The sequence below is a fragment of the Algoriphagus yeomjeoni genome, from assembly GCF_049821175.1.
GTDB classification, from domain to species: domain Bacteria; phylum Bacteroidota; class Bacteroidia; order Cytophagales; family Cyclobacteriaceae; genus Algoriphagus; species Algoriphagus yeomjeoni_A.
On record NZ_CP187512.1, the window covers coordinates 634,384 to 749,726 of the forward strand.

Genomic DNA, 115,343 nt, shown 5'->3' on the forward strand with positions numbered 1-115,343 from the left:
GTGGAGTTTCACCCACATAGTCAAATGGTTGAAGTCTTAATTCTTTCCTATCAGCCATTAGCCTGACAAATCCATATCGGTAGGCATTTTCAAATTCATTAAAATCTGATTTTTTCCCAGCCTTGAGATCTCCAAATTCAACTCCACGAGAGCCAGAACTTATAAAAATGTCTTTGAAATCCACTCCCGAAGCATTTTCCACTCGAATGAAAATACCTGTAGGATTGTCAAATTCAGAATCATCTGTGCAAGACGTCAACAAGATTATTCCAACCAGGAGAGTAAGTAGCTTTTTCATGTGTTTATAATTTGATTTTTAATTGCCACATGGAATCTTCGCAAGCAGGATAATCATACCTCTTTGTGCCGCTTTGGGTCATGCTCGATTTCATCTTTAAAAAAGGTTGATCAATAGGGTGACGATTTTATCCTTTATAACGCTACTTATTGCTTGTGATTTGACTAGAACTCTTTCTCTCCAAACTCACTCTTAATGAATTTTGAATTGTTTTTCAGTTTGTTGAAAGTATAGCTAAGGTTAAATTGAATGACATCTACTTCATAGACATAATTCGTCGTGGTGTAGAATTCTCCTTCACGCCAAGTGGTAATTCGTTGCTCATTCGTCGAAAGCAATCCCATATCAATATTTAGCCATTGAAGGGTGGTGCTGAGTCTTCCATCCAGAAAAGTCTTCTGCAAATTCAGATTAGGAGAGAGAAAACGGGAATCCTCACCCTGCGCTGTATTGGTTGGGGACAGGTAATTTACTGCTAGTTGAACTTCCCAGTTTTTACCAAGATCAAAGCTTGTATTGGCGTTGATCGAATAAATCCAACTTTCAGAATTGATTGGTCTATTATCAAATTCCCCGTCGATGGAATAATGATACACATTTGTCCCAGCAAAAATCTTCCACCAATCGGTTGGGTTTAATTCCAGTCCGACTTCCAGCCCAAGAGATTTTCCTGTACCTACATTTGAATAAATTCTATTCAAAATTGTGTCATTATAGACCGTATTCACACGATTGACTAGATTCTGTACATTCCTGAAGTAGGTCGTAGCGGTAAAAGAATTGGCTCCAAAACCCTTCACCACAGCAACTTCCACCAAGTCCACAAATTCAGGTAGTAGGGTAGGGTCACCTTGCTCCAATGTTTCCGAATGCTCTCTTTCTGGGAATGGATTCATTTTGAAAGTAGTAGTTCTTTCTACCCGTTTGGAATAGGAGGTTTTGAGTTGCAGTTCCTCGCTTATGGAATATTGCAAACTCGCCGATGGGTATAGCTTTACAAAATCATACAAGTACGTCGTATCAACTGTGCCAGCTTTATCAGTAAGATCTAGCGTTCTGTCCATGATTTCTATCCTTGCGCCAGCAGCGTAATTCCATTTGCCTTTTATGCCCGTCAATTGGCCGTATCCTGAATGCAAAACTCTATTCAAATCCACTGTACTTGAAAACTCAGGCACCAGTTCAAACGCTCCCGTTTCATTGTTTTTTCGCTCATAGACAAAATCCCCTGTATGGTTGAGCAATCGGTATTGGTAGCCAAATTCAAGTGTCCCAAATGGTTTTGAAGCTGTTTTGTAATCCACTTGAAGTCGAGTTCCATGTAGCGGGTTGTCGTTGGTGTTATACTCGTCCTGATAGATTATGCTGGTGTCAGGATAGCCTAAGTTTCGGTTAGTGGTCGGCCCGCCCAGCATGGTGTATTCGTAAAGAAAAGAGCCTGAGAGTTGAGATTCATTTTGGAAGGCATGCTTGTAATCCAAGCTACCCAAAACAAAATCACCTCTGCGAATTCTGAGGTTTTCATTGTAATACTGCATCGTGTAAATGCGTTCGCCATTCACATCTGCATGATTATCATAATAAAGAATGTCTGCTGTTCTATCAGCCGTTTTCTTTCCTGCATAGAACCCTAGACTGAAGTCATTCGATTCATTCGGAGTAAAACCCAGCGTGAACCTTCCTGAATAGGTTTTAGCATCTGTGCTTCTTTCTCCATCCGAAGGGAAATAAGTTGTAGTATCGCCGCTTATGGTATAGACATTTCCTTCTCGTCTACCATTGATATCATTTCTCTGGAAGTTTCCTCCTATAGAAAGATCCCATTTCCCCTTTTTATGATTGATGGTGAAGTCTGCCCCATAGCGCTGTGGATTGTCTTGATTATCGTAAGGCTCGATGCTTGGAGCACCGATTTTTGCATTTACCTGCACAAATGTACCGTCGGTCACTCCCTTTTTTGTGATGATATTGATGATCCCAGCTTTACCTTCCGGATCGTATTTGGCAGATGGAGAAGTCACCAACTCTATCTTTTCTACTGCATTTGCTGGTAATTGCGAGAGCAAAGCTTCTGGACTGGATTGAGTGGGTTTGCCATTTATCATAACTACAAAGCCGGTGGTGCCTCTGACCGAAAGTTCACCCTGAGCATTGATGCTAACCGAAGGTAGATTTCTCAAAACATCCGTTGCGGTACCGCCTTGACTGGTGAGGAAGTTTTCTGAATTGTAAACCTGCCGATCTACTTGATTCATGGTCGTAAATTTTTTCCCGGATACTTCTACTTCTGATAGTAATTGTTGATCTGGGATGAGTAAAATGGACCCTAAATCCAGTAATAGGTTTTTGGTGATCGACACACCTGAAACAGTCTTCGATTCATAACCCATAAATTGAGCGAGAAGATAGTAATCCCCTGGTTTTAAGTCTTCTAAGGAAAACAATCCTTCTTGATCTGTCACGGCTCCAGATATCAATAAGCTATCCTTGGTTTGATAAATAGCCACACTTGCGTATTCCAGTGGGCTGTTTTCTGCTTGATCAATTAGCTTACCTTTTACACCTGTTTGAGAAAAAGCAGGTCCACCTAATACTATTATAAAAAGTAGGAATGATAATTTATTCATTGAAACACCACAATTTTCATGTGTAAAAATTGCAAAAAAACAAATTGAATTGAATGCCTTTTAAATAATAACTGAAGCAAATTTCTTTTAGGGAGAAAATTAAAATTTTCTAAAAGGCTGAATTCCCATTTATAAAAAAATCAAAGAAGTTTCTAAAGTAATTTTAAAACCTAATACTTAGTGTTGTGAATGTGTTAGTGTCTGATTATCAGAAATTAAAGTCAATTATTCGAATGACAATATGTTTGCTTTCAAGGGCAGATTCCTTTTGGAAGCAGTCTGAATAGGGAAATCACGAAGTTTGAAAGGAAATAATTTTGTTTATTTAAGATTGAAAGAAGCGGGTTGAATGAAATCGATGAAATAACCTCTCTTCTCAATAAGTTGAACCACACCAATAAAGTAAATTCTATCTAATGAGTTTTCAAATCAAAAATTCCGGTGAAGCCTACGACGTCATTATTGTGGGTTCTGGAGCTGGAGGTGGAATGGCCTCCAAAATTCTTTCCGAAGCAGGTTTATCAGTTGCCGTCGTAGAAGCAGGAGGTGATTTTGATCCGGCAAAAGAGGAAGATCGCACGCAGTTAAGGCCACCTTGGGAATCACCAAGAAGAGGAGCTGGTACTAGAATCCGGCCTTTTGGAGACTTCGATGCTGCTATCGGAGGCTGGGATATCGACGGAGAACCATACACTAGAAAGAATGGGACCGAATTCGATTGGTTCCGATCCAGAATGGTGGGTGGAAGAACGAATCACTGGGGGAGAATCTCTCTTCGCTTTGGACCGAATGATTTTAAGCGAGCCAGCATAGATGGTCTAGGTCATAACTGGCCTATTGGTTACGATGATTTGAAACCTTACTATGATAAGGTAGATAAGCTAATTGGGGTATTTGGCACCAAAGAAGGCATTTACAATGAGCCTGATGGCTTTTTTCTCCCTCCTCCAAAGCCAAGACTTCACGAGCTTTACATGAAAAAAGGTGCGGATAAGGTTGGAATTCCAATGATCCCTTCACGTCTTTCCATGCTTACTCGTCCAATCAGCAAGGAAAGAGGAGTTTGCTTTTTCTGTAGCCAGTGTAACAGAGCTTGTCAGGTTTATGCAGATTTCTCAGCGGGAACTTGTCTGGTTCACCCTGCTATGAAAAAAGGTAAAGTTGACCTTTACACGCATTCCATGGTTAGAAAAGTAACAACAGACGAGGCTGGTAAGGCAACCGGAGTATCCTTCGTGAGTAAAGTAGACATGAAGGAATACAAGTTGAAATCAAGAGTAGTCGTGCTTGGAGCTTCAGCTTGTGAATCTGCACGAATCATGATGAACTCCAAGTCAAAATCGCATCCTGACGGGATTGGAAATAGCTCTGGTATGGTAGGGAGATACCTACATGATTCCACAGGAACAGACCGTATGGCAATCGTACCGAGCCTGATGGATCGTCAGCGATACAATGAAGATGGTGTAGGTGGTCTGCATATGTACACTCCTTGGTGGGGTGATAACAAGAAACTGGATTTTGCCCGTGGATACCATATTGAGTATTGGGGAGGAATGGGACAACCAGCCTATGGCACCGGAGGAAGTATGGATTCGATGAGAAAATATATCACGGACGAATTTGGTGCTCCAAGTCCGAACGGAGGTTATGGAGTAGGATTGAAAAAAGATATTAGAAAACTTTATGGATCCACCATGGGGATGTCTGGCAGAGGTGAAAGTGTGCCTATGTATGATAACTATTGCGAGATTGACCCAAATACCGTGGATAAATACGGTATTCCAGTGCTAAGATTTAACTACAATTGGACAGATCAGGAAGTGAAGCAGGCGAAACACATGCATGACACGTTTGAAGAGATCCTGACAGAAGCTGGAGGCATTTTATTAGGCTCCAAGCCGGGTCCTGAATCTAAATATGGATTATTGGCACCAGGCAGGATTATTCACGAAGTTGGTACTACTAGAATGGGCGATGATGCCGCTACATCAGTATTGAATTCCAACTGCCAAGCGCACGATTGTGATAACTTATTCGTAGTGGATGCGGGACCATTTGTGTCTCAAGCGGATAAGAACCCAACATGGACCATTTTGGCCCTTGCATGGAGAACTTCCGATTATATAGTAGGTGAATTGAAAAAGAAAAATATCTAAATCATGAACAGAAGAGAAAACCTCAAACTACTCTTTACCGGCTCTCTTGGTACAGGATTATTGTTGACTGGCTGTTCACCTGAGCAGCAAGCTTTGCCTGAAAATGCTTTATTAGCAGGCGGAACTATTGGCGGTAGAACGGAAGAAGAAAAGCAACGAGATTTAGAGTTACTTTCAGAGACCTTTTTCATTGAAGATGAGCGAAAGAAACTCAGCACTCTGGTAGATATTATTATGCCAAAGGATGATGAATCTCCCTCAGCTACTGAATTAAAAGTAGTGGACTTCATGGAGTTTATGATGAAGGATCAGCCTGGTAATCAAACTCGTATGCGTGGCGGCTTGATGTGGTTGGATTTTGAAGCGGATGAGAAGTTCGGGAAATCATTCAATGAACTTTCTGAATCTGAAGTGATCGAAATCGTAGATGAAGTAGCCTGGCCAGACACAGCAAAACCTGAATATGAAGGGGGAGTACGCTGGTTCAATATGCTTCGGAACCTTACTTGTTCTGGATATTTCTCTACCCCTGAAGGTTGGAAATACATGGGCTATGTAGGGAATACTCCAAATGCCTGGGACGGTGTTCCTCAGGAAGTAATGGATAAGCATGGCGTGAAACTGGAAGAAAAATACATTCCTCAATACCTCAAAATGGAAGATCGTGGAACTGTGATCGAGTGGGATGCAGAAGGAAATATTATTGGGTAATTAACTTTCCCAAGCCAAAATATGAAAGCCAATGGATGAAAATTCATTGGCTTTTTTTGTGGTTGAAAGTTACCCGACACTTATAGAGTTGGCTGATCTATCAGAGAATAATTCTGTAGTAGAAATTAGCTAAATGCAACTGTTGGAGAATGCTTATGCTGTACGAAATAGACCAGCGATAACTGCACATAGGGGGTAATTCCGTCAGATCAGGTTGGTGGCGCCACATTAAGTTTTTAGATGGCTTTTAGGAATTATACGAGCATGACTAGCTGTGAATAATTAGTAGTTAAAGCTGATTTTTCACTTTTACTAAAAGTCCGGGGAGTATTTTCTTACCTATTTTCAACTTCTCCTTTAATGATAATGGACTTTTTACTATCTCCTCTGCTATTGCTAAATATATCCCTACTTTATTTTTTTTACTCATAAAATCCCAGGAAGCACTAAGCGTTTTTGAATTATAATTCTTTTGAAATAGGACTTTGTTGGTAGAGATGAATTGCCCATGAAATGACAGTTTGATCATCCACAACAAATCTGCCATATGCTCCGGGTTGCCTATTCTTAATTTTGCAACCGGCAGTATTTTTTTTACAACTGAACTTCTGTGAATCCCATGATAGGCAGCCCACCATCCGTGGACCTGTTTCTTGATGAGCGTAGTTACCAGATCTGATGTAGTAATGCTATTGGATAATTCAACACAGAATGAGTTTCCCTGAATGAAAGGTAAACCGATATTTTTCATGCCAGGGATGGCTAAAGCAGCTTGTGGATTTTCTTCTAAAACCTTTATTTGCTCTGCTATGAAACCATCAAAAAGTATGTCATCGTGCGGGTGCAAAAAACAATATTCACCTAACTCTACTCCTTTTCTCCACAGATTTTCTGAATTAGAAAACCATCCTAGGTTTACTTCATTTCTCAAAATAGTGAAGTTGGGATGATCTTTGGCAAAATCTTGGCAGACCTTAAATGTATTATCCTTTGAGCAATCATCACAGAGGATTACCTCGAAGTTTGCATAGGTTTGGGCGGCAATTGATTCCAAAGTTTCAATAATAAATTTTTCAGCATTATAAGCTGTTACTAAGGCTATGACTTTAGGGTATATCACGAATAAACACAGTTAAGAATGCTTTTGACTGATTCCACAGCAAACATTGGTGCAGTAGTGAGTTTTCCTGTGTCGATAGAATGGTAGTTGCCTCCATAGGTTCTTAGGCCAATATTAGTTCTATCGTGCAGCTTACTATTACTATCATCGACATCGGTTTTACCATAGGCAACAATTGGAGCCCCATCTACCAAGTACGTGATGGATTTGTTGATGCCCGGAAACCACTTTTCAATTTCCTCCAAAAAAATGGATGATAAAGCATTTGCTTTTTCTTCGGATACAATTCCTCTACTTACCTCATTCCAAGTTTCTGGCGGACTTATTTCTGTGCTCCAACCCAAACAACCTGCGGGATACCAAGACAGGTACGCAGTTCCGTCCTTTTTTATGACCACATCACCATATTTGCCTATCACCATAGTAGCAGAAGGGCGTTCCAGTAAGCTGGGATCAATTTTAACCATCACCCTATACTTCAAGCGATGTAATAAATCCTTCGGTTTAGCTACACCAAAAGATTCATCTAGTGCAAATTTACCCTCCCAAGTAGCATTTATTACTTGTTCAGCCTCAAACCTAAATTCTTTGTTGCCGACGAATCCAGAGACGGTAAGCATCTCATTATTGCGACTGATGTTTTTTATATGATGGTTGGGACAAAAGCTTATGCGAGGATTGGATAGAAGTGCTTCTGTCAAATACTTCTTCAACAATTCGGTATCCACAGAATATTCAGCTGTTTCAAAAGCTGCCTGCACAACCTCATCGCCAAACAGTTCATTAGCTTTTTCATCTGAGACTCTTTTTGTTAAATAGCTGGGTTTGGTGCCCAAATAGTCCCAATCTGCATGTTTGGATGTATAATCATTGAAAATTTCCTCCATCTTTTGGTATCGCATTTCCAGCTCTTCTGGATTGAGAAAAGAATCCTTTGCTACTAAATAATAAAAAGGATTGCTCAGCCCAAGATGATAAGATTTGTCGCCTATCCATCTCTCGAGAGATTTTCGAAATTCCATAGAGGCTTTTAACATCAGCTTAGGTGTGGCAAAAGTAGGGTCATTCATATAGACTATTCCAAGATGAACCTTGCCTTCATTCCTCAAACTGGCGCGATTAAATGGAATAGTGTCCTGATCAATTATGGTGACGTACTTACCTTGTTTGGCTAGCTCAAGTGCTATGCAGATTCCTTGAATACCTGCACCAAGCACTAAAAATTCATTATTATTCACTCTTAATTAAAAATTAATTGAATTTAAAACTAGGGATAATGCAGTTGGAATTAAAATTATGATTTAAAAATATTATGATTATCCGCAATGATGCCAGTCACCTTAGATTCTTTGCTTGGCTGGAAGACCCCTGCCCGAACTACAGGCGGGGATGACCGAAGACCGAAGCGGCCTCAAAGCTAGAGTATACCTTCTTTCAAGTCGCTTTTTTCTATTTACTGGTAACAAGGCGGATATACATAAAAATATTATCTCAATCTTTAGCATTCTTACTTGGTATTGGGCGGCTTGTGCACTAATTGGTTACGATAATTTCAGATTTCTTTCTATTTCAGGCTGGTCAGGGACAGCTTTTCAATTTTCATTGAATTAGTCACCAAGATTTGTACAAGCGATTGGCCTTTTATCCTTTTTTATAAGGAAAACTTGATCAGTCTACACATATTTACTTTAAACCCATCTAACCCTATGAAACGCAGATCTGCTGTCAAGGCTATGGCCTTAACTTCTTTATCCACGCCATTTTTCTTTTCCCAAGGATTTACAAGCATCAAAAAACTGCTTTCTACTGAAGCTTCAGGTTCCAAAAGCAACTGGGAAAACTGGCCTGATATGAAGTGGATTGGCCCTGAGTTTTGGGGGAATAGGTTGCAGGATTGGGAAATCAAAGGAGGTAAAGCTGTTTGTACTATATCAAGTAACAACAGAGCCTTACATATTCTTACCCATCAGTTAGCCGGAAGCACTAATGATTTTCAGCAGTCACTAACAATTGATTGGGAAAATCAGGCTTTGGTTGGAAATGAATCTACCTATGCTGGTTTTAGATTGGGAGCAAAAGGCGTTTTCGATGATTATCGCTCAGCTGCTATTTTTGGAAAAGGACTGGATGTCGGAATCACTGGTACAGGTCAGTTGAGGATAGGTGATCGGCTAAGTGAGGAGAAGTTGGACCTATCCAAATCGATTTCTTTATCCCTCAAAGCTAGTTTCAAGCAAGGGAATTATACGCTGACTTTAACTGGCTCGAACGATAAAACCACTGTTGTACTGACTATCGATGGGGTTTCGCCAATGGAATTGGAGGGGAATTTAGCTCTGGTTGCACATTGCCCTAAAAAGGATGAGTCCACAAGTAACCTTGCTGCTTTTTCAGACTGGGTTTTTCAAGGCGATAAAATTGTGGAATCTGCCAATCAGGTCTACGGGCCTATATTTTTTGCGCAATACACGCTACATAAAAATACATTAAAGCTCACAGCTCAGCTTGCACCACTTGAGCAAATCTCAAATCTGAAAGTTGAGCTTCAGCTCAAAAAAGGATCAGATTGGAAAACTGCTAAGACTTCGGATCTTGACCCTCAAGGAAGGATTGCCAAGTTTAGAATAGATGATTGGAATCAGGAAGAAATGATCCCGTATCGAGTTCATATTGAGGTACCTCTCGCTGATAAAAATCAGGAGTTCAATTATTACGGTCAGATAGCCGCTCAGCCAAAATCTTCAGATAATCTAAAAGTTGCCGTATTCAGCTGCAATGCTGACCATGGTTTTCCTGATCAGGAAGTGACAATTCATGTAGAAAAGCATAGACCTGATATTGCGTTCTTCCTTGGGGATCAGTTCTACGAGGGGACTGGAGGGTTTGGAATCCAAACCAGTCCTTTGGAGAAGTCCTATCTGGATTACTTACACAAATGGTATATGTTCGGCTGGTCTTACCGAGATATTTTTAGAACTATTCCGGCCGCCATTATCCCAGATGATCATGATGTGTATCATGGAAATGTTTGGGGTGAAGCAGGAAAGCACGCGCCATCTGACGAAGGCTGGGGATATGTAGCCCAAGATCAGGGTGGATACAAAATGCCTCCAGAGTGGGTGAATATGATTCAGAATTGCCAGACGAGTCATCTTCCAGATGCTTTTGACCCAACGCCTGTGAAGCAAGGAATTAATGTCTACTACACGGACTGGGAATATGGGGGAGTGAGTTTTGCGATTTTGGAGGATAGAAAATTCAAATCTGCTCCTAAAAATGTCTTGCCAGAAGAGGCGAAAGTTATGAATGGATTTATCCAGAATCCTGATTTTGATATCAAGAAGCACTACGACATTGAAGCTGAGTTATTGGGCAAAAGGCAATTGAATTTCCTGGAAAACTGGGCAGAGAAATGGGAGCCGGGGGTTCAGATGAAAGCAGTTTTGTCCCAAACCAACTTCTGTACAGTTGCGACTTTACCCGCAGGAAGTATTATAGATAGTATGGTTCCTAGCCTTCCAACTCCAGAAAAAGGAGAATATGTCACTGGCGATGCACCGACCACTGATATGGATTCCAATGGCTGGCCCCAAAAAGGAAGGGATGAAGCGGTAAGGATAATCCGAAAAGCTTTTGCTTTGCACATCGCAGGTGATCAGCATTTGGCGAGTACGGTGCAATACGGTGTAGATGAGTTTCGTGATTCGGGATTTGCTTTTGCAGGTCCTGCGCTGAATAACCTTTGGCCTAGAAGATGGTGGCCAAAGGTACCAGAAGGCCATGAGCCATTTCCCGGAGGCACCAAAAACACGGGTGATTTCGAAGATGGTTTTGGAAACAAGATGACGATCATGGCAGTAGCTAATCCATATAAGTCAGGACTTGAACCAGCTAGAATATATGATAGGGGCACTGGATACGGCATCATCACTTTTGATAAAAATGAGCGAACGATGAAGATCGAATGCTGGCCAAGAAATGTAGATCCAATAGCTAATCCAGCTGGTCAATATGACGGCTGGCCACTAACAGTTTCTCAAAAGGATAACTACGCGAGAAAAGCCGTTGGCTACCTCAAAACATTGAATTTGCAAGAAGTTGAGAATCCCTTGGTTTCAGTTTTTAAGGAATCAACTGGCGAACTTGAGTATTCCATTCCAGTAAATACTTCCAGTTTTCAACCGAAAGTGTTTTCAGCTGAAAAGCATAGAGTAGAAGTAAGGGATCAAAATAGGGGAATTGTTAAGACCTATGCAGGACTTGTGATGCAGGAAGATCAAAGGGGAATAATTGAGGTGAATTTGGGAGAATAAATGAGGTTTGGGATTCTTATGGAAGCCTCTTTAGATTAGCAGATTGCTTCGTTCCTCGCAATGACGATGAAGTGTCGATTTTTGCTTACTTCCTCATTGAACATTCATCATTCTACATTAAAAAATAATGAACACCGAATGATGAACGTCGAATATCGAAGGATTAAAAATGTTTTGAATTTATATACCTAAATGAACCATGAGTATTAAAAGTAAATTTCTACTTGGACTGATCACTTCTTCTTTTCTTTTTAACTGTAGTGCTCCCAAGGAAGAAGAAAAAGAAACAGAAGCCAAAAAGCCAAATATCGTCATCATTTATATGGATGATTTGGGGTACGGTGATATGAGTGCCTATGGCGCAACAGAACTTTCGACTCCAAATATGGACATGCTGGCTAATGGCGGAATACGCTTTACCAATGGCTATGCGACATCGGCTACATGTACTCCGAGTAGGTATGCATTGCTGACGGGTGTTTATCCTTGGAGAAATGAGAATGCGAAAATCCTTCCTGGCACGGCACCTCTACTGATCAGTACTTCTCAGATGACTGTCCCAAAGATGCTACAAGGTCAAGGGTATCAGACAGGAGTTGTGGGGAAATGGCACCTGGGCCTAGGTAATGGAAATGTGAATTGGAATGAACATATCAGTCCTAGTCCAAATGAAGTTGGCTTTGACTATAGCTACATTTTGGCCGCGACTCAAGATCGCGTTCCTACAGTATATATCGAGAATGGTGATGTGGTTAATTTGGATCCAAATGATCCCATTGAAGTTAGCTACGATCAGAATTTTGAAGGTGAACCTACGGGGAAGGATAATCCGGAATTGACCACGATGAAGTGGCATCATGGCCATAATAACAGCATAGTGAACGGCATTCCAAGAATAGGATTTATGAAAGGTGGAGAGGCAGCCAAATGGTCAGATGTCGATATGGCTGATCACTTTTTGGAAAAGGCTCAAAGCTATGTAAAGTCACATAAAGAAGGCCCTTTCTTCCTTTACTATGCATTTCAGCAGCCTCATGTGCCAAGAACACCAAACCCAAGGTTTGTAGGGAAATCAGGTATGGGGCCAAGAGGAGATGTGATTTTGGAAGCGGATTGGATGATCGGAGAGTTTATGAAAACCATGGAAGAGGAAGGTTTACTTGAGAATACCTTGATCATTTTTAGCTCTGATAATGGTCCAGTCCTGAATGATGGTTATTACGATGATGCGGTAGAAAAGCTTGGTGATCATACTCCCGCCGGTCCACTTCGAGGAGGTAAATACAGTCTTTTCGAAGCAGGAACAAGAGTTCCTTTTATGGTATATTGGAAAGGTAAAATCCAGCCACAGGTTTCAGATGCCTTGGTTTGTCAAGTGGATTTCTTAGCCTCTTTGGCTGCTTTGACTGGAAGTTCGGATTCGGCGCAGGATAGCCAAAACTTTTTGGCTGTTTTTATGGGTGAGGAAAAAGTTGGTAGATCAGAATTGATGCTGGAAGCTACAGGCAGAACCGCTTTGAGGAAAGGGGAGTGGATCATGATTCCTCCTTACAACGGCGCAGCAAAAATTGCTACGGTAAATATTGAAATAGGAAATGATCCTAACTATCAGCTTTACAATCTCACCAATGATATTGGTCAGGTGAATAATGTGGCGGATTCAAACCCTGAGAAGTTGGAAGAAATGATTGCTGACTATAAAGCGATCCGTGGAGATATGAATTCAGATGTGGACGAAGTGGTCTTGAAGTAAGATTGGCTTAAATTATTAATCTCTAACCCTGTTTCAATTATGAAAAAGCTCAATTTTTCCATGCAATTCCTTTTGATACTGCTCCTTTCCGGAGCACAGGGATTTGCACAAAACACAAAGGAAAGCAAACCCAATTTCATCATCATTTTCACGGATGATCAAGGTTATGGAGACTTGGGGACATTTGGACATCCTACGATCAAAACTCCAAATATTGATCAAATGGCATCTGAGGGGCAGAAGTGGACCAGTTTCTATGTGGCTGCGAATGTCTGTACGCCGAGTAGATCTGCTCTGCTGACGGGTAGGATGCCGGTTCGCACAGGTATGTATTCCAATACTAGAAGAGTACTATTTCCAGATTCGGGTGGTGGATTGCCAGCTTATGAAAATACCATAGCCACACTTCTTAAAGGTTCTGGGTATGCCACTGCAGCCATAGGAAAATGGCATTTGGGACATCTGCCGCAATATTTACCAACCAGTCACGGCTTTGATTCCTACTTTGGAATTCCCTATAGCAATGACATGGATCGCGTCAATGATGGAACAGCCAAAGAAGCTTTTGACGATCCCAAAATTGAGTATTTCAATGTCCCTCTGATGAGAAACATTGAGATCATTGAGCGACCTGCCGACCAAAACACCATTACCAAGAGATACGCTGAAGAAGCTGTCAAATTCATAAATACCAACAAGGACAAACCCTTCTTCCTTTATTTAGCTCATTCTCTTCCCCACGTGCCACTTTTTGCATCTGGTGATTTTAAGGGGAAAAGCGAGCGTGGTCTTTATGGAGATGTGATTGAGGAAATTGATTGGTCGGTGGGAGAGATTTTGAATGCATTGAAAGCTAATGGTCTCGATCAAAATACCTATATGGTTTTCACTTCTGACAATGGGCCTTGGCTGGTTTACAATGAGCAGGGTGGAAGTGCAGGTTCCCTTTTTGGGGGAAAAGGCACAAGCTATGAAGGTGGAGTACGGGTTCCCACGGTGATTTGGGGACCAGGAAATGTGAAGCCGGGAGTGATTTCCAAAATGGGAAGTACACTGGATTTATTACCAACGATTACTTCCCTTGCTGGCGCAAAAGTGCCTCAGGATAGAGCGTATGATGGATTTGACTTGAGTCCAGTGCTGAGAGGTGAAGATGCCTCGCCAAGAAAAGAGATGTTTTACTACCATGGAGATCGACTTTTTGCGGTGCGCAAAGGGGACTTCAAACTCTACTTCTACAGTAATAATCCAGCTGGATACCCTGCTAAAGTTGAGAAGCTAGAGAAGCTGACGCTGTATAACCTTGGACATGATCCTTCGGAGCGTTTTGACCTTGCCGATTTGCATCCTGAAATTGTGAGCGAACTAACGGAACTGGCCAGGCAGCATTCAGACACCATGGTTTTTGGGGAGACACAACTGGAGAAGAGGATAGGCGATTGAGCGATCCTTACTTCTTCTTCCCATTTGTGTTGCCAGGCACTCCCTATAGAGTTCAAATAAATACTCGATCTGTGTACCTCTAGCCTGAGCCTTCGATCTGTAGGTCTTACCCCAGAAGCTGAGAAAAATTAAGTAAAGATGAACTGATCTAAAAGCTAAAGAAAACCCTTTCAACCTTCCTCATTAAACCCTACTTTAACTTCATGAACCGCAGACCTTTTCTTCAAAAAATCAGCCTCCTCGGCACCTCGATTATGACCATGCCTTTTATGCTTTATGGGAAAATGGACTTCCCCAAAGCCACCCGACTCAAATTCATCACCGCTTCAGATGGGCACTGGGGGCAGCCTGATACAGATTTCGAAACATCACATAGCAACTTGATTGAGGCTATCCATAGGGAAAAGGATGTGGATTTTGTGGTTTTTAATGGGGATCTGATTCACGATGACCCAGCACTTTTACCAGAGGTCAAAGAAGTGTACAACCGCCTACAAGTACCTTACTATGTCACCAGAGGAAACCACGACAGGGTAAGTGAGGGAGACTTTGAGAGAATCATGGGGCAAACAACCAACTTTTCATTCAAGTCCAAGGATTCCGGCATACTGCTACTTGACTGCTCAAACGAAAAAGGAGAATACCTCTGTGCTGATCAAAGTTTTGCCAAATTCATCCTGGATGAGTACGCCTCCCTGTCTCAGGTTTTTGTCTTTGTCCATATCTCCCAAAACGACTGGACCCGGCATGGAGTACCCTGCACTGACTTTTTGAATCTGATCACTTCCTACCCAAATGTTCGGGCGACTTTCCATGGACATGATCATGATGTAGATGGGCAGATGATCTACCGTAAAAAACCCTTTCTATGGTCTGGGCACTTCGGCGGCAGCTGGGGTAATCCATTCCCTTCCTATCGGGTGTGCGAAGTGGGAGAAGACGGAAAGGTCATCAGCTACCTAAAGACCGTAAAGGATGGGACTATTCTGAATGGACATACGCTCTAAGGCATCTCAGTGCGACAACTTGTATTAAAAATTCAACCCCTTCAGGGTTGATGGGTTAGATTATAGTGATACTCTTCCACGGGTTGCACCCGTGGTTATTGAAAAGTTAGATCCTTTCAGGATCATCAATTTTAACAAATGAAATAGAGCTGTATTATTAACTGACCACGAAGTGGTCGAATCTCTCAATAGCCATGGGTGCAACCCATGGTATCATGCAACCCGAAATTCCTCCATATGACCCCGAAGAGGGTCAAACTTTAAACTTCCAGCAGTTTTCTGGAAGATGATTTCTACACACCCAAAATAAATTCCAGCACTCATTCTATTCCCCTTGACGAAATCCTTAATTTGGTCTCAGCAGAAATCCAAAGGCCTCTGGACAATGGCGATATAGACGCAATAGGGTTTGGGGTTGCCTCTATATAAGTGTTGGGCACAATATAAAAATGACCGAGAAGACAAGTAACATATTGTACTACGGTGGACTAATTCTACTTGCAATCGGAGCATTCGGATTAACCTTCGCTGCATTCTTCGCAATAATAGGATTACCTGTTTTTATCGTTGGTCTAATCTTGGTTTTGGTTTCTCTAAAAAAGACTTGGAAACAACGACTTATTCCAATTGGACTGTTCATTCTAGGTATTGTCGCATTTTGGCCGATTTGGACACAAATAAATACGGTAGGACCTGAAGTGTTCTTAATTCCAGAAGAATATCGTGGGAGAGTGAACATTATTTTTAAGGAAGGATGTGGACAAGACCTAACGAAAACAGAAGAAGGACTTGTATACAACATTCCCGACAATGGAATATTGATTTTAGATGCTGAACAAGAATTTGGAATAATCGAGCACACCTATTATTTGGTTGACAATGATGGCAACAGAACTGAGCTTCCTAAAATGGATGTTCGGGACTTCAATGAAGAATGGACAACGGAGAAAAACCCGAATGAACCTTCAAGAGATAAGTTGGGAGTATTCCATTGGGGAAGGTCAGGAAGTCAAGGGGAAAATATTGACCAAGAAGGAAATGTGACAAATGAAAACGAACTTCACACTTTTAGCGAATTTTATGTCTCTACCTATAATGATTTGACTGAAAGATTTGGTTTTAAGTACGAGCGTGAATTCGACAAAATTCGTGACAAGGAATTTGAAAAATGTAAATAAATACTGTGCCCATCAATCGCTATAAAAGATGCCCTTCGGGACACGTTTCATAGCGGGAACGCTGACAGTATCCTAAAAAATTACCGGCCATTAAAAAAAAGGAGATACCTATGAGACAAATAAAATTGGTTTTTACATTGTTTATCATTGGATGCAATATCTCTTATGGACAAATAATAGATATGCATATGCATAGCTACACTGAAAAAGACTTTTGGGTTGGTACAGCACGAAATGGTCTCGAATCAAGTAATACAGCGAAAGAAACGCTTGAACACACCATCCAAAAAATGAATGAGCATAATATTGAATATGCCGTTGTTTGTGGCTCAATTGAAAGTTTAGAACTCTATACCAAAACGGACAAAAGATTTATTCCTGGATATCAAGACAGTGAGGAAGATTTGATTCCAATAGAGCAATTTGAGGAATACATACAATCTGGAAAAATAAAAGTCTTCGGTGAAGTAATGGCTGTTTATAAAGGAAAAACACTTGCTGACTCAATCTATCAGCCATATTTAGCTGTTTGTGAAAAATATGGAGTTCCTGTGGGATATCATTCAGGAGGTAGTTTTCCAAATGCGCAACAGTTAGGATGGCCAAATTACAGAATTAGTCTAGGCGACCCTTTTTTGATTGAAGATGTTTTGGTGAAATTTCCCAAATTGAAGTTATATCTAATGCACGCTGGAGAAAACTTTTATGAAAACACTTTAAGAATGATGGATGGATACCCAAACCTTCACGCCGATTTAGGAGTAGAAATGTGGTTGCATCCTATGACTAAGGACTTTGCTGTAAAATTTTTAAAATCTGCAAAAGAATATGGATTTCTTCATAGAGTAATGTTCGGTTCTGACCAAATGGTTTGGCCAGATGCAATTACAAATTCAATTGACTTTTTAAACGATTTGGACTTTTTGACAAAAGAAGAAAAGGAAATGATATTCTATAAAAACGCAAAGAAATTTTTGGGATTAAATGAATAATTTTAACCAGATAAAGGCCAATGCCAACACAGTATAAAAGCTATGACTTGGTCAGTCCACACTTGGAAAATCCGCAGGATTTTCCTCTGGCAAGTGTCTCTTTTAAATCGTCTGTTATGAACCACCTCACAGCCCATATACCAAGTGTTGTGCCACATTCTGAGACGATTGACGACTATCTAAAATATAGCAATGAATAAATATTTAAGGGTATGTTTTGTCTTGGTGTTTGTTGGCATTACCCTGGCGGGGGTGGCTCTTTGGCAAGATCTGCATTCTCTTGTGTTTGCGTGGGTACTAAACCTCATGCTAATGTTCGGTGTTTCATATATCGCTGAAACTTTCAAACCAAGATTACTATCGACGTATTACAATGCCAAAAAATGGGAGGCTGAAGGAGAGATTTATAAATGGTTTGGAGTTGATGTGTTTAGAAAAATTTTAGTATGGGTTGGATGGGAGAAACTCAACAAAGCTTCCAATCCCGTAAGTAAGAATTTGTATACGTTAAAGCATTTGGAGTATAGAACCCGACAATCAGAAATTGGACATTTAATTATTTTTTTTATCGTACTAATCTTCAATCTTGTCGTAGTGTTTAAATATGGAATCATACAGTCTCTATGGTTATTTTCCCTAAATATTGTGCTTAATTTTTATCCAATCATAGTTCAACGTTATAATCGGCCACGACTGCAAAATATTTTAAATAGAAATAAGTAAGCAGTTCCCCCCACATTCCATTTTTTCAATTCCCGATCTAATTGATCTCTCTCACAAAAATAAATTCCAGCTCCCACTCAATTCCCCTCGACGAAATCATTAATTTGGTCACAGCAGCTTCCCCGAAGTCCTGTGGACAATGGCGATATAGGAGTAATAGGGTGGTGGGTAGAAGTAAATACAAGGGCTTAGCCGCATCTTAAATTGAGAAAAGTCATTCAAAATATAAAGTCAGCATCTAAAGCCAGGCAACTTCTCCAAGAGCAAAAATTTTATGATTGCATAGAACTCTGTAATACTCAAATTGAGTCCACACCCAATGATTTTTACAGTTTCTATTACAGAGCACAATGCAAGACACATTTAAAATTGTATGATGAGGCTATCCAAGACTTTGAGGAAGCTCTAGTCAATGCAGATAAAAATGCTTTTCCAAATTTCATGAAAGAGTTAAAGCAAGAAATAGGGGTTCGGATAGTCAATATTTATAGAAGGCAAAGAATGACTGAAAAAGCTCTGGGTTACCTTGATATACTGATACAACAATATCCAAAATACTCTGGTGGTTTTACAGAGAGAGCAGGGATCTTATCAGATATGGGACAATATCAATTGGCCTTAGACAATATCAACATAGCGATAAAACACTCTCCGAAGGATAAGAAATTAATTGATTTCCGGGCAGAATTAATCAATTTCATCACTAGTTGACAAGAAACAAGAACGACAACCAAGGCTATTAACCCTAAAACAAAATAGCCCTCCGTAAGATGCAGGATAATTGGCTGAAAGTTTATGTTTTTATGTTCAACCCTTTCAGGGTTGATAGTTTAGTTTACCGCCCGCATTTCCACGGGTTGCGCCCGTGGTTATTGAAAAGTTAGATCCTTTCAGGATCATCAATTTTAACAAATGAAATGCCCACGAAAAAACTTCTCAAACAGGGGAATGATTATTTTGGGCATTCCATGTGGCCTTTGAAAAACAAATTATACACACATGAAATAGAGTTTTATGAATAAGTGACCACGAAGTGGTCGAATCTCTCAATAGCCATGGGTGCAACCCATGGTATCATGCAACCCGAAATTTCTCCATATGACCCCGAAGTGGGTCAAACTTTAAACTTCCAGCAGTTTTCTGGAAGATGATTTCTACACACTAAAAATAATTTTCACCTCCAGCACAATTCCCCTAGACGAAATCCTTATTTTGGTCACAGCAGAACCCCGAAGACCTGTGGGTATTAGCGATATAGGTGTAATAGGGTTTAGTAGTTACTTATATACGACTATTAGCTGTTAGTTTAACCTGACAAAATCTAAAAATGACGACAACTGTACTAATCATCATAAATATTATTTCCACTTGTTTTACAGCTTTTTGGTTGACAAAAAGAGTGAATGATCAAAAACTAATTATTACCGAGCAAAATAATAAGCTAGACCATTTAAAGAAGTTTTCTGAGGTTTTGGAGAAATACGTCAATGCTGAGGACGTTGAGAAATTACTTTCTACAAAACAGAGATTAATGGAACACGATCTTGAAATTCTAAGAAGAAGTACAATTAGTACGACAAATAAGTCTTTAAGCGAAGAGTGGGGCAAAGTAATTGAGAAAAACATCGTTCCCCAATTTGAAGGCATTTTAACTGAATTTTCAAATTTCATATTTTCATATTTTTCTAAAAGAAATTTTAAAGACAAAACCGAAAGAAATGGTCAGATAAGAATATTTTTTCCAGAACATGCAGACATGGTTATTGATTATTTGGATAAAATTCATGAAAAGACTTCTGACCAAGATGAAAACCTTTAATGTAAAAATATACCCATCCTTACCATTGCCCCCCACACCCCATTTTTTTAAATTCCCAGATTTACTGCTCAGAAAATAATTTAGCTCCCTAACCCACTGATAATAAGTAAACTATTGTTTTATTGATTTGACTTAGTTAATTTAGTTAACAAATAATTTTTCTTTCACTTAAATCAATTTTTATCATGGAAAACAAAGTTTCCATTGAGATCTCTCCGGCAGATCTCCAGGCGATCAAAGACGCCATTGCTGTGTTACAGGCCAAACTTGGTCCGTTGCTCATTGCCCTCACCGATGAAGAGCGTAGGTCGCTCTTCAAAATGGGTGAGGCCTCCCGTCCTTTCGTAGAGAAAGTACTGGAGTATGTAGTTACCAATCCCGAATTTCTACCTCCATTTACCAATGTGGAAGAGATGCAAAAGGATTGGAAAGCTATTTCCGAATTATTGCCGATTTTTAATGCCCTGTCCCAACTTTGTAGCAATCTGGATGATACGCTGATGGAAGCAGGCTCGGAAGTCATGGTGCCATCTACCGCTTATTACAAGTCGGCACAGATGGCGGTCAAGCTTGGTGTGCCAAGTGCTAAGCCTGTGGTAGCGGATTTGATGGTGCGCTGGGAGCGAAAGCCTAAAAAATCTCCACCAAAAGAGTAAAGTTCCTGATTAAAACTTAACGCTGAGAGGTTGCTAATCACTTCTTCTGGCCGGATTCGAAAGGATCCGGCTTTTTTTGTTTCAGGAGTGACTACTCAAGCTTCGGGAAAATAGCTTGAAGGATAAATATAAAAGGGGACACATTCAGGTTAATAACCTGAAATTTTGAGATAATAGGTTGAAAATTCATACGCTGAACCTGAACATTAAGGATAATAGACTGAAAGTTTATACCTGGCGGTTGAAACTTCAGGATAATAGGGTGAAGGTTTATAGGCAGAGCTTGAAGCTTCAAGATAATAGCGTGATGGTTAATGTTTTTATGTTTAACCCTTACAGGGTTTTTTGTCACCTCATTGTTACGTTTTTCCACGGGTTCCACCCGTGGTTATTGACAGGTTTGACCACTTCGTGGTCGTTATACAGAACCATTTGATAATGAAAAGATCCTGAAAGGATCTAACTTTTCAATAGCCATGGGTGTCCGCGATAGCTATCGGGACCCATGGAAACATGCAAACCGACATTCATCCACATGACCCCGACGGGGTCAAACTTTAAACTTCCAGCAGTTTTTGGAGGATGATCTCTACCCACCCAAAAAATAAATTCCACCTCCAGCACAATTCCCCTCGACGAAATCCTTAATTTGGAGGCAACAGAACCCCGGAGACTTGTGGATAATGGCGATATAGACGCAATAAGGTTTGGGAGTTGCGTATATACAAGTGTTGTGTTTAATTAACAAATGACAAATTCATCTGACTTCATAAAAGGATTTTTAGGCAAACCAATTTGGGGAGCACGAAAGGGACATGGTTCATTTCTGATTTTTAATTTAGGCGAACCTAGAATTGAATTTGAAGAACCAAAAATTCAAAAGGCTTTCTCAGATACAGAAATCAGATTTCCTAAGGATACTTATAAAAGTCGTCTTGTCACAATTAAAGGAGATTATTTTATATGGATATATTGTTGTGATTGGACCTTTTCAATTGAAGAGAAGATAGTTGCTCATAATGAATCAAATGACAAAGAAATATTAAATGCCATTGAATTTATAAATGGGCAAATCATCTCAAGTATTTTCATTGATTCTGAGAAATTTGAAATGAAATTCAATTTCGACTTAGCTGGTAGCTTGACACTTAGAAAAAATGAATATTATGAATCTGAGGCAGAATTGCTAATTATGGAGAATAATGGAAAATGGTTATCTATTAATGATCAGAAAGAACTTAAAGTTGAAAATAGTCACAGAAATATTATCAATAAGGAGATGATTGAAACCGAACAAATAGATATTAAAAACTAAACACAACATTATGTATAAAATCATAGCCGCACGAGGCAAACGCACAAGCCAAAGCTACGATTCATACATTAAGGGTTATGCATAATCAGACAAAGTGAAGAAACATAGAATTCTAGGAACGATTTGGGTCATTTTTGCTCTTTACGATCTGTTTTTTGGACTCCACTTCTTGTATCAATATTCAGCCCCAGCAACTTTTTGGTTGTACATGATGCCTAACTGGATAACTTTTGGAAAGATATTTCTGGGGATAGCCGGTCTAATTATTGGAATAGCAATTTTTAGAAGGGGCGACCATCGGTTCGTTATGCCATTTGCAACACTCCTTTTATCATATATAACCATAGACTTCATTAAACTTGGTGATGGACTAATTAACAATACAGGCAGTAACATATTATTCCTCCTACTGGCACTGCTAACTATCATGTTAAATCACGGTTTTAAGTGGACTCATCTTAGGATAATTAAGGAAACGAGAACATTGATATTCCTTGCTGTAGGTTTAATGCCTTACATTCTTCACAGATGGATAGATTATGACTGGTTCAACTTTCTACACTGACGAAGAACATATGCATAACACGAGGCTATAATCTATGGCCGGATGGAGGTCACGAAAACTTTGCTGCTTTTTATTATCTTTACCTCATGCGGATAGTAAAGTGGTTTTAATACGGCCACAGATTATTGCTCATCATTTTTAAACAAGAAATCCATTTTGGAATTCTTAAAATAGGAGACTACAGGTAACACTACCTTTAAAACAGCGAGGGGAGGTGAGCAACTAAAATGAATTTGAGTGATAAGTCCGCCGTCTTAAAGCCAAACCGTTGTGCATAATGTAAAATGACCAGACCGATTAGCGAACTGACATATAAAATAGTAGCATTTCCTGAAATTCAACAGGTCGACACAAACGAGAGCATTGATTGGGCAATGGAAATGATGGAACTCGGATATGAAAGCCCGACTTTATACATGCTCGCAAGTTTCAACAAACCAACAAATTACTTCGAAGTAATTGACTACGTGACTAACACAGTAAAGGAACTTGGACTTGAAATGAAAAGCGGTGACGATGCAGTTTTAAGTTATGCCAGTTACTACGTTCATCAAATCGCCAAAGGACAAAAAGTGAGAGAGAATTTAACTGAACTCTACAAGTTTTGCCAAATGAGAGATTACGAAGATTTGGTTTACGATTTCTATCTTCTTTATTGGGCTTGGGACGACCTTGACTATGAAGACAACGAGTACAATCATTATTGGGACGGAGCGAGAAGAGCGAACATTGAACTGATTGTAGTTGACGAAGCGAAAAAGTGGATTGAAAAAAATAAAAAACACTATGCACAACACAGCATATAGCTTATGGCGGGTGAACGGCTATCGGAAAAGTTTTCATTCTTAGCCAAGTTTGGTTAAGGGAACAAGAAAGTGCTTCGAAACCGCCAAAAGCCAAATGCTAACCGTGGGCAATGGAAGTAATAATATAAATACGTAAAATGATTAGAAAGATTCTACTCGGATTGTTAGTTGTTGTGGCTATTTACTATTCAACTTTTTTAATATTTGGAATAAATAGACTTAAAAGCCAATTAATGATTGATAGTAATTCTACATATTATGAGTATCACTGGACTGATACAGTTAATATTATTAGCAATATTGGATTTGATAGCAATAGTAGGGAGCAAACTATAAATCTATTGAGAAATGAAAAAGCCTCAATAAATTATTTTGTATATCATAATATTGATACAATTGGAGAGTCTTTTATGGGGGGGTTAGGCTATAATTATTATATATTTCTAGAGACTAAATATTTGCCTTACGCCAGAATCCAAGAGGGTGAAAAGGTTGATGAATACGTTGCTTTTTGGGAGAAGGAATATATTTGGGCCTTCTTTAAATGGATAAAATTGAAAGACCAGATGACAGGAATCTCTTAAAGGGAAGATTAACCACACCCCAAACACGTCATTTTTTACCAATACCTTCTATTTCTCAATTCCTATTTCCCTCACCCTTCCAGCTTCTTACAAGACTCCCGGATCACTAACTTAGTCTCCAGATTTTTAATCTCCAAAGCGATTTCCGGATCGTTGATTTTATTAAGAAGATACTTTGCTCCGGTTACACCCATTTCAAAGGGTTGCTGATTTACCGTGCTAAGGGTAGGGTTGATGTAGGTGGAGATTGGTTCGTCGGCATAGCCGATTACCGAGAGTTCTTCCGGAATAGTGATTTTCAGTTCAGCGGCTAGTTTATAGATCTCAAAAGCCAGGTAATCGCTGTAGGTGAATGCTCCATCTACGGGATGGTTTGTGAGACAGAACCTGATTTTTTCCAGCAGCTTGGGATCAGAACTTTCCAGTACCAGTTCCTCTTTCACTTCGATTTCATGCTTGCGTAGCGCTTCCTTATAGCCCATAAAGCGGTTGAAAGTAGTAGAAAGGTTATCAGGTCCTTTGATATGCAGGATGTTTTTACAACCTATTTGGCACAAATAATCTACCGCAGAAAAGGCGCCCTTGAAATCATCAGAGATCACGTAGGGAGTTTCTATTTCCTCCGAAAATCGATCCACCAGCACCAGCGGCGTGCCACTGTCCATCACTTCCTGTATATGCTCAAACTTGTCATTCATCTTGGAGATCGTCGCAAGAATCCCATCTACCCGGGCATCCAAAAGCGCTTGCGTGGATTTTATTTCCTGATTCTGGTTTTCATTGGAGGTACAGATCAGCAATTGGTAACCGGCCTCGGCAGTGACGCTTTCTATTCCGGCCAGCACTCTACTATAAAAATGATGCGTGAACTCCGGGATGATAAGACCGATTTTATGGGTTTTATTCTCCAGAAGACTCTTTGCAATCGGATTGGGTCTATAGCCAAGTTCCTTTGCCAGCGCCAGGATCTCCAGTCGTTTTTTCTCAGAGACTTTCCCACCACCATTTAGCGCACGGGAAACCGTCGAGGGTGTCACATTAAGCGCATTGGCAATATCGGTGATGCTGATTCTCTTCTTTTTCATTTTGGGCTGCTTGGTACACCTAATTTAGAATAATTGCGCGAAAGCTTATTGCTTTTAGTTGATGCTTCCTACTTAATAGGTCAAACGTTTGACCAAAATACTGTTGACCATTTTTATGATATTGGTTTTTTGTTTGGATAAATAGGATTTATACCAAACATAAGATTGAATAAAGTAAATGAGGAAACATTACTAAACTAATGGAATTAGGGAAAACAGGCATACAAGTACCTTCTATGATCTTCGGGACGAGTTCCCTGGGGAATCTCTATACTGCTTATTCCTATGAACAAAAACTGGAATTGATCACAGCTGCCTTGGAGTGCTTTCCCAATGGGATAGTCTTCGATTCGGCAGGGAAATACGGAGCTGGTTTGGCCTTGGAAACCTTGGGGCTTGCGCTGAATGACTTGCAAGTGCCAAAAGACAAAGTTTTGATCAGCAATAAGCTGGGATGGCAGCGCACGCATTTACAAGGAGAGCCTACATTTGAAAAAGATGTCTGGAAGGATCTTAGTCATGATGCCGTTCAGAATATCAGTTACGAGGGCGTCATCAATTGTTTTGAAGAGGGAAATTCCCTGCTCAAGGGATATGAAACGCTCCTGGTTTCCATCCATGATCCAGATGAATACTTGGATATGGCGCAATCACCAGAAGATTATGAAGCGCGATTTGCGCATATTCTGGAGGGTTATGATGCTTTGAAGGAGCTTAAAGAAGCCGGAAAAGTGAAAGCAATAGGTGTAGGTTCTAAAAACTGGAAAGTAATCCAGAAGATTTACGCAGAGGTGAAACTGGATTGGGTGATGATTGCTAACAGCATGACCATTTACCATCATCCTGAGGAGCTTTTTCATTTTATGAGGGAGTTGGAAAAAGAGGGAGTGGGTATCATTAACTCTGCAGTTTTCCAGTCAGGATTTCTGGTAGGCGGGGATCACTACGATTACAAAATAATGGATGAATCCGATCCTCACTATAGTCAGAGGCATACTTGGAGAGATCAGTTTTTCCAGCTTTGCAAAGCTCAGGAAATTGATCCAGCCCATGCCTGCATACAGTTTGGACTTCAGCTGCCGGGAGTGAATTCCATAGCACTCAACTCTACTTCTCCGGCTAGAATTCAAACAAATGCTGCTTATTGTTCCACGAAAATCCCAGGTTCATTTTGGGGTATTATGAAGGAAAATGGTCTGATTGCTGACTATTTATCAGAATTTCATTTAAACCAAGGACTATGAAAATACTTTCCTGCAATACACCTGGAGAATTTGAATATAAGGTAGGCGTAATGCCAGTGCTTTCTGAAGGGAGAGCGATTGTCAAAATCAAGAGAATTGGCATCTGCGGCACGGATTTACATGCCTTTGAAGGAACCCAGCCCTTTTTCTCCTATCCAAGAACACTGGGCCATGAGTTGGCAGGTGAGGTGGTGGAGATTGGAGAAAGTGCAGTGATTTCCAAAGGCGACTTAGTGACGGTGATTCCTTATTTCAACTGTGGCACTTGTGTAGCCTGTAGAAATGGGAAACCAAATTGCTGCCAGAAAATCAGCGTCTTTGGAGTTCACGAGGATGGAGGAATGCAGGAATTTGTCTCTTTGCCGATTTCTTCTTTGGTGAAAAAAGAAGGCTTAAGCTTGGAGCAATTGGCCTTAGCGGAGCCATTTGCCATTGGTGCTCATGGAGTGCGCAGGGCAGGAGTGAAGCCCGGGCAGTTTGTCTTGGTAATCGGTGCTGGTCCCATTGGATTGGGAGTGATGGAATTCGCCAGAATCGCCGGAGCCACCGTGATCGCGATGGATATCAATGAGAAGCGACTGGAGTTTTGTAAGGATGTTTGGAATATTCCACATGTAGTGAAAGCTGGCGCATCTGCTCGCGAAGTAATTCAGGAAATCACCAATGGAGACTTTTGCGATTCAGTAATTGATGCTACAGGAAGCTTGACAGCCATTAATCAAGGATTTCAATACATAGCCCACGGAGGTAATTATGTCTTGGTTGGCTTGCAAAAAGGAGAAATTGCTTTCTCACACCCTGAGTTTCATAAGCGGGAAGCGACGCTGATGAGCAGCAGAAATGCGACAAGGGAAGACTTTGACCAGGTGTTGGATGTAATGGCTTCCGGGCAACTGTCAGTGGAAAAGTACATCACGCATAGAGTGAAGTTTGATCAGGTGAAGGATGATTTTCAGTCTTGGTTAGATCCTGAGACTGGAGTGATTAAGGCGGTGGTGGAAATGTAGGGAGGCAGTTTTCAGTGGTCAATGGTCAGTTGTCAGTTATCAGTATTCAGTAAGGAGACCGAAGCAGTCCAGATGTTAGAGGATATAAAAAAAATGAAATATAGTAATACACCCAAAATGCATACTTATCAAAATTGTTTAAGAAGCTTATTTGTCCTGCTTTTTGTGGCTTTTTCCTTACAGGTAAAAGCTCAGGAAAGCTCTCCACTTACGCTGTGGTACAAGCAGCCGGCTGCAGATGTATGGACAGATGCCCTTCCGATAGGAAATGGCAGATTGGGAGCAATGATCTATGGGAATGTCGAAAATGAGCTGATCCAGCTTAACGAGCATACAGTTTGGTCCGGTGGTCCAAATAGGAATGATAATCCGGATGCTTTGGCATCTTTGCCGGAAGTCAGAAGATTGATTTTCGAAGGAAAGCAAAAGGAAGCGGAACAGCTAGCCGCTAAAACCATACAAAGCAAGAAGTCACATGGGCAGAAGTTTCAGCCTGTGGGAGACTTAAAGATCGCTTTTGAAGGACATGCTGCTTTTACAGACTATCGTAGGGAATTGGATATAGCAGAGGCAATTTCCAAAGTGAGCTATGTAGTAGATGGGGTGACTTACACCCGGGAAGCCATTGCTTCTTTCGCAGATAATGTCATTGCAGTGCACCTGACAGCCAGCAAGCCTGGTATGATTTCCTTCACCGCTTCCATGGCTACTCCTCAGCCGAATTCTACGGTTGCGCTCAATTCTGATAATGAATTGACTATTTCCGGCACTACGACAGATCATGAGGGAGTAAAAGGGCTGGTGAATTTTAAAAGCCTTACTAAAATCAAAAATCAGGGAGGGACCCTTACTTCTTCCGATTCTTCCATCACGGTAAAAAATGCTGAAGCAGCGACGATTTATATTGCCATTGCCACCAACTTTAATAATTATCTGGATCTCTCTGGAGATGAAAATGCCCGAGCTCAGGCATTTATGGCAAAAGCTGCAACCAAATCATTTGATGACTTATTGAAGACAAATCTAATAGACTATCAGAAGTACTTTAATCGCGTAAGCCTGGATTTGGGGGAGACAGAAGCTTCCAAGCTCCCTACTGATGAGCGCTTAAAGAGTTTTAAGACAGGGGATGATCCCCAGTTGGTCACCCTGTATTATCAGTATGGAAGGTATTTGCTCATTTCCTCTTCACAGCCTGGGGGACAGCCAGCAAACCTGCAGGGGATTTGGAACAAAGAGATGTCACCGCCTTGGGACAGTAAATACACCATCAATATCAATGCGCAGATGAACTATTGGCCGGCAGAGAAAACCAATCTGGCTGAGCTTCATGAGCCTTTCCTGAAAATGGTTTCTGAGATGGCTGAGGCAGGCGAAGAAACAGCCCGCGTCATGTATGGCGCGCGTGGTTGGATGGCTCATCACAATACGGACATCTGGAGAATCACAGGTCCAGTGGATGCGATATTCTGGGGGATTTGGAGTGGCGGCGGAGCTTGGACTAGCCAGCATCTTTGGGATCATTTCCAATACAGCGGAGACATAGAATATCTGAAGTCTATCTATCCTGTTTTAAAAGGCGCAGCGATGTTCTATGTGGATTTCTTGGTGGAGCATCCAGACAAACCTTGGTTGGTAGTCAATCCTGGTACTTCCCCTGAAAATGCACCTGCTGCACATGATGGTTCTTCTTTGGACGCAGGTACTACCATGGACAATCAATTGGTTTTTGATGCCTTCAGTGCAGTGATTCAGGCTTCGGAAATGTTGGATAAAGATCAATCTTTTGCAGACTCACTCAGAACAATGCGTGATCAATTGCCTCCTATGCATATAGGAAAACACGGTCAATTGCAGGAATGGCTGGATGATATTGACGATCCTAATGATCATCACCGTCATATTTCCCATCTGTACGGGCTATTCCCGTCGAATCAGATCTCACCACTGCGTACTCCGGAATTGTATTCTGCTTCCAAAAACACCTTAATCCAGCGTGGAGATGTATCCACTGGTTGGAGCATGGGCTGGAAAGTCAACTGGTGGGCAAGAATGCTGGACGGAAACCATGCCTATAAACTGATCCAAAATCAGCTTTCTCCGGTAGGCGCTAAGCGTGGCGAAGGAGGTGGTTCTTACAACAACCTGTTTGATGCTCATCCACCATTCCAGATTGACGGCAACTTCGGTTGTACTTCCGGGATTACCGAGATGTTGGTACAGAGTGCCAATGGAGAAATTCATTTGCTTCCAGCTTTACCAGATGTTTGGCAGGAGGGAAGCATTACAGGAATCAGAGCCAAAGGAGGCTTTGAAGTAGTGGAACTGAAATGGAAAGACGGAAAGATTGAAAAAGCGGTGATTAAATCTACGATTGGAGGGAATCTACGAGTGAGAGTTCCTAACGGCTTGGAGTTAGAAAAAGGTAAAGGGCTTAAGCAAGCAAGTGGGGAAAATCCGAATCCTTTCTATCAGGTGCCAGTCACTGCCGATCCAATTGTGTCGCCAGCTGCTCAAATCGAACTACCTGATCTTGGAGAAACCAGTGTCTATGACTTGAAAACAGAAGCTGGAGCCACTTATGAATTGAAATCTAAAAACCTATAAAACCTGAATACATAGTAAGCTCTCAAACCTAACCTATACCCAAAATGAAAAAGCCTAGTATCTTCTTTTCCCTTGTCTTTTTGCTCTTACTGACTTCTGCGAAAGGATTTTCTCAGGACCCTAACTTTTACATTTTCCTCAGCTTTGGACAGTCCAATATGGAAGGTCATTCCAAGCCTGAACCTCAGGACACAGTGGCAAATGAGCGGTTTAAAGTCTTGCAGGCAGTGGATTGTCCGGATTTGGATAGAACAATGGGCAACTGGTATACAGCCATTCCGCCACTTAGTAGATGCAATACCGGCCTTACGCCAGGGGATTATTTTGGAAGAACATTGGCAGCAAGTCTACCTGATAGCATCAAAATCGGAATAATCAATGTGTCTGTTGGAGGCTGTAAAATCGAGCTTTTCGAGAAAGATAGTTATGAAACCTATGTGGAAACGGCTCCCGGATGGATGAAGGGAATGATCGCCCAATACGATGGCAATCCCTATGGAAGATTGCTTGAGCTAGCAAAGATTGCCCAGAAAGATGGGGTGATCAAAGGAATATTACTTCATCAGGGTGAGTCCAATACAGGAGACAAATCTTGGCCAGGAAAAGTGGAAGGAGTGTATGATAATTTGTTAGTGGATCTCGGTTTGGCGCCTGATTCTGTACCGCTTTTGGCGGGGGAATTGGCGAGTGCTGAACAAGGAGGCAAGTGCGCAAGTATGAACCCAATCATTGCGACACTTCCTTCTGTAGTTCCCAATTCCTACGTAATCTCTTCAGCTGATTGCGAAGCTATTGCAGATGGTCTACACTTCTCCGCTTCTGGCTATAGATTATTAGGTTCCCGCTATGGTGAGAAGATGGCCGAAATTCTATTAAATGAATGATTTTGATGCATTTGACCCAAGTAAATTACTCAAAGAAATAACCTATAAACCTATATGAACCGCTCAAAAAACCTATTACTCCTTTTGTTTCTATTGGTAGGCCAACTGCAGGCTCAGCAACTGGAAAAAGAAGCCCCGACTGGCTTTGATCAAACTAGAGATGGAATTTCTCATGGTAAAGTTGAAACGATTACCTACACTTCTAAAACAGTGGGTAATGATAGAAAAGCTACAGTTTATACTCCTCCTGGCTTTTCCCAAACAGAAAAATACCCGGTGCTCTACCTGCTTCACGGCATTGGTGGTGATGAAAAAGAATGGCTAAACGGAGGACATCCCGAAATCATTTTGGATAATCTCTACGCAGAAGGAAAGCTAGAACCGATGATTGTCATCATGCCTAACGGCAGAGCGATGAAGGACGACAGCGCTGGAGGGAATGTGATGGCACCGGACAAGGTGCAGGCTTTTGCAACCTTTGAGCAGGATTTGCTGAATGACTTGATTCCTTTTGTTGAAAAAAACTATCCAGTCCTAACCGATAGAGAAAATCGGGCTATTGCAGGTCTATCCATGGGTGGTGGGCAATCACTGAATTTTGGCTTGGGCAACCTGGATAAGTTTGCTTGGGTAGGAGGTTTTTCCTCAGCCCCAAATACAAAAGCTCCTGAAGTTTTGGTTCCAGATCCTGAGAAGGCTAAGGAAATGCTGAAAGTACTTTGGATTTCCTGCGGAGATGCAGATGGATTACTGAGATTCTCTTCCCGAACCCATGAGTATTTAGCAGAAAAAAATGTACCACATATCTATTACTTAGAGACTGGTGGACATGATTTTAAGGTGTGGAAAAATGGCTTATACATGTTTTCGCAGCTTCTTTTCAAGCCGGTGGACGAATCCAAGTTCGATCAATATAGTCCGCTGGATATAACTGCGGCGAATTAAAAATATGCTCTCAACCTATTTGCAATTAACAAAACCCAACAATATCATGAACCTATTAAAAACCTCAGTTCTGGCGTCATGTCTTTTAATCGCCTGCTCCGCAATGGCGCAGGACGGCACCATTTATCCACTGGAAACGCCAGCTGAACCTAATGCAATTTTGCTAGGAACAGGTGGTGTTGAAAACCAACCCGCTTCCGAAACTTGGTTCAAGCAATGGGGGGATCCTATGGCCCGAAATATTACTACTGCTACCCTTACTCCGTTTTTACCTGAACCTGGCAAAGCAACAGGTGCAGCCGTAATTGTTGCCCCAGGCGGCGGTTTCAGATGGCTTTCTCTTGGAAATGAAGGATGGGAAGTAGCACAGGCGCTTGCTGATCAAGGGATAGCTGCTTTTGTTTTAAAATACCGACTTTGTCCAACTCCTGAGTCCATGGAAGGCTTTAAAGCATCCATGAACCAGACCTTGTCACCACCACCAGCACCATCAGAATCCCCAGCTCCTGCCAGGCCAGCACCAGCTCCTTTTGATCTTTCAGATCAATTAGAGGATGCCGAAGCTGCCTATGCCATGATCCTAGATCGAGCAGAGGAATGGGGAGTGGATGTGGATCGATTGGGAATGATCGGTTTTTCTGCAGGAGCTGGATTGACCATGCATAGTACGCTGAATTCCAAGACGATGAAACTGGCCTTTATCGGTCCAATCTATGGCGGAATGGGCCCAGTAGAAGTTCCTGAGAATGCACCACCAATGTTCAATGTAATCGCAACAGATGATTTTCTTTTTAGAGGCCAGTTTGGCGTAGTGGATTCCTGGTACAAAGCTGGGATACCAGTCGAGTTTCACCTATACCAAAATGGAGGACATGGCTTTGGTCTTGGCAACCCTGACCGTACCAGTAATCGCTGGTTTGATGCCTTTATATACTGGCTAGAAGTCAATGATTTTCTGGCTGCTGATTGAGCAAATAGCTGAATCCAGATTTCCTTTTTCCACGAGGAATTTAACCTGAAAAAACGATTGTATGGTATGTGTATGTCTCAGAATTTTATTCTGTCATATACGTGTATTGTGTATTTTTCAAGTGTATCAAGCATAGATGAGAGATTTTTTCATGTATGAAAAAAAATAAATTAAAATTTTGAGGTTGTTTGACCTCTAAAAACACTCTTTATAAATGAAGAGTGGAGATACCTTCCTGTTCAAATGAAAAAAGCCCAAAACAAACCTATTGAAACCTCAGAAACATCCGCTATGCTATATATGCAGCATAGTCAGGTGATGGTGGTGTACACTGAAAAGTCTGACCGTGAGGTTTGGGCTTCTTTCAAAAGTGGAGATGAAGCCGCCTTTAACTACATCTATAGAAAACATGTAGCAGATCTATTTAATTATGGAATGCAAATCTGCAAGCAAGAAGATTTAATCAGAGATTGTCTTCAGAAAATGTTTGTAGATCTACGTAAGAATCAAGCTAAACTTGGAGACGTACAGCGAATCAAAGGGTACTTGTTTACAGTTTTCCATCGAGAGCTTTTCAAATTTCTGAAAAAAGAGAAAAAGCTAAATACTGATTTAATTTCTCTCGAAAATGAGGAAAATATTTTTCACATAGAGACCTCGCATGAGACTAAGTTAATAGATGAAGAATTTGCCTTGGAGAAGAAGGTAGAGATCGCTAATGCCCTCAACAAACTTCCAGCTAGACAAAGACAAGCGATTATAATGCTCTATCAAGAAGAGCTTTCCTATAAAGAAATCGCTGAAATAATGAATTTCAGTGAAGTTAAAACTGCCAGAACCTTGGTCTATAGGGCCATGGAGAGATTAAAAGAAATATTTGAAGTTAAGAAAGCTTAGTCAGCACGCTTCCTGCCACTACCATGGACGAAAAAAATAAATATATAGATTTTGAGATAGAGGATTTTTTGAATGATGAATTTTTCATTCAGTGGGTGAAAAATCCAGGAGAAGAAACCAATCACTTTTGGCTCAAATGGATCGAAAATAATCCAGAAAGAAGACCTGTTCTCCAGAAGGCCAAAGAGATCATTGCGATGATCGATTATAAAGAAAGGTACGTGCTTTCTGATCAAGCTTACATGGATCTGTATGAGGATATTGTAGAAAAAAGTCATCAGCAAAGAGCCGACGGCAGTCATTTCCAATGGAGCGGATGGCACAAGACCGCTGCCATTTTGTTTTTGGTGTTTTCTACAGTTTATGGAATAGATGTTCTGAACAAGAGAAATCAGGAGGAATCACAAAATCAGCAGGTGGTCACTTGGCTCACTGTGGACAATCCTGCTGGTCAGAAATACAAATTCCAATTGCCGGATGGTACACGGGTACATCTTAATGCAGCCAGTAGTATAGAATACCCTCAGAATTTTGATGGAGAGAAGAGAACAGTCCGAATGAAAGGTGAAGCATTTTTTGATGTAAAAGCTGATCCAAACAGACCTTTTATAATAGAGATAGATAACAGCCAAGTGACAGTGCTAGGTACTTCTTTCAACTTGAAGAATGAGGATGATTTTGAGCTTGCGCTAGTAGAAGGAAAAGTAGAAGTGGCTGACTCTACTGGAGGAATAATCACTGTGCTCCCTAACGAAATGCTAATCAAGCGTCAGAATGGAGAAATATCCAAAACAGATTTTGATCCATTAGCAGTTTTTGGCTGGAAGGACCAATACCTGGTTTTTGAAGATGACACTTATCCTGAAGTACTGGAGAAATTGGAAGACTGGTTTGGTGTAACTATCGAAAGCACCTTGAAAGTGGATAAAAACTGGTCTTATTCGGGTCAATACCACAATAAACCCTTGAATCAAGTGCTAGAGGGAATTAGCATTTCTTCTGAATTTCAATACAAAATCAATAATAAAACAATTACAATTTCAAACCCATAAACCTACTAACCATGGAAAATCTATACCCCAACAGCAGCTGAAAAAAATAGGCAGAATAGCGAATGCTTTTCTGCCTAAAGCCTTTGTACCAATCGTCAAATTAAACAAAGGCTAAATCTCAAGTACTACACTTAAAATCTTAAACAAAAGTATGGAAAAATCAATACTTAGGAAAATCATTATGCTTTCCAAATATTTTATGTGTGCGTTCCTTTTTCAGCTGTTTTTTACAGCAGTGCTGATGGCAAATACAGGTCATGCCCAATTAAAAGGGCTTTCCGATGTGACTGTCACAGTGAAGTTTAATGGAAGTACACTAGAAAAAGTTATCACTGAGCTAGAAGCCCAAAGCGGCTTTCAATTCACCTACAATAAAGCGAAGGTGGCAGTGAATGAACTCAAGGTGAATCTGTCAAGAAAAAATGCTCCCTTATCGGAGGTTTTACTTGAAATATCCAGTCAGACAAATTTGAAATTTGTGCAGGTGGATGACAATATTCACATCACCAATGGTCCTAAAAAGCCAAAACCTGCCGAAGAGGTAAAAGCACCTGCAATCGTAGAGATCACAGGTCAGGTTTTGGATTATACAGGCTTACCCTTACCAGGGGTCACAGTACGAATAAAGAATACAACAAGAGGAACCACTACTAACCTTGATGGTGAATACACCATTAATGTAAATGAGGGTGAGACTCTTGTGTTTAGCTTTATAGGCTTTGTAGACAAAGAAGTGCTAGTCTCTAACCAAGCGGTGATCAACCTAACCCTGGAAGAAGATCTGACTAGTCTCGAAGAGGTAATTGTGGTCGGCTATGCTGAGCAGAAAAAGGAAACCATCGTAGGTGCTGTTGCACAAACGAGTGGTGAAGTCCTCAAGCGTACCGGTGGTATTTCCAACGTAGGATCAGCACTTACCGGTAACCTGCCTGGCGTAATCACTACAGCAAGTACAGGTGTACCAGGTGGTGAAAATCCTCAGATTGTGATTAGAGGTCAGAATAGCTGGAATGGTAACGCTCCACTTATTCTGGTTGATGGGGTAGAGCGTCCAGAATTCTTTAATACCATGGACATCGCATCGGTCGAGTCTATTTCGGTGTTGAAAGATGCCTCAGCTACCGCCGTGTTTGGATCTAGAGGTGCAAACGGTGTAATCATCGTGACTACCAAACGAGGTAGAGAAGGCAAAGCTCAAATCACAGCAAATGTAAACTCCACAATGAAGGTGGTCTCTAAACTACCTGGTAAATATGATGCGTTTAGCGCCATTGGAGTAAGAAACAGAGCTATTGAAAACGAACTATCTTCTAATCCTGTTGGCTGGTCAGATTACATTCCTTATTCTATCAGAGATAAATATAGAAATCCTGCAGATTGGCAGGAAGCAGAACGCTTTCCGAATATTGATTGGCAGGAAACCCTTTTCAAAGACTACGCAATGGCATACAATGCCAACGTAGGGATTCGTGGTGGTACAAAATTCACCCAATATTTCGCCAGCATTGATTATCAAAATGAAGGGGATTTATTTCGTGATTTTGATAACAACCGAGGCTATGAGCCTGGCTACAATTATAACAGATTGAATTTCCGTAGTAACCTGGATTTCCAACTTACCTCTAGTACGAAGCTTCAGGTAAATCTTGGCGGTTCCTATGGTGTACGAAAAACCCCATGGGGTGGAGGTAACTCAAGTAGCTTCTGGAGTGCGGCCTATGCAAATCCACCTGATGCATTTATGCCTGTGTATGCCGATGGAGCATGGGGAGTTTATGCTCCAGATGATGTAGCAGCAGAAAACTCTGTTAGAATACTTGCAGTCAGTGGTTTACAGTATATTACTACAACCCAGCTTTCTACAAACTTCGTCCTAAATCAAGATTTAAGTATGATCCTGAAGGGGCTGAACTTCAGAGGTACACTTGCAGTGGATAATTCATTTACAGAATCAAATAGAGGTGTAAATGACTTATACAATACACCATTCCAGAAATGGGTAGATCCGGAAACTGGAATTCATAGATACGATGATATTGTTGATGCCAACAGTAGATTTGATTTCCGTGAGGCCGTGACTTGGGGTACAGCCAATGGTTCTGTAGGAGGTGCACAACGAAGACTATATTACCAATTCCAGTTAAATTATTCTGGTAGCATTGCCCAAGATCACCATTATTCTCTAATGGGTCTGATGAGCCGTCAAGAGGATGCGATCGGAAATGTAATTCCTGCATATCGAGAAGACTGGGTATTCCGAGCTAATTACGATTATAAGAGTAAATACCTGATCGATTACAGTGGAGCTTACAACGGGTCGGAGAAATTTGCTCCTGAATACCGCTATGCATTCTTCTCTTCCGGTGGTATTGGATGGGTGATTTCTGAAGAAAATTTTATGAAATCTCTTTCCTTCATTGATTTCCTCAAAATAAGAGCAAGTTATGGAGAAGTGGGAGATGATAACATCGGAGGTAGATTCCTATTCATGGATCAATGGAGCTACGGTAATAGCTCTCAGTTAGGTATCGTGGGTGAAGGCGGAGAGTATAGCCCTTATACCTGGTATCGTCAGACTTCGGTGGGTAACCCAGAAGTACAATGGGAGACTGTCTACAAGACAAACATTGGTTTAGAGTTCGATATTTTCAACGGTAAGATCAACGGTAATTTTGAATACTTCAAGGATGACCGTAAAGACATCCTAATGTCCGGTGACCGTTCTATCCCAAGTTATTATGGAACCACAGCTCCTGCTGCCAATTTGGGTAGAGTGATCACTGAGGGTTTTGAATTTACTGTTGGCGCTAGTCATACTTTTGAAAACCAAATCAGAATTTGGGGTGACGTATCCATGACTCATGCTGCTAACGTGGTGATAGAGCGTGACGATCCAGAGCTTCAAGTGGCATACCAAAAAGACGAGGGCTACCAGCTTGGACAGTACCGTACTCACATCAGCAATGGCTATTACAGCAACTGGGATGAAGTATATGGAAGTACTCCTCACAATGCAAATGATCAATTTAAGCTACCTGGAGGACTACAAATTCTTGATTTTAATGGAGATGGAGTAATAGATTCTTTTGATGCTGCTCCATATGGGTTCTCAGGCGTTCCTGAAAATACCTTCAGTACCAATCTTGGGGTAGAATGGAATGGATTGAGCCTTTATGTGCAATTCTATGGTGTGAATAATGTCACTCGGGATGTGCCGCTGAGTAGTTTGAACAATCGACTGAATCGAGTATACGAAGAAGGATCATACTGGTCTGAGGATAATGTCAATCCAGACTCACCTATGCCTAGATGGGGGGCACTTATGCCAGGTTACAGTAATGGCCAACGGTACTTGTATGACGGATCTTACCTAAGACTCAAAAATGCTGAAATAGCTTATTTGTTTACTGGGAATTGGGTAAGAAGTATAGGTGTAGAATCATTGAGAGTATACGCAAACGGTAACAACCTCCTACTGTGGACGGATATGCCGGATGATCGGGAGTCCAATTTCTCTTCAGCTGGATGGGCTGGTGCTTATCCTACTGTTAGGAGAATAAATCTCGGCTTAAATGTTTCATTCTAAAATAGTTATGCAAATGAAAAACTACATAAAGAACATCATAAAGAGTGGATTCATGGTAGCTATATTTCTATCTGCGACCTCTTGTGAAGATTATCTTGAAAGAACTCCAGATTCAATTATTTCTGAAGAAACAGCTTTCCAGAATTTTAATAATTTCCAGGGATTCACCGAAGAGCTTTACCATGCTGTTCCAAATTTCACTTTAGCCTACTGGGTAAGTGCTTGGAATTTTGGAGAAGATGAAATCGAATCCACTGCAGGGACTTTTACAGTTTCCTACAATTTCGACCGAGGTAATTTCTGGGCTTGGCAAGCTGAGCAAGGTGGAGGAGTAGGCTGGTTCGACAAAGGAAACGCGTCTACTACAGGAGGACATCACCAAAAAGCACTTTGGCCACTGGCTTGGAGAGGTATCCGAAAAGCTAATTTGGGTCTTGAAAACCTTCATAGGCTCACAGATGCTACAGATGAAGAAAGAAGATTGATAGAAGGACAATTATTGTTTTTCAGAGGATGGTTTCATTTCCAATTGATTCAGTATTTCGGTGGATTGCCATACATAGATTATGTGCTCCCAAGTGATGAGCAATTGCGCTTGCCACGTCTTTCCTATAGAGAATCCGCTGATAGAGTGGCTGACGATTTACGAAGAGCTGCAGATCTATTGCCTTTAAACTGGGATAATACCACGGCTGGTAGAAATACAATAGGTAAAAATACCATGAGGATTAACAAAGCAATGGCTTTGGGCTACCTAGGAAAAAACCTGCTTTGGGCTGCAAGTCCGCTCATGAACTATACCGAAACAGGCAGCAGAACCTACGATGCAGCATACAGCAAGCGCTCTGCAGATGTCTTTGGTGAACTACTTCAATTGATTGAGACCGGGCAGACCATTTATAGCTTGATGCCTTTTGCTCAGAAATCCAATATATTCTATACTACTGGCCAAAACTGGGCTATGCCAGGAGGAACTGAGGCGATGTTCAGAGCTCCTACCACAGGAGCTAATGGAAGTAACTATCAGATTTCTAAGCAGTTTATGCCATTGCTGATCAGTCAGGGAGATGCTACGATGTTTATGCCTACGGCAAATTATATCCATGATAATTACGGCATGGCAAATGGCCTTCCGCTACCGGATGATATCTCTAAAGCTGATCCTGAGTCAGGCTATGACCCCAATTTTCCTTGGAAAGGAAGAGACCCTAGATTCTACAGCGACATCACATTTGATGGCGTGAAAGTGATCCAAGGTTCTATTCCAGATCAATCTCAAGAACCGAACAGATATGCTAACCTTTTTACAGGTGGAAGCTATAGAAACTTGAGTAACGGTAGCCGAACAGGATACATGAGCAGAAAATTTGTGACACTCAGAGCTAATTTGTATGACAATGCCTATGACTGGGGTACTTCCCTGCATATCAATGTGCCATACATGAGAGTGGCAGATATCTACCTGATGTATGCAGAAGCTGCAGCTACAGGTTATAACTCACCAAATGCTCCTTCTGCTACTTTTAGCAAAACTGCTGTGGATGCAGTCAATGTAATCCGTGATAGAGCAGGTATGGCACAGGTTCACAGTAAGTTTACTGGATCTGTCGCAGAGTTTATTCCTGAGCTTAGAAGAGAGCGTGCTGTAGAATTGGCATTCGAGAGACACAGATTCACTGACCTTCGTCGCTGGATGCTTTTGATCGAAGAACCTTATACAGTAAAGACTTCAGTGGAAATGGATCGTGTAGGAGATTTCAATACAGATGATCCAACCGAAAACCGCGTTGCCAACATCAGAGAAGTGGAGATCCTGAAACGTCCTTTCACGGAGAAACACTATTGGCTACCCTTGAAGGTATCAGATGTGTCCTTGTACCCTGAGATGTATCAAAATCCAGGATGGTAAGGCAAATGATGTTTATCTGTTCATCGTCTAATGAAAATTCATAATGAAATATATAAAATCTATAGTGGTATTCTGTGTCGTAGTAGTTGCGATTCCCTTTCAACTATTCGCACAGGGTACCTTAAAAATCACACTGGCTCCAGTGATCAAATCCAACATCGGTGAAACGATAAAGGGTGCCATTGTCACTAGTGAGGAAGACGGGGTGTCGGCAGTTTCCGATAGCCTCGGAGTAGCCAAAATCGAAGTTTCTAGCAATGCTTACATATCTGTGTCTGCTGCAGGCTATGAGACTAAGCTATTGTTAGCTACACCTAATCTCGAAGACATCATCTTATTTGCAAATCTTGAAGGAAACCAAGTAAATGTGGCCTTTCAAAGCAAAGATAAAAATGATTTGATGGGAGGAGTTTCCTACGTGAATATGCCGGAAATACTTCGTGATAATTACATCACTTATCCACTTGAAAACATGGAAGCTTTCGTAGGTGGATTTAATGGTAATTTGTGGGGAAATACAAGTGCGCTGGTTTTGATTGATGGAGTTCCTAGGGATTTAGGAAGTGTTCATCCAACTGAGATTGCACAGATCTCCTTTTTGAAAGGTGTCTCTGCTGTAGCACTTTACGGAAGCAAAGCTGCAAAAGGAGTGATCATGGTCACTACCAAAAGAGGTGTGGCAAACAGTCAAAATATCACCTTACGTACCAATGCGGGTGTCAATACCCCTAAGCGCTATCCTCAATATTTAGGATCAGGAGAGTACATGTCCCTATACAATGAGGCTAGAACCAACGATGGGCTTTCTCCGCTTTACTCCAATGAGGATATTTTCAATCACTCTTCGGGAGAAAATATCTACCGCTATCCAAATACGGATTACTACTCGCCAGAGTACCTGCAGGAGGCTTACGCCAAATATGATGGAAACCTGGAAATCTCCGGTGGAAATGAAACAGCTAGATACTACACCAACGTTGGCTTCATGACTGAAGGTACAGTGATGGATTTCGGACAGGCTGCACAAAATGCCAACGAAAGATTCAACGTTAGGGGGAATATAGACCTGAACCTGAATGAGTTTATCTCTGCGAAAGTGGATGCTTCAGCTATTTTCTACAATAGCAATGGAGTAAATACAGATTACTGGGGTGGTTCTACTACCCTCAGACCATTTAGATTCACACCGCTAATTCCTCTTGATTTCATCAATGAGGGAGATGCTGCTTCTTTAGGTTTTGTTGCAACAAGCGATCACGTGATCGATGGTAAATTTCTATTGGGAGGAACCCAACTAGATCAAACTAATCCTATTGCAGATATCTATGCAGGTGGCTCCAATAAATTCACAAGTCGTCAGTTTCAGTTCAATGCAGGAGTGGATGCAGATTTAAGAAATGTCATCGAAGGTTTATCCTTTAGTTCCCTGTTTGGTTTGAATTACTCTACTTCTTACAATTTGTCTTTTGACAATGATTATGCGGTATATCAGCCGACTTGGACCAACTATAATGGAGATGACGAAATAGCCAGCCTGACTAAATATGGACAGGATGCCAGTTCAAGAACTCAAAATATCAACAATAACTGGTTTCGTCAGACGGTTTCATTTTCTGCGCAGTTGAATTACCAGAGATCTTTCAAGGGGAAGCACAATGTTTCGGCTATGCTTCTTGCAAATGGTTACCAAATCGCAGAGTCTTCGATTTACCATAAGACAAGTAATGCAAATTTAGGTCTTTACTTAGGCTACAATTATCAGCAGAAGTATTATGCTGAATTCAGTGGAGCATTTATCCATTCTGCTATGCTTGCAAAGCAAAACAGACAGGCATTCTCTCCTACGATGACGCTAGGCTGGAGAATGAGTGAGGAAGGATTCTTGTCCTCTTCCTCTGTGATCGACAACCTGAGGATTTCGGTTTCAGCTGGTATACTCAATACGGATCTGGATATTTCAAATTACTATTTGTATGAAGCTATTTATACAGATGAAGGATCATGGTATGAGTGGAAAGACGGTCTAAACAACACAGGTACGGACGTGAGACGGGGTGAAAATCCTAACTTGAAATTCCCTAAAAGAGAGGAAATCAGTTTGGAGCTAGATGCTTCTTTGTTTGATAATTTGCTTACGCTGAATGGCTCCGTGTTTACCAGTAAAATGACAGGTCTTTTTGTTCAGAATAGTGTTTTATATCCTAGTTATTTCGTGACTGGATGGCCGATTTCCTCCTGGATACCTTTTGTAAATTATAATAATGACCTACGAAAAGGTGCTGATTTCCAACTGAACCTCAACAAAAGAGTGGGTGAAGTGGAGTGGTCTCTAGGTGTGTCTGGATTGTATTATACCACGGAAGCTGCTAGACGATCTGAGAACTTCGAAGATAGCTACCAAAACAGACAGGGTATGCCTCTGGATGCGATCTGGGGACTACAGAGCAATGGTTTTTTCACTGGAATGGATGATATAGAGAATTCACCTTCTCAAGCTTTCGGCGAAGTACGACCTGGAGATATCAAGTACATAGACCAAAACAATGACGGTATAATTAACGCCCAAGATGAAGTTTATCTGGGAAGAGGTGGCTGGTCAGGTGCTCCACTTACCATGGGTCTTAATCTGACTGCACGTTTCAGAAACTTCACATTTTTCGCATTGGGAACCATGAGAAGCGGAGCCTATGCGATGAAGAACAACGACTATTTCTGGGCGAATGCTGATGACAAGTATTCGATCGAAGTGAGAGATCGTTGGACCGAGGAGACTCAAAACACCGCTACTTTCCCTCGACTTACTACGCTGAATGGAGCAAATAATTTCAGAAACTCTGATTTCTGGTTATACAGCACCAATCGATTTGATTTGGCAAAAGTCCAAGTTTCCTACTCTTTCCCAAAGACCATCTTGGGTAACGGATTTATCAAGGAATTGGGCACGTACATCAGTGGATCGAATCTACTGACTATAGGTCCGAACAGCGAACTTTTGGAAATGAATATCGGAAGCGCACCGCAGACGAGATTCTACAATTTTGGTATTCGAGCACAATTTTAACATGACCCAAAAATTGAACACTATGAAGAATAAAATATGGTTAATAGTTGGCATCATGTGGGTGATGACCGGCTGTCAGGATCTAATTGACCCAGCCATTGAAAATATACAAGGCAGAGAAGACATGCTAGAAAGACCTCGACTAGCGCAGGGACTTCTAATTAATGCTTACCTGAGAATTCCTACCAACGGTTGGTCTTTCAGCGAAATGGCGACAGATGATGCGGTAAGTAATAACCCTGCAAATCAGTTTCTCAACATGGCCACGGGACAGTGGGCATCCAATAACAACCCGGTAAATCAATGGACCGGCGCACAGTCTGCCATTCAATACCTGAATGTGATGATCGAGGATGTGGACAGTGTTGATTTTGCAGTAGATCCTATTGTAAATGAAATGTTTGTGGATAGACTGAAAGGCGAATCCTACGGACTTAGAGCACTATTTATGTATTATTTGCTACAAGCTCATGGTGGTCTGGCAGATGGTCAATTGCTGGGTGTTCCTATCCTAAGCGAATCTCAAAATGTAGAGTCTGATTTCAACATTCCAAGAAACACATTTGAGGAATGTATGACTCAACTCTATGCAGATGCAGAAAGAGCAATGGATCTCCTGCCATATGATTTGGCAAATATTAATGATCCATCGTTGATTCCTAGCAAATATGCTTCTCAGGGAGCAGAGACTGGACAATACAATAGAGTGTTTGGCGATGATGCGATCCAACTTGTATCGGGCAGAATTGTGAATGCCGTGATGGCACAAGCTGCACTTCTCGCCGCAAGTCCTGCATTCAATCCAAGCGGAGATACTGAGAAATGGAGAGCTGCGGCAGAGCATGCTGCTGAAATCCTCAATACTATTGGGGGTGTAAATGGCTTGTCACCAAATGGTGTAACCTGGTTTTCTAATGCATCCGAACTCAATGCCATTGGTGGAGGAGTAAATCCAGCTGAAGTATTGTGGAGAACCTCTATCGGATCTAGCAATAACCTGGAAAGAGACAATTATCCGCCTACATTATTTGGAAATGGCCTAATCAATCCTACTCAGAATTTTGTGGATGCTTTCCCTATGGCAAACGGCTATCCAATAGACGAATCCAGTAGTGCATATGACCCCCAAAATCCATATGCAGGTAGGGATCCAAGGTTAAATCATTTTGTAGTATTGAACGGAAGTGTTGCCGGGCCAAATAACACAGTTATCACTACTGCAATAGATGGTACGACGAATAACGCATTGAATCGCGTGGAGACCTCTACTAGAACAGGGTATTACCTTCGCAAACTGCTACGTCAGGATGTGAATCTTAATCCTAACTCTACCAATCAGCAGGTTCATATGAAGCCAAGAATAAGATACACGGAAATATTCCTGATCTATGCTGAGGCTGCAAATGAGGCATATGGGCCTATGGGTACGGGCAATGCAAGCTACTCTGCATACGATGTAATCAAAGCTATCCGCCAACGTGCTGGAATAGGTACTCAAAATGGTGATGCCTATTTGGAATCTATCAAAGGTGACCAGGCTGCGATGCGCGAACTAATCCGCAACGAGCGAAGAATAGAATTAAGTTTTGAAGGGTTCAGATTCTGGGATTTGCGTAGATGGGATGCCTCATTGACGGAAACTGCCCTCGGCATGACCATAGAAGATGGCGACCATGAAGTGATGAATGTAGAAAACAGAGTTTATGGTAGTCATATGATTTATGGTCCTGTGCCATATAGTGAAACGCTGAAGTTTACAGAACTAAGACAAAACACAGGATGGTAAGCTCATATTCACAGTTTAGTAAAGTGCGTGATACTAGGCCTTGTTTAATAGTATCTAGGAAATCTAGCATGACTCAGTCAGCACATACCGAGATGAATGTAAATCACAGGTCTTTCAGTTTCCGGATGCGAGATTCCGAAATTCTGAAATTCGCAAATCAACTTATAATCACATGAAATCGAGCATGACTAAAAAGTCACACACTGGCATGATTGTAATCGCTGCGAGATTCCATATGGCCTTTAAAAGACAAATTATAATCATATGAAAAATACTCCATATATAATTCTGGCACTTTGCCTTCTCCTGGTATCATGTAAAAATGAAGATTGGGAGTTCCCGGACTTTGATTACCAAACGGTCTATTTTGCTTATCAATATCCGGTAAGAACGATCACTCTGGGTGATGATATTTTTGATACGTCCATGGATAACGAAGGGCGGTTTAAGATCGTAGCTACCACAGGTGGGGTCTATTCTTCCCCTCAGGAAGTAGCTATCAATGTAGTAGTTGATGAGAGTTTGATTGACGGGTTGATGTTTGATGCGGATGGAAATGCTGTAGAAGCACTTCCTGCTGAGTATTATCAATTGGCATCAGAATCAATAATTATCCCTAGAGGTGAAGTTACAGGTGGGGTGGAAATTCAGCTTACGAGCGGATTTTTCAATGACCCTAAAGCAATTCAGAACTCTTATGTTATTCCATTGAGAATGACTCAAGTGAGTAATGCTGATTCTATCCTTTCAGGTATGGGGCAGGTAGCCAATCCGAATCGTACTAATCCGGACGATTGGTCTGTACAGCCTAAGGATTTTGTGCTTTATGCTCTGAAGTTTGTCAATGAATATCATGCAAACTATCTGAGAAGAGGTCAGGATGTCATAGAAGGATCCACAGGAAATTCCGCTCTGGATGGAACATTTATCAGACACGAGGAATTTCTCGAGGACAGTGAACTAAGCGCTCTTCGCACGAGGTCACTCAATGAAGTTTCATTTCCATTGGCATTTCCAGGAACTGACGGTGAAAATATTTCTGCAGACCTATTGCTGACTTTCGATGATGACGGGAACTGTACAGTTTCAGCCCTCAATGCCGGCTACACAGCTACCGGTTCTGGCAAGTTTGTTTCCAAGGGAGAGAAAAATAGCTGGGGAAATCAAGACAGAGATGTCCTATACCTAGACTATCAAATCTCACTTCCAGAAATGAACATTAGCACAAATGACACTTTGGTAGTACGAGACCGAGGAGTAGGGTTTGAAGTATTTACTCCTGTCCTTTCAAACAACTAATTCAATGAGACCATGAAGCAATTATATAAAAATTATGTTGGCGTGCTTGCAATTTCCATTGGGCTAAGTTCCTGCGTGGACTACATGGATACCACTGACTTTCAAGTAGAAAAGCCTGCAACTATAGCCGAACAAGAAGTTCTAAATGCAATGGGAACCTTGGGTAGCTACCTTGATACTATTGCCAACCCTAATTTCAAACTGGGTGGAGCCATAGATATGAACCAGTACTCCAGTCGAGGGCTGATGTACCGACTGATCAACAGTAATTTCAGTGAGGTAACTGCCGGGTATGGAATGAAGCATGGAGCAATCGTGCTGGCTAACGGTAATATGAATTTTGACCGCGTAAATTCCACAATAGAAGCAGCTTCTGCTGCCGGAACTTCAATTTATGGACATACGCTTGTCTGGCATGCAAATCAAAATGCTGGCTATCTCAATGGCTTACTTGCTCCTCTTGTAGTCGAATCACCTCCTTTCAAAAATGAGTTGGATTTGTCTGCATTGATGTCGGGAAGCATGGAAGGATGGCAGAGTAAGGGCGAAGTAAAGCATATGGAAAATGCGGGCATGGGAGAGGGAACTTCCGGGCTGATATTATCCGCAGGCTCAGGTACAGATCCTGAAAGTGTACAGCTTACTACTCCTCCAATTCCTGTATTACCAGGCAAGCCTTATGAAGTAATTGTCTATGTCAAGTCTGATGTTCCTGGTCAGGGGGGGATTACTTTCGAGGGACTTGCAGACAACGAACCTTCCATAGATTGGATGAATACAGGAACTGACAGCACCTCATTCGGTACTGGGATTTCCTGGCAAGAAATCCGATTTACTGTAGATGATGTAGTGGGAGATAGTTTCCAGATGCATTTCAATTTTGGCTATGAGCCAAATGTTAATTATTCTATTGACATCAGCAATCTATATGTGTATGATCCAGCAGGTGAGCCTGCTATCAATAACCTTGTCGTTAACGGAGACTTCGAAAACGGCAACGGTTGGGGCGGATGGGGCAATGGCTCCAGCAGAGGTGCTACCCCAGATGGAATGGGTTTTGGTGGATCAGGAAAAGCATTTTTTGTGACTAATCCGTCCATTACAGGTGGTTTCTGGGAGGTTCAAACTTCCTATGAGTTTGCAGAACCCTTGAAAAATGGTGAAGAATACAAACTGAGTTTTTGGGTGAGAGGCGATTCAGAAGGCATTATTCGCCCTGAATTACAGTCTCCAAATTATTCTTCCAATGGATTTGGACAGGTAGGTGTAACAAAAGAATGGAAGCAAGTGACTCTTAGTACGGTAGCTACTGCTGACGATAGAATTCGTTTTATTATTTCATATGGTGAATTTGCCGGTACAGTATATCTGGACAATGTCGTGCTGAGTAGTGCCAATCTTTCCGGTGGTTCGACCACATTGGTTTACAAAACAGATCAAGAAAAACGAGCGATAGTGGAAGGAGAATTTGAGCGATGGATCGCAGGAATGCTTACAACTACTAAAGATTACATCAAAGCATGGGATGTAGTAAATGAGCCTATGGATGATGCTAATCCTTTTGAATTAAAAACTGGAGTTGGTAATTCGAATCTAGCTGCAGACATATTCTATTGGCAAGATTACCTTGGCAAAGACTATGCTGTAAAAGCTATAGAATTAGCGGAGCAATATGGTAATCCTGATGACTTACTATTTATTAACGATTATAATCTGGAGTACAACTTGGATAAATGTCAGGGAATTATCGATTATGTCAACTATATAGAAAGTAAAGGTGTGACTGTGGATGGTATAGGAACACAGATGCACATCAACATTGATTCTGACAAGGACAAAATTGTCTCTATGTTCAAAATGCTTGCTGCTACTGGCAAACTGGTGAAAGTATCTGAGCTGGACGTTCGGGTAAATACTACCACGCCAACGGCTGAAGTTCTTGAATTGCAACGTGAGATGTATAAGTATGTGGCTGAAATGTATGTGCAGCATGTACCTGCAGCGCAGCGCTATGGTATTACCGTTTGGGGTGTTACGGACAGTCCTGATAATGCAAATTGGCTTCCTGGTGAAAAACAGGGGCTTTGGGATATAAATCTCAATAGAAAACCGGCGTACGCTGGATTCGCAGAAGGGTTAGAAGGAATGTAATTAACGAGTCACTAGCCTATGCTACAACTCAACTTTGAGGAAATAGCATAGGTTAGTTTTTTTTAAAGCATTGCAACAGTCTTTTCAAAAGGATTTTTCAATCATTCTACCCCATTTTTTTATATAGTTAGCAAACCAAAACTAGATTTTCCTGAAAGTTTTCATTCTGACTTTCTAGACAAAACCTATAGAAACCTATGAGAAACAACTTAGAGAATCTTGAAAGGCTTGGCGCTTTGTTAAAAAACGGAGTGATTACGGAGGAGGAGTTCAATAGCCAGAAAAGCAAACTTTTGGGCAGTTCGACCAAATCCCTTTCTGATAATCTTTTTGGATTAAATGAGAACAGCTATTGTTTTTTGATCCATATTTCGGTGTTGTTGGGCTTTGTACATTTTTTACTTGGGCTAGTTGGGCCTATTGTACTTTGGACACTCAATAGAGAAAACAACCTAACTGTAGATCAGCATGGAAGGAATGTACTGAACTGGATTTTCAGTTTTGCTCTCTATATGCTTATTGGTTTAATCATAATCTTTCCGATGAATAACTTTATGCATTTACCTTTTAGCTTTTCATTTAACCTGAATTCCCTACCATCGTTGTTTACAGGGTTTTTTCCTATTACCATTTTGATGATCCTGAATATCATTTTTATTCTGATAGGCTCACTAAAAGCTAGCACTGGCAAGCTGTGGAAATATCCACTCTCGATACAGTTTTTTAGAAAGCGCGTACTCCCTGCTACTCTACCAAAGGACTAAAATCTAAAGGGTGCTTACCAACTTTGACTACTAAAATACGCAAATGACACATAGATCTCCATACTTGTAACCCAGCTTCTATACCGGCATTTTATTCGTATTTTCAATAACCCTAAACCTAAAAAAACATGAAACATTATTGCCTTATTCTAGTATTCCTCTTGGCGGTAAGTACCTCAGTTTGCCATGCGCAAGCGGAAAATTCTGAAATCAAAGAAGATTTCAAACCCTCTTCTAAGAATCAACCCGGCAAAGAATATCCTCAAGTGAACTCCCAAGGATATGCACGCTTTAGAGTAGAAGCTCCTGATGCACAAAAAGTAAATGTGAGTTTGGGGCTAGGTGGAAGAGGTGGAACCGATCTGACCAAAAATTCTGAAGGTATTTGGATGGGAACTACAGCCGGACCGATGGATGAAGGTTTCCATTACTATCACCTCACGATTGACGGTGGTACTTTCAATGATCCTGGAGCTAAGAACTATTATGGATCTACCCGATGGGAAAGTGGGATAGAAATCCCCGCTCACGATGAGGAATTCTATGCGCTCAAAGATGTGCCCCATGGTAATGTACAGCAAGTCCTTTTTCCATCACCTAGTACAAATACATCCAGAAGAGCCTTTGTATATACTCCCCCTGGATACAATAAAGAGACCTCTAAAAATTACCCAGTGCTATACCTGCAACATGGTTGGGGAGAGGATGAGACAGCATGGAGCAATCAAGGGCATGCCAACTTGATCATGGATAATTTGATAGCTGAGGGTAAAATTGAGCCATTCTTAATTGTAATGACTTACGGGATGACCAATGAAGTCAAATTCGGTGGTTTGAGAGATTTTAAAATTGATGCGTTCCAAACTGTTCTAGTTGACGAACTGATTCCATATGTAGATTCGAATTTCAGAACTATTGCTGACCGAGAGCACAGAGCAATGGGAGGTTTATCAATGGGTGGGATGGAGACGCACTCCATCACGCTCAATAAGCCTGAAGTTTTTTCCCGGTACGCGCTACTAAGCGGTGGTATATACACTCCGGAGCAACTTCAGGGTAACACCAACCCGGAGCTAATATTTATCAGTGCAGGAAGTAAAGAAAACCCTGATCGTGTAACTACTGCAGTCGCTGCGCTGAAAGAGGCAGGATTCAATGCAGTTTCTTATGTATCCGAAGGTACAGCTCACGAGTTCCAAACCTGGAGAAGGAGCTTACACGAACTTGCTCCTATATTGTTTTCCAGCAAATAACCTTTTGAGTTTTCCTTCTACTATTTTCAGTAAATAAACTATCTATTCCCCATTAGAATTAACCTATTAAACCTATATCCATGTTACTTAAAAAAACCTTAACCTTCGCCTCGCTAGCTATGCTTTTTTCAGCTCAAAGTCCAGATAGCGAAAGACTCAAAGATATTTTTGCGGACAGCTACCACATTGGAGTTGCCGTGAATGCCCGACAAGTGAATAGTTCTGATGAAAAGGTAAATACCTTAATAGCTGAGCATTTCAATAGCCTTAGTCCAGAAAATGGACTGAAGTGGGAGCGAGTTCATCCTGAGCTCGACCGCTATGATTTCAAATTTGGTGATGATTACGTAGCCCTAGGAGAGAAAATCGGTGCCTTTACCATCGGCCATTGCTTGGTTTGGCATCAGCAGACGCCTAGATGGGTTTTTCAGGATGAAAACAATGAGGCACTCTCCAAAGATGCTTTGATTTCCAGAATGGAAGAGCACATTGAGGCTGTTGCTGGGAGATACAAAGGAAGGATCCACGGATGGGACGTGGTCAATGAAGCGTTCAATGAAGATGGGTCATTCCGGGAGTCGAACTGGTACAAAGTCGCTGGCAAGGATTTTATGAAGGCTGCTTTTCGAAAAGCACATGAGGTAGATCCAGAAGCAGAACTGTACTACAATGACTATAATGTTTGGAATGCAGCCAAGCGAAAAGGGATTTTAGACTTTGCCAAGGAAATGGTTGCTGAGGGTATTCAGGTAGATGCAATCGGTATGCAAGGTCATTACCAATTGGATACTCCAACTTTAGAGCAAATCGAGCAAGGGATAATCGACATCCATGAAGCTGGATTTAAAGTGATGGTTACAGAACTTGATGTGGATGTACTGCCACGACCAAGACGGGCAGTGGGAGCAGATCTTAATATGAATTTTGCAAATTCTGATGAATATAACCCATACAAAGATGGGATTACTGCTGAAGGCGAAGCCAAGTTAGCTGCTCGATATGCGGAAATATTTGAGATTTATGAAAAGCATAAGGACAAAATCACTCGAGTGACATTTTGGGGTTTGGGAGATGGGAATAGTTGGTTAAATAATTTTCCTGTAAGAGGAAGAACAAACTATCCATTGCTTTTTGATAGAAACTTGGAGCCAAAAACTGAAGTGATTGAAAAAATTGCCAGTAAGGTTAAGTAGTATTAGCCGTCTGGATAGAATTGATATTTCTGTTGGCGACTGATGCTAATTTAAAGAAAACGTATTTGGGTGTTAGATAAATAAAAAAGGTGTCAATATGTATCGACACCTTTTTTCATATTCCATTCTCACAAATAATATAAATTCTTATATATATGAAGAATTTTGAAACGGTAATTTGTTTTACAACAGGTTAAATGCCTAAGTGGAATTAAATTACACTCCTTCAATATTTTAACCAATTAAATTTATTCGTAGAGGCTCAAAATATATTTGACCATCTCCTTGGCGTCTGCTTCACTTAAAGCTGGGTGCGGAGACATTGCCGCCTCTCCCCATACGCCAGCACCACCCTTGATTATTTTGGAAGCCAGCATGGTGATATTATCCTCCGTCGGCTTGTACTCTGCAGCTATCTCCTTGAACGACGGGCCAATAACTTTTCTTTCTACCAAATGACAAGAAAGACAATCAGAATTCGCGATTTTCTGCTCGCCAGAAAGCGCCACACTGCTTTGTTCTTCTATCATTTCTTCCACTTGCTCTTCTTCTACTATCGGTTCCTCGATTATAGCAGGGGTTGGTTTAGCAGCTTCTACTTCGATAGTAGTTTCATTTGTAGCGACCTTGTCAGCAGTGGATTCACCGCCCCCGCAAGCAAATGACATTACTGCCAACACCAGTATAGCAGTTTTTGATATGGTTTTAGTTTTCATTCTTTTAATCTATTTATATCCAATGGCCTACGTTGAATAAATCTCTTTTTCAGGCCGATTAATGACTGTTAAGAGTAAACTCAGGAAGATGTTTGATTGTTCCACCGTCCATTGCAGATTCGTGTGCCAAAATTCCAACACAGGTAATATTAGCTGACTCTTTAGCATTTGGATAAGGAGCTCTCTTTTCCGCAAGGGCATTTAGGAACTCATTCACTAAGTGTGGGTGAGACCCGCCGTGACCTGAACCTTGAATAAAGGACAAATGCTGGTTGTCATCTCCGTCATAAACTCCTGCGGTGGTGAATGAAGCAATTTCATCAGGAAGTAAATGTCCGTAATCAGGGATTTTCACTCTCTCTGGACTTTCTCCGGTGTGAATCACCGAGTCCTCATGCTCAATCAGTGTCCATTCAAATGATTTTTTAGAACCATATACATCAAAACTCTCTCGGTATTGTCTAGCCGTATTGAATAGTGATCTGGTCACTTCAGCTGCTAAATCAGAATCTTTGAATTTGATATGGCAGGTTTCTATGGCGAAAGGAGAACCGTATTTTGGTATCAAGTTCTCGTCAATTCTTCCAGATCCTAGACATGAAACATACTCAGCCTGAGCTTTTGGCAAAGCTAAAACCGGTCCGACGCAATGAGTAGCATAATGCATAGGAGGAAGGCCTTCCCAATATCCTGGCCAGCCAGCCATTTCCTGCTGATGTGATGCTCTGAGGAACTGAATTTTACCCAATTCACCTTTCTCATACATTTCCTTTACAAATAGGAATTCACGGCTATAGATCACAGTTTCCATCATCATATAGGTCAAGCCAGTTCTCTGAACTTCCTCTACGATTTTCTTACAATCTTCTACCGAAGTTGCCATAGGAACGGTACAAGCTACATGCTTACCTGCTCTAAGTGCTTTTAAAGATTGTTCTGCATGATTTTGGATTGGAGTATTTATATGAATAGCATCTACATCTGGATCTTTTAACAACTCATCGTAATCTGTGTAAACTTTCTCAATACCAAAGGCTTTACCAATTTCCTCAGCTTTTTCCTTATTCCTTTGGCAGATGGCATACATATTAGACAGCTTATGCTTTTGGTAGATCGGAATGAATTCTGCTCCGAAACCAAGTCCAACTATGGCGATATTAAAGGGTCTATTACTCATTTTAATTGTAAGTATGTTAGTATAAATAAATAGGTAAAATAGGTTTTTAATTTTCTGTAAAGTACAAAAGGATAGGAGTAGTAGGTCCCTACTATCCTTAAAATATCGAGTTCATCGAATTCTTGGTTGAGTACTTCAATTGATTTTAAGTTTTAATTAACCAGCAGCCCAGCTTTTTAGAAACTCCAAGCCTTCTTTGGCGAAGCCATCCTGAGACGGAACCAAAGGCTTCCAGATGCATACTGCACCTGCTAGTTCTTTTACGTCTGGAGTGAAACTCTCGATGGATACGACGCCCTGATAGTTGATCGCTTCAAGGCCGCGCTTATACGCATCCCATGGCGTAGTTCCTGTGCCAGGTGTCCCACGATAGTTTTCCGATACTTGGAAATGAATCAATTTATCCCCGGCCAGTTTGATTGCCGCCTCAGGATTTGGTTCCTCTATACTCATGTGAAAACCATCCAAGATCACTTTTGCTTCAGGCTCATTGATATCAGTGATCAATCTCATCAGTTCCGAACAGGTATTGATAAGATCAGTCTCAAAGCGATTCAATGTCTCCAGAGCGATGTCCAAACCGAATTTTCTGGCTGTATGACATACTGTGCGTAGGTTAGTCACCGCTCGATCCCATTCTATTTTTTTCTGTTCCGGGGATACCAATCTGGCTTTTCCCACAGCAGAATACATAGGACCAGCTACAAACTTGGCATCTAGTCCAGCAGCTATTTCAAAGCACTGGTCCAAGTAGTCAAAACTGGTTTTATGAAATGATGGATCTTCATTGGTGAAATCTCGGCTAGTACCGAAAGCTCCGCAGATAACGGCCTCAAGGCCGTTATCGCTAAGTGCTTTTTTCACTTCTGGTATATTGATCAGCGCTGGATCTTCTACAGGTATCTCCACTACATCATATCCAAAGTTTTTAATTTTTGGTAATAGACTGAGTGTTTCTGAACTGAATGGAGAGGTCCAAAGCCAGGTGCTTACACCGAATTTTACATTAATTGGCATCCTTTATATTACTTTCATTATACCGTTCATTTGCTTCCAGTGATTCGGAAGTGTACAAACGAATGGATAATCACCTTTTTGAGAAGGTACTGTCATGATAATTGTATCTGTAGCGTTTGGGAAAACCAAGCTGGTTGACGCCAATACTTCAGAAATTGAAGGTATAAAACTCTTGTCCATTCCAGTCAGATCCTGAGCCATTTGGTCCACAGCCTGACCGATTTTTTCTAGGGAACCAATAGCTCCAATTACCAAGTTGTGCTGAACGAAGTCAGGATTATTGAAATCTACCACGAGCTTGCTTCCTGCGTTTACGATAAATGATGATTTGTCAAAAGACATCTCGTGCGGAATTGTAGTTAGCGTAACTAGACCATTTTTTACTACTTCAACTGATTGCTCTATTGAGGATACTGCCATGCCTCCTTGAGGTGCAGTAGCTTTTTTAAGTTCCAAACTTGAGTCATTTCCGATTCTGCCTGAGAATCTCCAATTACCTTCATAGTCCCCAACTTTGTTGTTGGAATCAAACTGACCCACACGAACATTTTCTGGAGATAATGGTCCTGTAAATAATCCTTTGGTTTTACCCTTAGCAACTTCATTTCCATCAATCATTAAGGCCATGCTACCATCTGCCATAAGCATTGCTTTCACAAGGAATCGCTCTGAAGGTAGGTTTTTGCGGGAACTGATGATTTTCACATCGCCATCTTGTGCGATTGCAAAATGTAAAGCGTCTTTGTAAACGTATAGGCTATAGCCATTAGTACTATTTCCTTGAGCTACCATCACACCGTCAAGTGCCTCTCTGCCTGGAGAAACTTCCATCTCAATGGTCATTTCTTTGCCAGTAGGATCAGGTGGGAAAAGAAGAGCATTTCTTTGACTCAAGGTATATGACTCAGTGACTAAGCTTTTAGCAATTCTGTCAGCTACACCCATCAAGGAATCAGCTTCAGATTTCGGAGCAACTTCTCTTCCTTCAAATGCCGTAGGGTGAGTCAATGCAGCAGCAAAAATTGCTTGTGGTAAAAACTCATCATTAGCATTATCCTTATTTTCTGATATAGCTAAAAGCTTTTTAGAAACATCTGCTGAAGTCGGCATCTCAGAGACTGCAACAATTGCATTTTTTCTGGTCTGAAGATTTGCATCTTCCATCAAATTGGCTGCGAGGATGGCATCCAATGCAGCTTGATTTTTAGGAATTACCCTCACTGCGTTCTTTCTCACTGCAGCCGATGGGTGAGTCAATGCTTTTTCTACGACTTGTTGTGCGTTTGCATTGTTTCCATCTAGTACGCCTAGTCCGTGAAGTGCCCAAAGTGCATTGATTGCAGGTGCATTTAACCCCACTTCATCAACATTTTGATTATTGACGATCTCATATAATCCTTCCAATACATCCATGTTTTGGGTTTCTACGATCAATCGCTGAGCAGTCAATCTCCAGAACATGTTGTCACTTTGAAGTGCAGCTAAAAGCTCATCACCATCAGCATCTTTCAAGTCAAAGGTTTCAGAAGAATCATTGCCTTTATAGGTTAGACGGTAGATTCTACCATGTTGTCTATCTCTTAATGGGTTGATATATGCATTACCTTCTCCATTTTCAAATCCTCTAGGAGTAGGGTTGTGCTGAATGATAAAGTTATACCAATCTGCTACCCAAAGTGAACCATCAGGACCCACTTCAGCATGAACTGGGCTGAACCATTCGTCAGAACTTGCTAGTATGTTGAATGCGTTTTTCTCTCTGAAACCAGAACCCTCTTCTATTATTTGTGAATTGTGAAGCACACGACCGGTAGGTTCAGCTACAAATGCCATTTGATTCCAATATTCTTTAGGGAAATTTCTTGCAGTATATAAATTGTGACCTGCTGCAGCAGTGTAGCTTCCATGCCAATCCACCTGTCTTAGGTATGGAGTTAAATGAGGCATGTCGTAATGCGTATCTATACCTGTTGCGGTATTTGGCGTTCCTCTATACACAGTTCTTTTGGCATACTTAGTTTCCATTGCCAAGTAGACAGAGTGCTGTCCATTAGCTGTAGAAATGAACGTTTCGAAGTCCTCTGAGAAACCTAAACCCCAAGTGTTATTACTTGTGCGTCCAAGGAATTCCATATTTTCCCAAGTTGGCGTGAATCTATATACGCCTTGGCTAAAATTAAATTTCTTGCCACTTACTTCGCCATTGAAGCCAGAGTAACCTAATACTCCCCAGATTTTATTATCAAACCCGTACTTTAAGTTGGAAGGACCGGCGTGTGTATCAAATTTACCCCATCCAGTCATTACTACTTCTTGTACATCAGCAACGTCATCGCCGTCAGTATCCTTTAGGAATACAAAGTCTGGAGCCATAGATATCAACATGCCGCCATTAACTGCCATGATGGAAGTAGGGATATTTAAGCCTTCGGCAAAGATGGTTACTTTGTCTGCTTTACCATCTCCATTGGTATCTTCCAATATCTTGATTTTATCATCACCGCCTTCTTTTCGAATTTCATTTGGATAATCGGTTGTTTCAATTACAAATAATCTTCCTCTCTCATCCCAAGCAAAAGCAATAGGATTGATGATCATAGGTTCAGAGGCAAATAGCTCCAATTCAAAGCCTACTGGCACTTGAACTAGTTTCATGGATTCTTCCGGAGAAAGTGGCAACTGATAACGTGGTGCCGGATCTTTTCTTTCGTAATTTGGAATATCAGCGTCCTCGAATTGAGGCTGTGGAATGTTATATTCTGCCAGTAGCTCGTTTACATCATCGCCTACAGCCCAAAGGATACCGTTTGCTATTAATTCTTGAAATTCTTTTTTCTCCCAAGTCTTTTCGTTGTGACCATAGGCAGTGTAGAATACTCTACCTTTTCCCTGCTCACGAACCCAAGTATAAGGCTCTTTCCCCTTATCATCTACGCGCTCCATTAGGACGGTCATATCTGGATTCACTTGACTGTGTACATAAGTCTCATCCCAAGTCTCAAACTCAGAAATTCCATTCATAACTGGGTGATCTGCATTCACAATAGTGGCTGTGAAATCTCCAGTACCATGGGTGCTAAATTGCCCACCGACTGCCTCTACGAACCAATCAGAATTGCGGAAGCAAAACGAAGCACTGTGGATTGGAATTAATGCTTTGCCACTTTCTATGTATGATTTTAAAGCAGACTCTTGTTCTGTTGTAATTTCATCATGATTGGCATAGATCATCAAGCCATCATAATTATTAAGCTTGGTGGAATTCAAATCAGCTACATCAGTAGTGTAGGTGAGGTTGATTCCTTTTTGAAACAAAGGTGTTTGCAAGTACATCATCAATTTTTCTGAATTGTGATGCTCACTTTCATGGCCGAGCACTAGGATCTCTATTCGTCTTGGCTCCGAGGATGAAAGAAAATTTTGATTGCCTTTTCCTCCGCATGCAGCGAGTATGGCAAACATTAAAATCACCATGATGGACATGGGTGACTTAGGTAGTTTTGGGATTTTAAAATTCATATCAATAATTGAACAGGTTTTAGTGATCTAATTTCCAGTATTATTCCCGTCATTTCTTCCTGTTTTAGATTAAAAAACGACTGAATTATGATTTATCATGACTGAATTACTTTAAAATAGTATAATAAATCAGATATAACCATTAAAAATGGTCTCTAAACTGATAGTTGATCGTAGCTACCTACTATTTTATCCCAAAAATAAACTGCGGACTTAACCTATGGCTTACATTATAAAAATTTGTTAGGTTTTCTTTTGAAGTTTAGTTTCCATCAAGCTCTCAAAACCTTTATTTATGATCTTGCAACATATAGGACAATTGGGTGTTTTGATTCTGGCTTAGAATGGGCGAATAGTTTTATCCTCAGTTTCAGGTTGTGCGCGCTGAGGTAGACGAGGCCTTTTAGTTCTTATTCTAAGCAAAGGTTGCTGTAACTACAATGGGATGTCTCTACATGACTAAAAGTCGGCCCCAAAGGATTGGCTGTAAAATCTAGATCGCTTGATTTTTTTAAGGTTGGTATAGTAGACTTATTAGAGCTAATACAGAGCCTTTTACTTCAAAGAAAAAGGCTTGATTGAATAAACTTATATGTTTTGATATGCTGCTTATTAATTTTCAAATTAAATGTGGCAAAGTAAGTATTAGAATGTTTTTTATTCAATTACCTTTCGCCTCGATTTCAGTGGATACTAAATGAATAAACAGCGAATTGCATTGCTCTTTGGCCTAGTATGGTTAGTTAGCCTATTTGCTATGCCATTAGTATCTCCAAAGCTGGATTTAGACGCTAATCCTGAAAATAGGATCGGTGTAGTTCTGGAATCAGAATCCCCATCACTTCATGTTTTATTATCGGCTGATCACCCAAAGACTCCTTCCTTTGTCGTGGATTGGAGTGTATGGGCAAAGTTTAATTCCACATGGAATAGCCTAAGTAATGAGGGGGACAGTACGTCATTATTTCATGCACTTTTCAAAAAGTCCTTCCCATTATTTGATGTGAAGGTGACTTTCATTCATTTTTTCTACACCTGGTAGGATTACTGATAAAATACTGCCGTTCTGACGGCTAGATTCTTATTTTATTAGTTTATAAATACCACTCACATGTTAGAAATTGATCCTGTGATTGTGATTATGTCAAGCATACTCACTGTTGCATTTTGTTTGCCTTTCGCGTATCAAATGCGAAAAAATAAAAATAAAGAAGTTTTACTAAAAGCTGAGATAACCTCACTTGCTGAAAGTTCAGGAGCCAAACCTGAAATCACCGAGTTTTGGCGACAGCGGTATGCTATAGGTCTGGACAGTAGTTTGGGCGTATTACTATACTTGCAGCAAGAGCCTAAGCACCTGGTACAAACTCTAGATCTGAAAAACTTCAAAAAAGTGAACATCACCAAAATTTTTGAAGAGACTTCAGACAAAACTCATGTTCACAAGCTTCCTGAATACATAAGCCTTGACTTCATTCCAAAGTCACCTGAAGACAAAAACGTTGTGTTGGAGATCTATGACGGGGAGGAGTTTTCGGATTTGCAGGGTGAGACAGTATTAGCAGAGAAGTGGGCAGCACTACTAAATATCTTAATTCGCTAAATGAGTAGGAATGGTCAACAATGGCCATTCCTGCTTTATTTCTAAAATCTATGGAAAGTAAAAATGAATCCTGGGGCTCCAGAACTGGGTTGATTTTAGCAATGGCAGGGAATGCTGTAGGCTTGGGCAATTTCTTGCGATTTCCGGTTCAGGCTGTACAAAATGGAGGTGGTGCTTTTATTATTCCCTACCTGGTTTGTTTTGTATTAATGGGCATCCCATTGCTATTCACAGAATGGTCAATCGGTAGATTTGGTGGAAGAACAGGCAACCACAGTACGCCCTATATATTGGATTCCATGGGTAAAAGCAGCTTGTGGAAATACATCGGCGTTTTCGGGATTTTCACGAACATAGCAGTGGTGGCCTACTACACCTATATCGAGTCTTGGACATTTATCTATGTCATTCATACGCTGATAGGCACTTTCACGGGCATGTCAAAGGAGGAAGTAAGCACCTTTTTTATGCAGTATGTACAGCTGGACGATGCAGATTTCGGAATATCCTATCTTCCTGCGCTGGTCTACCTACTAGTGCTTGGAGTTAATATTTATATTCTTTCCACGGGATTAGGAGGGATTGAGAAAGTGGCAAAGGTCGGAATGCCTCTTCTAATTTTGTTTGGGGCAGTGCTCGCCTTTAAGGGTTGGACTATGGGTGACGACTATGCTTCTGATGCATTTCCAAGTGCAAATGCTTGGGAAGGAATTAATTTTCTTTGGACACCTCAGTATTCTTCTCTTCTGGACCCCAAAGTTTGGCTGGCAGCTGCAGGACAGATTTTCTTCACACTTTCGGTGGGGATGGGGTCTATTCAATGCTATGCTTCTTATATAAAAAAGAATGAAGATATCGCACTTAACTCTCTTGCTTCGGGATTTACCAACGAATTTGTGGAAATCGTGCTGGGCAGTGCAATCGTCATACCTATCGCGGCAGGATTTCTTGGGCTTGACTGGGTGATAGCTAATGCCGGATTCGGTATGGCATTCCAGACCATGCCGTATCTTTTTCAACAGTGGGGTGAGGTATTTGGTATGATCGCAGGCCTCTGCTGGTTTGGACTCCTTTTCTTTGCTGGGATTACCTCATCTCTGGCTATGGGTACCCCTTGGATGGGTTTCATGCAAGATGAATTTGGATGGGGTAAAGTAAAGGGAGCACTTAGCTTTGGAATAATAGCACTTTTAATGGGCTTACCCACTATTTTATTTTATCAGTATGGTTACTTTGATGAATATGACTATTGGGCCGGAACAGTTAGTTTGGTTGTTTTTGCACTCTTAGAGACTATATTATTCGTCTGGGTTTTCGGAATGAATAAGGCCTGGGAAGAATTGAACCACGGCGCAGATATCAGGATTCCAATCGCCTTTAAGTGGATCATGAAATACGTGACTCCACTGCTTTTAATACTTGTATTATCTGCCGCATTGTTTACCCCAGAAGCGAATGATTGGAGTGGAGCACTTTCAGGATTAGTTGCCGGAGAAGGATGGGACTTTGATTCAGGTTCTCTGGTTTCAAAGGTTACTCAGGATGACCTGAAGCAGCTTTTATTAGAAGACCCTCAAAATGAAGCATTTTATTTAAAGAAAATTTTCTTTTCCTCAATGGCTAGAATCCAATTGATCACTTTGTTTTTGGTGATAGTTGGCATTGTATGGTATTCAGGAGTTAAACGTAAATCCCGATTGCATGAATAGTTCCGCATTAATTCTAGCTGTCATTACCCAGGTTGCCGTCATTTCGGTTACGGTGTATTGCTTCTTTCTGGTGTTGAAGAAGCCAAATTCTGATAAAGTAAGATAGCTAAGGTGATTTTCTTGTAAATCTTCACCTTTTAGCCATTTGGGTTGATCACATTGATTTGATAAGTTATATTCTTATTTCTTGGGTAGGATTTAATGTTAATTCTATTTCTATCCTATTTTATTAAAGCATCTAATTTCTCTTATGATACTTCAGGTTATTATTCTTATTGCAGGGTTGCTACTTTTAGTCAAAGGGGCTGATTGGTTAGTTGACGGTGCATCAGTTCTGGCAAAAAAACATAAAGTTTCCGATCTCGCTATTGGACTGACAATTGTTGCATTTGGGACCTCGGCCCCAGAACTTGTGGTGAACTTCGTTGCTTCTTTGGGTGGGTATGAGGATATAGTTTATGGCAATGTCATCGGATCGAATAACTTCAATTTGTTCTTCATACTTGGTATTGCTGGACTTGTGACACCGTTGGCGGTTCAGTCTAGCACTGTCTGGAAAGAAATACCGTTCTCATTTGTGGCGGTAATTGTGTTATTGCTTTTGGCTAATGATTTTTTCATGGGTGAAAACAGAGGGCTTTCCTTACTCGATGGCATTATTTTATTGGCACTTTTTGGTGGGTTTCTGTTTTATGTGTTCACTCTTCTCAAATCCGATCCAGTTTCTGTTGATACTAATCATAAAGAATATTCAAATCTTAAGATCTGGGGGTTTATTTTGGGAGGTTTAGCCGGGTTGGTGATCGGTGGTAAGCTGGTTGTGGATAATGCTGTGGCTATGGCGGAGTCTTTGGGGGTAAGTGAGAAAATTATCGGGCTGACAATTGTTGCCGCGGGCACTTCGCTACCTGAACTGGCCACTTCGGTAGTAGCATCAATAAAAAAGAACAATGATATCGCGATTGGAAATATAATCGGCTCCAATATTTTCAATATTTTCCTGATTCTAGGGATGAGTTCGCTTATCAAACCGTTGGCATTTAACCTGGCATTTAACCAGGATATTTACTTGCTGGGTATGGGAACTATATTTTTGTTTCTTGCCATGTTTCTTGGTAAAAAGAAAACACTTGACCGCTGGGAGGCCGCATTGCTTCTGATTGCATTCTTAGGTTATACCACCTATTTAGTAGTCATGGAGGTGCAATAGCTACTCCTTCTAGTTGGGCGGACATCTGCGATAGGAGAGTATAGGTAACTCAACCTAGAATGAATCCTGTACCTTTTGTTATGTGCAAATATTAAAGTTCTCGAACTACCTTTTTTCTTACTTCATTCTAAGTACTAACTGAGGCTATTATCTTTCTTCTTTCCGAAAAGAATCTTGGCGAATTTTTCACCCCCTTTTCTATCCAAATGATCCATATCTCTGAATAGTGAGTCTTGCTCCAAATACAAGCTGTCGTAATCTATGATAGGAAAATTATAACTTGTCAAAATACTATCCGCGTCATAGCTTTCCTCATTTAGTAGATCAACATAAGTTTTGGATAGTGGGAATCTCAACCCTATCAGTTCTATGTCCTGATCTTTGCAGATAAAAATAATCCTTTTTAATGATTCAGACATTTTATCAGAAGGGGCTTGGGCTTCAAAGTAATTGTTGATTCGGTCTTGGCTAATTTGCTCCTGTTGCACATTCGAGAGGCTTTCCCAAGTACTTTTCGATCGAACTCCGCCCCATTTAGAGAAATTGAACATCTCGTTTTGAAGGAAATTTTTTATAATTAAACTATAGCGATCATTCAGAAAGACACAATAATAAAAAAGGTATTTTTCCTGGAGGTATTCTAGGTAGTTAGCGTAATCATTAGAATTAGTGTAATAGGCTGATCGGTCTAAGTTGTTTTGATCTTCCCTAGTGGGTGACAGGGTGTGATCGTCAACGCTGATATATATTTTTTCTACCTGGGTGTTCCTAACCAAGAAGTTTAACTTTCGTTCCATGTCCAGGTAGGAATCGCTTTGGCCTGAAAAATTATGGACATTGTGGATTTCTGTAAAATCCCCGAGCGGAGTACCATGTGAATCGGCAAGTAAAAAGGAGGAATAGTTGAGGTTTACGTCGTTATAATCCCGGATATAAAATCCTTTTATTAAAAAGAATAGAAGGAAATTGAGCCCTATAAGTAGCACAATAAATACAGCAATATTTTTTAAGAACCTTTCAATCATAGCACCCTTAAAATTGGAAGTATATAAATTCTATTTGTTCAGAGGTATTGCCGAAAATATCAATGGCTAAAATAATCAATAGATACATAGACCATCGGTAAGCTTTTCTTGGAATAAACTTCAGTCCAGCTATCCCAAATTGGCCATGCCTGCCTTTCCATTCCACCCAAAGAAAACCAGCAATCAGAACCAATAAGGTAATGGCTCCGGGAAATTGGGAGAAGTCGGGGGACTGCACTAATTTGTTGGAGAACATTCGGGAAATGTAACTGAGTGCATGCGCCATATTTTCAGCTCTAAAGAAAATCCATGAAAAGACTGTTAAGCTAAAGGTACCTATCATGGCTAAAAATTCTTTCAAACTCAGCCCTTCTCCATCCGAAGCCACAGTAGCCAAATGCTTTCTGTTTTTACCCATCAGCAATAGCGGGATAAAATAAATGGCATTTAATGCCCCCCAGACTATAAATGTCCAGTTTGCACCATGCCAAAAACCACTTAATAAGAATATGATGAAGATGTTTCGGATTTGCTGCAAGGTATTTCCTTTGCTTCCACCTAGCGGTATATATACATAGTCTCTAAACCAGGTAGAAAGCGAGATATGCCATCTTCTCCAAAATTCCGCCATGTTTCTGGAGAAATAAGGAAAGGCAAAATTTTGCATTAAACTAAATCCAAACAGCCTGGAAGTACCAATGGCAATGTCAGAATAGCCTGAAAAATCTCCATAAATCTGAAAGGTGAAAAACAACGCTCCCAGCAGCAGCGTGCTTCCTTCATATTGAGAAGAATTGTTGAATATGGTATTGGCAAATTCAGCGCAATTGTCTGCAATGACAATTTTCTTGAACAGTCCCCAAAGAACTTGTCTTAATCCATCAGTGGCTTTGCTATAATCGAAATTCCTTTTTTGGTAGAACTGAGGAAGGAGGTTTGAGGCTCTTTCAATAGGGCCGGCTACCAGCTGCGGAAAGAAACTGACGAATGCTGAAAATGCTACCAGGTCCTTAGTGGGTTCTAACTTTTTGCGATAAATATCGATGGAATAACTCATCGTCTGAAACGTATAGAAGCTGATTCCCACAGGTAAAATAATGTTCAAGGTATTTTCCTTGATCGGCATTCCCATGAATGTAAAAGCGTCTACAAAATTATCCAGGAAGAAATTATAGTATTTAAAGAATCCCAGTAAGCCAATATTGATCAAAAGAGACAATATTAAAAGGCACTTGCGCCGAGCAGAGTCTTTGGTACTGGCTAGTTGTATTCCTACCAGAAAGTCAACTAAGGTGCTGAATGCAATCAAACCCAAAAATCTCCAGTCCCACCATCCATAAAAAAGGTAGCTCGAAACTACGATCAGGAGGTTTTGCGATTTTAGGTTTTTACCAAGTACAAACCAGTACAAGATGAATACTACCGGAAGAAAGACCGCAAAGTCAAGTGAATTGAAGAGCAAGGTATGTTGAGATTATTCCAAACTTATGCCACAGATTTATTAAGCGATAATTTGCAAACATATACAAAAACAGACAGTATAAATACGGGGAGAATATAGTATTGGTGATTTTAGGAAATTTTAAATCAGTAGAGTTTAAAGTCTTATTATATAACCCGAGAGTTACAGGACATTATATTTTTATCCTGAGCAAAGAATTGAACTTGCTTTTCAGAACTATCGCTATTTTGGTGAGAGAAGCTGATTGACTTCAGATGAGATAGAAAATGCGGCAGCCTACGGAATAGAAATTGTGAAAGCTGACCATGGCACCTTAACTTACCAAAGAAAAATATCGCTCAATGGTAAGAAGTTTGGTACCCGGAATTACTGGTTACCAATTCCAAGGTAAGAGATTTTAGCATCTGATGACCAGTTGGAACAAACCTTGGGATATTGATCAGTTTGAAGGGAAGCTTAGCGTCTTCCCTTTTTTACAACTCATATTTATGAAAATCAAAGGAATGATTAGTAAAAGGTTGTTTTTGAGACAACTAGTATTGGGGGTTTTAGGGACCTTTTTGGCCTGCCAGTCCTCAGGACAGGAAAAGCCAAGCCAGGAGCTTCCAGTTTTAACTGTTAAAATCAATGCAAAGCGTGCGGAAAAGTATCAGGTAATCGAGCACTTTGGGGCATCTGACGCTTGGTCTGCACAGTTTGTAGGGCTTTGGCCTGATCAAAAGAAGACTGCTATTGCTGAACTGCTTTTCAGTAGTGACAATGATGATGAGGGCAACCCCAAAGGTATTGGCCTATCACTTTGGCGATTCAATGTGGGTGCTGGTAGTGTCCAACAGGGTGATCAAAGCGGAATAAATGATGAGTGGCGGAGAGCTGAGTCTTTTCTGGAGAGCGATGGATCATACAACTGGGACAGGCAGGCTGGACAAGTTTGGTTCGCCAAAGCTGCACAGGAGCTTGGTGTAAATAAATTACTTATTTTCCCCAATAGTCCCCCGGTAAACTTTACCAAAACAGGAAAAGCCTATGCAGCGGGTGGGCAATCCAATTTAGCGGCAGAAAACTATGAGAAGTTTGGAGAGTACCTCGCACAGGTCATCAAAGGCCTGGAAGAGAAGGGAATACAGGTAGATTACGTGAGTCCGGTAAACGAGCCGCAGTGGGATTGGTCGGATGGTGGTCAGGAGGGAACTCCATTTTGGAATTCTGAAATTGCCGGCATAGTGAAATCGCTTGATGCTGCTTTGACTCGGCATAGCTTGGGTACGAAGATCGATGTGGGCGAAGCCGGAAAGATTAATTACATCTACGAGCAAGCAGATAAAGAGGGAAGGGGGGAACAGATCTCAGCGTTTTTCCACCCAGAATCTTCCAATTACATCGCAGATCTTACGCATGTCAGCCCTACTATTTCTGCCCACAGTTATTTCACTACTTCACCATTTGAATCTGCCGTGAAGCAGCGCTCTCAAGTTGCTGCTGAGGTCAATTCAGTTCCAGGTCTGAGTTTCTGGATGAGTGAATATTGCATACTGGGTGACAATGGTGGTGAAATCAATGGAAGTGGTAGAGATCTGGGGATTGATCCAGCGCTCTACATGGCTCGTGTGATCCACAATGACCTGACTGTTGCGAACGCCAGCGCTTGGCATTGGTGGTTGGCAATTTCTCCCTATAACTATAAGGATGGCTTGGTTTACATCGATAAGGACAAGGCTGAAGGTAATTTCTATGAAAGCAAAATGCTCTGGGCATTGGGGAATTACAGCCGATTTATCCGGCCAGGTTATCAGCGAATTGCCGTAGATACAGGAGAGGAAAATCAGTTGTCACCTGACTTGCTGGTTTCAGCCTATCAATCCACCGACCAGGAAGAGGTCGTTATAGTTTTGGTGAATTCAGGAATTCAGGATTTTGTGGCTAAACTAGAGCTAGATGGTACTTCCAGTACTATAAAGAGTCTAAACCTCACCTCTAAAGAAATGGATTTGCAAACGATTCAGCTGGATGTCTCTCAGGAAACTGTTACTATTCCAGCAAGGTCAATCGTGACGGTAGTTCTGAATGATTAATTAGATTTTATTTGGATGAAAGAGGCTGTCTCAACCAGTTAGACAGCCTCTTTTTGATTTTATGATGGCCTTTGTAATACTATTCCTTCAAAAAAAACACTTAGATTATATTAATCAAATTGAAGGCAGCATTAGCTTATGCTATACCGCTTAGCTTCTTATTACAATCCATTAAATAAATCTATAGTCATCAACTAGGAATTAGAAATAATAGAATTACTTTCAGCTCTGAAAACTAAGGTCTTTTTTGGATGGTTGACAAATGATTCGCTACTTGAACGCCGGAAAGTTAATTTCCCTCTATTTACTTTTTATTTTTCTGGGACTGTTTCAGGATTTGAAAGCTCAAAATGATTACCGAGTTCCGTTCAGACACAGAATAGGCTCATCCAATGTTCCCAATAATATTTTTCAGATTCGGGGTGATTTTACCATTATCGGAAATACAAATTTGACCTTAAAGAATTATTCAGAGGAAAAAGGGAATTCGGGCGAGGAAATGATCTTTGTAGATATTGATAATGTTCCTAGTACATTTAATTCCTCTTCTGCCAATCTGCTTTTTTCAGATGAAAATGGATCAGACACCAATTGCACTGACATCATTTATGCAGGTCTTTATTGGTCTGGTAGAGTCCAAACTCCAGGAATGACATTTGAGCTGACAAAAAAGGAGGGGTTTCTGGCTCCTGTAACTTTGAATAGTAAAAAAGACACAGTAGAGCAAGGTAAAGACCTCGAATACCTTCCTTACAATGTCTATGTGTTTACAATGTTTGATTCGGAAAATAAGCCCTTTCCGCAGTATGAGATCGTGGCTAAGGATGGTCAAAACCATTTAATCATCCGTTTTACAAATGACAACACAATAGAATATGATATTAACCAAACTGGATGGAAGCCTGTAGAAAACCTTCAGATCGAGGAGTCAAATGGGATGTCCACAGTAACGTTTAAGCCAATACCGTTAAGCGATAACGGAATGGATGTCATTATCAATGGTGTAATTCGCTCAACATCATCAAGCTATGATGATTTCACAAATGCCAAGAATTCCGTTTTGTTGGAAACTTCGGGAACATATACTCCTGCAGCTTATTATACCCAAGAGTTTGACAAAAGGAAATTGAAACTCAAGCCGCCAGGTGCAATTGATTATCAGGAAATCACTTCCTCGGGAAATGCTATTCTCTTCCCAGAACAGGAGCTTAGGGATATGTATGTTGGATATGCGGATGTTACCGACCTGGTCAAGGAATATGGTGCCGGGTCATATACTGTCGCCGATCTAGCTTTGACTGAAGGTTTTTCTGATGAGACTGGAATGTTTGGGAGTTGGGGACTCATTGTAGTTTATCAAAACTCCAAGATGAACTTCAGGGATGTAACCATTTTTGACGGATATACATTTATTCAATCCTTGGATGGAGAAGTTGTAACCGGTGAACTGGAAATCAAAGGCTTTGGTGCCATTGAGAATGGTCCTGTAAATTTGAAATTGGGAATCATGGCCAGCGAAGGTGATAATAGTATCGGAGGTGATTTTTTGGAAATACAGGATCCAAAAGGCAATTGGAGCCGCTTGAGTCACCCTGCAAATAGCACGGATAACTTCTTTAACTCCTCTAACTACACCCCTGTACTGATGAAAAGTGGTGAGCTGGTGGAAAATCAGCGGTTTCCAAACTTAAAAAACAACTTGGGGCTTGATATTGTCAATTGGCAGGTGCCGAATCCTGATAACTCTCTAATTGCCAATAGTCAGTCTTCGGTAAAATTCCGCTACGGTACCAATCAAGATCTCTTTGCTTTATATGCTTTTGCGTTTTCGGTCTCTAGCTACACACCAGATATAGAAGCATACAACAAACTGATTAGTATAGCTGGTGACCCTGCTGACGACTCGTCTACTGTAAAACCTGGACAAGAGGTAACTTTTCAGGTGGATATTAGAAATGTAGGCACTGAGGCGACCGAACAAAACAAGCTAGTAATCCCGGTGCCCTATAATGCACTATTTGTAAGTGCAGAAATTACCCCAAATGCCTTCGGAACGGTGATTTTTGATCCAAATTTGGGAGTATCTGGATCCATAGTCTGGGATATGGGAGACATTCCAGTGCCCAACACCTACGATGAAATCATCACTTCACTGAGGTACACCCTTAAATTTACGGAAGACTGTTTTGTTTTGGCTAATGATAATTGTGAGTCATTACTATCTGTAAATGGATCCATGTCAGGGGTCGGAAGTATTTCAGAGCAGCATTTTTCAGGGCTCCAATTTATCAAAGGGTTTAAAGAGGAGGCTTGTGCAGGAAATGCAATCTATGGCCCTATAGAAATTCCTATTTCAGGAAAAGCAGAGTTTATAGCCAGTCATTGCCAAGATTTTGAATTGTATACAGATTTAAATTTGGATAATATCCCTGTATTCTGCCACAGAGACACACCAGCAGACTTGGCTGATCTAATCATGCCCACTCAAGAAGGGTTTGACGTGTACTTCTTTGTCGATGAGTTTGGTGGCACTCCATTGATCAATTACTATGTCAATACTTCTTTGGTAGGCACTGAGAAAGTATGGGTTTCTGAAGGGCCACAAGGAAGCTGTACAGGATTGCGAATTCCTCTAGAACTAACTGTTATTCCTTCCAGCCCACCTCCGTTGATAGGTACCTTAACCTATTGTATGGAAGCAAAAAAGATTCCTTATGAATTGGCATCGGAGCCAGGATATACCCTACAATTTTTTACAGATAACGACCCAAGTACTAGTCCAATGAGCAGTGCTCCAATGATCGATCTATCTACCCCACAACAATATTCAATTTGGGTGAGTCAATTGAAAGAAGGAGAATGCGAAAGTGAAAGAAAAGAAATTTCAGTATACATCGAAGACTGCAGCCTTCAGCCTGAAATAGATCTATCAATTACCTCCAGTATAGAAAAATTTACCAAAGAAGGTGAAGAAGTGATTTTTATAATCACGATCAAAAATCTTGGGCAAAACACTCTTTTTAATGTGTCTGTCAATGAATATCTAAAAAGTGCCAATTGGCAAATTCCGGTGTTAGGCCCGCAGGAAGAGCGATCTTTTGAGGTAACTTATATGATTTCAGCGTGGGATATGTCTAATCAACAAATCTGGCTGTTTGCCCAAACGAATGCAAATGACCTGCAAGGGAATTTGGTTTCTGATAGTGATGAGAAGGGGGTTTCCGGAGTCAACTTGGTGCCGGGGTTTTTAGATTATTCTTTAAATACTGAGCTGGCTTCCTGCGAAATTGGAGCAAGTGGGAAGGGTAGAATTACTTTGACATGGAATGAAGAACAGAGTGGTTCTTATATTCTTACAGATTTGGCAACAGGAGAAAGTGAGCCGCTAGTGCCTTTTCTTGCCCAACCTCAATTGATAATTGAAGCAGTTCCTGGAGCCTATTCTTTGGAACTTGTTGACAGAGAAGGGAATCCTCATCAAATCAGTTTGGTAACTGTCGAAGGTAAGGAAGAAGTGCAATTTGATGTGCCAGGAACTGTTCTAGCCTGTTCGGAATACGCTTGGCTTCCGGAAATTGGCCCTGATGTAGTGTTGACACTAACTGCTCCGGATGGTAGCAATGTCCCACGTAAGGCAGACGGAAGTTTTGCTTTGGTTCAAACGGGGTCTTATTCGGTCTTGGGTATACATGTGAATTCTGATTTATGTCCGGCGGTAAAAAGTTTTGAAGCCGAAATAATCCAGCCAGACGAAGTTGAAATAGACCTACGACCCTTCTGCAGCGATGACAGTTCAACGATTGTAGACTTGGTAGCGGACTCTGATGGATTAGTTATCCGTTGGTTTAAGATTAGCAGTGATGGAAAAGAAATGCTTACCCTTTTTGAAAATAGCAGACAATTAATCGTGTCTGAAGAAGGAAGCTACGAAGTAACGCTGAGCGATGTGAACGGATGCTTGATTGGCCGAACAGAATTCGAGGTACGCCAATCTTTCACAGATCCTCCAGTATTAAGCAGTTTATACAGCTTTTGCCCAGAACGAAATGAAAAAGTGGAGATTGAAGTCGGAGTGAATTTTAAAGAAGTAAGCTGGATTCTGAATGGGAACAGGGTAGGCAATGAACGGGTTTTTATCCCGCAAGAAGCCGGTCAATATCAATTGGAAACACAAGATATGTTAGGCTGTACCTTCTTTTCAGAGTTTGAAGTAGAAGAGAAATGTGAGCCTGAAGTGAGGTTTCCAAATGCTATCTGGATCAATGACCCAACTCGGTTTTTTGAAATTTATCCTGACAATTTAACGGAAAATATAGAAGTTAAAATATTCAATCGTTGGGGGCAAATGATTTATCATTGTGAAGATGATGCTCCTAGTAATGAGTTGAAATCCAGCTGTGTATGGGATGGGACCTATAATGGTCTTAAGGTTTCTAATGGAAGCTATGCTGCCATTATTCATATCAAAAATTATGATCTGAATTTGCTTAGAACTATCAGGACTTCTGTGATGGTACTTGACTAGGGTACAACCGGCTCATCGAAGGTGGTTTTGGGTAATCAGAAAAATTTGGGAGTTAAAACAGGTGGTTCTACCCTGAATTTAATGGAGAAGCAAGTTGGGTTTTAAACTAATTTCCCTAGTAGAGAGTATAGGTTCGGATTATCATTGCGGCTTTTTCATTTAGGAGACTTAACATTTTTCTAACACATTACCCCTTTCTCTATAAGTTTTTCTTTGTCACTTTTTGGCGGCCAAAAAGTAACCAAAAAGTCCTGAGCCTCGGTCTTTTCTTTCCGCTGTGTGGTGTAGTGCTACTTTATGCTGAGCAAACAGCGGAATTTTGTACTGCATTTCACACCTAAAAATGACTCCCTGCCCAAACCTGGCCCAAGTCTAAAAATGCCTAAGGGGCATTTTCTTTACGACTTGTCCTCTCGTACCTCGAGAGCTTAGTCATTTTCTTCACGGTGTTCAATTCAGTACAAAACCGAAAATCCCGAAAGGCTCACCCATCCGGATGCTAGCCTCCGGAAACCATCTTCACCACCTAATCAGTTATCGATTCCATTAAATTCGTGGTAGTACCAAACAGGTATGCGGTTTACGGATTTGAATAGTCTATCTGATTCATTTTGAAAACAGGCTGTTGAAGATGATTTTATTCGAGGATTTTTCCTTAAACAAAATACCCTATACATGGTATGTTCTGGTACAGTTTTATTTCCTTACTTACAATCGTCTTTCTATTGAAAAGAAGATCCAGCTTGAAAGCAAATTGGGGGCTATTAGTTACCTTTTTCTAGGACAATTATTTTGGTGCATGTCCCGCTGGATTATTTGAGGCAGGAGAAAGGGTATTACTAATTAATGACACCAAGTGTTGCCGGTCTTTTCTTATAGAATAAATTGCTTAGCCGTAATTTTTGAAGCTTTAACAAAATAATTTTCACATCCTTATATCCATCGAAATGAAACTCAAGACTTTTTGCCTACTTACAAATTTTACATTGGCTTTACTTTTTATCTCCTGTGGAGATAAAACCAATGAGTCAACAGTTAGTTCTGACAGTGTATATGCGTATTCTCTGTCTTTAGAAGCTGTCACAGAAAATTACCTGGCTCCTGGGCTACAGTCCTTTGCACATGCGGCTATTGGTGATGACTGGCTATTGTTTGCCGGAAGAATGAACGGGAATGATACGCTGGGAGGATTACATAATCTAAATGCGGATTATTCACTCAAGTCTTTCCCGCCCAAATCTTTTAATCCCTTTATTTATACGTTCAACCCCACTACAGGAACCCAATCTTTCATTAACTATTCGGATATGTTGAATACCATTCGAGCTATGGCTGCAGGAACAAACGGCGAGGCTGAAGATATTAGGGAGATCTGTAAAAAAGTCGGGGATATCTTGGCTGAGCATGGCAGAATCTTTATGTGTACGAACCCTCAAGTTGTTCAATCCGGGGATTACTTATATGTGGTTGGAGGTTATGGTCCGCCTTTAAACGTAACCCCAACATCAGGAAATTATACAACAACTGATGAGATAGCCAGAATAAATGTTCCGCTCTTGATGAGAATTACTAATCAGGACTGGAATCTTACAGTGGCAGAATGGGAGGATCTATTTCGATTTGGAAACAATCCCACGCTGAGGGCTACTGGAGGGGAATTGAAAAGGCTAAATGACCAATTTTATCTAGCGGTGGGACATAATTTTGATACTGCACAGGTTTATTTAAACGCTGTCTATGAATTCAACTTCTCAGAAGATGCCACTTCGCTCGCACTTGAGGCAACTGTTACAGATACCATTAGTGATATTTCTCCAGCTGTATTGCTAAATAACCCAAAAATGGCAGATAGCACTTCCACGTTCAGAAGAAGAGACTTGCCCATTGTAGCATCTCTTTACCTCGATCAGGATAGCAATCTTGCTCCCAACTTTGCACTTATGGGTGGGGTATTCAAATACGGAGAAACATTAGCTGCATGGAACGATGCCATTTACATCACTCCAAAAGGAGTGGATCAATATTATATAGACTCTCAGCACGATCAGAAGGATTGTAATATTTATTCCTGTCCTGATTTTGTGATCTATGACTCCCAATCATCGGAACTTCACACTTTTTTGCCGGGTGGTATAGGTGATGGGAAGGCAGATAATGATTTATCCGGATTCACGAATACATTGGGCTATGCTAAATTCAATCTAAATACTAAAGCAAGTTCATTTGATACCCTTTCCAACGTATTTCCATCCAACTATTTTTATGGAGCTGAAGCGGTATTTATCCCAAATAGCAATGCTAACTATGTAACAATTAATGATGAGCAAACAGATGTAATCGATGGAGAAAGTACCTTCACTAGTTCAGATCCAGTTCATATTGGATATATCTATGGAGGTATAGAATCATACGAAGCTTCTCCTTCCACCTATGGCAGTGGTAAATCCGGCGCTTCTAATAAAGTTTGGAAGGTAATGGTATCTCGAATTCCCGTTCAGCAAGAGAAATAGGGTGTAAAATGGTTTGACCTAAACGTATAACCCATGAAACTTACTAAGGATGTCGTAACAGACCTGGACCTACTGGTTAAAGAATTGGTTTCTAATAATTCCAATGTTGGCTCGGTGGAAGATATGAAGGCTTTTCTGTTTCCAGATAAGCCTGATGCTTATTTGATTGCTATGTTTCATCACCTAAATGACTATAGGCCACGTCTTTTATTTCCAAAGCCTGACCCAACTCCCGAGGTTTTTTGGGCAAGTGATTATTTACCTGCCTTCTATTTTGAAGGTGGGTTTACGGCTATATTCGAGAATCAAGAAAAAGAAAGATTAGAGATAAAGGAAAAGAAAAGTCTTGAATTAGAGAAGCTTACATACGATGTCAGGAACTCAAGGAGGATATATAGAACATATTGGTGGACCTTCTTTTTTGCTTTGGTTAGTTTTGTATACGTAGTGATCCGTTTGCTTGCGTGGCTTCTCAACCTAGGAGGAATAGAATAGGAAACAGGTTAATAATTTCTGAAAATGCCCCCTCTCTGAGTATAATTTGAGTTTAAATTTTAGAAGTGCATTGCCTAGGGGTAATTTGCAATTACGCCTTTCTATCCCATCCAAATATGCAATTACAATTAGGTCAGTTTGATTTGCTCGTCCGGCAAGTTCAAAAAAAAGTGGTTCTAAATTATTATTTCAAGATCAAATGCTAGGATCAGTTAAAAGGGTTCTACCACGAATTTAAGGATAGATATCTTAGAGAAAAAACTTAGGGAACAGTCAAAATAAAAGGCTTAGACATCAGTCTAAGCCTTAATTTATGTGCACTCGGAAGGATTCGAACCCTCAACCCTCAGAGCCGAAATCTGATATTCTATCCAGTTGAACTACGAGTGCAGAAAGTACCGAAGATTGCTCTTCAGTACACTTTATGATTTATGCTTCGAGTACAGACTGTACTTTGTCAGCAGCTTCTTTTAGCGTGATTGCAGAGAATACTTTCAATCCTGAATCATCAATGATTTTAGCTCCTTCCGCAGCATTTGTTCCTTGTAGTCTTACGATGATAGGAACTCTGATGTCACCAATTGATTTATAAGCTTCTACTACACCGCTTGCGATTCTGTCACATCTTACGATACCACCGAATACGTTGATCAAGATAGCTTTCACATTAGGATCCTGAAGGATAATTCTGAATCCAGCCTCTACAGTAGTAGCATTTGCCCCTCCCCCCACGTCAAGGAAGTTAGCAGGCTCGCCACCTACCAATTTGATCATGTCCATAGTAGCCATCGCAAGACCAGCTCCATTCACCATGCAACCTACGTTTCCGTCAAGTTTTACATAGTTCAAACCTGATTCACCAGCTTCTACTTCCAATGGATCTTCTTCAGCCACATCTCTCAGTGCTGCCAATCCTTTTTGTCTGTAAAGTGCGTTGTCGTCGATGTTCACTTTAGCATCTACTGCCAAGATCTTATCGTCAGACGTTTTCAATACTGGGTTGATTTCAAACTGAGAAGAGTCTGTTCCTTCGTAAGCATTGTAAAGAGCAGTGATGAATTTCACCATTTCTTTGAATGCATTACCAGAAAGCCCCAATCCGAAAGCTACTTTTCTAGCTTGGAAAGGCTGAAGGCCAACTTTAGGGTCGATCCACTCTTTCATGATTTTCTCAGGAGTATGCTCAGCAACTTCTTCGATGTCCATTCCACCTTCGGTAGAGGCCATGATTACGTTGCTACCTGTAGCTCTATCCAACAAGATAGATAGGTAATATTCTTTTGGCTCAGATGCACCTGGATAGTAAACGTCCTCAGCGATCAACACCTTATTTACAACTTTTCCTTCTGGGCCAGTCTGGTGAGTAACCAATGTACCGCCAAGGATATTTTTAGCTTTTTCAGCGACGTCTTCCAATTTTTTGGCAAGAACAACCCCGTTTGAACCTGTTTCGTTGACTTTACCTTTTCCTCGACCACCTGCGTGAATCTGAGCTTTGATCACATACCAGCTAGTACCGGTTTGCTCGTTCAACTTAACGGCTGCTTCATGAGCTGCTTCAGGTGTGTCGGCGACTATACCTTCCTGAATACGGACTCCGTAACCTTTTAATACTTCTTTAGCCTGATATTCGTGAATATTCATCCTCTGGAAATTTTTGCCCGAAGTTAAGCCCTAAGACTCGATAAATCAAACCTGAGTTTTTCCTTTTTCGGTAAAAAAAGCCGTTAATTTCCTGTTGAGATAGGCATTTGTTCTATTTTTGGACTGATAAAAAATGTTAGCATGCTGAAAGCCAATGGAATCCATAAATCCTATGGAAGCCTACAAGTACTAAAAGGTGTAGATCTAGAAATTTTAACTTCTGAAATTGTTTCGATTGTCGGTTCGTCAGGAGCTGGGAAAAGCACCTTGCTTCATATTCTTGGAACCTTAGATCATCCAGACCAGGGTTCCTTGGAAATGGATGGAAAAAAACTCCTAAATCTAAAAGGAGATGAATTGGCGAAATTCAGAAATGAACGAATTGGCTTTATTTTTCAATTTCATAACCTGTTGCCTGAATTTACTGCTCAGGAAAACATTATGATTCCAGGACTGATTGGAAAAACATCTTCGGAGAAACTGGCTAAAAAATCAGGTGAACTGGCTGAGTTACTTGGTATCTCGCATAGACTGGATCACAAGCCATCCACGCTTTCTGGAGGAGAGCAGCAGCGAGTTGCTGTGGCTAGGGCATTGATCAATTGTCCGGCGGTGGTTTTCGCAGATGAGCCGAGTGGAAACTTGGATACCCAGAATGCCAAAAGCTTACATGAGTTATTTTTCACACTTCGTAAAGAGCTGGGGCAAGCCTTCGTGATTGTTACTCACAACGAAGAATTGGCTGAGATGGCCGATAGGAAGGTGGTAATGCAGGATGGGTTGATACTTTAGAGGTGTTGGGTTTTTTACCACAAAGATTCCCAGAGGATTCGCTGAGAAGCACAGAGATAGGAGAATGAGCGAATGGACATTAAGAGATGTTTTCACACTTTTCTGCCGACTTGCTGCTTCCGTTCGTGTCTCAAGAACGTAAAAAGTTCAAAGGATCAAATATTCAGATTAGTACCTAGATCATAATAAGTTAGATGTCGCGTCTTTGCGAGAAACCTGAGAAAAAAAACCTGTGCCACTGCACCCATGCGGGAGATTGAACTTCTACTGAAAACCTTCGAGGGGATTTCTCTGTTGTTCCGCCTTCGAAATGACGCCTCAAAGGTTATAAAACGCTGCGCCGCCGCGAGTAAAAACCTGCGCCTTGGCGCCTCCCGTACAGCTGTCGGGAGCAGGAGCTTTAAAGACATTGCGCTTGTTGGAGATTCAAATACTTTGCTCCGCCGCGTCGCCGCGAGAGAAACTCCTACTTCTGCAACTTCTTCAGCATTGCCTCGATATGTCCCTTCGACTCAAACATATCTGAAAATACAGCAGCAATCTTATGCTCTTTATCTATCAAATAGGTGATCCGCTTGGGCATTTTAATTAGTGGAACTAAGGCATCGTAGGATTTACACACCTTTCCGGTAGGATCAGAAAGCAGCTCAAAGGGTAATTTGTAGTCTTTTTTGAATTTGTTGTGCGTTTCAATACCGTCCTTACTCATTCCAAAAACAGGAATATCCAAATCCCGAAAAGATTCAAACTGATCTCTGAATTCACAGGCTTCAGCTGTGCATACTCGTGTAAAATCCTTCGGGTAGATATAAAGTACAAATGCCTTTCCTTTCAGATCTTTGGTAGTATTGAGAATATTAATGCCCGTACACGCCAAGGTAAATTCCGGTGCTTTACTTCCTGTTTTTAATGCCATAATGCTTAAAACTATTTCAGAGGAGATTGGTTCGGTACTTAGATTCGATTTTGTATTTATTTTTTGAACCATTCGCTTCGCAAATTCCTTAGAAGAAAATCACTCTGAAAACCCATTATTTTGAAAACTAACAGTGTCCAGTCCATGCTTTTGGCTGGAATTTTTTTCGCATTGATGAATGTCTCTGTAAAGTACATTCCACATATTCCCGCTATAGAAATTATAGTTTTTAGATCTATATTTTCATTGGTTTTCAGCTTTTTAGTTTTAAAAAAGCAAAATATTCCGGTCTTTGGTAATAATAAAAAATGGTTAATTATCAGAGGCTTAGTTGGTTCTATTGGCTTGATTTCCTTCTTCTATACACTGCAAAATATCCCTCTGGCGAGTGCAGTTACTATACAATATTTGTCTCCAATCTTCACTACACTATTTGGGGTTTACCTGCTTAAAGAAAAAGTAAAACCAATTCAATTCTTATTCTTCGCTATTTCTTTTGCTGGAGTTCTGGTGATTCAAGGCGTGGATGCTCGAGTGGATATGTTTTGGGCTACCGTAGGAATTATTTCAGCCATATTCTCTGGATTGGCTTATAACGTCATCCGTAAACTGAAGAACACGGAACACCCACTGGTAATTATATTTTATTTCCCTTTAGTTACTTTACCTTTTGCGCTGATTGTATCTGCTTTTGGATGGGTAAATCCTGCCGGATGGGACTGGGCCATCTTGCTATTTATAGGTATTTGCACGCAGACTGCGCAGTATTTTCTGACTATTGCCTACCAAAATTCCAACGTATCGAAGGTGGCCAGCCTTACTTATATAGGAATAGTTTACGCCTTGATATTCGGATTCTTCTTCTTTGAGGAAACTTTCAATGCCCTAGTTTATGTGGGAATGGGACTTGTTCTGCTTGGAATTTTACTGAATATGAGAGTGAAGCAACTTTCCTAAATCAATTGGACAGGAATCGAAAGCAGGTTATTTTTGAATAAAGCAATCTATCATCAATGAAAATCACGAAAGACTTATATAAGGGCTCACTTGCTCTTCTAACAGATTTTTACCAGCTCACCATGGCTTATGCTTACTGGAAGTCAGGGAAAGCAGAGCAGGAAGCTGTCTTTAATCTTTTCTTTCGCAAACATCCTTTCCAAGGCGGTTTTACCATCGCAGCCGGTTTAGATTATATTGTTGATTACTGCAAAAACTTCAAGTTTTCAGAAGAGGATCTTAATTATCTAGCCACGATGAAAGGCAAGGATGATCAGATTCTGTTTGAAGCTGGGTTTTTGGAATATCTACGGGGAATGAAATTCAGCTGTGATATCGATGCCGTGGAAGAAGGAACGGTGGTCTTTCCTAATACACCTTTGGTACGAGTGAAAGGTCCTTTGATTCAATGTCAACTACTGGAGACTCCACTTTTGAATATCATCAACTTTCAAAGCTTGATTGCAACCAAAGCTGCCCGAATCAATTTGGCAGCACAAGGCGAGCCTGTTTTGGAGTTTGGATTGCGGAGAGCGCAGGGAATTGATGGAGGCTTGGCTGCATCCCGCGCTGCATATATAGGTGGATGTACATCCACGAGTAATGTGATGGCTGGAAAACTCTTTGGGATTCCAGTTTCAGGTACCCACGCACATAGCTGGATTATGTCTTTTGAGACAGAAATGGAAGCTTTCGAAGCTTATGCAGATGCTTTTCCTGATCAATCTATTTTCCTTGTTGATACTTATGACACGGTCAATGGAATCAAGAATGCCATCAAAGTTGGAAATGCTTTGCGAAGCAAAGGAAAAGAAATGGTCGGCATCCGAATAGATTCTGGTGACTTGGCTTATTTCAGTAATGTGGCAAGAGAGATGCTGGACGAAGCTGGATTTCCAAATGCAAAGATTGTTGCGTCAAATGATCTGGATGAGAGTATCATCACCTCATTGAAAGGGCAGGAGGCATCGATTAATGTATGGGGAGTCGGGACAAAACTAGTAACGGCATTTGACCAGCCGGCACTTGGAGGAGTTTATAAGCTTTCTGCAATTCGAGATGAGAAAGGTACTTGGGTTCCTAAAGTCAAACTTTCTCAGCAGTCTTTGAAAATCAACATTCCTGGGCTGCATACAGTTAAGCGCTTTTTCTCGAAAGGGAAGGCAGTTGCTGATATGATTTACCTAGAAGATCAAGAGCTAAGTCCCCAAGCTGCATTGATTATTGATCCCAATGATCCGACAAGAAGAAAGCGGATGATGCCCGCTTTTTATCAGGAAGAGATATTACTCAAGCCGATTTTCGAAAAAGGGAAACTGCTATATAAGCTTCCTTCGATTATTCAGATCAGAGAAAGAGTGCAAAATCAATTGGATTCTCTGGACAAGACACACAAACGATTGGTAAATCCACATTTATATCCGATAGGTTTGGAAGAAAATCTTCACCAGCTGCGAATGGAGTTGGTTTTGAAAGCAAAACAAGTAGATAATGGCAATGAATCTGAAAAATAGCGCACTACTTATCGTAGACGTTCAAAATGACTTTTTACCAGGAGGCGCACTAGCTGTTACCAATGGTGATGAGGTTGTCCCTGTTATAAATCAATTGCAGGAACAGTTCAATTTCATAGTAGCTACGCAGGATTTTCACCCCGCAGACCATGGGAGCTTCGCTGCAAACCATGAGGGTACAAAGCCTGGAGAGTTAATTAAGTTATCGGGATTGCAACAGATACTCTGGCCAGTTCACTGTGTGCAGGGGTCTGAGGGGGCAGAATTTCATGCGGAATTGAATCCTATCAAATGGACCGCCATTTTCCAAAAAGGAACAAACCCGGAAGTGGATTCCTATTCAGGATTCTTTGACAATGCACGAAGAGGAGATACGGGGCTGGGTGATTTTCTGCAAAATGAGGGGATTATGAATGTATTTGTGACGGGACTGGCCCAGGATTACTGTGTGAAATACACTGCGCTGGATGCAGTGAGTTTGGGTTTTAAAACCTATCTCATCACTGATGCTACCCGGGCAGTCAACCTATCTGCAGAAGATGGAGAAAAGGCTTTGGAAGAAATGAAAAAAGCAGGAGTGATAATCGTAGAAAGTTCAGCTATAATTAATTAGCCATGTTTGAATATAACTCAGAGAAACATTACCCCACCGAAACTGAAAGCAGAGTTTTGATCCGTTTTCAGGATTGCGACCCACTTAGGCACTTGAATAATGCGAAGTACTTCGATTACTTTTTCAACGCCCGTGAAGATCAGGTTCCAAAGCTATACGGAGTAGAAATGATGGATTTTATCAAAAAGTATCAAGCTGCTTGGGTGATTTACAATCATAATATTTCCTACGTGAAGCCTGCCATGGTGGGAGAGTGGGTGCGGATAAAGAGTCGGATTATCTGGCACAATCACAATACTGTAGTTTTAGAATACTATATGACTGACGATAGCGAAAAGCAATTGAAGACGCTATTATGGACTACGATGCGCTATGTCACGTTAGCTGAAGGGAAATCCACAGATCATACTGGTGCAGTGAATGAATTCCTCTTGGCAACCTCACTAAATGAGGATATTGCTGGAATTCAGATCAAAGATCGGGTAAGAACTCTTATCCAAGAGCTAAAATAAAATTGACATAAATCAAATTTATGTATCTCAGCGAACAAGACCTGTACATCACCGTACAGGTTTTTCTTTTTTAAAATAGTTAAATTCAGGCACTTACAATTTTTTGAAAAATTAATTTTTACTAACATATGTAATAAAGTGTAACCTGCTTTTTCCCCAAAACAGGTCTAATCTGTTCGGTTGCAATACATTTTTTTGGCAAATTGATCACTTTTAATACAGTTATATGGCAGGTATTTCGTGGTTTGCCAAAATATATTCTGTGTTAATGTTAATTTTTGTAAATAAGAATATGCCTCAAAAAGGCTCTAAAAGGCCTTTATGGCACAGTTGGTATGCCGTTCGCAACAAGGAGAAGCATAACTCTAAACCAACAATATTATGAAAACTCTATTCACTTTCGCACTTGCAGGACTTTTAGCTACCAGCACTTTTGCTAATGATGCTGAAGATTTAAAAGCAAATTCATCAGTTCACACGAACAACAAGAAAATTTCCGTACTCCTTAATGAAGGTGTAGGAAAAGCAAAAATTGCCATTTATGATATGAATGGTAAAAAACTACACTCTCGCAGAGTCAAAGCAAACGTAGACGTACTGGTTCCTTATGATATGAATAGCCTACCGTGCGCGGAGTATCAAGTGATGATCACAACTGACGATGAAGAAGTGACCTACACAGTTGAAACAGTAGAGAAAGAAGTTCCGGCTCCTAAAGTTTTGCCACTTATGGCTTATGGAAAAATAGTAGATCATACTACTGTAAATCTACTGGTAATAGGTCTGGAACAACCTGGTGTAGCTGTTCAAATCAAAAGATCAAAAGATGACAAATTGGTTTTTGAAGAAATGATCAATGAGCCAGAAGGATTCCGAAAAAATTACATATTGAATGGCCTTGATCCAGAGGAGGTTTACTTCGAAGTAACTGACGCAATAGGAAGAACACGTAAAATTTACATTTGAATTCTAAACCAACTTCCTTTGTGCACAAGCCCTGAATCATTGATTTGGGGCTTTTTTTTGAACCATATAGAATCATAGAAAAACATAGCCCCTTCATGTAATCAATTCTGAATTAGAGACTTTGATTCTCTTTATGCAAACAATTTTTGAGAACCTCATTTAAGTAATCCTTGCCATTTTTCAATGTTATTTAATCTAAATGGTTAATTAACATCCCTTCGTTTTGGCAAGACGCAATTATTTCCATTGACAGCACTGCGGCAAAAACGTTGAATCATATTAGATTCTCTTCACCTCGCGCTGAAGCATGGTGCTACAAAAATATCTCACAGCTTGTGCTTTTATAATATTAGGCGGTTTAATCCAATGCCTACGTTCCGTTAGAGCTTGCCCTTCGCGGTGGGGATATACTAAGGGTAGAAATAAGATTTTATAGATCCCAGCTGTGGCGTTAGGTACGGCTCTATGTAAGCTATATGGCTATGTGGCAAAAAAACTACTTTTGTCCAGTCATATGCGCTGTCAACTCATTTGCGATTTGCTCCAAGTCTATCCCTAGCAACTCTTTATTCACCTGAAGCACTTTTTCCCGTTCTAGTTTTGGCAATTGCTCAAATCCATAAAAAGCGCCCAATATCGCACCAGCTACTGCCGACGTGGTGTCATTGTCTCTGCCGTAATTCACTAGAAAAGTAAGTGTTCCCATAAACTCAAAATCAGCATAAATCATCGCTGTGAGCGTTTGAAGCCATATTTCTCCGGCATGAAAAGGCATGTCTTGCAATCTTTGATCGAGTTGCTTAAAAGCAAATTGCAAGGCTTTACTGTCCGCTGAAAGCTGATTTCCCAAGCTATCTTGCTTATCCGATTCGGATGCGATCAACAATGCGTTTTTTAGAATCGTATAGGCTGTTCTACCTACTAAGCGACTTTCAAAGTAATTGGCAGGATCTACTCGCAAGGAAGCGATCAAGTCATCTTTGGTAGCATTAGGACTCATTCCGGCAGCAGTCATGGCAGCAGCCTGCGCAGATATATCTTTGGCGTAGCCCAAGTCATAAAATGAGAGTTTATATGCTTCCTGGTAGGCTTTTTCAGGATTTCCTGGGAAAAACGCCCCCAAGGAAGGCGCATAGAGTAAACCCGCACAAACCATCTCGCCGCCGTAGAATTTCCCCAAGGAATCAGCATATCCTACTAGGTTCTCATCAATAAAAGGCTGACTCACCTTCGCCCATTCTTGTAGCCATCCCAGCTTTAAGGATACTGATTCAAATGGTTCTGGATCAGTACTTTCTATTTTCTTAAATTCCTCAGTATAGGATTCATACCTTGCTAGAACCTCCTTTGCAAAATCCTTTGCATCCAATTCATTTCTATCCTGAGTCAACAAATAGGTGGAGGTCAATTCCTTCCAACGGGTATCGTCGGTAGTTCCCCCAGCAGGAAGATTGGCAATCCAAATTCCCTCAGGAGAAACCTCCCGAATCATCGAGTCCAGACCTTCCACAAATCCATACGCAAGCTTGATGTCCTCTCTTGCCCACATTTCAGTCGGAGCTCCCATTGCATCGCCAATAGCTGAGCCTACCAGCATGCCTAGGATTTTATCCTGAAGTTGCTTTTCAGAAATCCCCAACTCAGGAACTACCTGATCTGAAAACTGAACTGGAGTTGAAGACCTTCTATCTCCACATGAAGCCAAAAGGAAGGCTAATACAACTAGGAGCCAAATGTTTTTCATGAAGTCAGAATTAAGTTTTTAGCCTTCTCCAATAGGAATTCCTTTTCGCTCAAGGAAAGTGAAAGGGGAAGTTGGGCGATTCCTATAAGACGTCGCATGATTTCCATTCCTCGGTAGGCGTTTACCAATTCTTCGATATAGCTGTGCTGGTAATATTTCAGGAACTCTTCATGGTGACTTTCTTCCATTTTCGCCAAATCAAAATGCGCAAATAAAATCCCCAAGTCGAATTCACAGTCTCCCATATAGGCAAATTCGGTGTCTATGAATTTGATTCCGTTTTCAGTCTTTAGCCAAGAAGCAGGGTAAAAGTCCCCATGAAGTAAGGTGATGCCATGCGATAGGTAGCGTTTGCCTAAGCTTTCCAACGCATTTTTTAACTCCTCATCAGTTTTATACTTCAAGCTTATTTGCTGGAGGCCTGGCTGAATAGTATCCAAATCAAACCCATTTTCTTCCATAAAAGGAAAGTGAAAAAGGTGTTCATGATTTAGTTTTTTCATTTCCAAATTATCGGGGAAGTTGCTTACTTCCATCTGATGCAGGGCATTCAGGTAATTGGTAATCGATCGAAAATCATTGTTTTTCCATTGAAAGTCCTGTTTATAGATATCGCTGAAATCCTGTCCTTTCCCAAGATCTTCTAAGACCAGAATATGATGCTCAGGGTTGTATTGATGCACTTTAGGACTATAGTTTCTTAATACTTCATCATCTTCTATGAGTTGATAGTAGCAGAGTTCTATCTCTATTCTATCTACTGGAGCAGGAATTTGAGGAAATTTCCTGACGTAAGGTTTGGATTGCTTTACGATGACAGATCTTAAGTTCGTCTTTACCCGTAAAACAACATTCATGTTGCTTGCTCCGGCGGGCTCCACTGACAGTAGCTTTTCATTTTCTATCCAAAGTGGCAGGGAAAGTAATGTTTCAAGACTGGAATTCTCACTTAAATCGGTCATTAGTATTCGTTTGGATATCAATTACCGAAACTATAAATAAGTTTAAACACTTGGGCACCGTTTAGCAAAAGTTCTAAAATGAGAGGCAAAAGGTCTTTTTGGATACAAAAGGAAAATGCGGGGAGTAAAAATCCCTATTTTTGATTTGAAATGGAGCCTAGTTGATAGCATCGCGCACTACGATGCGCATACATTTTCGAGATTCTCCTTATGAAAAATCGGGACAGGCTATCTGACAATTGAAATACAAGTATATACAGATGAATTTAAACCTAAAATATAAATACCATGTTTGGATTACCCCGAACTCTTTTTACTGAAGAGCATGAGCTTTTCAGAGCCAGTGTAAGAGATTTTATTGCAAAAGAAATCACTCCTTTTAATGCCCAATGGGAGAAAGATAAAATGGTTTCACGGGAAAGTTGGCGAAAGCTCGGTGAGAGTGGGTTTCTGGGGATACAGGCACCTGAGCACCTTGGAGGGATGAATATTCAGGATTTTCGATACAACGCTATTTTTATAGAGGAGCTTGGCCTAAGCGGATGCTCCGCCCCAGCAATTGGTTATCCACTGCATAATGACATTGTGATGCCATACATTTTGCATTTTGGGACTGAAGCTGCCATGGCAAAGTACATTCCTAAAATGGTGGCCGGTGAATACATAGGTGCAGTAGCAATGACAGAGCCTGGAGCCGGCAGTGACCTGCAGGGTATGAGTACTAGTGCTATAGATCAGGGAGACTCTTACTTGGTGAATGGCAGCAAAACCTTTATCACCAATGGCTACCTATCTGATGTGGTAGTAGTAGCAGTAAAGACCGACCCGAAGAAAGGTGCCAAAGGAATTAGCCTACTGCTGATGGATAATTCTATGAAAGGCTATACCAAAGGACTTCCTTTTGAAAAGGTTGGCCTGCATGCTCAGGATACTTGCGAGTTATTTTTTGAAGACGTCATTGTGCCAAAGGAAAACCTGCTAGGACAGGAAGGAGAGGGATTTAAATACCTGATGACAGAGTTGGCTCAGGAGCGGTTGGTAGTGGCTTTGGCAGCTGTTGCCTTAGGTGAATACATGCTTCAGGAGACGGTTTCCTATGTGAAGCAGCGCAAAGCTTTTAATCAATCCATTTCAGATTTTCAGAATACCCGATTCAAACTGGCAGAAATGTGTGCAGCATTGGAGCAGGGGAGGATTTACTGTGACTATTTAGTGCAGCTTCACAATGATGGTAAACTGGATTCGGCGATGGCTTCTGCCGCTAAATACAACATGACCGAACTGCAATGCAAAGTCGCAGATGAATGCGTACAGCTGCATGGAGGATATGGATATATGTGGGATTATGGGGTGGCCAGAGCATACGCTGATGCTCGTGTTCAGCGAATATATGCTGGAACAAACGAGATCATGAAAGAGCTTATTGCAAGAAAAATTCTCAAATAGCCAGAAATACTTTTGACCTAAGCCAAGATTTTGATTAATTCAATAAATAGATCCACCCAACAATAACTTATATTATGAATGATTTTCCTTGGTTTAAGTACTACCCTGAATCTGTACCAAAAGAAGTCGATTGCGAAGCCTACTCCAGCGTAGCCGAACTTTTCGAGGAAAGTGTAAAAAAATATGGTGATGCAGTAGCCTTTGAATGCATGGGGAAAACAATGTCATTCAATACCTTGAATAAACTTAGCGAGGATTTTGCCAGCTATTTGACTCAGGTACTAAGACTGAAAAAAGGTGCTCGCGTTGCGATTCAAATGCCTAATACCCTTCAATATCCAGTGGCCATGTTTGGGGCACTTCGGGCAGGGATGATTGTGGTGAATACCAATCCTCTTTATACTTCTTCGGAAATGAAGCATCAGTTCAAAGACTCAGGAGCTGAATTGATCATAATCGTAGCCAACTTTGCCGACAACCTGGAGAAAATCCTCGATGAAATACCTGCTAAGCATGTGATCGTTACAGAACTCGGAGATTTGCTTGGTGGCCTTAAAGGAACCCTTGTTAATTTGGTGGTAAAATACATCAAGAAACTGGTGCCGCCTTTTTCTATTCCTAAGGCCATTTCCTTCAAATCTGCTTTGTCTCAGGGAGCACATCATAAATTTAAGCCTGCAGAACTCAGTTTATCAGATACTGCTTTTCTCCAATATACTGGCGGCACGACGGGTGTTTCCAAAGGAGCGGAGTTGACCCATGGAAATATCGTGGCAAACATGCAGCAGATTTCTGCTTGGATGAAGCCAAAGCTGAAAGAGAGTGAGGAAGTGGTTATTACTGCTTTGCCACTCTATCATATTTTTGCATTGACGGTGAATTGCCTTGCCATGCTCAAAATCGGGGCACATAATCTCCTGATTACCAACCCTCGGGATATGCCAGCTTTTTGTAAGGAATTGTCCAAAAAGAAGTTTACGGTGATTACCGGGGTGAACACTTTGTTTAATGGAATGCTAAACCAAGATGCCTTTAGAGCGCTTGATTTCAGTAGTTTGAAAATCACAGTTGGTGGAGGTATGGCGGTTCAAAAAGCCACAGCAGAAAAGTGGCTTGCAGTCACCGGAACGCCTTTGGCAGAAGGATATGGACTTACCGAAACCTCACCAGTGGCTTCATGTAATCCTATCGATGGTACAGAAAGAAATGGTACTATCGGGATTCCGCTTCCGAATACAGATATGATGGTCATAGATGATGATGGAAATACACTTCCTGTAGGCGAGCGGGGCGAAATCTGCATCAAAGGCCCACAAGTAATGAAAGGGTATTGGCATAAGCCAAAGGAGACCGCTGAAGTGATGCTGGGCGAATGGTTCAAAACAGGAGATATCGGAGTCATGGACAAAGACGGCTTTACCAAGATCGTGGATCGAAAAAAAGAGATGATTCTAGTGTCGGGTTTCAATGTATATCCAAACGAAGTAGAAGACGCCATCGCATCCTTTTCAGGAGTTTTGGAAGTTGGGGTAATCGGTATTCCGGATCCTAAATCCACTGAGCGTGTGGTAGCCTATGTAGTGGTAAAAGACAAAGCGATCACTAAGGAACAAATCATCTCGCACTGTCACCTGTCCCTGACAAACTACAAGTGTCCCAAAGAAGTACATTTCACCGATGAACTGCCGAAGTCTAATGTGGGTAAGATTCTGAGAAGGAAGATAAAGGAAGCGCATTTGGAGAAAATGGGTGCCAGTAGGCAGTAGGCGGTATTCAGTTTTCAGTAGGCAGTCGCCGTGGTCAGTGTTCAGTTGTCAGTGCCTGAAATAAGTTGACTGTTTTTGCCTGAAATACTAATCAAAAAATGGCAAGACGAGAACAATTTACCATGAGCGAGCCGGAACGAAGGATTCGCAGGTTTAAAACCTGGTGCTACAAAGTGCTGGTTTTTTTATTTTCCCCAATTCCAACCTCCAAACACCCATCACGGGACATCTCTTCGGTTTCTTTCAAAAAACTTCCAAATCCCCCAAGCTCCAAGCCCAAGGCAGGTCAAGTGATTCCCTACTCATCGCAGTTTGACGAAGCGTAACCTCAGGGCCAATAGACATAACGGGCATTAAACCCATTTCTAAAGGATTATCTTTCCTAAACTGTAATCCTGAATAGGATGTGAATCGCACACTTTCATTTTTTTCAATAGTCTTCAGTCTGCTGTTTAATTGTTTTCTTCCATTTGAATCAAATCCTGCAAGTTGAAAGAAATCTACAATTCTGAGCTCTCTACCAATTTTACCTTCCTTTATTCTATAGATCAGAAGGTAAGTTTCCCCATCGCTAATAAAATGATAAGGAAATAGAGGGCAATTCACATAGCGCCAGTGTATGTACCCTGCAACTAAATTTGTACTTATTGAGCCTATTTCCTTTGGTGTTTTTTCTAATTCCTGTATCAAATGCCTAATGCTCTCCCAATTGCTAACTTGTGAAAGGCTTTTACCTTTTCCAACACTCAAGTTGAAATGCATTTTTAGGGGTAACTTCCCCCATTTTTCCCAACCCATCTTCAAGTATCCTGGCATACTCTGAGTATTAGGTGTATTATAAATCAACTCCACTCCCTCACTTTTTATTTCTTCTATCAGTGAAAGTGTAAGGTTTTTGAAAAGTCCTTTACCTTGATAATCAGGATGTATAGCAGTGTCCACAGCCCGGCAGGCTTTGATGATTCTTCCTCCTTGTCTAAATTCCCATCTTAAAAATACCCTAACTCCACAGATTAACCCAGCTTCCTCTGCAACAAGCACTGGTGATTTTCCAAATGGATTTTCCACATGTTTCCAGTTCCAGAGAGCTTCAGATTTTGGAATTAAACTTTCCCCCAAGGAGGCTCTTAAAAGATTAACAATCTCAGGTAAATCGCCCGGAGTAGCCTTTCTGATTTCCATAGGTTGAAGATAGGAAGATTTTTTATTAGCGTTAAACGGGAATTAGAGATAGGTTTTTATTTGAAAAGTTTTGTTTGATCCGACCAGCGCAAGTCCTAAGATTTGTAAAATCCCTGTTTCAATCCTCCTTCATTCACTGACCTTTCCACAACATGATTCTGGACAGGAGTGGATAGGGTATTAATTTTTTATTACTTACCTATGGGACTTTTTTATTGGAAGCAGCATTTAACAATTATCCCTAGCGCTAGTCCTCCTTCGAACTGACCGTCACCAACAAACAACTAACTCCATACCCCTTCTCCCCAAGTATTTTTATATATTTGATCCAAGCTTAATTTATGCTTCTAGAATGAAGAAAATCCTTTTTGTCGCCAGCATTGTGGTTTTTGCTACAGGTTGTATTAGTAATAAGAGAATTACCTATCTGCAAAACCTTCCTGATAATACCCCTATAGAGTTAAATGAATTTATCCCCTTCGCTGAAGTTGACTATCAATACATATTACAACCCTTTGATATAGTTTCTATTGATTTTGCAACTTCAGATGCAGAGCTGATCGAGGCCTTCTCATTCCAGAATTCACAAAATGTGGGTGCTATGGGAGGCGGCGGCGGCGGCGGCGGTGCTGGCTCAGACCCTCTATATTTCAGAGGATATTCCATAGATCAGCTTGGCTTTGTAGAGGTTCCAAAACTCGGGAAAATCAAAATTTCAGGACTTACCGAAGAACAAGCAAAGAATAAGGTGCAGCTTGAAATAAATAAGTTTTTCAAGGAAGAAATCTTCGTTAAATTAGGAATAGCCGGAATAAGATATACTACACTAGGTGAGTTTAATTCTGTGGGAGTCAATGTGATATATAAAAATAGAGCAACTATTTTCGATGCCCTTGCCAATTCAGGAGAAACCACCATCTTGGGTAAGAAAAACAAGCTTTTTATTATCCGTCAATACGATGGAGGTACTAAAATTCACCAAATCAATTTGAATGATAGAGCTATTTTGGCAAGCCCCTTTTATTTCATCCAACCTAATGATATCTTGTACATGGAGCCGATGAATATCAGACAGTTTGGAAACGCAGATAACCTTACAGCATCTTTGGCACTTTTCGCAGGATTGCTGGCATCCACTCTACTGATAATAAATTTGGTAACAGGTAACTAGTAGCTATGGAGAAATTAGACTTAAGCCAGTTAGACAACGAGGAGAAGGCACTGGAGATCAGGTATGTGGTGGCCAAATACATTCGCTATTGGCCCTGGTACGTCCTTTTTATCCTACTATTTGTCATTGCTACCTTTCTTTTTCATCGCTACACGGTAGATGAATATGAGGTCTCAGGGACAATGATGATCAAGACAAATACATCTCCTGAAGCTAGAATCCTTGACAGGTCCAATATTTTTTCTACTGGTCTTAATCTTGAAAATGATATTCTCCGACTCAAGTCTAAGGGTTTGGCCCGTGAGGCCTTGAAGAATCTTCATTTCGATGTGGAGTATTTTGCCAAGACTACTATCAAAGCCATAGAATTGTACGATAGGTCCCCGATCCGAATAGAAGTGGACTGGGATCATTTTCAATTATCTGATGTGCCTATACAACTCGAAATTCTTTCTGGTGAAACCTTCAGGTTAGCGCAAGAGGAGTCCAGTTTACTGGATTTTAACTCCGCTATGGCGGCAGGTGACGAATCTATTTACAATAAGACTTATTCTTTTGGGGAAGAGATAGTTACTGCCAAATCAAAGTTTACTGTACATCTGGTAAACCCCGGCAGGACGAATGAGCAATTGGTCTTTAAACTTAGAGACCCATCCTCCCTGGAAGATTCTTATGCAAGATCTATTCAAGTTTCATTGCAGAATGAATACAGTTCCGTACTTCGTCTGAGTACCACGACCAAGGTGGTGGAAAAGGGTAGGGATTATATAAACTCCCTAATGCAATCCTACATAGCGTACGATCTGAGTGAAAAGAATAAAATTCAGGAAAATACCCTTGCTTTTATTGAACAACAGTTGGGCTTTTTGGAGGATTCCCTGCAGCAAAAGGAACGTGAGCTTCAGGATTTTAAGGTGGAAAATAAGCTGCTGGATGTGTCAGCAGAATTTTCGAATATTCTTGGGAAGATGAATACCCTCGATGAGATGAATGCTGAGATAGATTATCAACTCGAGTATTTCGAGCAGATTCGCACCTACATGGAGCAAAAAAGCAAGGATTTTTCAGACGTAATCGCTCCCTCAGTCATTGGTGTTCCTGATCCCTTATTAAATGGATTGATACAAACTTTGGTCACTCTTTCCCAAGACAGAAGAAAGCTCATGGCTACAGTCAATGAGAATCACCCCGAGGTGCTCAAAATTGACGTGCAAATGGAGAAAGTGCAGGATGCCCTTTTCGAGAACGTTGTAAATCTGATAGAGAATACCAAGCAAAAAAAGAATAGTATTCAACGCGATATCCGCATTTATGATGCTGAGTTTTCAACACTGCCGGAGTCGGAATCTGAGTATTCAGGGATTTTCAGAGAATTCAAATTAAGAGAGTCCTTATATACCTATCTCTTGGAAAAGCGAGCTGAGGCAGGTATTGCCATGGCTTCCAATGTCTCTGATAATGCGATTTTGGATGCTGCAAGAAGGGGGACACTCATCTTTCCAAAGAAGCAACAGAATTATGGTTTAGCCATAGTATTAGGTTTTTTGCTTCCCTTCGGATTCATAGTTGTACGGGATATTTTTGATGATACCATCAAGGATCAGCGGGACTTGAAAAAGCATTTTATGATTCCTCAGCTAGGTATTGTGGGATATAGTTTGAAAGATACGAATAAGGTAGTGCTGGATTTTCCAAAATCAGCCGTAGCAGAGTCTTTTAGATCACTTCGCTCGGCTATTACTTATTTGGCAAGTGGGAAAAATACCAAGAAAATCCTGGTGACCTCCTCTGTTTCTGGAGAAGGAAAAACCTTTACCTCCTTGAACCTTGCCTCAGCTATGGCTTTGGGATCTAAAAAAACAGTTGTAGTAGGAGGGGATTTGAGAAGGCCTAAACTGGCTTCCTATTTTGGAGAATCTGACCGTATAGGTCTATCTACCTATTTAATAGGTAAAGTGGAGGCAGAAGAAATTGTGAAGCCTACAGCTCATGAAAATCTATGGTTCGTACCTTCAGGAGTAATTCCTCCAAATCCCGCAGAATTGTTGCAAACGCCGAGGCTAGTTGAATTTCTAGCCCATCTGGAATCAAACTTTGATGTAGTTATTTTTGACACTCCTCCTATGGGACTGGTGTCTGAGACCATAGATTTGATGCGATTGTTTGATATCAACCTGTATGTAGTAAGACAGAATTACACTGTTAAGGATCACCTAGTTATGATCAATGATTTGTTCAATAATAAGCAGGTGAAAAATGTATACGGTGTCTTCAATGGTATTATCAATTCAGGTTACCATTACGAGGGGTATAATTATGGCTATGGAAACACCTACTTGTATTCTCAGAATAACAAGTACATGTACAACTACTATGGCGATGATCTTGAGACTAAGAAGAAGAAAATCAAGAAAAGCCAGACTGGAGTAATTCAGAAACTAATCAAACTATTCAAAGTGAAGTGATAGTTTTGCATAGTCCTCAAATCATAAAATCTGGATCCCAAATTGGAATAGAGTAGAAAGCGGGAATAAGTATGAATATTGTTGAAATTATGGGTGGAACCTTCATCGCACTTCCCTCATCTGTTTTCCAACCAAAATTGTGAAGAATCTAGGGGGACTAGTCATTCTGCTGGATTCTTAAATCTCATATTTCAACTTCCTAATTTCAAATTTACCATATGCCTAAAATTGCCGCTCTCATCCCCGCCAGATATGCCTCTACCAGATTACCTGCCAAACTAGTCCAAGATTTAGGAGGTAAATCAGTGATTCAGAGGACCTATTTAAGCACATTGGCGACGAATGTCTTTGATGAAGTGTGGGTGGTAACTGATCATTTGGAGATAAAGAAGCAGGTAGAGGAAGTCGGAGGAAATGTGTTTTATAGTGAGACAGCTCACGAAAGTGGCTCCGATCGAATAGCAGAGGCACTGGAAAAAGTAGAGGCCGATATCATTGTGAATGTCCAGGGAGATGAACCTTTTCAAGATGAAAAATCCCTGAAAGACCTTGTAGGAGTATTTGAGAATAAAACAGTGGAAATTGCTTCACTGAAAACTTTGATTTCTGAGGATGAAGCCCAAAATCCAAATTTTGTTAAAGTGATTACCGATCTTAAAGGTGATGCCCTCTATTTTTCAAGATCACCTATTCCATACAATCGGGATAAAATCAGAGACCTTCAGTATTGGAAGCATATAGGAATATATGCCTATAGAAGAGAAGCCTTGATTCACTTTACTTCTTTGGAGAAAAGTACGCTGGAAAAGGTTGAAATGCTTGAGCAATTGCGGCTGCTTGAAAATGGGTTTAAGATCCGGATGGTTTCCACAGTTCATCATGCTGTGGCAATCGATACGTTGGAAGATCTGGAACGAGCCAGAAGTATTTTGGGATTGAGGAATTAACATACTACTTATTCTCCATTAAAATCCTCTCAATCTACGTCATTTTGACAAGTGGAACGATAGCCGGATTATTTTCACATTACCAGCGCGAAGAGAAATCCCTTGACTTGACCTAATGAGATTTCTCCTCCCTTTGTACATCGAAATGACCCTGAAATGAATCCCTTATCCCTAATCCCTAATCTCTCAATCCCCAAATCTCCTAATCTCCCAATCTTTCAATTTTCCAATCTTCCATTACACCAATCCCAAACATGTTTTAATTTTTTAATCATCAGAGCTTTATTCTTCCGATTTCCTTTACTAGTTTTAGTTCATAAAATTTTTCACCTAATTCTTAAACAGATATTTTAACTTTTATAATTCCCTCCTGACTACATTTTCCGCAGTTTCAACTCCCAAGATTACTTTGATACAATGCAAAATATGAATCACTCATATGGAGACAGTTCTAGATTAAAATCACTAGAAGGACTACAAATCCTAAATACAAATAAGGATATAGAGTTGGACGGTATAGCCAAACTCTCCACGATGATTTCGGCTGCCTCTACGGGATTAATCTACTTTTTCGGGGCTGATAAGGTTTGGATAAAATCTATGCAAGGGGAGACTCAAAATATTGCTTCTTCTGATCTGGACTCTACTTTTTCAGCACTTCAGCGTTCGGAGATTATTCTAATGTCAAAGGAGGGTCAGGATTTCGACATTCCATTAAGAGAAAAAGGGTTTAATTTTTTCGCTGCTCTTCCGGTTAAGGATATTCATGGGAATCTCTTAGGAGCTTTGGCTATGCTGGACCTGGAGTCCAAAACGCTGCATGAGGAACAGATCACCGGATTAAAGATTCTAGCAGGTGGTCTGATGAGTATGGTTCGTGACAGGAAAATCAATATAGAGCTCAATCACTATGAAAAACTCTTTAAGTTCTCGTCGGACCTAGTTTGCGTAGCAGGAACAGATGGTTTTTTTAAAAAGGTGAGCCCCTCTTTTCATCAAATCCTGGGATGGGATATAGATACTTTGTTGCACAAATCTCTCTTTGAATTGATTCATCCTGATGATGTGGACAAAACTGCTTTGGAATTGGAAAAATTATCCAATGGGATCCCTACGATTAACTTCATACATAGCTTCAAAACCATTGATGGTTCCTATAAGGTACTTCAATGGATGGCTTCTCCAGAACCTGATACAGGAAATATCTTCGCAATTGGAAGAGATATTTCGGAGGAAAGAAAAAAGGAATTAAAGCTTGTAGAAAGTGAGGAGAAGCTCAGGTCATTTTTCGAGAATTCTCAAGGACTCATGTGTACGCATGATCTAAAGGGTAATTTTCTGACTGTCAATTCTTCTGGAGCTGAGATTTTAGGATACACGGTGAGTGAAATAAATGCGATGAGCCTTTATGATATTATGCCCACCGATAAACATGATGAACTTGAGAATTATCTAAAAGTAATTTTAGCCAAGGGCAAAGCCAATGGGCAGATGATAACCAAACACAAAAATGGTTCTCCCCGCATTTGGCTATTCAATAATGTATTGGAGAAAAGCAAGGTGGATGATTCCACCTATGTGATCGGTAACGCTATTGATATTACTTCTCGGTCAGAACTTCAGGAGGATCTGAAGAAAACAAAGCAATTGCTGGAGGAAACGGGTAAAGTAGCGAGAGTTGGAGGCTGGAGTCTAGACCTTATTAGTAAAAAAGTGCTTTGGACACCCGTCACCAGATTAATTCATGAAGCTGAGGATGATTTTGAACCGAACATCGAGACCGGGATCAATTTTTATAAGGAAGGGGAAAGCAGAAATAAAATTTCGGAAGCTGTTGAAAAGGCGGTTGCTACTGGAGAGCCCTGGGATCTAGAATTGCAGCTCCTCACCCAAAAAGGGAATGTATTATGGGTGCGGACAATTGGGCACCCAGAATTTACTGATGGGAGATGTACTCGTGTATTTGGTACATTTCAGGATATTGATGAAAGAAAGAAGATTGAGTTGGAAGCGGCAAGGGCCAAAAAAACACTGGATGATGTATTTAGTGCTTCTTCAGAGGTAAGCTTTATTGCCACTGATCTAACTGGAATAATCACTGTTTTTAATAGTGGAGCAGAAAAACTGCTGGGTTACTCCTCGGAGGAAATGGTTGGAAAGCATACCCCAGCAGTTATTCATATAGAGGAAGAAGTCCAGGAGCTTGGATCAGAACTTTCGGAGGAATTTGGAAGACCAGTTTCAGGATTTGAAATTTTCATAGCTCGACCTGAGAGAGATGGTTCCGAGCAAAGAATCTGGACATACCTGAGAAAAGATGGAGATAAGCGTTTGGTTTCATTGATTATTACTCCAATAAAAGATCCTGATTTTACAAGCATAGGATACTTAGGTGTAGCAATTGATATTACGGAAAATAGAAAAATAGAGCTTGACCTTATCAATGAAAAGAGTAGACTATCTGCTTTTGTGAAACATACGCCTGCAGCTGTTGCCATGCTGGATAAAGAAATGCGCTACCTCGCTGTTTCAAATCGATGGATAGATGAATATAAGTTAAGCGGTAAAGCTTTGATCGGTGAATCACATTACGATGTTTTTGCGGACAGTATGACTCCTACTGTGGTGGAAAGGCATAAGCGGGTATTAAACGGAGCTATAGAGAAAAAAGAAGAAGAGGTATTAACTCTTCAGGGATATGATAAGCCACAATATGTGACTTGGGAAATGCGCCCTTGGTATCTACACGATGGGGAGATTGGAGGGATGATGATTTCCACACAAAACATCACCTCGCTCATCAATCAGCGGGAAGAATTAAAATTGGCCAAAGGCCAGGCAGAAGAAGCGAGTAAAACAAAATCTGAGTTTTTGGCCAATATGAGTCATGAAATCAGAACCCCACTGAATGGAGTTATTGGATTTACTGACTTGGTGCTCAAAACGAAATTGAATGAGACACAGCATCAATACTTATCTATAGTCAATCAATCTGGAAATGCCCTTCTGAGTATAATCAATGATATTTTGGATTTTTCCAAAATAGAAGCAGGTAAACTCGAACTGGATATTGATAAGGCTGATCTCTACGAAATGTGCGCTCAGGCTACTGATATTACTACCTATCAGATTCAGAATAAGGGGCTAGAAATGCTTCTTAATATAGAAAGTGACCTTCCTAGATTTATCTATGCTGATTCGGATAGACTGAAGCAAGTTTTGGTCAATCTATTGGGCAATGCCTCCAAATTCACTGAACAAGGTGAAATTGAATTGAAAGTCGAGAACCTGGAATCTATAGGCGATCATTCTAGATTAAGATTTTCGGTTAGAGACACCGGGATTGGAATTCATCCTGATAAACAAAAAAAGATTTTTGAAGCTTTCTCCCAGGAGGATAGTTCCACTACCAAGAAATATGGTGGCACAGGCTTGGGTTTAACTATCTCCAATCGTCTTCTTGGGTTAATGGATAGCAAGTTGCAATTGATTTCCAATATTGGCAGAGGGAGTACCTTCTTTTTTGAAGTGACCCTAGAAACAGAAATGGGAGAACCTATAGAATGGTTTGACATTGATGAAATCAAAAAGGTTTTGGTGGTAGATGACAATGAAAACAACAGGCTAATTGTCAGCCAGATGCTATTATTGAAAAACATCCAATCCAAGGAAGCCACTAATGGTCTTGAAGCCCTTCAGGTTTTGGCTACAGGCGAGCATTTTGATGTGATCTTAATGGATTACCATATGCCATTTATGGATGGTCTGGAGACCATAAAGAAGATCAAAGAGAGCTTTGTGGCAGATTTAAATAAGATGCCTGTGATTTTACTCCAAAGTTCTTCAGATGATCAAAAAATACTTCAGGTTTGTAAGGAGCTTGGCGTGAAGCATCGCTTGGTGAAGCCCATCAAACTTCAGGATTTTTATTATGCCCTTTCCCGCTTACACAGCCTAGAGGAAGTTAATTTAAGTGCAAAAAAAGAGAGTGTCGCGCTACAGCAGACGCAGTACAAAATTTTAATTGCCGAAGACAATAGGGTGAATATGCTACTTGCAGAAACTATTATTGAGCGCACCTTTCCAAACGCCATTTTAATTAAAGCAATTAATGGGGTAGAGGCTTTAGAATATTGTAAAATGGAAATGCCTGACCTTATTCTGATGGATTTACAAATGCCTGAAATGAATGGTTATGAAGCCACCAGAAACATCCGGGCAATTACTAAGGACAGCCAAGTGCCAATTGTTGCCCTTACAGCTGGAAATGTAAAAGGAGAACGGGAGAAATGCATGGAAGCTGGGATGGACGATTTTGTAGTAAAACCAGTAGTAGAAGCCACCCTGCGAGAAGTATTTAAAAAGTGGCTTGTAGTCCATACTACAGCTAATTCCCAAGCTGTTTCTGAAAACCACTATTCCAAAAATACCTTAATTAATTATACCGATAATAATAAACAGGTGTTAGCTAGGATTTTAGACACGGTAAAAGCTGAATTGAAGGGATCTCTCCATGACATGAATATGAGAATAGAGGAGGAGGATTTGGATGGATTGAATGAGGCAAGTCATAAACTTTATGGTACTGCTGTATCTTCCGGTATGCCAATCCTAGCAAAAATGGCTACAGGGTTTGAGCAAGTTTCTGTTTTTGACAAGAACCTACTTTTGGAAAAATTAGATCTGATGAGAAATGAAATTGAATTGGTACTAAACCAGATTCAATTGCAAAAGCAGGAATTAGGTGATTAAATGGCAAACCTGTTGGATTTAAATCAGGTTAAGCCTGCTCATCAGTTCAGCTCGCCTTGATCTGCTGATAGGGATTACTGATTTTTGAATTAGGACGGTATTGTCCTGTATATCAATTATTTTATGAAGGTTGATGATATAGGATCTATGAACTTGGAAAAATGAATCAGGAGATAATTTTTCGAAAATCTTTGAGAGTGTACTGTGAACTTTAAACTCCTGATTGTCTAACTTAATAAGGGCATAATCACCCTGTGCTTCAATCAAATTGACCTCATTTGCATTGAGTTTTATCAGACGCTTATCAATGTTGATGTAAAATTGATTCTTATCCCCATTATCTAAATTCGTTTGAGGGGCAGTTTTGACCTCCTTTTTATATAGTTTGAAGACTCGACTGATTGCTTTTTTTAATCGATCTGGGTTTATAGGCTTCACTAAGAAATCAATGATACTTTCATAATCAAAGGCATGTATGGCAATACTTTGGTCTGAAGTAGTCAAAATGATATGCGGTGGCTTTTTCAAGGTTTGAATAAAATCAAAGCCACTGAATCCTGGCATATGAACATCCAAAAATATCAGGTCTACCTGTTCCTTGTTGAGGAATCTAAATGCATCCATGGCATTTGAAAAACTTCCTAGGACCTCCAAATCAGGCTCTTTTTCACATAAAAAAGTTAGTATTTCTCTTGACACACTTTCGTCGTCAATGATAATGCAGTTCATATCTACTCATATGGTTCAGGAAGAAATTTAAGAATATTACTCATAACTTCCTGAAAATCTAGTTGATAATTTAAATTTCCTGACATTAAAGCTGTTTCATGCTTCTCAGTAAGGGTTAAAGCCTCTTTCATTTGAAAGAAAGCCACTTTGTGTTTGATCTTATGTACGACTTCTGCAGCCCAATAGTAATTATTAGTGCTGATGGCATGTTGGTAAGTAGCATACTCAGTTGGGAGTTCATCAAGCAATAATTTGAAAATTTTCATTTCGAAATTTTTGTTGCCTTTTGACAATTCTTTCAAATACTTTAAAGAGGGTGTTTCCATAGTGTTCTAATTCAAAAACTTAAGATTACATCTGCTTTTCTGGAAAGAGACTTTTTTGAAATCGCCAAGTTGAATTCATTGACTATTTCAGACAAGTTAGCTGAGTACCTTTTCGCGTCTTCATTTTGAAGGCTTATCGCAAAACATGCAAAAATCCAGGATTTAGAATCTTTAATGTGGGTGATGTTGATTTCTCCGATGAAGCCATTGAATAGTTCGAATGCTTTTCTGATGAAATCTTTAAAAAGTAGCTTCAGTTGCTTTGGGTCACCGTTTATTAAGGGCAACGTGTTGTCAAGTTTGATATTAAAATTGGCTTGCCCTTCAAAATCAACAATTATTCCTTTAATCATTTCATAGCTGTCTACTATTTGATCCGATTGATTAGTCCCATAGTGGGTGATAATTAGATCCGTGAGATTTACCATGTTTATTGATTATTCGGTTGGAGATTTAATCAGGGCAAGCCGGGGGTGGGGGTGAACAAACAACTTATTCTGCGCTCCTTTTCTACTCTAACTACTGCTTTATATAAATTCTATTAATTTATGTTTTGTGCAAACTTGATTGGCTAAAGGATATCGCAACTTGTATCGTGCTATTCCAGATTGCTTGTCACAAATGTCATAAATAGAAAAATCTAAAATTTGGGATTATGGGTCAGTTGAAATAATCTATAGTCGAATTGCACTCAATTGTCGGTGAATGGTATTGCAGCTTGCCGGAGTTTAGTACTTTTTTATATTTCCGTCCAAATGAACCTTCTTACCCCTCATTTCGACGAGTGAAACGATAGGTGGATTAATTCCCAAAAAATAACGCGAGGATAAATCTCATCAGTAGACCTAATGAGATTTATCCTCCCTGCAGTCGTCGAAATGACCCTGAATTCAATGGTTTTTCAGCAATTCCCAATCCCGAATCCCGATTCCCCAAATCTCCTAATCTTCCAATTTTCCAATCAATTTCATCTACCTACCCGTCATTTCGACGAGCGAAAGGAAACCTATATTAGGTCTCAAAAAATAATGGGAGAAGAAATCTCATCAGTAGGCCTAATGAAATTTCTCCTCCCTGCGGTTGTCGAAATGACCCTGAATTCAATGGTTTTTCAGCAATTCCGAATCCCCAAATCTTCTAATCTCTTAATTTTCCATTCTTCCAATCTTCCAATTTTTTAGTCCTCCCCAAACTATCTACCTCCAATCAATCGGAAAATAACAGCAACTAATGCTAATACTAGAAGAATGTGAATAAGGCCAGTGACACTGTAAATAAATACTCCGATTATCCAGCCAATCAATAGAATGACTGCGATAAGATATAATAATGAACTCATGATGTGATAATTTAATTATTGTTTGAACTTCTACTTTCCTAGAATTTCAATCCTAATGCCACTAACAGAAAATGCCCTAATTCAGCGAATTAAGGCATTTTCTGTTGGTTTACTTCGATTTTTAGAAATTTCTGGGAATAATAAATCCCATAGCGGGTATATAAATATCAATGCAATTGGATACCAAATCCCAAATCCCAAATCTCAAATCCCAAATCTTAACCTCTCTCTCCAAAAATTGCTGAGCCTATTCTTACCATGGTACTTCCTTCCTCCTGAGCGATAAGGTAATCCCCACTCATTCCCATGGATATATCTTTCAGCTGTACAAAACCCGGAAGTTCACGCCCTTTTAGCTCTTCAAAAAGTGTCTTAAGTCCTTTGAACTCCTTCCTCACCTGATCTTTATTTTCTGTAAAAGTAGCCATTCCCATTAGTCCTTGAATAATCACATGACTTAGGTTCAAAAAGTCAGGATTTGACAGCATTTCATTCAATTCCTTGGAATCAAAACCGAACTTACTTTCCTCCTCGGCAATGTGCATTTGAAGTAGCACATTTATTTTTCTATCTACCTTTTTTCCCTGCTTATTGATTTCTTTTAACAGCTTGAAAGAATCCACGCCATGAATCAGGTGTATGAAGGGAGCTATGTATTTGACCTTATTACTTTGTAGGTGACCGATCATATGCCAGTGGACATCAGCTTGCATTTCAGGTTGTTTGGCTTGGAGTTCTTGCACTTTATTCTCTCCGAAGTCTCTGATTCCAGCCGAATAGGCCACTTTTAGATCTTCCAAAGGCTTTGTCTTACTTACAGCAACTAAGAAACATTCCTGATTTATGAATGTTTTTTTTACTTTTTCGAGGTTGGCTTTGATGTCCATTTTCTATTTTTATGCTTTACTATTTTTAAAGAAGGCCTAAAACAAAGATATGGCGATCATTAGTACTTTACTAAAAAAAGGCATACGTCTGAGAGAGAGTCTAGAGCAGGAGTACTCTCACCCTTTGGAGCTACAGCGTCAGGAATTAAAGAAATTACTGATTCATGCTGCTGAAACAGAGATTGGGCGGAAATATGATTTTGGTAAAATCCTTAAAAGCTTCCGAAAGGGAAAGGATGATTTTTATGAGATGTATAAATCTCAAGTACCTATTTATGATTATAACCGAATTCACGAGGAATGGTGGCACAAACTGCTAGAAGGGAAATCAAATGTCACTTGGCCGGGTCCGGTTAGGCATTTCGCCCTGAGCAGTGGTACTTCTGGTGCTACCTCCAAATTCATTCCCATCACCAGAGATATGGTGAAAGCTATTCGTAGAACAGGGGTGCGCCAAATTCTTTCACTTTCCAAATATGATCTCCCAGCTTCTTTGCTGACCAAAGGGATTTTGATGTTGGGTGGAAGTACAGATTTGGAGTTTAATGGCACTTATTTCTCCGGAGATCTGAGTGGGATTACCACAGGAAGATTACCGATTTGGTTTCAGCGATTTTATAAGCCAGGGAAAAAGATTTCACGAAGCAAAAACTGGGGAGATAAACTAGACCAAATTGTAGAGAAAGCGAAGTCCTGGGATATCGGGATTATCGTTGGGGTACCGGCTTGGCTTCAGATCCTGATAGAAAAAATAATTGCTCACTATCAGGTAGAGAATATCCATGAGATCTGGCCAAACCTGCAGATTTTCGTTCATGGAGGCGTTTCCTTTGAGCCTTATAAAAAAGGATTTGAAAAGCTCTTGGGCAAGCCATTACTGTATTTGGAAACTTACTTAGCTTCCGAGGGATTTTTGGCTTTCCAGGCCTTGCCAAATCGTAAATCCATGCGTTTGGTTCTCAATAATGGGATTTTTCATGAGTTCGTGCCTTTTACTACAGAAAACTTTGACGAGGATGGAAATATCAAACCCGATGCAAATACCCTGAAAATAGATGAAATAGAGGTAGGGAAGGACTATGCGCTTCTGATTAGCACCTGCGCAGGAGCTTGGCGTTACCTGATAGGTGATGTGGTACGTTTTGTATCCAAGGAGGAATCAGAGATAATAATTACCGGTCGCACCAAGCATTTCTTGAGTCTTTGCGGAGAGCATCTTTCTGTTGATAATATGAATAAAGCCATAGAACTCACCGCTGAAGAACAGGATTTAAATATCCGTGAATTCACCGTGATTGGGGTTCCGCATGGTACTTTGTTTGCCCATCATTGGTTTATAGGACTTGATGCAGCTATTGAGTCGAAAACCTTAAGTGACACCATTGATAAGTATCTGAAAGTTCTCAATGATGATTATGCTGTGGAAAGAAACCATGCTTTACGGGATGTGATTGTCTCCGTAATACCATCTTCTGTTTTTTATGATTGGCTGAAAGCACAAGGAAAAGAAGGAGGTTCTTACAAATTCCCGAGAGTGCTCAAAGGCGATAAAGCTGCAAATTGGCAAGCATTTTTAACTACTAGAGACATCAAGCTGTGAGTGAAGCACTGCTTGAAGGAGTCAGTATGGGATTATTGCTTTCAGCAATGATTGGTCCCGTTTTTTTCACCCTTATCCAAAGTAGTCTCGAAAAGGGCTTTCGCTATGCTGCAATGGTTGCTTTGGGCATACTCACCTCGGACACACTTTACGTATTACTCAGTTTTTATGGAGTCAAGTTTCTAGCCGAAGCCACTTATTTCGAATCTATTTTAGCTTATGTGGGAGGAGCTATACTTATTGGTTTTGGAATAAGCTATTTGGTAAAAAAGCAAGATGCCAAGCCTGATGCAGTGGTGGAAGGGTTGCGCAGAGCCAAAAAGCGAAGTGCATTTCTCAAAGGATTTAGCATCAATGGAATCAATCCATTTGTACTCTTATTCTGGATTTCCATTGCCAGCTTGGTTCACTTAAAAGCCGATTTTGACACCACAGATATTTGGTCCTATTACTTGGGAATACTTCTTACTGTTTTTGTAATTGATCTTATCAAGGCCTATATAGCCCAGAAATTAGCTCAATTTGTAACCGCAAAATTTATGTTTTGGCTAAATAAAGCCGTCGGCATAGTCATGATAGGTTTTGGAATTAGACTGATTTGGTTTGCCCTAGGATAGGGTTAAACAATCTGTCTTACTAAAACTCATTTGAAATCATACTAGTTGTACCATTTAATAACACGCGAGATCATAGGGCGTCTCCAAGTTATGCAATCGTTATCATGATGGTAGTAGAGATTTACTTCTGCGCTTTCCCCAACCAATACAAGCCTGTTCCAACTCCAATCAAAACGGCAGTGAGCCAAATGGAGGTCCAACTCACCTGCAGCATCAGCCATAGGCAAGCAAAAATTCCCAGTATTGGGATGAGGTATCCGCCTTTGAGGATGAAGTATCCCTGATCACGAAACTTTGGTCTCAGAACCGGTATCGCCGCACAGGTCATGATGAAAAGAAACAATCGGGATAATACAGTCATGGCGGCCAAAAAGGTAAAGGAGCCCATCGCAGCCAATACAAAAGCGGCTACTCCAAAGAAGAAAACTGAATTAGCCGGAGTCAAAAACTTGTTGCTTACCGCCCCAAACCAGCTTGGAAGCGATTTTTCCAAAGCCAAAGCATAGGTGATTCTGGAGGCAGAAAACATCGAGCTAATCAGATTAGCTAAGACTGAAGTAGCTACGCCAATCATCAGAATTACTGCTCCAATACTTCCAAATAGGGCAGAAGAAGCATCTAGAAGTGGACTGCTGCTTTCTGCCAGATTGGGTACGGCAGCCTGTGACACCAGCTGGATCAGCATATAAATGCCAGTGACTACTACCAAACCAAGAATTAAACCTAAAGGCATGTCTCGCTTCGGTTGCTTGGCTTCACCCGCTGGCACGATCGCTCCCTCAAATCCCACAAAGGCATAAATCAAAAGTAAGGTGGCTGCACCCAAATTTGAGCCAGTTGGCAATGGACTATCAAATCTAGGTATGACGTCAGGCCCGATCAGTAAGAAACCTCCGAATACCAATCCGATTAATACAGAAAATTTGATAATCGTAAAAATGGTCATAGAGCGAATGGACTCTGAGGAACCCAGGATATTAATCAGGCTGAGAAGCCCACAGGTCAGGGCTAATGAAATCAATCGACCAATTCCATCACCCATGACTGGAAAGAAATAGGCGATGCTGTCTGTGAGCAAGACGGTATTCGCTGCAAATGAAATTAATCGAGCCAGATAGTACAGCCAGCCTCCCTGAAAGCCCACAAATGAGCCAAAAGCCAGTTTTCCATATCGTATAGGTCCGCCTGTACCACGAAAGTAACTGCCGATCTCTGCAAAGCTCAAAATCACAGGAAGCATCAAGAGCGCACAAAAAACATAGATTAACACACTGTATTCACCTGCAAGTCTGGCTGCTCCCGAAGGCAGTCCAAAAATACCGGCACCAATCAATCCATTGACTACCAACATCCATACACCCCAAAGACCTAGGTTTCTGGGTAATTTTTCTTGAACTTCTTCTGTTGTTTTTTCTTGCACAGGTAGTTTTTTTTAAAAAAGATTGTTGGCAAGATAATTCGAAAATTGAATTTTGGAGGACTAAAGGTCAAATATCCTGTCAGGATGTTATTTTCAATTCCGGTTGTTTGAAATTTACTATTTCGAAACCTGACCTAAGGATTTTCAATTTCATATTACCAAAAAGTAACTCAGACAAATGCAAGAGAACCAGGGCGCCAACTGACAACTAATAACTGACAACCGACAATCTCCCCTTTATCACATTTAATCTTTTGTTTTCCCCATATCTTGATCATCTTAGTTATTTCAACCCATTTTAATCCTCTTATGCTGAAGAAACTTTTCCCACTAGCATGCCTCATGCTCGGGTTTTATCAGGCTTTTGCCCAATCTGCCGAGCAACCCAATATTGTATTTATCCTGGTGGATGATTTAGGTTATCATGACCTTAGTGTGACGGGTAGTTCTTTCTACGAGACTCCGCATATCGATGAGCTCGCAGCAAAATCCTATCAGTTTTCCCAGGGATATACCGCTTCGCCAGTTTGTAGCCCGGCAAGAGCCAGTTTAATGACTGGTCTGACTCCGGCAGTTCATGGGGTGACAGATTGGATAGGAGCGGCTTATGGAGAGGACTGGAGAAAAGCCGGAAGACATACCAAATTACTGCCGCCGAATTACGAACACGCATTGAAGGCTTCTTATGTAACTCTTCCAGAAGCATTGAAAGAATCAGGTTACGAGACTTTTTTTGCAGGAAAATGGCACTTGGGCGGAGAGGGTTCTTATCCTGAAGACCATGGCTTTGATACCAATATTGGTGGGTATTCCGCTGGCAGTCCTAATGGAGGCTATTTTGCTCCCTATCAAAACCCAAAAATGGAACAAGGACCGGATGGTGAAAACCTAAGTATGCGCCTAGCTACCGAAACTGCCAAGTTCATCGGCCAAGATCACCAAAAACCGTTTTTTGCTATGCTATCCTTTTACGCAGTACACGGCCCGATACAGACTACAGAAGAGAAGTGGACAAAATATAGAGCCAAAGCTGATGCTCACGGAATCGCTGACCATGGCTTTGAAATGGAAAGGCGACTTCCGATTCGACAGTTTCAAGATAATCCTGTTTATGCGGGGTTAGTAGAGGCGATGGATGATGCGGTAGGTGTGGTGACAGAAGCGTTGGCGAAAGCTGGCTTGGATGAAAATACCATTATCGTATTCACCTCAGATCATGGTGGCGTAGCTTCAGGAGATGCTTTTTCCACATCCAATTTGCCACTAAGAGGCGGCAAAGGATATCAGTGGGAAGGTGGGCTTCGGGTGCCTTATTTTATCAAGGTACCAGGGCAGAAAGAATTGATCACCTTGGATGTGCCGGCCAGCGGGATAGATTTTTACCCAACCCTTTTGGAACTTGCAAATGTAAAAATGCCAGCAGGAGTTGATGTTGAAGGGGTGAGCTTAGCTCCGGCGATGCAAAAGAAGAAACTAGCTTCTCGACCGCTTTATTGGCATTATCCGCACTATGGCAATCAGGGCGGTGATCCTAGTTCCATTATCCGTGAAGGAGATTGGAAGCTGATTTATTATTGGGAAGATAAAAGTGTGGAGTTGTATGATCTGGCAAAAGACCCAAGTGAGCAGACTGACTTAGCTGTTGAAAACCCAAAAGTGACTAGAAAACTTACGGCAGATTTATTGAAGTATCTGGAAAAAACTGGTGCAAATCAGCCAATGGATGATCCTGAGTATGATGCGGTCTTGCATCAGGAAGTTTTGGATAGAAATAAAAATGTGAGGATGCCAAATTTAGAGGCTGAGCGAGTGAAAATGCTAAGTCCTGGATATACCCCAAATGCGGACTGGTGGGGGAGTAAGGTGACGAAGGATTGAGAAGATGGAGGAAGTTGGCAGTTCTCGGTTGGCAGTTGGCAAGTGGAAATGTTGGAAAGTGAGAAGGTTTAGAGTTGTCAGGTTGAGCGGAGTCGAAACCTTCATTAAATGGGTATCTGAAAGTTTTAAAGTCATTACTTAGTAAAATTCTCTGTCTGTGAAAAAATATATCCTATTCAATTTGCTTCTCCTATTTGTAGTTGGGAGTTCTTTTTCTCAGAATATATCTGAGCGATCAAATAAGCCAAATGTAGTGCTGATTAATGTGGATGATTTGGGCTGGTCGGATTTGGGATTTATGGGTTCGGAGTATTACGAAACTCCGAATCTGGATAAATTGAGTAAGGAAAGTAAGGTTTTCGTGCATGCCTATGCCGCTGCTTCCAACTGTGCTCCAAGCCGTGCTACCATGATTACAGGAAGATATCCTATGACCCATGGAATTTACACGGTACATCCTGCAGACCGCGGAGATAAGAGAACCAGACAATTAATTGCTTCGCCAAATGAAAAAGTCATAAATGACAGTTTGTATACACTTGGGAAGTTTTTTAAAGAAAATGGCTATACCACAGGCGTTTTTGGTAAATGGCATATCTCTGATGACCCGAAGACCCACGGATTTGACGTGAATGTAGCGGGTAGCCAACGAGGCCATCCTGGAGAGGATGGCTATTTCAGTCCTTACAATTTCAAGTTGGAACCTGAAGTGCAGGGTGAATACCTTACTGATCGCTTGACTAGTGAGGCAATAAAATTTGTTGTAGAAAACCAGGAGAAGCGCTTCTTTCTGTATTTGCCTTTTTATACTGTTCATACACCGCTGATGGGCAAGCCGGAGTTGGTAGAAAAATATATAAACAAGGAAGGTAGCAAGGGGCAACATAACCCAGTTTATGCAGCCATGATTCAGAGTATGGATGAAAATGTGGGTAAGCTTTTGGGAATACTGGACAGCTTAAGGCTCGTAGAAAATACTCTTATAATTTTTACTTCAGATAATGGTGGTATTCGCGCGACAAGCTATCAAGATCCGCTTAGAGCAGGAAAGGGTAGCTACTACGAAGGGGGAATTAGAGTGCCTTTACTTGTCAAGTGGCAAAACCAGATTAAGTCAGGAGTAGAAAATACTCCAGTTGTACAGATGGATTTTTATCCCACCCTCAAAGCCTTGATTGCACCAGAGAAAGAGCTCAGGCTGGATGGAGAAAGTATTCTACCCTTACTTTTTGATGGAAAGATGAAGGAAAGAGATCTGTTCTGGCATTTCCCGATATATCTGGAAGCGTATGATCCAAAGGAAGATGGATCCAGAGATCCGCTGTTCCGTACTCGACCGGGTTCTGTAATCCGCTCTGGAGATTGGAAATTGCACCAGTATTTTGAAGATGGAGGGCTAGAACTTTTTAACCTAAAAAGTGACCCTTCTGAGTCAAAAAACCTTGCTACTTCAAACCCGGTGAAGGCTCAGGAGCTTTTACAGAAATTGGAAAAATGGAGAGGAGATTATAGAGCGCCGGTTCCGATGATAAAGAATCCTGATTACGATTCTGACTTCGAGAAGGAAGCTATTCAAAATGCTATGAAATAAAAAAAACCATCATTTGATGGCTTTTTGTGTATTGATTGGTGGCTTTTTTAGATTACTGATTCAAAGTATTCTATCGTTTTGATTAGGCCTTCTCTTAGGTTCACTGTAGGTTCCCAATCCAATTCTTTTTTTGCTAGATCGATCACCGGTCTTCTCTGCATAGGGTCATCCTGAGGAAGAGGCATGAAGATCATTTTACTTTTACTGTTTGTCAGTTCGATGATCTGTTGAGCAAGTTCCAGCATAGTGAATTCACCGGGGTTTCCAATATTCACAGGTCCAGTGAAGCCATCTCGGCTATTCATCAATCGGTACATTCCCTCAATGTTATCATCTACGTAGCAGAAAGACCGGGTTTGCATTCCGTCTCCATACATGGTGATGTCCTTTCCTTGAAGGGCCTGCACGATAAAGTTACTTACTACACGTCCGTCATTTGGATGCATTCTAGGTCCATAGGTATTGAAAATTCGCATCACCTTAATCGCAACCTTATGCTGTCTGTGATAATCAAAAAAGAGTGTTTCAGCACATCTCTTTCCTTCGTCATAGCAAGCCCGGGGACCAAGGGTATTTACACTTCCTTTGTAGCTTTCTGGCTGAGGATGAACTTCAGGGTCTCCGTAAATCTCCGAAGTACTAGCCTGAAGGATTTTGATTTTCAATCGCTTTGCCAAGCCCAGCATATTCATCGCGCCAATCACAGACGTTTTTGTAGTCTGAACTGGGTCAAACTGGTAATGAACAGGGGAGGCAGGACAAGCTAAATTATAGATTTCATCTACTTCTACATAAAGCGGATGTGTAACATCGTGTCTTAATAATTCAAAATTCTTGTTGTCCAGTAGATGATGAATGTTTCTTCGATTTCCTGTAAAAAAATTATCTACACAAAGGACTTCATTTCCTTCTTTCAGAAGTCTATCACAAAGATGGCTACCTAGAAATCCGCCACCACCACTTACTAATACTCGTTTCATGTGTTTATAATTAGATTTTTTAAGGTCACATGGAATCTCGCAAGTTGAATAATCACCACTCTGTGTGATTCTTGAATCATGCTCGATTTCATATAATACTATTGATTTTTTAATGCTATCCCGATAACTATTGTGAAGAATCTCGCTTGGATTATATCATCACAGTTTGTGACGGTTTTGTCAGGCCTGAATGAGGCAGACAAGCACGATTTTATTCAGTCAAAACAAAAGGGTTAAAAACTATTGTGCCCAAAAATAAGCAAATGTTTAGCAATATAAAGGAAATACAAGACAGCTCAGGAAATTTCACCAATTCGGCATTTGAGTCATTCGAAAAATATAAAATCCAAGCCAGACACTCCAACTTCAGTTCTAGTCACACAAACGGTAGTTACTTCAGATTCTTAATGACTTTAGCAGGATTGCCACCAATGACCACATCTGCAGGAAAGCTCTTGGTAACTACCGCCCCAGCTGCAATTACTGTCCTGTCGCCGATGGTAACTCCGGGGCAAATCACGGCTGATCCTCCGATCCAAACGTCATTTCCTATACTGATTGGCTTGCCATATTCCCACATTTCTCCTCTCACAACTGGATCGAGCGGGTGGGTAGCTGGATAAAACTGCACATTGGGAGCTACAAGTACTCTATCACCGAGTGTAACTTTGACAACATCCAGGACAACGCAATTGAAGTTGAAGAATACATCATCTCCAACTTCAATATTTGATCCGTAGTCACAGTAGAAAGGAGGTTCAACCCAAAAGTTTTTACCTGCTTTCCCAAAGATTTTTCGAATGAGAGAAATCCGAAACTCGGTATCCTCTGGATCTGAATCATTGAGGGATTTTACCAGTTTTCGTACTTTCAGACGTGCAGCTACCAATTCCGGGTCTCCGGCTTGGTAGAGCTCGCCTGCAAGCATTTTCTCTTTTTCGGTCATTTTGATTTGGTATAAAGCAAACCTGCTTCTACTCCTCGGATTTCAGCAAGACCTTTCAGCCTTCCAATAGCTGAATAGCCTGGGTTGGTTTTTTTATTCAAATCGTCTAGCATCAAATGGCCATGATCTGGTCTCATCGGAAGGCTTTTGCCTCGTTTTTGCTGGACATCTATCACAGCATCTATTACCTCCACCAAATTCGCATTTCCTTCCAAGTGATTGTCCTCAAAGAAATTACCATGCTCATCTCTTTTGGTGCTTCGCAAATGGATGAAGTGAATGTGATCGCCAAATTCCTTGACCATCGCAGGAAGATCGTTGTCAGCTCTTACTCCAAAGGAACCAGTACAGAAAGTTAGGCCATTGGCAGGACTCGGCTGATCTCTCAGAATTCTTCGAGCATCATCCGCTGTGCTCATGATACGTGGAAGACCAAACAAAGGGAAGGGAGGATCGTCTGGATGAATCGCTACGCACATGCCATTCTCTTCTGCCACTGGTACAATTTCATCCAAAAATAATCGCAAATGATCTGCTAGTTTGGCTGCATCAATTCCATCGTAAGTTGCTAGCATGGTTTTGAATTCTTCCAACGTATATCCAATCTCAGAACCAGGTAAGCCTTTGAGGATGTTGTCGAAAATCATTTGATGCTTTGCAGGAGTTAGGGCTTCGTAATATGCCTTCACCTCGGCGTATTCTTCTGCCGAATATTCAGCTTTTGCTTCTGGTCTTTCCAGAATAAAAAGGTCAAAAGCCTGAACCGCTTTCTTTTCATAAAGCAAAGCTTTTACGCCATTTGGAAGTTCGAATTCAAGATCTGTTCTAGTCCAATCTAGAATAGGCATGAAATTATAACAAACTGTATAAATGCCTTCAGCAGCAAGATTTCGGAGCGTTTCCTTATAGTTTTCGATTACCTGAAGGTAATTCCCAGAACGTGTCTTAATTACTTCGTGAACTGGTACAGATTCCACAACTGACCAAGTCAGGCCAGCAGCTTCGATAGTATTTTTACGTTTTTTGATTTCTTCTCTTGACCAGGTTTCTCCATTTGGAATATGATGGAGAGCAGTCACGATTCCTGTCGCTCCTGCTTGTAGTATATCTCTTAGACTTACTGGGTCGTTTGGGCCATACCAGCGCATGGTTTGCTCCATTTTATAGGTCATATTGTAATTGATTTGAGATTTTTAAATTTGAAATTTCAAATTGCTAAACTCCTGAATAGGCTCCAAAACCACCATCCACTGCGACGATAGTTCCTGTGACAAATTCAGAGGCATCAGCGCAAAGCCAATGTAATGCACCGTTAAGATCTTCTGGCTTACCAAATCTATGCATTGGCGTATGGCTGATGATTTGATTTCCACGTCCGGTAAGGCTTCCGTCAGATTCTGTAAGCAATGCTCTGTTTTGCTCAGTCAGGAAAAATCCTGGAGCTATAGCGTTCACTCTAAACTCAGCGCCATGTTTTGCACAAAGCTCCACTGAAAGGAACTTGGTTAGGTTATCAATAGCAGCCTTGGCAGAAGCGTAGCCCATCACACGCGTCATAGGTCTGGAGGCGGCCATGGAGCTAATGTTGATGATGTTTCCTTTGCCATTTTTTAGCATTAGTGGAAATAAAATCTTAGATGGAATGGCTGTTCCAAGGTAATTCAGGTCCATCACTTTTCTTAGTCCATCCAGCTCCAGATCCTTTAATGTTTTGTCAGGAGTGATTACAGCACCAGGCATATTACCACCTGCGGCATTGATCAAAATATCCAGGTAACCATGGTCTTTTTCAATTGCAACACAGACATCTTCTATACTTTTTTCGTCGGTGACATCGCAGATATAGCCAAAGGCTTTACCTCCGTGAGCTTTTATTTGCATTACTAAATCATCGACCTTAGCTGGCGTACGCCCTAAAATCAGGACCTCAGCGCCTTCGCTGGCAAGATATAAACTCATTGATGTACCTAATACTCCAGTTGCTCCGGAGAAGGCTATTTTTTTTCCTTCAAGAGAAAATAGTGAACTGCTCATAATTAAACGTGAATGTTTTTGGGACTAAAGTCAAAATACTGCTTGGCATTGTAGTAGCAAATTCCTGAGATGATTTCCCCAAGCCATTTCTCATCCCAAGGAAGTTCGCCATTGGCTACATCTTGTCCAAAAAGGTTGCATAGGATCCTGCGGAAATACTCGTGACGTGGAAAGGAAAGGAAGCTACGGGAGTCAGTTAGCATTCCGATAAAACAGCTGATTAACCCCATGTTTGAAAGTGTATTGAGTTGCTTCTCCATGCCATCCTTCTGATCGAGATACCACCAGCCTGATCCAAATTGGATTTTACCTCGCACCGATCCATCATTGTAATTTCCTATCATCGTAGCAAAAACCTCATTATCACGGGGATTGAGATTGTAAATCACAGTTTTTGTCAACTGGTCATCGGAATTTAAGGCATTGAAAAATCCTGACATGGCTTTAGCCTGATCAAAGTCTCCAATGGAATCAAAGCCAGTATCTGGTCCAAGGATTCTGAGAGAACGCTCGTTGGTGTTTCTCAAAGCGCCTAAGTGAAATTGCTGCACCCAACCTTTGGCATGGTACATTTTACACAGAGCCATTAGCGTAGTGAACTTGAAGAAATTCACTTTTTCAGTAGATAAATTATCACCTGAAAGCACTTGAGAGAATATGGAATCTGCTGAGAAGGCATCATCTTTATAGAAATACAATTGCTCAAGTCCATGATCAGATAATCTACAGCCTCGCTCGTGGAAATAGTCTATCCTAATGCTCATAGCCTCCAGCATTTTCTCATAAGAATTGATTTCAAATCCGACACTAGAGCTCAAGCTGGATATGTAAGCCTTATAGGTAGTTGGATTTTCTATTGCGTAGGCTTTATCTGGGCGGAATGCCGGATACATACCCAGATCTTTCCCTTTTTTGTGAAAAGAAACATGTTGATCCAATGAATCTATCGGGTCGTCCGTGGAGCATACCACTTCTACTTTCATCTGAGCCAAAAGGCCTTGAGTAGAGTAGGAGTCTCCTTCCAAAATAGTGTTGCAATGCTTGTAAACTTCTGCTGCATTTTTTTCAGAAAGTAACTCATCAAAACCAAAGTATCGCTTTAACTCTAGATGTGACCAGTGGTATAGTGGGTTTCTAAGCGTATAAGGTAAAGTTTTGGACCAGCTTTTAAATTTCTCTTCATCTGAAGCGTCGCCGGTAATAAATCTCTCATTTATTCCAAAAGTTCGCATTGCCCTCCATTTGTAATGGTCACCGGCAAGCCAGATTTTAGAGATGTTTTCAAATTTTTTATTGGCATTTATTTCAGCTGGCGGAAGGTGATTATGATAATCTATAATGGGTAAATCCTTGGCGTACTGATGATAAAGAACTTTTGCGTAGTCGTTTTGTAAAAGAAAATCCTCATTCAGGAATGACGATTTCGTTGTTGAATAGGGCATCTGTTATTTTGGCTAAATTTCTACAACTTATTATTGACTTAAAAATACCTCGAATCGACTGTATTTAGGTAATAAAATGCGGAAACGATTTCGAAATTATGCAAGTGGTATAGGCCAAATACGGGCAATCATTCGTAATTTGTGATCAATAAACGACCCATTTTACCTTTAATACCATGGCTTCAGGAATTAGTTTAAAAGAATTAGCTGCGGAACTTAAGCTTGCTCCTTCAACTGTCTCACGCGCTTTGAATGATAGTTACGAAATATCAGAGGCAACTAAAAAGAAGGTGATAAGTATGGCTGAGAAGCTAAATTATCATGCAAACCCTTTTGCACGTAGCTTGCGGGAAAATAAAAGTAA

The 115,343-nt window shown here is 40.8% G+C and carries 85 protein-coding genes and 1 tRNA gene (2 of these 86 only partly in view); 58 read left to right on the top strand and 28 right to left on the bottom strand.

Annotated features, from left to right (window positions below):
* Together ACPUEN_RS02495 and ACPUEN_RS02500 are read right to left on the bottom strand one after the other, a co-directional pair.
* Positions 1-298, bottom strand: partial view of a hypothetical protein gene (locus ACPUEN_RS02495; protein WP_425638252.1) — the 5' portion only. 92 nt of this gene lie to the left of the window's left edge; 298 of the gene's 390 nt are visible here — the first part of the coding sequence; it begins with the start codon at positions 296-298; the stop codon falls past the left edge of the window.
* Positions 299-462: 164 nt separating this feature from the next.
* Entirely contained in the window at positions 463-2,925 is a 2,463-nt protein-coding gene (locus ACPUEN_RS02500; protein ID WP_425638253.1) for a TonB-dependent receptor domain-containing protein, read from the bottom strand.
* 416 nt (positions 2,926-3,341) lie between these two features.
* Between ACPUEN_RS02500 and ACPUEN_RS02505 the strand changes: the two genes are divergently transcribed.
* Positions 3,342-5,084 (top strand): GMC family oxidoreductase, encoded by a 1,743-nt coding sequence (locus ACPUEN_RS02505; protein WP_111613469.1) that lies wholly within the window; start codon positions 3,342-3,344, stop codon positions 5,082-5,084.
* Positions 5,085-5,087: 3 nt separating this feature from the next.
* Entirely contained in the window at positions 5,088-5,795 is a 708-nt protein-coding gene (locus tag ACPUEN_RS02510; RefSeq protein WP_425638254.1) for a gluconate 2-dehydrogenase subunit 3 family protein, read from the top strand.
* A 289-nt stretch (positions 5,796-6,084) separates the two neighbouring features.
* On the opposite strand, the gene ACPUEN_RS02515 is transcribed toward ACPUEN_RS02510, so the two are convergent.
* Together ACPUEN_RS02515 and ACPUEN_RS02520 are read right to left on the bottom strand one after the other, a co-directional pair.
* Positions 6,085-6,915, bottom strand: a complete 831-nt coding sequence (locus tag ACPUEN_RS02515) for a glycosyltransferase family 2 protein (protein ID WP_425638255.1) — start codon at positions 6,913-6,915, stop codon at positions 6,085-6,087.
* Positions 6,912-8,153 carry an FAD-dependent oxidoreductase gene (locus ACPUEN_RS02520; RefSeq protein ID WP_425638256.1) on the bottom strand — a complete coding sequence of 414 codons (1,242 nt, stop codon included), beginning with the start codon at positions 8,151-8,153 and terminating at the stop codon, positions 6,912-6,914. Before ACPUEN_RS02520 ends, ACPUEN_RS02515 begins: the two co-directional genes overlap by 4 nt.
* A 468-nt stretch (positions 8,154-8,621) precedes the next feature.
* Between ACPUEN_RS02520 and ACPUEN_RS02525 the strand changes: the two genes are divergently transcribed.
* The 14 genes from ACPUEN_RS02525 to ACPUEN_RS02590 all read left to right on the top strand — a co-directional run bounded on the left by ACPUEN_RS02525 (position 8,622) and on the right by ACPUEN_RS02590 (position 24,069).
* Entirely contained in the window at positions 8,622-11,228 is a 2,607-nt protein-coding gene (locus ACPUEN_RS02525) for an alkaline phosphatase D family protein (RefSeq protein ID WP_425638257.1), read from the top strand.
* Positions 11,229-11,427: 199 nt separating this feature from the next.
* On the top strand, positions 11,428-12,981 hold the full coding sequence (locus tag ACPUEN_RS02530) for a sulfatase family protein (protein WP_425638258.1): 1,554 nt from the start codon (positions 11,428-11,430) through the stop codon (positions 12,979-12,981).
* Between the two features lie 39 nt (positions 12,982-13,020).
* Entirely contained in the window at positions 13,021-14,424 is a 1,404-nt protein-coding gene (locus ACPUEN_RS02535; protein ID WP_425638259.1) for a sulfatase family protein, read from the top strand.
* 203 nt (positions 14,425-14,627) lie between these two features.
* The gene (locus ACPUEN_RS02540) at positions 14,628-15,431 is read left to right on the top strand and encodes a metallophosphoesterase family protein (protein WP_425638260.1); all 804 of its coding nucleotides are present in this window, start codon (positions 14,628-14,630) and stop codon (positions 15,429-15,431) included.
* Positions 15,432-15,880: 449 nt separating this feature from the next.
* Positions 15,881-16,609 carry a DUF6843 domain-containing protein gene (locus ACPUEN_RS02545; protein ID WP_425638261.1) on the top strand — a complete coding sequence of 243 codons (729 nt, stop codon included), beginning with the start codon at positions 15,881-15,883 and terminating at the stop codon, positions 16,607-16,609.
* A 110-nt stretch (positions 16,610-16,719) separates the two neighbouring features.
* The gene (locus ACPUEN_RS02550; RefSeq protein WP_425638262.1) at positions 16,720-17,601 is read left to right on the top strand and encodes an amidohydrolase family protein; all 882 of its coding nucleotides are present in this window, start codon (positions 16,720-16,722) and stop codon (positions 17,599-17,601) included.
* Positions 17,602-17,621: 20 nt separating this feature from the next.
* A complete protein-coding gene (locus ACPUEN_RS02555) occupies positions 17,622-17,801 on the top strand; it encodes a hypothetical protein (RefSeq protein WP_425638263.1) in 180 nt (59 codons plus the stop codon).
* The gene (locus ACPUEN_RS02560) at positions 17,794-18,324 is read left to right on the top strand and encodes a hypothetical protein (RefSeq protein ID WP_425638264.1); all 531 of its coding nucleotides are present in this window, start codon (positions 17,794-17,796) and stop codon (positions 18,322-18,324) included. Before ACPUEN_RS02555 ends, ACPUEN_RS02560 begins: the two co-directional genes overlap by 8 nt.
* Before the next feature lie 204 nt (positions 18,325-18,528).
* Positions 18,529-19,035 carry a tetratricopeptide repeat protein gene (locus ACPUEN_RS02565; protein WP_425638265.1) on the top strand — a complete coding sequence of 169 codons (507 nt, stop codon included), beginning with the start codon at positions 18,529-18,531 and terminating at the stop codon, positions 19,033-19,035.
* 616 nt (positions 19,036-19,651) lie between these two features.
* Entirely contained in the window at positions 19,652-20,143 is a 492-nt protein-coding gene (locus ACPUEN_RS02570) for a hypothetical protein (protein WP_425638266.1), read from the top strand.
* 185 nt (positions 20,144-20,328) lie between these two features.
* Positions 20,329-20,799 carry a hypothetical protein gene (locus tag ACPUEN_RS02575; protein ID WP_425638267.1) on the top strand — a complete coding sequence of 157 codons (471 nt, stop codon included), beginning with the start codon at positions 20,329-20,331 and terminating at the stop codon, positions 20,797-20,799.
* Between the two features lie 748 nt (positions 20,800-21,547).
* Positions 21,548-22,114, top strand: a complete 567-nt coding sequence (locus tag ACPUEN_RS02580; protein ID WP_425638268.1) for a hypothetical protein — start codon at positions 21,548-21,550, stop codon at positions 22,112-22,114.
* A gap of 849 nt (positions 22,115-22,963) precedes the next feature.
* Positions 22,964-23,485 (top strand): hypothetical protein, encoded by a 522-nt coding sequence (locus ACPUEN_RS02585; RefSeq protein ID WP_425638269.1) that lies wholly within the window; start codon positions 22,964-22,966, stop codon positions 23,483-23,485.
* A gap of 137 nt (positions 23,486-23,622) precedes the next feature.
* A complete protein-coding gene (locus ACPUEN_RS02590; RefSeq protein ID WP_425638270.1) occupies positions 23,623-24,069 on the top strand; it encodes a hypothetical protein in 447 nt (148 codons plus the stop codon).
* Between the two features lie 71 nt (positions 24,070-24,140).
* Here ACPUEN_RS02590 and ACPUEN_RS02595 read toward each other — a convergent pair whose 3' ends face one another.
* Entirely contained in the window at positions 24,141-25,154 is a 1,014-nt protein-coding gene (locus tag ACPUEN_RS02595; RefSeq protein WP_425638271.1) for a LacI family DNA-binding transcriptional regulator, read from the bottom strand.
* Between the two features lie 200 nt (positions 25,155-25,354).
* On the opposite strand from ACPUEN_RS02595, the gene ACPUEN_RS02600 reads away from it, so the two are divergent.
* The 17 genes from ACPUEN_RS02600 to ACPUEN_RS02680 all read left to right on the top strand — a co-directional run bounded on the left by ACPUEN_RS02600 (position 25,355) and on the right by ACPUEN_RS02680 (position 51,762).
* On the top strand, positions 25,355-26,398 hold the full coding sequence (locus ACPUEN_RS02600; protein WP_425638272.1) for an aldo/keto reductase: 1,044 nt from the start codon (positions 25,355-25,357) through the stop codon (positions 26,396-26,398).
* Positions 26,395-27,405: a zinc-binding alcohol dehydrogenase family protein gene (locus ACPUEN_RS02605; protein WP_425638273.1), complete on the top strand. Its 1,011-nt coding sequence runs from the start codon at positions 26,395-26,397 to the stop codon at positions 27,403-27,405. Before ACPUEN_RS02600 ends, ACPUEN_RS02605 begins: the two co-directional genes overlap by 4 nt.
* Before the next feature lie 117 nt (positions 27,406-27,522).
* The gene (locus tag ACPUEN_RS02610; RefSeq protein ID WP_425638274.1) at positions 27,523-30,012 is read left to right on the top strand and encodes a glycoside hydrolase family 95 protein; all 2,490 of its coding nucleotides are present in this window, start codon (positions 27,523-27,525) and stop codon (positions 30,010-30,012) included.
* 44 nt (positions 30,013-30,056) lie between these two features.
* Positions 30,057-30,896: a sialate O-acetylesterase gene (locus ACPUEN_RS02615; RefSeq protein ID WP_425638275.1), complete on the top strand. Its 840-nt coding sequence runs from the start codon at positions 30,057-30,059 to the stop codon at positions 30,894-30,896.
* 54 nt (positions 30,897-30,950) lie between these two features.
* Positions 30,951-31,841: an alpha/beta hydrolase gene (locus ACPUEN_RS02620; RefSeq protein WP_425638276.1), complete on the top strand. Its 891-nt coding sequence runs from the start codon at positions 30,951-30,953 to the stop codon at positions 31,839-31,841.
* A 46-nt stretch (positions 31,842-31,887) separates the two neighbouring features.
* Positions 31,888-32,811: an alpha/beta hydrolase gene (locus ACPUEN_RS02625; RefSeq protein ID WP_425638277.1), complete on the top strand. Its 924-nt coding sequence runs from the start codon at positions 31,888-31,890 to the stop codon at positions 32,809-32,811.
* 243 nt (positions 32,812-33,054) lie between these two features.
* On the top strand, positions 33,055-33,708 hold the full coding sequence (locus tag ACPUEN_RS02630; RefSeq protein WP_425638278.1) for an RNA polymerase sigma factor: 654 nt from the start codon (positions 33,055-33,057) through the stop codon (positions 33,706-33,708).
* 23 nt (positions 33,709-33,731) lie between these two features.
* Positions 33,732-34,760 (top strand): FecR family protein, encoded by a 1,029-nt coding sequence (locus ACPUEN_RS02635; protein WP_425638279.1) that lies wholly within the window; start codon positions 33,732-33,734, stop codon positions 34,758-34,760.
* Between the two features lie 151 nt (positions 34,761-34,911).
* On the top strand, positions 34,912-38,346 hold the full coding sequence (locus tag ACPUEN_RS02640) for a SusC/RagA family TonB-linked outer membrane protein (protein WP_425638280.1): 3,435 nt from the start codon (positions 34,912-34,914) through the stop codon (positions 38,344-38,346).
* Between the two features lie 13 nt (positions 38,347-38,359).
* Positions 38,360-40,255 carry a RagB/SusD family nutrient uptake outer membrane protein gene (locus ACPUEN_RS02645; protein ID WP_245947002.1) on the top strand — a complete coding sequence of 632 codons (1,896 nt, stop codon included), beginning with the start codon at positions 38,360-38,362 and terminating at the stop codon, positions 40,253-40,255.
* 43 nt (positions 40,256-40,298) lie between these two features.
* Positions 40,299-43,316: a SusC/RagA family TonB-linked outer membrane protein gene (locus ACPUEN_RS02650; RefSeq protein ID WP_425638281.1), complete on the top strand. Its 3,018-nt coding sequence runs from the start codon at positions 40,299-40,301 to the stop codon at positions 43,314-43,316.
* Between the two features lie 22 nt (positions 43,317-43,338).
* On the top strand, positions 43,339-45,102 hold the full coding sequence (locus ACPUEN_RS02655) for a RagB/SusD family nutrient uptake outer membrane protein (RefSeq protein WP_425638282.1): 1,764 nt from the start codon (positions 43,339-43,341) through the stop codon (positions 45,100-45,102).
* A gap of 264 nt (positions 45,103-45,366) precedes the next feature.
* Positions 45,367-46,401 (top strand): DUF5627 domain-containing protein, encoded by a 1,035-nt coding sequence (locus ACPUEN_RS02660; RefSeq protein WP_425638283.1) that lies wholly within the window; start codon positions 45,367-45,369, stop codon positions 46,399-46,401.
* 12 nt (positions 46,402-46,413) lie between these two features.
* The gene (locus tag ACPUEN_RS02665; RefSeq protein WP_425638284.1) at positions 46,414-48,552 is read left to right on the top strand and encodes an endo-1,4-beta-xylanase; all 2,139 of its coding nucleotides are present in this window, start codon (positions 46,414-46,416) and stop codon (positions 48,550-48,552) included.
* Positions 48,553-48,749: 197 nt separating this feature from the next.
* A complete protein-coding gene (locus tag ACPUEN_RS02670; RefSeq protein ID WP_425638285.1) occupies positions 48,750-49,316 on the top strand; it encodes a DUF4870 domain-containing protein in 567 nt (188 codons plus the stop codon).
* A gap of 128 nt (positions 49,317-49,444) precedes the next feature.
* Positions 49,445-50,569, top strand: coding sequence for an alpha/beta hydrolase-fold protein (locus ACPUEN_RS02675; RefSeq protein WP_425638286.1), 1,125 nt, complete (start codon positions 49,445-49,447; stop codon positions 50,567-50,569).
* Positions 50,570-50,649: 80 nt separating this feature from the next.
* Positions 50,650-51,762 carry an endo-1,4-beta-xylanase gene (locus ACPUEN_RS02680; protein WP_425638287.1) on the top strand — a complete coding sequence of 371 codons (1,113 nt, stop codon included), beginning with the start codon at positions 50,650-50,652 and terminating at the stop codon, positions 51,760-51,762.
* Between the two features lie 248 nt (positions 51,763-52,010).
* Here the strand turns inward: ACPUEN_RS02680 and ACPUEN_RS02685 are convergent, their stop codons facing one another.
* From ACPUEN_RS02685 to ACPUEN_RS02700, 4 genes are all read right to left on the bottom strand, one after another.
* The gene (locus ACPUEN_RS02685; RefSeq protein ID WP_425638288.1) at positions 52,011-52,478 is read right to left on the bottom strand and encodes a c-type cytochrome; all 468 of its coding nucleotides are present in this window, start codon (positions 52,476-52,478) and stop codon (positions 52,011-52,013) included.
* A 58-nt stretch (positions 52,479-52,536) separates the two neighbouring features.
* Entirely contained in the window at positions 52,537-53,655 is a 1,119-nt protein-coding gene (locus tag ACPUEN_RS02690) for a Gfo/Idh/MocA family protein (protein ID WP_425638289.1), read from the bottom strand.
* Between the two features lie 156 nt (positions 53,656-53,811).
* Positions 53,812-54,672: a sugar phosphate isomerase/epimerase family protein gene (locus ACPUEN_RS02695; RefSeq protein WP_111610496.1), complete on the bottom strand. Its 861-nt coding sequence runs from the start codon at positions 54,670-54,672 to the stop codon at positions 53,812-53,814.
* A 3-nt stretch (positions 54,673-54,675) separates the two neighbouring features.
* A complete protein-coding gene (locus ACPUEN_RS02700; RefSeq protein WP_425640234.1) occupies positions 54,676-58,155 on the bottom strand; it encodes a PVC-type heme-binding CxxCH protein in 3,480 nt (1,159 codons plus the stop codon).
* 793 nt (positions 58,156-58,948) lie between these two features.
* Here ACPUEN_RS02700 and ACPUEN_RS02705 point away from each other — a divergent pair.
* The 4 genes from ACPUEN_RS02705 to ACPUEN_RS02720 all read left to right on the top strand — a co-directional run bounded on the left by ACPUEN_RS02705 (position 58,949) and on the right by ACPUEN_RS02720 (position 62,713).
* Positions 58,949-59,233, top strand: coding sequence for a hypothetical protein (locus ACPUEN_RS02705; protein WP_425638290.1), 285 nt, complete (start codon positions 58,949-58,951; stop codon positions 59,231-59,233).
* Between the two features lie 69 nt (positions 59,234-59,302).
* Complete coding sequence (locus ACPUEN_RS02710; RefSeq protein WP_425638291.1) at positions 59,303-59,794, top strand: hypothetical protein; 492 nt, start codon at positions 59,303-59,305, stop codon at positions 59,792-59,794.
* Between the two features lie 50 nt (positions 59,795-59,844).
* The gene (locus ACPUEN_RS02715) at positions 59,845-61,503 is read left to right on the top strand and encodes a sodium-dependent transporter (protein WP_425638292.1); all 1,659 of its coding nucleotides are present in this window, start codon (positions 59,845-59,847) and stop codon (positions 61,501-61,503) included.
* A 250-nt stretch (positions 61,504-61,753) separates the two neighbouring features.
* Positions 61,754-62,713, top strand: a complete 960-nt coding sequence (locus ACPUEN_RS02720; protein ID WP_425638293.1) for a calcium/sodium antiporter — start codon at positions 61,754-61,756, stop codon at positions 62,711-62,713.
* A gap of 134 nt (positions 62,714-62,847) precedes the next feature.
* Here ACPUEN_RS02720 and ACPUEN_RS02725 read toward each other — a convergent pair whose 3' ends face one another.
* Together ACPUEN_RS02725 and ACPUEN_RS02730 are read right to left on the bottom strand one after the other, a co-directional pair.
* Positions 62,848-63,738, bottom strand: coding sequence for a hypothetical protein (locus ACPUEN_RS02725; protein WP_425638294.1), 891 nt, complete (start codon positions 63,736-63,738; stop codon positions 62,848-62,850).
* A 7-nt stretch (positions 63,739-63,745) separates the two neighbouring features.
* Positions 63,746-65,200: an MBOAT family O-acyltransferase gene (locus ACPUEN_RS02730; protein WP_425638295.1), complete on the bottom strand. Its 1,455-nt coding sequence runs from the start codon at positions 65,198-65,200 to the stop codon at positions 63,746-63,748.
* A 488-nt stretch (positions 65,201-65,688) separates the two neighbouring features.
* Between ACPUEN_RS02730 and ACPUEN_RS02735 the strand changes: the two genes are divergently transcribed.
* The 4 genes from ACPUEN_RS02735 (at position 65,689) to ACPUEN_RS02750 (ending at position 74,802) form a co-directional block, all read left to right on the top strand.
* Complete coding sequence (locus ACPUEN_RS02735) at positions 65,689-67,272, top strand: glycoside hydrolase (protein WP_425638296.1); 1,584 nt, start codon at positions 65,689-65,691, stop codon at positions 67,270-67,272.
* 262 nt (positions 67,273-67,534) lie between these two features.
* Positions 67,535-71,797: a DUF7507 domain-containing protein gene (locus ACPUEN_RS02740; protein ID WP_425638297.1), complete on the top strand. Its 4,263-nt coding sequence runs from the start codon at positions 67,535-67,537 to the stop codon at positions 71,795-71,797.
* 947 nt (positions 71,798-72,744) lie between these two features.
* On the top strand, positions 72,745-74,307 hold the full coding sequence (locus ACPUEN_RS02745) for a hypothetical protein (protein WP_425638298.1): 1,563 nt from the start codon (positions 72,745-72,747) through the stop codon (positions 74,305-74,307).
* 33 nt (positions 74,308-74,340) lie between these two features.
* Positions 74,341-74,802 (top strand): hypothetical protein, encoded by a 462-nt coding sequence (locus ACPUEN_RS02750; RefSeq protein WP_425638299.1) that lies wholly within the window; start codon positions 74,341-74,343, stop codon positions 74,800-74,802.
* Between the two features lie 316 nt (positions 74,803-75,118).
* On the opposite strand, the gene ACPUEN_RS02755 is transcribed toward ACPUEN_RS02750, so the two are convergent.
* Both ACPUEN_RS02755 and sucC read right to left on the bottom strand, forming a co-directional pair.
* Positions 75,119-75,192: transfer RNA gene (locus ACPUEN_RS02755), tRNA-Arg, on the bottom strand.
* A gap of 39 nt (positions 75,193-75,231) precedes the next feature.
* Entirely contained in the window at positions 75,232-76,446 is a 1,215-nt protein-coding gene (sucC, locus tag ACPUEN_RS02760; RefSeq protein WP_283411247.1) for an ADP-forming succinate--CoA ligase subunit beta, read from the bottom strand.
* 141 nt (positions 76,447-76,587) lie between these two features.
* Here sucC and ACPUEN_RS02765 point away from each other — a divergent pair, with 141 nt between their 5' ends.
* Positions 76,588-77,238: an ABC transporter ATP-binding protein gene (locus ACPUEN_RS02765; protein ID WP_425638300.1), complete on the top strand. Its 651-nt coding sequence runs from the start codon at positions 76,588-76,590 to the stop codon at positions 77,236-77,238.
* Between the two features lie 466 nt (positions 77,239-77,704).
* Here ACPUEN_RS02765 and ACPUEN_RS02770 read toward each other — a convergent pair whose 3' ends face one another.
* Entirely contained in the window at positions 77,705-78,154 is a 450-nt protein-coding gene (locus tag ACPUEN_RS02770; RefSeq protein WP_425638301.1) for a peroxiredoxin, read from the bottom strand.
* A 144-nt stretch (positions 78,155-78,298) separates the two neighbouring features.
* On the opposite strand from ACPUEN_RS02770, the gene ACPUEN_RS02775 reads away from it, so the two are divergent.
* The 5 genes from ACPUEN_RS02775 to ACPUEN_RS02795 all read left to right on the top strand — a co-directional run bounded on the left by ACPUEN_RS02775 (position 78,299) and on the right by ACPUEN_RS02795 (position 82,755).
* Positions 78,299-79,111 (top strand): DMT family transporter, encoded by an 813-nt coding sequence (locus ACPUEN_RS02775; RefSeq protein ID WP_425640236.1) that lies wholly within the window; start codon positions 78,299-78,301, stop codon positions 79,109-79,111.
* Positions 79,112-79,167: 56 nt separating this feature from the next.
* The gene (locus ACPUEN_RS02780) at positions 79,168-80,664 is read left to right on the top strand and encodes a nicotinate phosphoribosyltransferase (protein ID WP_425638302.1); all 1,497 of its coding nucleotides are present in this window, start codon (positions 79,168-79,170) and stop codon (positions 80,662-80,664) included.
* A complete protein-coding gene (gene pncA / locus ACPUEN_RS02785) occupies positions 80,642-81,277 on the top strand; it encodes a bifunctional nicotinamidase/pyrazinamidase (RefSeq protein ID WP_425638304.1) in 636 nt (211 codons plus the stop codon). Before ACPUEN_RS02780 ends, pncA begins: the two co-directional genes overlap by 23 nt.
* A gap of 2 nt (positions 81,278-81,279) precedes the next feature.
* Entirely contained in the window at positions 81,280-81,789 is a 510-nt protein-coding gene (locus tag ACPUEN_RS02790) for an acyl-CoA thioesterase (RefSeq protein WP_425638305.1), read from the top strand.
* A 381-nt stretch (positions 81,790-82,170) separates the two neighbouring features.
* Positions 82,171-82,755: a hypothetical protein gene (locus ACPUEN_RS02795; RefSeq protein WP_425638307.1), complete on the top strand. Its 585-nt coding sequence runs from the start codon at positions 82,171-82,173 to the stop codon at positions 82,753-82,755.
* Positions 82,756-83,251: 496 nt separating this feature from the next.
* Here the strand turns inward: ACPUEN_RS02795 and ACPUEN_RS02800 are convergent, their stop codons facing one another.
* Complete coding sequence (locus tag ACPUEN_RS02800; RefSeq protein WP_425638308.1) at positions 83,252-84,499, bottom strand: ADP-ribosylglycohydrolase family protein; 1,248 nt, start codon at positions 84,497-84,499, stop codon at positions 83,252-83,254.
* Entirely contained in the window at positions 84,496-85,461 is a 966-nt protein-coding gene (locus ACPUEN_RS02805; protein WP_425638309.1) for a phosphotransferase, read from the bottom strand. The genes ACPUEN_RS02800 and ACPUEN_RS02805 overlap by 4 nt, the downstream gene beginning before the upstream one ends.
* A 288-nt stretch (positions 85,462-85,749) precedes the next feature.
* On the opposite strand from ACPUEN_RS02805, the gene ACPUEN_RS02810 reads away from it, so the two are divergent.
* Both ACPUEN_RS02810 and ACPUEN_RS02815 read left to right on the top strand, forming a co-directional pair.
* The gene (locus ACPUEN_RS02810) at positions 85,750-86,907 is read left to right on the top strand and encodes an acyl-CoA dehydrogenase family protein (RefSeq protein ID WP_425638310.1); all 1,158 of its coding nucleotides are present in this window, start codon (positions 85,750-85,752) and stop codon (positions 86,905-86,907) included.
* A 74-nt stretch (positions 86,908-86,981) separates the two neighbouring features.
* Entirely contained in the window at positions 86,982-88,673 is a 1,692-nt protein-coding gene (locus tag ACPUEN_RS02815) for an AMP-binding protein (RefSeq protein WP_425638311.1), read from the top strand.
* A 243-nt stretch (positions 88,674-88,916) separates the two neighbouring features.
* Here the strand turns inward: ACPUEN_RS02815 and ACPUEN_RS02820 are convergent, their stop codons facing one another.
* Positions 88,917-89,855, bottom strand: a complete 939-nt coding sequence (locus ACPUEN_RS02820) for a GNAT family N-acetyltransferase (protein ID WP_425638313.1) — start codon at positions 89,853-89,855, stop codon at positions 88,917-88,919.
* Between the two features lie 352 nt (positions 89,856-90,207).
* On the opposite strand from ACPUEN_RS02820, the gene ACPUEN_RS02825 reads away from it, so the two are divergent.
* From ACPUEN_RS02825 to ACPUEN_RS02840, 4 genes are all read left to right on the top strand, one after another.
* Entirely contained in the window at positions 90,208-91,026 is an 819-nt protein-coding gene (locus tag ACPUEN_RS02825; protein WP_425638315.1) for a polysaccharide biosynthesis/export family protein, read from the top strand.
* Positions 91,027-91,031: 5 nt separating this feature from the next.
* The gene (locus ACPUEN_RS02830; protein ID WP_425638316.1) at positions 91,032-93,491 is read left to right on the top strand and encodes a GumC family protein; all 2,460 of its coding nucleotides are present in this window, start codon (positions 91,032-91,034) and stop codon (positions 93,489-93,491) included.
* Between the two features lie 218 nt (positions 93,492-93,709).
* Positions 93,710-94,438 (top strand): 3-deoxy-manno-octulosonate cytidylyltransferase, encoded by a 729-nt coding sequence (kdsB, locus tag ACPUEN_RS02835; protein ID WP_425638317.1) that lies wholly within the window; start codon positions 93,710-93,712, stop codon positions 94,436-94,438.
* Between the two features lie 426 nt (positions 94,439-94,864).
* On the top strand, positions 94,865-99,190 hold the full coding sequence (locus ACPUEN_RS02840; protein ID WP_425638318.1) for a PAS domain S-box protein: 4,326 nt from the start codon (positions 94,865-94,867) through the stop codon (positions 99,188-99,190).
* Between the two features lie 18 nt (positions 99,191-99,208).
* Here ACPUEN_RS02840 and ACPUEN_RS02845 read toward each other — a convergent pair whose 3' ends face one another.
* From ACPUEN_RS02845 to ACPUEN_RS02865, 5 genes are all read right to left on the bottom strand, one after another.
* Positions 99,209-99,919 (bottom strand): LytR/AlgR family response regulator transcription factor, encoded by a 711-nt coding sequence (locus tag ACPUEN_RS02845; protein WP_111610472.1) that lies wholly within the window; start codon positions 99,917-99,919, stop codon positions 99,209-99,211.
* A 2-nt stretch (positions 99,920-99,921) separates the two neighbouring features.
* On the bottom strand, positions 99,922-100,245 hold the full coding sequence (locus ACPUEN_RS02850; RefSeq protein ID WP_111610471.1) for a hypothetical protein: 324 nt from the start codon (positions 100,243-100,245) through the stop codon (positions 99,922-99,924).
* 11 nt (positions 100,246-100,256) lie between these two features.
* Positions 100,257-100,673: a hypothetical protein gene (locus ACPUEN_RS02855; RefSeq protein WP_425638320.1), complete on the bottom strand. Its 417-nt coding sequence runs from the start codon at positions 100,671-100,673 to the stop codon at positions 100,257-100,259.
* 764 nt (positions 100,674-101,437) lie between these two features.
* Positions 101,438-101,584 (bottom strand): lmo0937 family membrane protein, encoded by a 147-nt coding sequence (locus ACPUEN_RS02860; protein WP_111610469.1) that lies wholly within the window; start codon positions 101,582-101,584, stop codon positions 101,438-101,440.
* Between the two features lie 218 nt (positions 101,585-101,802).
* Positions 101,803-102,471, bottom strand: coding sequence for a YggS family pyridoxal phosphate-dependent enzyme (locus tag ACPUEN_RS02865; RefSeq protein ID WP_425638321.1), 669 nt, complete (start codon positions 102,469-102,471; stop codon positions 101,803-101,805).
* Positions 102,472-102,520: 49 nt separating this feature from the next.
* Between ACPUEN_RS02865 and ACPUEN_RS02870 the strand changes: the two genes are divergently transcribed.
* Positions 102,521-104,071 (top strand): GH3 family domain-containing protein, encoded by a 1,551-nt coding sequence (locus ACPUEN_RS02870; RefSeq protein ID WP_425638322.1) that lies wholly within the window; start codon positions 102,521-102,523, stop codon positions 104,069-104,071.
* Entirely contained in the window at positions 104,068-104,688 is a 621-nt protein-coding gene (locus tag ACPUEN_RS02875; protein WP_425638323.1) for a LysE family translocator, read from the top strand. The genes ACPUEN_RS02870 and ACPUEN_RS02875 overlap by 4 nt, the downstream gene beginning before the upstream one ends.
* Before the next feature lie 121 nt (positions 104,689-104,809).
* Here the strand turns inward: ACPUEN_RS02875 and ACPUEN_RS02880 are convergent, their stop codons facing one another.
* Complete coding sequence (locus ACPUEN_RS02880) at positions 104,810-106,108, bottom strand: APC family permease (protein WP_425638324.1); 1,299 nt, start codon at positions 106,106-106,108, stop codon at positions 104,810-104,812.
* A 309-nt stretch (positions 106,109-106,417) separates the two neighbouring features.
* Between ACPUEN_RS02880 and ACPUEN_RS02885 the strand changes: the two genes are divergently transcribed.
* Together ACPUEN_RS02885 and ACPUEN_RS02890 are read left to right on the top strand one after the other, a co-directional pair.
* A complete protein-coding gene (locus tag ACPUEN_RS02885) occupies positions 106,418-107,986 on the top strand; it encodes a sulfatase (protein WP_425638325.1) in 1,569 nt (522 codons plus the stop codon).
* Between the two features lie 157 nt (positions 107,987-108,143).
* Positions 108,144-109,577 carry a sulfatase gene (locus ACPUEN_RS02890; RefSeq protein ID WP_425638326.1) on the top strand — a complete coding sequence of 478 codons (1,434 nt, stop codon included), beginning with the start codon at positions 108,144-108,146 and terminating at the stop codon, positions 109,575-109,577.
* Between the two features lie 47 nt (positions 109,578-109,624).
* Here the strand turns inward: ACPUEN_RS02890 and ACPUEN_RS02895 are convergent, their stop codons facing one another.
* From ACPUEN_RS02895 to uxaC, 5 genes are all read right to left on the bottom strand, one after another.
* Entirely contained in the window at positions 109,625-110,557 is a 933-nt protein-coding gene (locus tag ACPUEN_RS02895; protein ID WP_111610462.1) for a UDP-glucuronic acid decarboxylase family protein, read from the bottom strand.
* A gap of 391 nt (positions 110,558-110,948) precedes the next feature.
* Entirely contained in the window at positions 110,949-111,503 is a 555-nt protein-coding gene (locus tag ACPUEN_RS02900) for a sugar O-acetyltransferase (protein ID WP_425638327.1), read from the bottom strand.
* Positions 111,500-112,675: a mannonate dehydratase gene (gene uxuA / locus ACPUEN_RS02905; protein ID WP_111610460.1), complete on the bottom strand. Its 1,176-nt coding sequence runs from the start codon at positions 112,673-112,675 to the stop codon at positions 111,500-111,502. Before uxuA ends, ACPUEN_RS02900 begins: the two co-directional genes overlap by 4 nt.
* Positions 112,676-112,718: 43 nt before the next feature.
* Entirely contained in the window at positions 112,719-113,537 is an 819-nt protein-coding gene (locus ACPUEN_RS02910) for an SDR family oxidoreductase (protein ID WP_425638328.1), read from the bottom strand.
* 2 nt (positions 113,538-113,539) lie between these two features.
* Positions 113,540-114,979 (bottom strand): glucuronate isomerase, encoded by a 1,440-nt coding sequence (gene uxaC / locus ACPUEN_RS02915; RefSeq protein ID WP_425638329.1) that lies wholly within the window; start codon positions 114,977-114,979, stop codon positions 113,540-113,542.
* Between the two features lie 176 nt (positions 114,980-115,155).
* On the opposite strand from uxaC, the gene ACPUEN_RS02920 reads away from it, so the two are divergent.
* Positions 115,156-115,343, top strand: partial view of a LacI family DNA-binding transcriptional regulator gene (locus tag ACPUEN_RS02920; protein WP_425638331.1) — the start only. Its footprint extends 835 nt past the window's final position; the window shows 188 of its 1,023 coding nt (coding positions 1-188); the start codon lies at positions 115,156-115,158; its stop codon lies beyond the right edge, outside the window.

Excerpts from the sequence above, each read along its gene's own strand:
- ACPUEN_RS02855 (WP_425638320.1), bottom strand. The coding sequence starts at position 100,673 with ATGGTAAATCTCACGGATCTAATTATCACCCACTATGGGACTAATCAA.
- ACPUEN_RS02720 (WP_425638293.1), top strand. The coding sequence starts at position 61,754 with ATGATACTTCAGGTTATTATTCTTATTGCAGGGTTGCTACTTTTAGTC.
- ACPUEN_RS02545 (WP_425638261.1), top strand. The coding sequence starts at position 15,881 with ATGACCGAGAAGACAAGTAACATATTGTACTACGGTGGACTAATTCTA.
- ACPUEN_RS02630 (WP_425638278.1), top strand. The coding sequence starts at position 33,055 with ATGAAAAAAGCCCAAAACAAACCTATTGAAACCTCAGAAACATCCGCT.
- ACPUEN_RS02665 (WP_425638284.1), top strand. The coding sequence starts at position 46,414 with ATGAAGCAATTATATAAAAATTATGTTGGCGTGCTTGCAATTTCCATT.
- ACPUEN_RS02735 (WP_425638296.1), top strand. The coding sequence starts at position 65,689 with ATGAAAATCAAAGGAATGATTAGTAAAAGGTTGTTTTTGAGACAACTA.
- ACPUEN_RS02660 (WP_425638283.1), top strand. The coding sequence starts at position 45,367 with ATGAAAAATACTCCATATATAATTCTGGCACTTTGCCTTCTCCTGGTA.
- ACPUEN_RS02510 (WP_425638254.1), top strand. The coding sequence starts at position 5,088 with ATGAACAGAAGAGAAAACCTCAAACTACTCTTTACCGGCTCTCTTGGT.
- ACPUEN_RS02580 (WP_425638268.1), top strand. The coding sequence starts at position 21,548 with ATGACAAATTCATCTGACTTCATAAAAGGATTTTTAGGCAAACCAATT.
- ACPUEN_RS02570 (WP_425638266.1), top strand. The coding sequence starts at position 19,652 with ATGACGACAACTGTACTAATCATCATAAATATTATTTCCACTTGTTTT.
- ACPUEN_RS02860 (WP_111610469.1), bottom strand. The coding sequence starts at position 101,584 with ATGAGTTCATTATTATATCTTATCGCAGTCATTCTATTGATTGGCTGG.
- ACPUEN_RS02900 (WP_425638327.1), bottom strand. The coding sequence starts at position 111,503 with ATGACCGAAAAAGAGAAAATGCTTGCAGGCGAGCTCTACCAAGCCGGA.
- ACPUEN_RS02575 (WP_425638267.1), top strand. The coding sequence starts at position 20,329 with ATGGAAAACAAAGTTTCCATTGAGATCTCTCCGGCAGATCTCCAGGCG.
- ACPUEN_RS02775 (WP_425640236.1), top strand. The coding sequence starts at position 78,299 with ATGCTTTTGGCTGGAATTTTTTTCGCATTGATGAATGTCTCTGTAAAG.
- ACPUEN_RS02650 (WP_425638281.1), top strand. The coding sequence starts at position 40,299 with ATGAAATATATAAAATCTATAGTGGTATTCTGTGTCGTAGTAGTTGCG.
- ACPUEN_RS02895 (WP_111610462.1), bottom strand. The coding sequence starts at position 110,557 with ATGAAACGAGTATTAGTAAGTGGTGGTGGCGGATTTCTAGGTAGCCAT.
- ACPUEN_RS02715 (WP_425638292.1), top strand. The coding sequence starts at position 59,845 with ATGGAAAGTAAAAATGAATCCTGGGGCTCCAGAACTGGGTTGATTTTA.
- ACPUEN_RS02530 (WP_425638258.1), top strand. The coding sequence starts at position 11,428 with ATGAGTATTAAAAGTAAATTTCTACTTGGACTGATCACTTCTTCTTTT.
- ACPUEN_RS02770 (WP_425638301.1), bottom strand. The coding sequence starts at position 78,154 with ATGGCATTAAAAACAGGAAGTAAAGCACCGGAATTTACCTTGGCGTGT.
- ACPUEN_RS02845 (WP_111610472.1), bottom strand. The coding sequence starts at position 99,919 with ATGAACTGCATTATCATTGACGACGAAAGTGTGTCAAGAGAAATACTA.
- ACPUEN_RS02695 (WP_111610496.1), bottom strand. The coding sequence starts at position 54,672 with ATGCCAATTAATGTAAAATTCGGTGTAAGCACCTGGCTTTGGACCTCT.
- ACPUEN_RS02605 (WP_425638273.1), top strand. The coding sequence starts at position 26,395 with ATGAAAATACTTTCCTGCAATACACCTGGAGAATTTGAATATAAGGTA.
- ACPUEN_RS02795 (WP_425638307.1), top strand. The coding sequence starts at position 82,171 with ATGAAAACTCTATTCACTTTCGCACTTGCAGGACTTTTAGCTACCAGC.
- ACPUEN_RS02505 (WP_111613469.1), top strand. The coding sequence starts at position 3,342 with ATGAGTTTTCAAATCAAAAATTCCGGTGAAGCCTACGACGTCATTATT.
- ACPUEN_RS02675 (WP_425638286.1), top strand. The coding sequence starts at position 49,445 with ATGAAACATTATTGCCTTATTCTAGTATTCCTCTTGGCGGTAAGTACC.
- ACPUEN_RS02850 (WP_111610471.1), bottom strand. The coding sequence starts at position 100,245 with ATGGAAACACCCTCTTTAAAGTATTTGAAAGAATTGTCAAAAGGCAAC.
- ACPUEN_RS02840 (WP_425638318.1), top strand. The coding sequence starts at position 94,865 with ATGAATCACTCATATGGAGACAGTTCTAGATTAAAATCACTAGAAGGA.
- ACPUEN_RS02725 (WP_425638294.1), bottom strand. The coding sequence starts at position 63,738 with ATGATTGAAAGGTTCTTAAAAAATATTGCTGTATTTATTGTGCTACTT.
- ACPUEN_RS02590 (WP_425638270.1), top strand. The coding sequence starts at position 23,623 with ATGATTAGAAAGATTCTACTCGGATTGTTAGTTGTTGTGGCTATTTAC.
- ACPUEN_RS02680 (WP_425638287.1), top strand. The coding sequence starts at position 50,650 with ATGTTACTTAAAAAAACCTTAACCTTCGCCTCGCTAGCTATGCTTTTT.
- ACPUEN_RS02865 (WP_425638321.1), bottom strand. The coding sequence starts at position 102,471 with ATGGACATCAAAGCCAACCTCGAAAAAGTAAAAAAAACATTCATAAAT.
- ACPUEN_RS02910 (WP_425638328.1), bottom strand. The coding sequence starts at position 113,537 with ATGAGCAGTTCACTATTTTCTCTTGAAGGAAAAAAAATAGCCTTCTCC.
- ACPUEN_RS02805 (WP_425638309.1), bottom strand. The coding sequence starts at position 85,461 with ATGACCGATTTAAGTGAGAATTCCAGTCTTGAAACATTACTTTCCCTG.
- ACPUEN_RS02830 (WP_425638316.1), top strand. The coding sequence starts at position 91,032 with ATGGAGAAATTAGACTTAAGCCAGTTAGACAACGAGGAGAAGGCACTG.
- ACPUEN_RS02525 (WP_425638257.1), top strand. The coding sequence starts at position 8,622 with ATGAAACGCAGATCTGCTGTCAAGGCTATGGCCTTAACTTCTTTATCC.
- ACPUEN_RS02750 (WP_425638299.1), top strand. The coding sequence starts at position 74,341 with ATGAAACTTACTAAGGATGTCGTAACAGACCTGGACCTACTGGTTAAA.
- ACPUEN_RS02540 (WP_425638260.1), top strand. The coding sequence starts at position 14,628 with ATGAACCGCAGACCTTTTCTTCAAAAAATCAGCCTCCTCGGCACCTCG.
- ACPUEN_RS02700 (WP_425640234.1), bottom strand. The coding sequence starts at position 58,155 with ATGTCCATCATGGTGATTTTAATGTTTGCCATACTCGCTGCATGCGGA.
- ACPUEN_RS02585 (WP_425638269.1), top strand. The coding sequence starts at position 22,964 with ATGACCAGACCGATTAGCGAACTGACATATAAAATAGTAGCATTTCCT.
- ACPUEN_RS02820 (WP_425638313.1), bottom strand. The coding sequence starts at position 89,855 with ATGGAAATCAGAAAGGCTACTCCGGGCGATTTACCTGAGATTGTTAAT.
- ACPUEN_RS02640 (WP_425638280.1), top strand. The coding sequence starts at position 34,912 with ATGGAAAAATCAATACTTAGGAAAATCATTATGCTTTCCAAATATTTT.
- ACPUEN_RS02615 (WP_425638275.1), top strand. The coding sequence starts at position 30,057 with ATGAAAAAGCCTAGTATCTTCTTTTCCCTTGTCTTTTTGCTCTTACTG.
- ACPUEN_RS02500 (WP_425638253.1), bottom strand. The coding sequence starts at position 2,925 with ATGAATAAATTATCATTCCTACTTTTTATAATAGTATTAGGTGGACCT.
- ACPUEN_RS02815 (WP_425638311.1), top strand. The coding sequence starts at position 86,982 with ATGAATGATTTTCCTTGGTTTAAGTACTACCCTGAATCTGTACCAAAA.
- ACPUEN_RS02810 (WP_425638310.1), top strand. The coding sequence starts at position 85,750 with ATGTTTGGATTACCCCGAACTCTTTTTACTGAAGAGCATGAGCTTTTC.
- ACPUEN_RS02535 (WP_425638259.1), top strand. The coding sequence starts at position 13,021 with ATGAAAAAGCTCAATTTTTCCATGCAATTCCTTTTGATACTGCTCCTT.
- ACPUEN_RS02705 (WP_425638290.1), top strand. The coding sequence starts at position 58,949 with ATGCCATTAGTATCTCCAAAGCTGGATTTAGACGCTAATCCTGAAAAT.
- ACPUEN_RS02655 (WP_425638282.1), top strand. The coding sequence starts at position 43,339 with ATGAAGAATAAAATATGGTTAATAGTTGGCATCATGTGGGTGATGACC.
- ACPUEN_RS02790 (WP_425638305.1), top strand. The coding sequence starts at position 81,280 with ATGTTTGAATATAACTCAGAGAAACATTACCCCACCGAAACTGAAAGC.
- ACPUEN_RS02740 (WP_425638297.1), top strand. The coding sequence starts at position 67,535 with ATGATTCGCTACTTGAACGCCGGAAAGTTAATTTCCCTCTATTTACTT.
- ACPUEN_RS02885 (WP_425638325.1), top strand. The coding sequence starts at position 106,418 with ATGCTGAAGAAACTTTTCCCACTAGCATGCCTCATGCTCGGGTTTTAT.
- uxuA (WP_111610460.1), bottom strand. The coding sequence starts at position 112,675 with ATGACCTATAAAATGGAGCAAACCATGCGCTGGTATGGCCCAAACGAC.
- ACPUEN_RS02635 (WP_425638279.1), top strand. The coding sequence starts at position 33,732 with ATGGACGAAAAAAATAAATATATAGATTTTGAGATAGAGGATTTTTTG.
- pncA (WP_425638304.1), top strand. The coding sequence starts at position 80,642 with ATGGCAATGAATCTGAAAAATAGCGCACTACTTATCGTAGACGTTCAA.
- ACPUEN_RS02595 (WP_425638271.1), bottom strand. The coding sequence starts at position 25,154 with ATGAAAAAGAAGAGAATCAGCATCACCGATATTGCCAATGCGCTTAAT.
- ACPUEN_RS02870 (WP_425638322.1), top strand. The coding sequence starts at position 102,521 with ATGGCGATCATTAGTACTTTACTAAAAAAAGGCATACGTCTGAGAGAG.
- sucC (WP_283411247.1), bottom strand. The coding sequence starts at position 76,446 with ATGAATATTCACGAATATCAGGCTAAAGAAGTATTAAAAGGTTACGGA.
- ACPUEN_RS02690 (WP_425638289.1), bottom strand. The coding sequence starts at position 53,655 with ATGAGTAATAGACCCTTTAATATCGCCATAGTTGGACTTGGTTTCGGA.
- ACPUEN_RS02550 (WP_425638262.1), top strand. The coding sequence starts at position 16,720 with ATGAGACAAATAAAATTGGTTTTTACATTGTTTATCATTGGATGCAAT.
- ACPUEN_RS02600 (WP_425638272.1), top strand. The coding sequence starts at position 25,355 with ATGGAATTAGGGAAAACAGGCATACAAGTACCTTCTATGATCTTCGGG.
- ACPUEN_RS02800 (WP_425638308.1), bottom strand. The coding sequence starts at position 84,499 with ATGAAAAACATTTGGCTCCTAGTTGTATTAGCCTTCCTTTTGGCTTCA.
- ACPUEN_RS02685 (WP_425638288.1), bottom strand. The coding sequence starts at position 52,478 with ATGAAAACTAAAACCATATCAAAAACTGCTATACTGGTGTTGGCAGTA.
- ACPUEN_RS02620 (WP_425638276.1), top strand. The coding sequence starts at position 30,951 with ATGAACCGCTCAAAAAACCTATTACTCCTTTTGTTTCTATTGGTAGGC.
- ACPUEN_RS02645 (WP_245947002.1), top strand. The coding sequence starts at position 38,360 with ATGAAAAACTACATAAAGAACATCATAAAGAGTGGATTCATGGTAGCT.
- ACPUEN_RS02560 (WP_425638264.1), top strand. The coding sequence starts at position 17,794 with ATGAATAAATATTTAAGGGTATGTTTTGTCTTGGTGTTTGTTGGCATT.
- ACPUEN_RS02555 (WP_425638263.1), top strand. The coding sequence starts at position 17,622 with ATGCCAACACAGTATAAAAGCTATGACTTGGTCAGTCCACACTTGGAA.
- ACPUEN_RS02745 (WP_425638298.1), top strand. The coding sequence starts at position 72,745 with ATGAAACTCAAGACTTTTTGCCTACTTACAAATTTTACATTGGCTTTA.
- uxaC (WP_425638329.1), bottom strand. The coding sequence starts at position 114,979 with ATGCCCTATTCAACAACGAAATCGTCATTCCTGAATGAGGATTTTCTT.
- ACPUEN_RS02625 (WP_425638277.1), top strand. The coding sequence starts at position 31,888 with ATGAACCTATTAAAAACCTCAGTTCTGGCGTCATGTCTTTTAATCGCC.
- ACPUEN_RS02670 (WP_425638285.1), top strand. The coding sequence starts at position 48,750 with ATGAGAAACAACTTAGAGAATCTTGAAAGGCTTGGCGCTTTGTTAAAA.
- ACPUEN_RS02610 (WP_425638274.1), top strand. The coding sequence starts at position 27,523 with ATGCATACTTATCAAAATTGTTTAAGAAGCTTATTTGTCCTGCTTTTT.
- ACPUEN_RS02765 (WP_425638300.1), top strand. The coding sequence starts at position 76,588 with ATGCTGAAAGCCAATGGAATCCATAAATCCTATGGAAGCCTACAAGTA.
- ACPUEN_RS02825 (WP_425638315.1), top strand. The coding sequence starts at position 90,208 with ATGAAGAAAATCCTTTTTGTCGCCAGCATTGTGGTTTTTGCTACAGGT.
- kdsB (WP_425638317.1), top strand. The coding sequence starts at position 93,710 with ATGCCTAAAATTGCCGCTCTCATCCCCGCCAGATATGCCTCTACCAGA.
- ACPUEN_RS02780 (WP_425638302.1), top strand. The coding sequence starts at position 79,168 with ATGAAAATCACGAAAGACTTATATAAGGGCTCACTTGCTCTTCTAACA.
- ACPUEN_RS02710 (WP_425638291.1), top strand. The coding sequence starts at position 59,303 with ATGTTAGAAATTGATCCTGTGATTGTGATTATGTCAAGCATACTCACT.